Origin of the sequence: Stenotrophomonas maltophilia (assembly GCF_047782825.1) — a bacterium.
In the GTDB taxonomy this organism is placed as follows: domain Bacteria; phylum Pseudomonadota; class Gammaproteobacteria; order Xanthomonadales; family Xanthomonadaceae; genus Stenotrophomonas.
Window position 1 is genome coordinate 1,013,880 of the sequence record NZ_CP180589.1, and the last position, 115,343, is coordinate 1,129,222.

Consider the following 115,343-nt stretch of genomic DNA (forward strand, 5'->3'; position numbering starts at 1 on the left):
GCCATCGCCGAAGGCGACCTGACCGCCCGCATGGACGGCCAGTTCCACGGCGTGTTCGCCCGCATGCGCGACGATGCCAACACCACCGTCGCCCAACTGACCCAGATCGTGGGCCAGATCCAGGCCAGCGCCGGCAGCATCACCCTGGCGGCCGGTGAGATCGCATCGGGCAACAGCGATCTGTCGCGCCGCACCGAGCAGCAGGCCGCCAACCTGGAAGAAACCGCCGCATCGATGGAGGAACTGACCTCCACCGTCAAGCAGAACGCCGAGCACGCCCGCCAGGCCAACCAGCTGGCCATCGGCGCCCACGGCGTCGCTTCGCAGGGCGGTGACGTGGTCGGCCAGGTGGTCACCACCATGTCGGCCATCGAAGCGTCTTCGAAGAAGATCGCCGAGATCATCTCGGTCATCGACGGCATCGCCTTCCAGACCAACATCCTGGCCCTGAACGCTGCGGTGGAAGCGGCCCGTGCCGGTGAACAGGGTCGCGGCTTCGCCGTGGTCGCCAGCGAAGTCCGCACCCTGGCCCAGCGCTCCGCCGCTGCCGCCAAGGAGATCAAGGGCCTGATCGACGATTCGGTCGGCAAGGTCGCCGAAGGCTCCAGCCTGGTCCACCAGGCCGGCAGCACCATGGGCGAGATCGTCGCCTCGGTGCAGCGCGTGACCGACATCATGGCCGAGATTTCCGCGGCCTCGCAGGAACAGTCGGCCGGCATCGAGCAGGTCAACCAGACCGTGGTGCAGATGGACGAAACCACCCAGCAGAACGCCGCACTGGTGGAAGAAGCCACCGCCGCTGCACGGGCAATGGAAGAGCAGGCTGCTCAGCTGGGCGAAGCCGTGGCCCGCTTCCGCCTGGCCTCGCCGGGCCTGACGGCCCCGGCACCGCGGGCCCCCGTCGCCACCCCGGCGGCCCGCCCTGCTGCCCCCGCCGCCGCACCCGCGCCGGTGCGTGCACGCAAGCCGGTCGCCCAGCCCGCCTTCGCCGGTGAGGGTGACTGGCAGGAGTTCTAAGCCGCCGGTGTCACATCGAAGGGCCCGGTTGCACGCGACCGGGCCCTTCAGGCAGCTCCACAGGAAAGAGGCGCCCTCACGCCTCTGAAGTATTTATTTAATTCTCCTTCAGGTTAAGCCGGTTCGCGCCGCTAAGGGAAAACGCCCCCTCAGCAGGCACACCCATGTCCGCCAGCGTCGATTCGAACCTGACACCGGTTCCCCGCTGGTCCGCACTGGCCGGCGTGCTGCTGCTGGCCACGTGGCTGGGCTGGACCTTGCCCGCGCTGTGGCTGCAGGAGCGCGGCAACGCCACCGCCACACACGACTGGAATCCCGCGCAGCTGCTCGCGCAGATCCCGCCGGCCGTCCTGGCCGCCAGCGCCGACCACCCCGTGCTGCTGCGCCAACCCGCCCATTGCCCCTGCGCGCCCGCCAGCGTGGCGCCGCATGGCGTGGCCACGCGCAACAGCCGCCTGGCCCTGCCCTTCGACTGGCTGGTGCTGCACGACCGGCGCCTGGTCTATGCCGGGCCCGCCATGCTCGGCCCCGGCTGTGGCAGCACCTCCCTGGCCGCGACCGCCCTGGTCACCCAGCTCCTGCGCGGACCGCAGGCGCCGGTGATTCTTTCCACCCCATGCCCATGCCTCAAGGAGTAGCGCATGCACGCACCACCCCGACCCACCGCTGCATTGGCCGGTCACGAAACCCTGCCGTTCCTGCGCGCCATGGCCGCCAGCGCTGACCGCCTGTTCCTGGCCGTCACCGCCGGCCTGGTGCTGGTGTCGCTGGGCCTGGCGCTGCGCAGCGGCCAGTGGACGCCCTGGCTGGCCGTGGCCCTGCCGGCGCTGCTGGTCACCGCCTTGCAGGTGCATGGCCTGGCCGGCAGCCGGCTCAGTCGCTGCACCATCGCCCTGGCCTGGATGGTGCTGTCGGCCACGCTCATCCACCAGACCCACGGGCAGCTGGAAACCCACTTCACCGTCATCGTGCTGATCGCCCTGCTGCTGTACTACCGCGACTGGCTGCCGATCATCGTCGCGGCCGCCGCCATCGCCGTGCACCACGCGCTGTTCTTCGCGCTGCAGGCGCGCGGCCTGCCCTACCCGGTGTTCGCCGCCGGCAGCGGGCTGGGCGTGCTTGCCCTGCATGCGCTGTACGTGGTGGTCGAAGCCGGCCTGCTGTCGGTCATGGCCGTACAGATGCGCAGGCAGCTGCTGCTGCTCGGCCACGACCCGCAGCAGCTGGCCCAGCTGGCCCACGGCCTGGCCGAAGACCAGCCGCTGCCGGAAGCGCTGCAGGCCGCGCAGTTCCCGCGCGACTCGCTGGCTGCCGCACTGGTACAGACCGGCAACCAGCTGCTGCAGCGGCGCGCCCGCGAACAGGCCGCCAGTGGTGAATCGCTGCGCATCCGCACCGCCCTGGACGATGTCACCACCCACGTGATGATCGCCGACCGCGACCGCAACATCGTCTTCGTCAACCGGCCGCTGCAGAAGATGCTGGCCGCCGCAGAAGCCGACCTGCGCCGCGACCTGCCGCAGTTCAGTGCCGCCGACCTGATTGGCCGCAACATCGACATCTTCCACCGCAACCCGGCGCACCAGGCGGCCCTGCTGGATCACCTGACCGGCACCTACCGCGCGCAGATCCGAGTGGGCGGCCGCAGCATGCGCCTGATCGTCAACCCGGTCATCGGCGATGACGGCCAGCGCCATGGCTTCGTGGTCGAGTGGGCCGACCGCACCACCGAACTGCAGGTGGAAGAGGAACTGGGCCGCATCGTCGAAGCCGCCGCGCTGGGTGACTTCGCCAGCCGCGTTGACACCGTGGGCAAGGAAGGCTTCTTCCTGCAGCTGGCCGAGCGCCTCAATGGCCTGCTCGATGCCAACGCAGGCAGCATCGAACAGATCTCGCAGCTGCTGTCGGCGCTGTCCCGCGGCGACCTGACCGCACACATGGAAGGCGACTTCCACGGCGTCTACGCACGCATCCGCGATGATGCGAACACGACCACCGCCCAGCTCACCGGCATCGTCGGCAGCATCCAGTCCGCCTCCAGCCGCCTGACCGCCCGCGCCGCCAGCCTGTCGCAGGGCAACGGCCACCTGGCCACGCGCACCGAACAGCAGGCCGCCAGCCTGGAAGAAACCGCGGCGACCATGGAAGAGCTGACCGCCACCGTGCGGCAGAACGCCGAGCATGCGCGCCAGGCCAACCAGCTGGCCATCGGCGCAGCCGATGTCGCCGGCGAGGGCGGCGCGGTGGTCGGCCAGGTGGTCACCACCATGTCGGCCATCGAAGCGTCTTCGAAGAAGATCGCCGAGATCATCTCGGTCATCGATGGCATCGCCTTCCAGACCAACATCCTGGCGTTGAACGCGGCGGTGGAAGCGGCCCGCGCCGGCGAACAGGGGCGCGGTTTCGCCGTGGTCGCCAGTGAAGTGCGCACCCTGGCCCAGCGCTCCGCGGCGGCGGCCAAGGAGATCAAGGGCCTCATCGACGACTCGGTGGGCAAGGTCAACGAGGGTTCCAGCCTGGTCCACCAGGCCGGCACCACCATGGGGCAGATCGTGCAGGCCGTGCAGCAGGTCAACCAGATCATGGGTGAGATCTCGGCCGCATCGCAGGAACAGAGCGCCGGCATCGAACAGGTCAACCAGAGCATCGCGCAGATGGATGCCGGCACCCGCCAGAATGCGGCGCTGGTGGAGGATTCCACCCACGCCACCCAGGACATGGCCGCCCAGGCGGCGCTGCTGGCCGAAGCGGTGGCGCGGTTCCATCTGCATGAGGGCGATGGCAACCCGGCGGTGATGCAGCGCGTGCGGCAGATCGCCGGGATCGACAACTGATAGAGTCAGGTCCGCTCGGCTGCGCGTGCTACATATTCCCGCACAGCAGCCGATATCCCCTTCGAGCCGCGCGCCAAAGCGTGCTGGCGCCCGCCCTTGAACCAAGATTCCATGTCCGACGGCCACGACACTGATCTGCACGATGCTCACGCGGCCAACGCCGCCGACGAACGCTTTCTGGTCCGCAATCCCCGCCAGTTGCGCCAGCTGCTGCGGTCGCTGATCGACCAGCGTTCACTGATCAACGCCCATATCGACGGCCGCGACCGCTCCTTCCCCACCGCTCTGCTGGACCTGGACGAAGACGAGGACAGCCTGCTGCTGGATGGCAGCCTGCAGGAAGCCTCCAACCGCGCCGCCGAACAGGCCGACCACCTGCTCTGCTTCGCCCAGCTGGAACGGGTGCTGGTGCGCTTCAGCCTGCGTGACCTGCACCGGGTGGACAACGATGGCCACGTGGCCTTCCGCGCCCCGCTTCCCGAAGAGCTGGTGCACCTGCAGCGGCGCGAACTGTACCGGCTGGAGACGCCCATCACCGACTCCCCGCAGCTGACCCTGCCGGCCGGCGAAGCCGGCGCCGAGGCACTGTCGATGCGCGTGGTGGATATCAGCGGCGGCGGGCTGGCGGTCACCGTCCCCACCGACTGCGCCCTTTTCAGCCTGCAGAAGCGCTATGCCGCCGTGCTGTCCATGCCCGATGGCCCGGACCTGCAGATCAGCCTGGTGGTGTGCAACTCGCTGCCGCAGCGCCAGCCCAACGGCATCGAGGTCAAGCGCATCGGCATGCGCTTCGACGACCTGCCCCGCGGCGGCGACAGCGCCATCCAGCGCTACATCTTCCGCATCGACCGCCAGCGCAAGGCCCGCCAGAACGGCGAGATGTAAGGGTGGTGCCGGCCGCCGGCCGGCAACCCCGCGACCCTGCGCGGCCCGCACATCCTCGCCATGCCCGGCGCGACCGGCAGATCCACGCCATGCGCAGCGCGAACAGTAGATCCACGCCATGCGTGGATGGTCCACCTAAAGTCCCGACCCACGGGGCCGATATCGAGCCTGACACCGGGACTTCCGGCAGACCAGGACCCCTCGATGAACGAAAAGACCAGCTCCACCGCCAGTGCCGGTGGCGAATTCCTCAGCTTCACCCTCGGTGCCGAGCACTACGGCGTGGACATCCTCAAGGTGCAGGAAATCCGCGGCTACGACGCGGTCACCCGCGTGCCGGACGCCCCGGACTACATCAAGGGCGTGATCAACCTGCGCGGCACCATCGTCCCGGTCATCGACCTGCGCCTGAAGCTGCGCCTGGAAAACGCGCGCTATGACGCCTTCACCGTGATGATCGTGCTGAACGTGGAAGACCGCGTGGTCGGCATCGTGGTGGACAGCGTCTCCGACGTGATCCCGCTGTCCGGCGAACAGATCCGCCCGACCCCGGAATTCGGTGCCGCCGTCGATACCCGCTTCATCTCCGGCATCGGTACCCACGACGACCGCATGCTGATCCTGCTGGACATCGAGACCCTGCTGGACAGCGCCGACATGGGCCAGACCCACGTGGTCGAGGACGTCGCTGCCTGACCAGGCGGACTTTCCTCACGTTTCCGTTACCGAACCCTTCAGTTCCCCGCGGCGCTGCCGATAGGGGGACAGGAACCCGGTCGCGCAGGAGCGCGCAGGACCGGATCGACCATCACAATCCCCGGAGAATCACCCCGATGAAGTCCCTGCTTGCGTTCGTTTCGGCCGCCGTCCTGGCCACCACCGCCTCTTCCGCCTTCGCGCAGTCGGCCGAGATGATCCCGCCGGAAATGGCCCCGCGTTCGGTCGGCAAGGACGGCATGGTCTGCGGCAAGGTCGAAAAGGCGCGTTACGCAGAAGGTTCCGAAGGTCAGCCGACCTTCCTGTACATGGGCGGTGCCTTCCCGCGCCATACCTTCTCGGCCCGCATCGCCGGCGAGAACCGCGGCAAGTTCAACTTCCCGCTGGAAACCCTGGAAGGCAAGACCGTGTGCGTGATCGGCAAGATCCAGCGCGACGCCTCGCGCGCTGAAATCGAAGTCAGCTCGCCGGCAAGCCTGAAGCTGGCCAACATCAAGTAATCCGCTGTCCACCACACCACGCCGGCCACTGCGCCGGCGTGGCTGCTGCAACCGGGCCCGACGCCCGGACGCGTCTGCCTGAGGAGATCGCAACGCCCATGTCGTGGATCAACAACCTGAAACTGATGCCGAAGCTGATGCTGACCTTCGGCGTCATCCTGCTGGTGATGGTGCTGCAGGGCATCGTTGCCTATCGTGGCCTGCATTCGCTGAACAACGTCACCACGGACCTGGCCGGTTCACGCATGGAAAGCATCCGCCTGGCCGGCGAGATGCGCGGCATGCTGGGTGAATACCGCAACAGCGCCTACCAGCAGCTGATCCGCGCCAGCGACGACGTCAAGGCCGACGCACGCAAGCAGGCCGCCGAGCTGCGCACCAGCATGGATTCGTCCATCAAGGGCTATCCGAAACTGGTCGACAACGCACAGCAGAAGAAGCTGTTCGAAACCTTCGCCGCTGACTGGAAGGCCGCACTGGCCTCCTATGACAGCGTCACTGAAATGCTGGAGCTGGACCTGCCGGACGACGCCATCGATACCTTCGTTGGTGAAACCCGCACCAAGCACCGCAAGGCGGCCGCTGCGCTGGAAGCGCTGATCGCCGAAGACAACCGCCTGGCCCGCGCATCGCGCGAGGAAGCGGCCTCCACCTATTCGGCCTCGGCCGTGCTGACCGTCATCGCCCTGCTGGGCGGCGCCGCGCTGGGGCTGGTGCTGGTGTGGCTGTTCGCCCGCGCCCTGGTGGGCAGCGTGCGTGGCGCCGTGTCGGTGGCCAACGACGTGGCTGGCGGCAAGCTCGATGGCCATATCGATGTCAGCCGCCAGGACGAAGTGGGCGAGCTGATGCAGTCCATGCAGCGCATGCAGCGCGACCTGCGCGAGCGCATCGAGACCGATGCCGCCATCGCCCGCGAGAACCTGCGCATCCGTACCGCCCTGGACTACAGCTCCACCGGCGTGTACCTGACCGACCCGAACAACACCATCGTCTACAGCAACCGCGCCTTGCAGCAGACCCTGGCCCAGTACCAGGACGAGGTGCGCCGCGACCTGCCCGACTTCGATGCGCAGGCATCGCTGGTCGGCAAGCCGGTGACCGTGCTCGAACACCGTGGCGAAATGGACACCACCCTGGTCGCCAACCTGAAGGCCCACGGCGTGGCCCGCCGCCCGATGCAGTACGGCGACGCGCAGTTCGCCCAGGTGGCCTCGACCATCCGCAACGACGCCGGCGACACGGTCGGCTACGTGGTGGAATGGCGCGACCGCACCCAGGAAGCCCAGGTTGAAGCCGAAGTGGCCCGCGTGATCGCCCAGGCCGCCGCCGGTGACCTGTCCGGCCGCATCGATTCCGCTGGCAAGGAAGGCTTCTTCCTGCAGCTGGCCCAGCAGATCAACGGCCTGCTGGACGCCAACGCCGGCAGCATCGAGCAGATCTCCGGCCTGCTGGCCGCGCTGTCGCAGGGTGACCTGACCGTGCGCATGCACGGTGATTACCAGGGCGTGTTCGCCCGCATGCGGGACGACGCCAACGCCACCGCCGCGCAGCTGAGCGAGATCGTCACCCGCATCAAGCAGTCCAGCCGCGCGATCAGCTCGGCCGCCGGTGAAATCGCCGCCGGCAACAGCGACCTGTCGCGCCGAACCGAGCAGCAGGCTGCCAACCTGGAAGAGACCGCGGCATCGATGGAAGAGCTGACCTCGACCGTCCGCCAGAACGCCGAGCACGCCCGCCAAGCCAACCAGCTGGCCATCGGCGCCCACGGCGTCGCCTCGCAGGGCGGTGATGTGGTCGGCCAGGTGGTCACCACCATGTCGGCCATCGAAGCGTCTTCGAAGAAGATTGCCGAGATCATCAGCGTCATCGACGGCATCGCCTTCCAGACCAACATCCTGGCCCTGAACGCTGCGGTGGAAGCCGCCCGCGCCGGTGAGCAGGGTCGTGGTTTCGCCGTGGTCGCCAGCGAAGTGCGCACCCTGGCCCAGCGCTCCGCCGCTGCCGCCAAGGAGATCAAGGGCCTGATCGACGATTCGGTCGGCAAGGTCAACGACGGCTCGGCACTGGTGCACAAGGCCGGCGCGACCATGGGCGAGATCGTCGCCTCGGTGCAGCGCGTGACCGACATCATGGCCGAGATCTCTGCCGCCTCGCAGGAACAGTCGGCCGGCATCGAACAGGTCAACCAGACCGTGGTGCAGATGGACGAAACCACCCAGCAGAACGCCGCGCTGGTGGAAGAAGCCACTGCTGCCGCACGTTCGATGGAAGAACAGGCCGGTCACCTGAGCGAAGCGGTGTCGATCTTCGTGGTGGACGAAGCCGAAGCCGTGGTTGCCCCGCGCGCCCCGGCCCCGCGTGCTGCTGCCCCGGCGCAGGCGCACGCCCCGGCCCCGGCGTCGCCGCCGGCACGCCGCAGCACCGGTGGTCGCCCGATGGCAGCGGAGCTGGCGGACGGAGACTGGCAGGAGTTCTGAGTCCTGCGGCTGCACGCATTGAAGACGCCCTGGCCCCGTGCCGGGGCGTTTTCGTTTACGGGGTTTCCGGGTTCCCTAGGTTCTCCAGGGTCCCAGCCAACGGCGAAGCCCCTCGGGGTGGTCGAGAAAGGCGCTGGCTATTGAGGTTGGCCGGGTGGGTGGGCCGCGCGGGGGACGCTGCAAGTACGTCCCTGTAAGCTCGTAGGCGCCATCCGTGGCGCCTGCGCCCCCGCGCAACCCACCCACCCGGCCCCGGACAGTTTCCTGCGCGTCCACCCCGGATTGAAGAAAGAAGAGCAAAAGCAGCACCTGCATCGCTCACGGGGTCAGATCCGTTTTCCGCAGGAAAAACGGATCTGACCCCTCTTTCCGTCCCGATGACAACAACGCTTTTGCCGTCCGACGACGTGAAGCCTTGGCGGGTCGGGTTGGGGTAGGCAGGCAGGACCGCAGGCGCCATGGGCCCGAGGCATGCCTCGGGCGGGTTGGGCAGGATGCCCAACCCCGGTCTTGCCGTGTGCGCAGGACAGCGCAAACGAGCAAGGCGCCTACGAGCCCCCATGGATGGGTTTACGGCGTGTCCTGCCTGCCTACCCCGACCCGGCCAATCCATGGCAATGCAGCGCCATGAACTGCTGTTGCTGTTGCTGTCGCCTTGGCTTCAAAACAGCCTGCCGCAGGCAGCGCCGCAGCCGCCGCTGCAAGGAAACCTGAATAGGTTCGAAGAGCGCACCTCAATCCCCCGCTCCTCCGGCCGATAACGGTCTTGTCACGGCTCGTCCCGCCGCGACCGGCTTGCGCCGCCCGCCTGCCTTCACCCTGGTCCCGCTTGATGAACCTCCTGCATCGCTGGCAACACTACTTCAGCAACCTCTCCGTCCGGCGCAAGCTCAACCTGCTGACGCTGCTGATTGCGATCGGCGTCATCGCGCTGTCTGTGGTTGCCGCCCGCATGCAGTACCTGGACCTGAACGAGACCCGCAAGGCCTCCCTGAAGACCCAGGTCGAACTGACCTACGGCATCCTCGATCACTACCACGGGCTGGCCGCCAGCGGCGAACTGACCGAAGAGGCCGCACGCCAGGCCGCACTGGACGCACTGGCGCGCATGCGTGCCGACAATGACACCTACTACTACAGCGTATACGACACCCAGTACCGCGTCCTCATGCATCCCTTCCGCAAGGACCTCATCGGCAAGGACATGAAGGACTTCCGTTCAGAGGACGGCGTGCAGCTCTTCCATGACCTGGTCGAAGTGGCCCGTGCCGGTGGCGGCGTGGTGTCCTACAAATGGGCCAAGGCCAACGCTGAAGGCCTGTACGACAAGGCGTCCTATGCCGGGCTGTTCGCGCCCTGGCAGTGGGTCATCAGCAGTGGCGTCTACATGGAAGACGTGCAGCGCCAGGCCCTGGTGTTCACCGCCATCATGACCGCCACCGGCGGCGCGGTGGTGCTGATCGTGCTGGCGCTGAGCTGGCTCATCGGCAACCGCATCGCCCGCCCACTGAAGCAGGCCACCGCCGTCGCCGAGGGCATCGCCCACGGCAAGCTGGACAGCCACATCGGCCCGCAGCCGCACGACGAAACCGGCCGCCTGCTGGAGGCCATGTCCGGCATGCAGCAGCAGTTGCATGCGGTCATCAGCGGCCAGCGTGAAATGGCCCGCCGCCACGATGGCGGCGAGCTGAGCTACCGCATCGATGCCAGCGCCTTCCCCGGCGAATACGGACTGATGGTGCAGGAAACCAATGCCCTGGTCGGCAGCCACGTGCAGACCCTGCACGATGTGCTGGACGTGGTGCAGCAGTACGCGGTGGGCGACCTGAGCCGCGACATCGCGCGCTACCCGGGTGAGAAGGCCGTCATGACCACCACCGTGGACACGGTCAAGGCCAACCTCGGCCGCATCAATGCCGAAATCAAGCAGCTGGCCGGTGCCGCCGCCGCCGGCGACTTCAGCCGCCGTGGCGATGCCCAGCGCTTCGACCACGATTTCCGCCTGATGCTGGAAAACCTCAATGCCATGATGGCGGTCAGCGATGACAACCTCGGCAAGTTGTCGCAGCTGCTGTCGGCCATCGCCGAAGGTGACCTGACCACACGCATGCACGGCGACTACCAGGGCGTGTTCGCCCGCATGCGCGACGATGCCAACAGCACCGTCAGCCAGCTGACCCAGATCGTCGGCCAGATCCAGACCAGCGCATCCAGCATCACCCTGGCGGCCGGCGAAATCGCGTCCGGCAACAGCGACCTGTCGCGCCGTACCGAACAGCAGGCCGCCAACCTGGAAGAAACCGCCGCATCGATGGAGGAACTGACCTCCACCGTGCGCCAGAACGCCGAGCACGCCCGCCAGGCCAACCAGCTGGCCATCGGCGCGCAGGGGGTTGCCTCGCAGGGCGGTGAAGTGGTCAGCCAGGTGGTCACCACCATGTCGGCCATCCAGGCCTCGTCGAAGAAGATCGCCGAGATCATCTCGGTCATCGACGGCATCGCCTTCCAGACCAACATCCTGGCCCTGAACGCTGCGGTGGAAGCCGCCCGTGCCGGCGAGCAGGGTCGCGGCTTCGCCGTGGTCGCCAGCGAAGTGCGCACCCTCGCCCAGCGCTCCGCTGCGGCCGCCAAGGAAATCAAGGGCCTCATCGACGATTCGGTCGGCAAGGTCGCCGAAGGCTCCAGCCTGGTCCACCAGGCCGGCAGCACCATGGGCGAGATCGTCGCCTCGGTGCAGCGTGTCACCGACATCATGGCCGAGATCTCCGCCGCCTCGCAGGAACAGTCGGCAGGCATCGAACAGGTCAACCAGACCGTCGTGCAGATGGACGAAACCACCCAGCAGAACGCCGCGCTGGTGGAGGAAGCCACCGCCGCTGCACGGGCGATGGAAGACCAGGCCGCGCAGCTGGCCGATGCGGTGGCGATCTTCCGCCTGGACAACCAGGTGGCGGCCGCCGTGAAGGCGGTGACCGCGCGCGTCGAACCGGCCGCCGTGGCCGCAGTGCGTCGCCCGCAGCCCGCCGCGCCCGCGCCCGCTCGCCGTCCCAGCGCCACCTCCAGCTCCAGCTTCGTCGCCCCCAGCGACGGCGACTGGCAGGAATTCTGATCCCGGCGGCGGCTTCGGCCGCTGCCTCTGCCGATGGACACGTCCCCCGTGCAAAGTCCTACTCCCATCGTCACCGGCCCGCGCGAATTCGAATTCGCCGACCGTGATTTCCGCCGTGTCTGCGACCTGATCTACCAGCGCGTGGGCATCGCCCTCGCCCCGGCAAAGCGCGACATGGTCTACGGCCGCCTGTCGCGTCGCCTGCGTACGCTGGGCATGCGCAGCTTCCAGCAGTACCTGGACCATCTGGAACAGGACGGCGGCGATGAGTGGCAGGCGTTCACCAACGCGCTGACCACCAACCTGACCTCGTTCTTCCGCGAGCCGCACCACTTCGACAAGCTGCGCGAAGAACTGCAGCAGCGCTCCAGCCGCAGCCCGCTGCTGCTGTGGTCGTGCGCAGCGTCCACCGGTGAAGAACCCTATTCCATGGCCATCACCGCCTGCGAGGCCTTCGGCACGCTGAAGCCGCCGGTGCGCATCGTTGCCACCGATGTGGACACCCAGGTGCTGGCCACCGCCAGCCGCGGCGTCTACAACATCGACCGCGTCGCCAACCTCGACCCGGATCTGCGCCGGCGCTACTTCCAGCGTGGCAGCGGCCCCAACGAAGGCCAGTGCCGGGTGCTGCCGGCGCTGCGCGAGCTGATCGACTACCGGCCGCTGAACCTGCTGGCACCGCGCTACGACGTCGGCGGGCCGTTCGACGCGCTGTTCTGCCGCAACGTCATGATCTACTTCGACAAACCCACCCAGCGCGCCATCCTCGGCCGCCTGGTGCAGCACCTCAACGATGACGGTCTGCTCTACACCGGCCATTCGGAGAACTACCTGCACGCAGCCGACCTGATCCAGCCCTGCGGCCGCACCCTGTACCGCCGCGCGCAGGGGGCCGGCGCATGAACGCCTCGCTGCGCACCGACGATGTGATGCGTTACCAGGACGCACGCTTCAAGACCGTCGCCGCCAAGCTGCTGCCGACCCAGTACCTGGTGGTGGACGACACCACCGCGCTGACCACCACGCTGGGTTCCTGCGTGGCCGCCTGCCTGCGCGACCCGGTGCTGAAGATCGGCGGCATGAACCACTTCCTGTTGCCTGAAGGCAATGCCGGCGATGGCGCACCCGCGCGCTACGGCAGCTACGCCATGGAGCTGCTGATCAACGACATGCTCAAGCGCGGCGCCCACCGCAAGCGCATCGAGGCCAAGGTGTTCGGCGGCGCCAACGTGCTCAAGGGCTTCACCAGCAATCCGGTCGGCACCCGCAACGCCGAATTCGTCCGCCAGTACCTGCACGCCGAGCACATTCCGATCATCGCCGAGGATCTATGCGGCATTCATCCGCGCAAGATCTGGTTCTTCGCCGATACCGGCCGGGTGGTCGTGCAGCGCCTGCCGCACGCACATGAAGCCGAAGTGGCTGCCACCGAATCGGCCGTCCGCGCCCGCCTGTCCAAGGCCCCGGTCACCGGCGGCGTGGAGCTGTTCGAATGACCATCTCCGGCAACGCCCCCTGCCGGGTACTGATCGTGGACGACTCCGCCGTCGTGCGGCAGATGCTGACCGAGATCCTGTCCAGCGATCCGTCCATCGACGTGGTCGGCACCGCCGCCGACCCGCTGCTGGCGCGCGAGAAGATCAAGCGCCTTGCGCCGGACGTGATCACCCTGGACGTGGAAATGCCGCGCATGGACGGCCTGGCGTTCCTGGAAAACCTGATGCGCCTGCACCCGCTGCCGGTGGTGATGATCTCCTCGCTGACCGAGCGCGGCGCCGACACCACCCTGCAGGCGCTGGCACTGGGCGCGGTTGATTTCGTGTCCAAGCCCAAGCTGGATGTGGCCCGCGGCCTGCAGGGCTACGCCGATGAGATCATCGCCAAGGTGAAGATGGCCGCCCGCTCGCGCGTGCGCCCGCTGGTCCGCGCAGCGGCGCCCAAGCTCACCCTGGAGGCTGCGCCGTCCCTGCGCGCGGCCGCACCGCAGTTCCGCACCACCGACCGACTGATCGCGATCGGCTCTTCGGCCGGTGGCACCGAAGCCCTGCGCGTGGTGCTGGAAGGCATGCCCGCCGACGGCCCGGCCGTGGTGATGACCCAGCACCTGCCGGCCAGCTTCAGCAGCGCCTTCGCCGAACGCCTGGACCGCCACTCCGCGATGGCCGTGCGCGAAGCCAGCGACGGCGAAGCTGTGCTGCCGGGCCACGCCTACCTGCCGCCGGGCGGCAAGCACCTGCGGATCATCCGTGACGGTGCGCGCTGGCGCTGCCGCGTTGACGACGGCCCCGCCGTGAACCGGCACAAGCCGGCGGTCGACGTGCTGTTCCGTTCGGTGGCACAGGCTGCCGGCGGCAATGCCATCGGCGCCATCCTCACCGGCATGGGTGACGACGGTGCACGCGGCCTGCTGGAAATGCGCCAGGCCGGCGCGCCCACGCTGGTGCAGGACGAGGCCACCAGCGTGGTCTGGGGCATGCCCGGTGCAGCCTTCAAGCTGGGTGCGGCCGAAGAACAGGTGCCGCTGGAGCGCATTGCCGAACGGCTGCTGGCGCTGGCCCGCAGCTGACTGCCCACCGCACCGCTTCATCCCGTCCTGCAAACGCCGGCTCCGGAAGGGCCGGCGCGATCATTTTGCTTCTCAAGGAGCTTCACCATGGCCCTGCGCCGCTTCCCCTCCCGTACCTCGCTGCTCGCCGCCGCGCTGCTGGCGCCGCTGGCAGCCACGTCGGCCACCCAAGCCGCACCGCCGCAGACCACGCCCGCCCCTGCCCCCGCCACCGGCAGTGCAGCCGCGTGGACCGATCGCGTACAGATCCAGAGCGGACCGGACAGCGCATTGAAGCGCCTGCACGCACCCGACCTCGCGCTGCGCATCGTCACGCCCGATGACAGCGAGGCGCTCACGCCGAAGGGGCTCGCGCTTCTGTTCAGCGGCAACGAGCCGGACTACATCCGCCGCAACCACCTGCCGGGCAGCACCATCGAGGGCCAGGCCAGCCCCGCCGTCACGCTGATGCCGAACGTGGCCACGGCACTGGTGGGCGGCTACTTCCGCTACGCACCCGACGCGCTGCCCACACAGACCAGCACCCTGCGCTTCAGTGCAGACACTTGGGTGCTGGTGCACCAGGGCAACACGCGCAAGGATCCGCTCTACCGCCTCAACCACGCCAGCACCATCGAGCAGCGCCGCGCCGATGGCACCCTGGCGGAGATCATCTACTGCAGTGACAGTGACCAGCGGGCGACCTTGGGCGCGTGGCAGGCCGACGACTACGCGAAGCTGAAGAGCGCCGCGCAGATGATCACAATGAAGTGCATCGAGAAGCTCATCAAGCGGATACCCGCCATGTACCCGCGCCCGCTGGCCGCTGAAGACCTCAGTGCCTACGCTGGCGGCGTCGTGCCGCCGGCCCGGGTGCGTGTCTTCGCCAACTTCGGGCAGACCACCACGCTGTTTACCGATGCCTCCTGCCGCGAAGACTACCGCGACAAGATCGACGTCAAGTACAACAACGCCGGTGACAAGGGCGTGCTTGGCATCCCCACCACCGAAGCCCTGCGCAGCAAGCGGGACGCGCGCTTCTCCACGCTCAGCTACCAGGAATATGAAGTGCCCGGTGGCAAGCCGCTGATCTTCGAAGCCGCCTTCGACCCGAGCAGCCGCAGCTACTGCGCGGGCAAGCTGTCGGGCCAGTTCGTGGCCACACCCGGCCAGGACTACGAGGTGGAGTTTGAAGTGGCCGACAAGATGTGCCGGCTGCATATCCGCCAGGTGCATGCCGATGGCAGCGTGACACCGCAGCAGGCACGCGCGACCCCCACGATCTGCGAGGGCACCCGCGCGCCGGTCCGCATCCAGCCGCGCGAGGACATGCAGGTGTTGCTGTTCAGCCCGGGCCAGCTGCAGATCCAGGATGCCGCGCAGGGCGGCGCACCCAAGCAGCTGAGCGACGACGCCAGCAGCAGCGAGGCACTGCAGCAGATGCTGCAGCAGGCCAGCAGCATGCCCGGTACCCGCCTGTGCGTGGTCGCGCCCTCTTCAGACCACCGCAGCGTCCTGCACGATGCGCTGCGCGAGCGGGTGCTGGACGCACCGCAGGTGTTGCCCAGCCTGTGGGAGGAAACGGCCACGGTGAACCAGCGCCGCGGCGCCGCCGCCAACGCGCCGGTCGACATCGCAACGGCGGTCACCCACTGCAAGGCCTTCCCGATCAAGGAATTCGCGGGGCAGTGAGCTGCAGCGCGCGCCCCCAACCCGTTTCCCAAAGGAGTACCACCGTGGCATTACGCCCAACCTGCCTCACCGCCGCGATCGCGGCCAGCCTGCTGCTGGCCCCCTCGGCCCATGCTGCCGACGAAGCCCCCACGGCCGCCGCCCCCGTGACCACAACCGTGGCCGCCCCCGTGGCGGCGGCCGATGCCGTAGTGGTTGCCGCGCCAGCGCCCGAAGCATCGGACGCCACCTCCACGGCTGCGGTGCCCACCGATGACGCAGCGGCAGCCGTGGCCGACGCCGAACCCGTGGCCGGAGTTCCCGCTGCAGCAGCGGCGCCTGCGCTGGACTACAGCAGCCTGCAGCACATCAAGATCACCGCCGGGTTGGGTATCGGGCCGGATGGCAACCGCTTCGGCGATCCTGCCCTGCGCCTGGTGATGCGCTCGGACACCGCCACGGTCACCGCCGCCAAGGTCGGCCTGTTCGCGCTGGCCGCACTGACCGGCGCGGGCGGCCAGGGCAACACCTTCACCAAGAACAACGTGCGCGGCGACAGCATCACCGCCGTGCCCAGCCCCTCGTTCGGACTGTTGCCCGGCATGATCCGTGAACAGCTGGCGATCTATTTCGCCGCGCATCCAGGCGCGATTCCCAGCGACGAGCGCACGATCGAAGCCAGTGCCGGCCAGTGGTCGCTGGTCTACCAGAAGCTCAACGATGCCGACACGCCCTACGAGCTGCGCCACGACGCGACCATCGGTTTCCCGGTGGTGCGCAAGCTGTTCCGCAGTGCCAGTGGCGGCCAGGGCGTGCATTGCCGCGACGAAGCCCGGGTTGCCCCGCTGCAGGAATGGCAGGCCGACGACTATGCCAAGGCCAAGGCCGCTTCGCGTGAGTTTGCCGACGCCTGCATTGCGCGTTTCGTGGCGGAGCTGCCACGCCTGTTCCCCGACCACGGTGTGCTGCCGGAAACGGCGGCGGAGCCGGAGCTGCCGACCGACACGCCGGCAGTGACCGAGGAAGCGACCGCCGTCACCCAGGCCTGACGCCCGGTAGTGCCGGCCGCTGGCCGGCAACGCGTCCGGCCACGCGCATCTGCCGGCCAGCGGCCGGCACTACCGCATCACGCAGCAACCCTCTGGGCCAGGTACTGGCGCTTCGGTATGCGCTTTACGCTGCCCGATACGCCTGGCCCGGATGGATGGGTGCGCTGTCATAGCAAGACACCAGGCATGCCACCGCCACAAAAAGAAACCCCCGGTTTTCACCGGGGGTTCTTCGTTTCAACGGGATGCCGGCCAGCGGCCGGCACTACCCTCAGGCGGCGACCGTCTTGGCCACGTCCTGGTATTCCTCGATCTGGTCGAAGTTCATGTAGCGGTAGATCTCCGCGCCGCTGGCGGCGATCACGCCCACATCGGCCATGTACTCTTCCTTGGTCGGGATGCGGCCCAGACGCGAACAGATCGCGGCCAGTTCGGCCGAACCCAGGTACACGTTGGTGTTGCGGCCCAGACGGTTCGGGAAGTTGCGGGTCGAAGTCGACATCGCGGTGGAGCCTTCGCGGATCTGCGCCTGGTTGCCCATGCACAGCGAGCAGCCCGGCATTTCCATGCGTGCACCGGTGGCGCCGAAGGTGCCGTACACGCCTTCCTTGGTCAGCTCCGAAGCATCCATCTTGGTCGGCGGGGCCACCCACAGGCGGGTCGGCAGGTCGCGCTTGCCTTCCAGCAGCTTCGCAGCCGCACGGAAGTGACCGATGTTGGTCATGCACGAACCGATGAACACTTCGTCGATCTTGGCGCCAGCGACTTCAGACAGGGTCTTCACGTCGTCCGGGTCGTTCGGGCAGGCCACGATCGGCTCGTGGATGTCGGCCAGGTCGATCTCGATGACAGCGGCGTACTCGGCGTCGGCATCCGGCTCCAGCAGTTCCGGGTTGGCCAGCCACGCTTCCATCTTCTCGATACGGCGCTGCAGCGAACGCGGATCCTGGTAACCCTCGGCAATCATCCACTTCAGCAGGGTGATGTTGCTGGTCAGGTACTCGATGATCGGTTCCTTGTTCAGCCGCACCGAGCAACCGGCCGCCGAACGCTCGGCCGAGGCATCGGACAATTCGAATGCCTGTTCGACCTTCAGTTCCGGCAGGCCTTCGATTTCCAGGATGCGGCCGGAGAAGATGTTCTTCTTGCCAGCCTTGGCCACGGTCAGCAGGCCCGACTTGATGGCGTACAGCGGAATCGCGTTGACCAGATCACGCAGGGTCACGCCCGGCTGCATCTGGCCCTTGAAGCGCACCAGCACCGATTCCGGCATGTCCAGCGGCATGACGCCGGTGGCAGCGGCGAAGGCAACCAGGCCCGAACCAGCCGGGAACGAAATGCCCACCGGGAAACGGGTGTGCGAGTCACCACCGGTACCGACGGTGTCCGGCAGCAGCATGCGGTTGAGCCAGCTGTGGATCACGCCGTCGCCCGGGCGCAGCGAGACGCCGCCACGGGTGGAGATGAATTCCGGCAGGGTGTGGTGGGTCTTCACGTCCACCGGCTTCGGGTAGGCCGCGGTGTGGCAGAACGACTGCATCACCAGGTCGGCCGAGAAGCCCAGGCACGCCAGGTCCTTCAGCTCGTCGCGGGTCATCGGGCCGGTGGTGTCCTGCGAGCCGACCGAGGTCATCTTCGGTTCGCAGTAGGTGCCCGGGCGCATGCCCTGGCCTTCCGGCAGGCCACAGGCGCGGCCGACCATCTTCTGCGCCAGCGAGAAGCCCTTGCCGTTGTCGGCCGGCTGCACCGGCAGGCGGAACAGATCGGTCGGGGCCAGGCCCAGCGCTTCACGCGCCTTGCCGGTCAGGCCGCGGCCGATGATCAGCGGAATGCGGCCACCGGCGCGCACTTCGTCGAACAGCACGTCGGACTTGACCTGGAACTCGGCGATCACTTCACCGTTCTTCAGCGCCTTGCCTTCGTACGGACGCAGCTCGACCACATCGCCGTGCTCCATCTTCGACACGTCCAGCTCGATCGGCAGTGCGCCGGCATCTTCCATGGTGTTGTAGAAAATCGGAGCGATCTTCGAACCCAGGCAGACGCCACCGGCGCGCTTGTTCGGGATGAACGGAATGTCATCACCGGTCCACCACAGCACGCTGTTGGTGGCCGACTTGCGCGAGGAACCGGTGCCGACCACGTCGCCGACGTAGGCGACCAGGTGACCCTTGTCCTTCAGGTCGAGGATCTGCTGGATCGGGCCGCGCTTGCCGTCTTCTTCCGGGGTGAACGGCGCATCGTCGCGCTTGTTCTTCAGCATCGCCAGGGCGTGCATCGGAATGTCCGGGCGGGTGGTCGCGTCCGGTGCCGGCGACAGGTCGTCGGTGTTGGTCTCGCCCGGCACCTTGAACACGGTGACGGTCAGGCTCTGCGGCACTTCCGGGTTGCTGGTGAACCACTCGGCATCGGCCCAGCTCTGCAGCACGGACTGGGCGTTGGCATTGCCGGCCTTGGCCTTTTCCTGCACGTCATGGAAGGCATCGAACACCAGCAGGGTCTTCTTCAGACCGTTGGCGGCGATGGTGCCGACGTTGGCGTCGTCCAGCAGCTGCACCAGCGGGGCGACGTTGTAACCGCCGAGCATGGTGCCCAGCAGTTCGGTGGCGCGCTCGCGGCTGATCAGCGGGTTCTGCTCGCTGCCCAGCGCGATCGCGGCCAGGTACGAGGCCTTGACCTTGGCTGCGTCATCGACGCCGGCCGGCACGCGGTGGGTCAGCAGGTCGAGCAGGAACTCGGCCTCGCCCTGCGGCGGGTTCTTCAGCAGTTCGATGACATCGGCCGTCTGCTGCGCGCTCAGCGGCAGCGGCGGGATGCCAAGCGCAGCGCGCTCGGCGACGTGGTGGCGGTAGGCTTCCAACATGACAACTCCCGGGTAATGCGTAGGTTGAATAAACAAAGTGGGCTCAGGCTTGCGGCACGATCAGCTTCAGGCCCTTGAAGTAGTCGCGGTAAAACGTGTCGTTCCAGGTGATCAGGCCATCGCACTGCAGCAGTGCGTGGGCGCCGACCATGAATTCGTCCAGGCTGCGGCGGCTGCCGCTGCGCTGGCGGTGACGGCGGTGCATCTCGCCGGCGCGCAGCGCCGACTTGGCTTCCAGCGCATTGAAGTGCACGCCCATCTCTTCCAGCGCTTCGAGCACTTCGGCGCCGCCGCGCAGCGATGCGCAGACTTCGGCCAGGGTCGCGCCGCAGACCACCACGCGGCCACCCACGAGGCTCTGCCGGAGGATGGCTTCCACCGCATCGGCCTGCGGGCCATTGCTGAGCAGTTCGACCAGCACCGGTGAATCGACGGCGATCATCACGGCTTATTCCTCGTCGCGCACCGAACGCACGGCCGCTTCGGACGACTCGAAGCCGTCCAGAGCGAACTTGCCGCGGGCGCGCGAGATCGCGTCGTCCACGCTCTTGCGCAGGATGATCCGGCTGCCGTCCAGCTCGACCTTCAGCTGGGTGCCCTTGGTCAAACCCAGCGCATCACGCACCGCCTTGGGCAGGGTGATCTGTCCGCGCTCTGCAACAGTGGCTTCCATGGGTAGGCCCTCTTCGGTATGCACAAATTATACATACTTTGCCGGGCATACTTCCACCCTGAACCCGGCCGGGGGCGCCCCGGCCCTTGCACCGCAAAGGATCCGCCACATCCATGACATACGCCATACACCTGCCCCTGTAATCTGGACCCGATGCCGCAGGCTGGCCCCGCCCCAGGTGAATGCATTCATACTGGGGCGGCCGGGGCCACCAGGCCCGCGGCGACCGCAAGCACACCCGTTCCTGGACGGGTAGAGCAAGCCATCCGCAAGAGGAGTCATCCCGCATGAGCGATTCGTTCTCCACCCGCAGCCAGCTGGACGTCGGCGGCAAGACCTACGACTACTTCAGCCTGCCCACGCTGGGCCAGCGCTTCGACATCTCCCACCTGCCCTACTCGATGAAGATCCTGCTGGAGAACCTGCTCCGGCACGAGGACGGCGGCGCCACTGTCGGCCCGGACCACATTGAAGCCGTCGCCCGCTGGAACCCGACCGCCGAGCCGGATACCGAGATCGCCTTCATGCCCGCGCGCGTGGTGCTGCAGGACTTCACCGGCGTGCCCTGCGTGGTCGACCTGGCCGCGATGCGCGATGCGGTGGTCAAGCTGGGCGGCAGCCCGGAGCAGATCAACCCGCTGATTCCCTCCGAACTGGTCATCGACCACTCGGTGCAGGTCGACGTGTTCGGCAAGCCCGACGCGCTGGACCTCAACGGCAAGATCGAGTTCCAGCGGAACCAGGAACGCTACGGTTTCCTGCGCTGGGGCCAGAAGGCCTTCGACAACTTCAAGGTGGTGCCGCCCAACACCGGCATCGTCCACCAGGTGAACCTGGAGAACCTGGCTCGCGTGGTGATGACCGCGGACAAGGATGGCAAGGCCGTTGCCTACCCCGATACCGTGTTCGGTACGGACAGCCACACCACCATGATCAACGGCATCGGCGTGCTGGGCTGGGGCGTGGGCGGCATCGAGGCCGAGGCGGCCATGCTGGGCCAGCCGTCGTCGATGCTGATCCCGCAGGTGGTCGGCTTCAAGCTGACCGGCAAGCTGCCCGAAGGCGCCACCGCCACCGACCTGGTGCTGACCGTTACCCAGATGCTGCGCAAGCTGGGCGTGGTCGGCAAGTTCGTCGAATTCTACGGCGACGGCCTGCAGCACCTGCCGCTGGCCGACCGCGCCACCATCGGCAACATGGCCCCCGAATACGGCGCCACCTGCGGCATCTTCCCGATCGATCACGAATCGCTGAACTACCTGCGCCTGTCCGGCCGCAGCGAAGAACAGATCAACCTGGTCGAGGCCTATGCCAAGGCCCAGGGCCTGTGGCATGAGCCGGGCAGCGCGCACGCCCAGTACAGCAGCACGCTGGAACTGGACATGGGCACGGTGAAGCCGTCGCTGGCCGGCCCCAAGCGCCCGCAGGACCGCGTGCTGCTGGAAGACGTGCAGAAGAACTACCGCGATGCCCTGGTCGGCATGACCGCCAACCGGGACAAGCGCAGCGACGATGTATCGACCTTCGTCAATGAAGGCGGCGGCGCAGCAGTAGGCAACGAGCAGTTGGCCAAGGGCTTCGCCGACATCGAGATCGAGAACCGCAAGGTACGGCTGAAGGACGGCGCGGTGGTCATCGCCGCCATCACGTCCTGCACCAACACCTCCAACCCGGCGGTGATGATCGGTGCCGGCCTTCTCGCCCGCAATGCGGCCGCCAAGGGCCTGGACCGCAAGCCCTGGGTGAAGACCTCGCTCGGCCCAGGCTCCCGCGTAGTCACCGACTATCTTGAAAAGGCCGGCGTACTGAAGGAGCTGGAGAAGATCGGCTTCTACGTGGTCGGCTACGGCTGCACCACCTGCATCGGCAACTCCGGCCCGCTGCCGACCGAAGTCAGCGCCGGCATCGCCAGTGGCGACCTGGTGGTCACCTCGGTGCTGTCGGGCAACCGCAACTTCGAGGGCCGCGTGCATCCCGAAGTGAAGATGAACTACCTGGCCAGCCCGCCGCTGGTGGTGGCCTACGCCATCGCCGGTACCACGGACATCGACCTGACCACCGAACCGCTCGGCACCGGCAGCGATGGCCAGCCGGTATACCTGCGTGACATCTGGCCCAGCAACAAGGAAATCGGCGATGTCATCGCTGCGACCGTTGGCCCGGAAATGTTCAAGCAGAACTACGCCGACGTGTTCAAGGGCGATACCCGCTGGAACACCATCGCCTCGCCGGACGGCAATCTGTACGAGTGGAGCGATGCCTCCACCTACATCAAGAACCCGCCGTACTTCGATGGCATGACCATGCAGGTCGGCAGCATCGACGACGTGCACGGCGCGCGCGTGATGGGCCTGTTCGGTGATTCGATCACCACCGACCACATCTCCCCCGCAGGCAACATCAAGAAGGACTCGCCTGCAGGCCGCTTCCTGCAGGAGCGCGGCGTGCAGCCGGCCGACTTCAACAGCTACGGCAGCCGCCGTGGCAACGATGACGTCATGGTCCGCGGCACCTTCGCCAATATCCGCATCAAGAACCTGATGTTCGGTGGCGAAGAAGGTGGCAACACCCTGTACTACCCGGCCAACGGCGGCCAGCCGGAAAAGCTGGCGATCTACGATGCGGCGATGAAGTACAAGGCCGACAACGTGCCGCTGGTGGTGCTGGCCGGCAAGGAATACGGTACCGGTTCGTCGCGTGACTGGGCGGCCAAGGGCACCCTGCTGCTGGGGGTGAAGGCGGTGATCGCTGAGAGCTTCGAGCGCATCCACCGTTCCAACCTGGTCGGCATGGGCGTGCTGCCGCTGCAGTTCCGCAACGGTGAGAACGCGCAGTCGCTGGGCCTGGACGGATCGGAAGTGCTCGATGTCACCGGCCTGCAGGACGGCGCCAGCAAGCGTGCCACGGTCACCGCGACCAAGGCCGACGGCACGAAAAAGACCTTCGAGGTCTCGGTGATGCTGCTGACCCCGAAGGAAGTCGAATACTTCCGCCACGGCGGCCTGCTGCAGTACGTACTGCGCCAGCTGGCCAGCAAGTAACGCCTGACCTGTAGAGCCGAGCCATGCTCGGCTGCATTGCCACCAACCGCAGCCGAGCATCGGCTCGGCTCTACAGAATCACTGCCTTACGGCCTGACACCATAGATCCGCCAAGGCGCCTCGCTCGGCCCGACGTCATAGATCAGGGTTCGCAGCCCCTCCGGCATCATCGACTCGCCGTGCGCGGCGCCGACATTGAGCACGGTCACCACCATCTCGAACGCTGCATGTGGCGCCTGGCCGATGCGCGAACAGACCACGCCACGGTCCTCGTAATGCAGCACCGGGGTAAACCCATCATCACCGCAGACCACCGCAATGAAGCGGTAGCCGCGATCCTCGCCACTGCCCGGCATCAGTGCGTGTGCGGCGTAGGACACGCGCCCCTGCCCGCCGGCATAGGCCGGCACGTGAACACGGAACTGGCCGATGTCCCCCACCGCCAGCACCGGAAAATCGAGCTGCTGCATCGGGGGCGGCATCGGCTCGGCACGCAGCGGAATCGCAACGGACAGCAACAGGCCACAAAGGTACGGCTTCATAGGGATCTCCTGTTTGAGGAGACCCCATGGTCAATCACGACCCCATGCGACGTATCTAGGAATGCAACGAAATGTGGCGGGCACCGACCCACGTCGATACCCGCGCAGCGCCGACACTCAGCGCCGCGGTGCGTCCGGGTCCGTGCGCAGCGCCTTCAGCAGGCCCCACATGTAGAACGCCAGGATGGCCGAGAACGGCAGGCCGCACAGCACCACCGCCGTCTGCATCGCGCTGAAGTTGCCGGCCAGCAGCAGTCCGACACTGGCCACAGTGATGCCCACCGCCCAGAACACGCGCAGCCAGATCGGCGCGTCATGCCCATCCTCCACCCCATCATCGACGCGGCGCGTGCACAGATTGGCAATCATCAGCGTGCCCGAATCGACCGGGGTCAGGAACAGCACGAACCCGATCACCACCGCAGCACCGGCGACATAGGGCGCTGCGGGCAGGTACTCCAGCAGCTTGAACAGGGTCATCGCCGCGTCATGCTGGGCCACTTCGCCCAGCACCGCCTGGCCATGGTTCAGCACCAGATCGATGGCGGTGTTGCCGAAGATCGACAGCCACGCCAGGGTGAAACCCAGCGGAATCAGCAGCACGCCCATGATCACTTCGCGGATGGTGCGACCGCGTGAGATGCGCGCCACGAACAGGCCCACGAACGGCGCCCAGGCAATCCACCACGCCCAGTAGAACAGCGTCCAGGAACCCATCCACTCACGGCCCTTCGGGTCGTTGAGGTACATGTCGAAGCTCTTGCGCACGAACGCACCGAGGTAATCACCGGTGTTCTGCACCAGACCATCGAACAGGTGGAGGGTCGGCCCGGTCACCAGCACGAACAGCAGCAGCAGGCACAGCAACCGCACGTTGAGGTTGGAGAGCCAGGCGATGCCCTTCTCCACACCGGCAACGACGCCGATGGTGGCCACCACCATCATCACCAGCACGATCGCCACCAGCACCTGCGGCGTATCCGGGATATGGAACAGATAGACCAGGCCGGACTGCACCACCAGCGCGCCGATGCCCAGGTTGGTGACCATGGAGATCAGCGTGGCCAGGATGCCGAAGCCATCGACCATGTCGCCGATGCGGCCGTGGATGCGCTCGCCGAAGATCGGGTACAGCGCCGAGCGCAGGGCCAGCGGCAGGTCACGGCGGTAAGCGAAATAGCCCAGCGCCACCCCCACCAGGGCATACAGCGCCCAGCCGTGCAGGCCCCAGTGCAGGAAGGTCAGCACCATGGCCTCGCGGCCGGCGGCCACGGTACCGCCGGGTTGCCCGGGCGGGTTGAGGAAATGGTCCAGCGGCTCGTAGGCCCCGTAGTACAGCAGGGCGATGCCGATGCCGGCCGAGAACAGCATCGATACCCAGGGCACGTAGCCGAACGCCGGCGATTCCTCGTTGTGGCCCAGGCGGATACGGCCGTACGGCGAGAACGCCAGCCAGAGCACGAAGCCCAGGCACAGCACCATCAGCAGCATGTACCAGGCACCGAACGCCGCCGACACCTCGGCCTGGGCCCAGTGCAGCCAGTGTTCGCTGGCCTGGGGGTAGAACACGGTCAGCGCGCCGAGGATGCCGATGGAAATGGACGCGCTGAGGAACACGAAACGGTTCAAGCGCAGGGGGGAGCGCTTGGGATGAGCCAGGGAAGACATGGGGTCGTCTCATCAGTCCGGGAAGGCACATGGGCGGGGCCGGACCGGGAACCGGGCCCATGGCGTGGGGGCGCGACCGGAATCGTATGGGTTATTGATTGAACGTTCAATCAATAAAAAGTATGATCTTTCCACGCCCGGCTTTCCGGGTCGCAACCATTGGAGAGACGATGCCGAAGAAGGGTGTGGAACCGATCCGCCGCGAACAGCTGATCCAGGCCACCTTCCAGACCATCGACGAGATGGGCATGGCCGACGCCACCGTGGCCACGATCGCGAAGAAGGCGGGTCTATCCAGCGGCATCGTCGCCCACTACTTCGGTGACAAGGACGGCCTGCTCAACGCGGCCATGCGGCAGATCCTGCGTGAGCTGAAGACCGCCGTCGCCCGCTACCGCGACCAGGCCGGCAACGGCCCGCGCGAGCAGCTGCGCGCCATCGTCGATGGCAACTTCGACGACAGCCAGACCAACGGCACGGCCATGCGCGTCTGGCTGACCTTCTGGGCGGCCAGCATGCACCAGCCCGAACTGGCCCGGCTGCAGCGCGCCAACGACCAGCGCCTGTTCTCCAACCTGTGCCACCAGTTCAACCGCCTGCTGCCCCACCCGCAGGCCCGCCTGGCCGCCCGCGGCCTGGCCGCGATGATCGACGGCCTGTGGCTGCGCGGCAGCCTGGTCGGCGGCCAGTTCAATGCGGACAAGGCCCGCAGCATCGCCTACGCCTATATCGACTTCCAGTTGCAGGCCGACGCGCTATAAGCGTTCCAGCACCTGCCCCCCTTCCAAGGAGTACGCCCATGACCGCCCTGCCCGTCCAACAGCTCTACATCCACGGCCGCCGCGTCGATGCCACCAGCGGCAAGACCTTCCAGACCATCAACCCGGCCAATGGCCAGGTGCTGGCCGAGGTGCAGATCGCCAGCCAGGCCGACGTGGAACGCGCAGTGAAAAGCGCCAGCGAAGGCCAGAAGGTGTGGGCGGCGATGACCGCGATGGAGCGCTCGCGCATCCTGCGCCGTGCGGTGGAGATCCTGCGCGAACGCAACGACGAACTGGCCCATCTTGAAACGCTGGACACCGGCAAGGCCCTGGCCGAAACCACCACGGTGGACATCGTCACCGGCGCCGACGTGCTGGAGTACTACGCCGGCCTGGCCACCGCCATCGAAGGCATCCAGCTGCCGCTGCGCGAATCGAGCTTCTTCTACACCCGCCGCGAGCCGCTGGGCGTGGTCGCCGGCATCGGCGCCTGGAACTACCCGATCCAGATCGCCATGTGGAAGTCGGCCCCGGCCCTGGCCGCGGGCAACGCGATGGTGTTCAAGCCGTCCGAAGTCACCCCACTGACTGCGCTCAAGCTGGCCGAGATCTACACCGAAGCCGGCGTGCCGGACGGTGTGTTCAACGTCGTGCAGGGCCCGGGCCGCGACATCGGCAACTGGCTGACCGAACACCCGGTGATCGAGAAGATCTCCTTCACCGGCGGCGTGGCCACCGGCAAGAAGGTGATGGCCGCTGCGGCCTCCTCGTCGCTGAAGGAAGTGACGATGGAACTGGGCGGCAAGTCGCCGCTGGTGATCTGCGATGACGCCGATCTGGCCCGTGCCGCCGACATCGCGGTGATGGCCAACTTCTTCAGCTCCGGCCAGGTCTGCACCAATGGCACCCGCGTGTTCGTACCGCGCGGCATGCTGGCCGCGTTCGAAGCCGCCGTGGTCGAGCGCGTCAAGCGCATCCGCATCGGCGACCCGATGGCGGCCGAGACCAACTTCGGCCCGCTGACCAGCTTCCCGCACATGGACAACGTCCTGCGCTACATCGACAGCGGCAAGGCCGAAGGCGCCCGCCTGCTGACCGGCGGCGGCCGTGCCACCGAGGGCGCGCTGGCCGACGGCGCCTACGTGCTGCCGACCGTGTTCAGTGACTGCCGCGATGACATGACCATTGTCCGCGAAGAGATCTTCGGGCCGGTGATGAGCATCCTGTCCTACGACGACGAGGACGAAGTGGTGCGCCGCGCCAACGACACCCCCTTTGGCCTGGCCGCCGGCGTGGTCAGCAAGGACATCAGCCGCGCCCACCGCATCATCCACCGCCTGGAAGCCGGCATCTGCTGGATCAACACCTGGGGTGAATCGCCGGCCGAAATGCCGGTCGGCGGCTACAAGGAATCCGGCGTGGGCCGCGAAAACGGCCTGTCCACCCTGGGCCACTACACCCGCATCAAGTCGGTGCAGGTCGAGCTGGGCGACTACGCCAGCGTGTTCTGAATCAACACGTTCCGGGGCGGGCCCGGCCTGCCCGCCCACCGCCCGCCCACCGCCCGGCCTGCGTGCCGGCCCGACATTCCGCCGCGACGCCTGCACGCAGCGCGCCGCGGCCTGAAGGAGAGCAACCATGAGTACCCACAACGAGTACGACTACATCATCATCGGCGCCGGTTCGGCCGGCAACGTGCTGGCCACCCGCCTCACCGAGGATGCCGATGTCAGCGTGCTGCTGCTGGAAGCCGGTGGCCCGGACTACCGGCTCGACTTCCGTACCCAGATGCCGGCGGCACTGGCCTTCCCGTTGCAGGGCAAGCGCTACAACTGGGCGTACAAGACCGATCCCGAGCCCTTCATGAACAACCGCCGCATGGACTGCGGCCGCGGCAAGGGCCTGGGCGGTTCGTCACTGATCAACGGCATGTGCTACATCCGCGGCAACGCGATGGACTACGACAACTGGGCCAGCATGCCGGGCCTGGAAGACTGGACCTACCTGGACTGCCTGCCCTACTTCCGCAAGGCCGAAACCCGCGACATCGGCCCGAATGACTACCACGGCGGCGACGGCCCGCTGCGGGTCACCACGCCCAAGGCCGGCAACAACGAACTGTTCGCCGCCATGGTCGAAGCCGGCGTGCAGGCCGGCTATCCGCGCACCGACGATCTGAACGGCTACCAGCAGGAAGGCTTCGGCCCGATGGACCGCACGGTCACCCCGAAGGGCCGCCGCTCCAGCACCGCCCGCGGCTACCTGGACCTGGCCAAGCCGCGCCCGAACCTGACCATCGTCACCCACGCCCTGACCGACCGCATCCTGTTCTCGGGCAAGCGCGCAGTGGGCATGCAGTGGCTGCACCATGACCAGCCGCAGCGTGCCACCGCACGCCGCGAAGTGCTGCTGTGCGGCGGCGCCATCGCCTCGCCGCAGATCCTGCAGCGCTCCGGCGTCGGCCCGGCCGACCTGCTGCGCAGCCTGGACATCGACCTGGTGCACCACCTGCCCGGCGTCGGCGCCAATCTGCAGGATCACCTGGAGATGTACCTGCAGTACGAATGCAAGAAGCCGGTGTCCCTGGCCCCGGCACTGAAGCTGCACAACCAGCCGGCCATTGGCGCCGAATGGCTGTTCCTGGGCACCGGCATCGGCGCCAGCAACCAGTTCGAGGCCGGTGGCTTCATCCGCAGCGATGCCGAATTCGACTGGCCCAACCTGCAGTACCACTTCCTGCCGGTGGCCATCAATTACAACGGCTCCAACCCGATCAAGGCGCACAGCTTCCAGATGCACGTCGGCTCGATGCGTTCGCCCAGCCGCGGCCGCATCCATGTGCGCTCGAAGGATCCGCGCGAACATCCCAGCATCCTGTTCAACTACATGTCGCACGAGCAGGACTGGCGCGAGTTCCGCGCGGCCATCCGCATCACCCGCGAAATCTTCGCGCAGCCGGCGCTGGCCCCCTACAGCGGCCGCGAGATCTCGCCCGGGCGCGAACTGCAGACCGACGCGCAGATCGACGGCTTCGTGCGCGAACACGCCGAGACCGCCTACCACCCGTCGTGCACCAACAAGATGGGCCACGCCGATGATCCGATGGCGGTGGTCGATGGCCAGGGCCGCGTGCACGGCCTGGAAGGCCTGCGCATCGTCGATGCCTCGATCATGCCGCAGGTGGTGACCGGCAACCTCAACGCGCCGACCATCATGATTGCCGAGAAGCTGGCCGACGTGATCCGCGGCCGCACCCCGCTGGCGCGCAGCACCGCGCCGTACTACAAGGCCAACGGGGCCCCGGTGCGCAAGCAGGGCTGACGCAAGCGACCCGCCCCGGGCCAGGGTAGTGCCGGCCGCTGGCCGGCATCGCCCGACATCGCGGTTGCTGCAGATGCCGGCCAGCGGCCGGCACTACCAGGCAAAGAGGCCCTTCGGGGCCTCTTCGCGTTTTCCCTACGGCGGGGTATGCTGCAATGACCGGCCATTGTCGATACGCTCAGGGCCGGAACCTAATACATCACGATTCCTGGAGGGGGAATATGAGTCTGGATCGTCCCTGGCTGCAGAGCTATCCGAAAGGCGTTCCCGCCGAAATCGACGTCAACGAGTTCCATTCGGTAGCTTCGGTCTTCGACGCCTCGGTCGCGAAATTCCGCGACCGCCCTGCCTACTCCAGCTTCGGCAAGGTGCTCACCTACGGCGAAACCGACGCTCTGGTCGAGCAGTTCGCGGCCTACCTGCTGGGTGAGCTCAAGCTCAAGAAGGGTGACCGTGTCGCCCTGATGATGCCCAACTGCCTGCAGTACCCGGTGGCCACCTTCGGCGTGCTGCGCGCCGGCCTGACCGTGGTCAACGTCAACCCGCTGTACACCGCGCGCGAGCTGAAGCACCAGCTGGTCGACGCCGGCGTGACCGCCATCGTGGTGGTGGACAACTTCGGCGACACCGTCGAACAGGTCATCGCCGATACGCCGGTCAAGCACGTGATCACCACCGGCCTGGGCGACCTGCTCGGCGCCAAGGGCGTGATCGTCAACTTCGTGCTGAAGTACATCAAGAAGATGGTGCCCAACTACCATCTGAAGGGCGCGGTGCGCTTCAAGCAGGCGCTCAAGCTGGGCAGCCGCCACACCCTGCCCAAGGTCGAGATCGACCATGACGACATCGCCTTCCTGCAGTACACCGGTGGCACCACCGGCGTGGCCAAGGGCGCGATGCTGACCAACCGCAACCTGATCGCCAACATGCAGCAGGCCTCGGCCTGGATCAGCGCGTCGGGCATCGAGATGGGCAAGGAGTGGATCATCACCGCCCTGCCGCTGTACCACATCTTCGCGCTGACGGCCAACGGCCTGGTGTTCATGAAGTTCGGTGGCTGCAACCACCTGATCACCAACCCGCGCGACATGAAGGGCTTCGTCAAGGAGCTGAAGTCGGTGCGCTTCACCGCCATCACCGGCGTCAACACCCTGTTCAACGGCCTGCTCAACACCCCCGGCTTCGACACCGTCGACTTCTCCTCGCTGAAGGTTACCCTGGGCGGCGGCATGGCCGTGCAGCGTGCGGTGGCCGAGCGCTGGAAGAAGGTCACCGGGGTCACCCTGGTGGAGGCCTATGGCCTGACCGAAACCTCGCCGGCGGCCTGCATCAACCCGCTCACCCTGACCGAATACAACGGCTCCATCGGCCTGCCGATCCCGTCCACCGATGCCTGCATCAAGGACGACAACGGCAACATGGTGGCGCTGGGTGAAGTGGGCGAACTGTGCATCCGCGGCCCGCAGGTGATGAAGGGCTACTGGCAGCGCCCGGATGAGACGGCCAAGACCATCGACGCCGACCAGTGGCTGCACACCGGCGACATGGCGAAGATGGACGAGCACGGCTTCTGCTACATCGTCGACCGCAAGAAGGACATGATCCTGGTGTCCGGCTTCAACGTGTACCCGAATGAAGTCGAGGACGTGATCGCGATGATGCCCGGCGTGCTGGAAGTAGCGGCCGTGGGCGTGCCGGACGAGAAATCCGGCGAGATCGTGAAGGTGGTCATCGTGAAGAAGGACCCGAACCTGACCGCCGAAATGGTCAAGGAACACGCCCGCGCCAACCTGACCGGCTACAAACACCCCAGAATCGTAGAATTCCGAAAGGAACTGCCGAAGACCAACGTGGGCAAGATCCTCCGTCGCGAGCTGCGCGATACGCCCGCCCCGTAAGGGTTTGTGCCAGTTTGAACGCTTTCAGGCCCGGGTCGGCAACGACCCGGGCCTTTTCGCATGCGCGGCCCCGCACCCGGTGTAGCATCGCCGCGTGTGTGGACCGTTCGGCCCGCCGGCCACCACTTCTCTCTGCGGGCCGCATGCCGAGGACCCTTCCATGAGCACCATCGAAAAGCTGCCGACCAGCGGTTCGCAATTTGCCACCATCCGTACCGAGGACAGCGACGACGGCGCTGCCCATTGGCTCTTCATGCACGCCGACGCCGCCACCGGCATCCGCCCCTGCTGCCGCAAGGACATGCTGGACGAGATGTGGAGCTACATGAGCGCCATCACCCGTGGCCCCGCGCAGCGCCACAGCGGGCAGCTGCGCCATTTCGTGCTGGCCTCCGACGCCAATGCCTACAACCTGGGCGGCGACCTGGACCTGTTCACCCGCCTGATCCGTGAAGGCAACCGCGACCTGCTGCTGACCTACGCCCAGCGCTGCGTTGAAGGCGTGCACCACCTGCACACCGGCTTCGGCGGGGACGTCCGCTCGATTGCCCTGATCCAGGGTGATGCGCTGGGCGGCGGGTTGGAGATGGCCCTGGCCTGCCACACCATCGTGGCCGAGGAAGGCAGCGGCATGGGCCTGCCCGAAGTGCTGTTCGGCCTGTTCCCGGGCATGGGCGCCTACTCCTTCCTGTGCCGCCGGGTGGCACCGCAGCTGGCCGAGAAGATCATTCTCGACGGCCGCATCTACAGCGCCGAGGAAATGCACGCCCTGGGCGTGGTCGACGTGCTGGTGAAGAAGGGCGAAGGCCGGGCCACGGTGGAAGACATGATCCGCCACCAGCAGCGCCTGCCGCAGTCGTACCTGGCCATGAACGCCGCACGCAACCTGGCCCAGGCGGTGAGCTATGACGAACTGCTGGAAATCACCAAGGTGTGGGTCGACTCCGCCCTGGCGCTGGGCGATCGCTCGCTGCGCACGATGGATCGCCTGATCAAGGCACAGACCCGTCGCGCCGGCCTCGACGCGGCTTGATTGCTGTCCTCCCCCTCTGGGTTCAAGCCCGGTTGGCCACCGGGCTTTTTTTATGCACGGGCCGGGCCCGCGCCGCGATCAACGCTCGACGTCGTCGGCGGCACCGCGGGAGCGTCGCTCGGCGCGCGCATCCAGGGCCTGGCGGCCCTCCTTGATCGCGCCCTGCAGCACCGACAGGCGCTGCCGCCATTCGGCCTTGAGCTGCCAGTCGGCCATGCGCATCAATTCGCCCGCGCGGTTGGCGGCACGCACCAGGCCCAGGTTGCTGGCCACGCCCTTGATCGCGTGCGACTGCTCGCGGAACGCGGCCCACTGCCCCGCCTCGCCGTCCAGCTCGGCCTTGCGCAGGCAGGATTCGGCATCTTCCAGGCACTGGCGGATGAACTCACGTTCGAAGCCATCGCCCATGCCCAGCGAGGCCAGCTCGTCCAGCACGCCAGTATCGAGCACGCCATCAAGGTTGGTGGCGGTGCGCACGATGGGCGGTGCGGCGACCTTCAGCTGGGCGTTGTTGGCGATCTCGGCCAGGGTGTCAAGCAGGCGCACGGCCACCACCGGCTTGGCCAGGAATGCATGCGCACCGGCCTGGGTGCAGCGCTGGATCGCCTCGGGGGTGACATCGGCGCTGAGCACCAGCACCGGCGTGCGCGGGCCGCCGCCGGACTGCATCACCCGCAGTTCCTTCAGCATGTCCAGACCACTCATGCCCGGCATGTGCAGGTCGACGATGGCCGCGTCGAATTCGCTTTCGGCCAGCGCGTCCAGCACCGCTTCACCGCCATCGACGCACATCACCTTGTGCCCGGCCTTCTGCAGCAGGCGCTGCAGGACCATGCGGTTGGCCTCGTGGTCGTCGGCCACCAGGATCTGCATGCTGCGCACGCGGGCACGGTGGCGCAGGAACGGATCGGCGAAGGCGATGACGTTGCCACTGGCATTGGTCTCTTCGCCCGGTGCCACCGACGGCACCGCACCGGGCACCACCGGCTGCGGCGGCGCGAACGGCAGCTCCACCCAGAAGTGGCTGCCCTGCGGCGGATTGTCCAGATAGCCGATCTCACCATCCATCGCCTCGACCAGGCCCTTGGCGATGGTCGTGCCCAGGCCGGTACCTTCATGGCGGCGGGCCATGCTGACGTCAGCCTGCTCGAAGGCTTCGAACAGGCGCGGGCGCATGGCCACGGGCACGCCGATGCCGGTATCGAGGATGTCAAAGCGCAGGCGCACCGATCCGTTGGTATCGGCATGGACCACGCTGACGCGCAGCTCGACCTTGCCGTGGTCGGTGAACTTCACCGCGTTGCCGGCCAGGTTCAGCAGGATCTGCCGCAGATGGCCGACATCGCCACGCAGCGTGGCCGGTACGCCCTCGGCCACCTTCACCCGGTAGTCCAGCCGCTTGGATTTGGCCTGCGGCAGCAGGATCAGGCCGATGGCCTGGACCAGGTCGGCCAGGACGAAATCCTCGGCCACAACGCGCAGCTTGCCGGCTTCGATCGCCGAAATGTCCAGCACTTCCTCGACCAGCGCCAACAGGCTGCGCGAGGATGCCTGGATGGTGTTGACGCACTCGCGCTGCTCATCGTCCAGGCGAGTGGTCGCCAAAACTTCTGTCATGCCATTCAGTCCATTGAGTGGGGTTCGGAACTCGTGGCTCATGTTGGCCAGGAAGCGACTCTTCGCTTCGCTGGCACGCCGCGCCTCGGCCATCGCCTCGGTCAGCTGCTTGAGCAACGTCGAAAAATACAAGGGTACGGCCGCAAGGCCAAGCCACAGGCCAATGGCCAGGCGTGCGTTCTGCTCCCAGTAGGGGGTCAACAGGGCCGTGCTGCCGAAGCTGACCATGGCCATCGCCACGGCCACGTACAGGTAGTGGTTGCCGAAGCGCATGCCGTTGCCGACCGTCACCCACATCACCACGATGTAGACCCAGGCCAGCGGCTCGCCCATCTGGATCATGCCCGCGGCGATCAACCCGTAGTCGGCCAGCATGCCCAGAACGCGGCGCGGGTCGGAGCGGCCGGGCCGCCACAACAGCCAGCCGAACAGCAGCAGCGACAGTGACAGGCCGGTCAGGACGATGGCCAGCACGCCCACGTACTGGTCGTGCGGCAGGTCGTGCCGCGGTGCCGGCAACAGCACGTAGAGCAGGATCAGGCTGATCAGGATGATGCGGACGATCTGCTGCCCGTGTTCGCTGTCCTGCCGCAGGGACAGGCGCAGCTTCAGACGCGACAGCAGGGTTCTCACGCGCCCATCCCCGGTCGCGCCGATGCGGTGGAATGCTCGGCGCAGATCTGTTCAAGCTGCTCGCGGCCGCGCAGCAGCGCATCCACGCAGCGTGGATCGAACAGGCGCCCACGTTGGGCGTACAGGTAGGCCAGGGTCGCTTCCAGCGTCCACGCTTCCTTGTAGGGGCGTGGCGAGATCAGCGCGTCGAAGACATCGGCCACCGCGACGATGCGCGCTTCCAGCGGAATCGCGTCGCCCACCAGGCCATCGGGGTAGCCGCTGCCGTCGTAGCGCTCGTGGTGGCGCAGCGCGATCAGCGCACCAACCTGGATGAAGCGGTTCTGGCTGCCGCTGAGCAGTTCGTGGCCGATGCGCGGGTGCCGGCGCATGATCGCCAGCTCCTCGTCGTTGAGCTTGCCCTGCTTGAGCAGCACCGCATCGGGAATGGCGATCTTGCCCATGTCGTGCAGCGGGGCTGCCATTTCGATCAGCTTGACGTCTTCCTCGGGCAGGCCCAGCTGCTCGGCAATCAGCCCGGCCACGCGCGCCATGCGTTCCAGATAGGCACTGGTGCCGGCATCACGGAACTCGATCGCCCGTGCCAGCCGCGAAAGCGTCTCGCGTTCGCGCTCTTCCACCTCGTGCATGCTGGCCAGCAGGCGCTGCTCCAGCGACAGCGCACGCTGTTTGACGTTCTCGGTCTGCTGCCTCAGCTGCAGCAGGTTGTAGCAGCGGGCGCGCAGTTCGCGCGGCCGGATCGGCTTGACCAGGAAATCGATCACCCCCGCTTCCAGGGCTGCCTGCCGGATCGGCTCGTCGCCGACCACGGTGATCAGGATCACCGGAATGTCGCGGTGTTTGGGCAGGCGCCGGAAGCGGCGGGCGAATTCCAGCCCGTCCATCTCCGGCATGCGGTAATCGAGCAGCAGCAGGTCGACCGGGTAGGACTCGCACCAGGCCAGCGCGGTGAGCGGATCACCGAAGTCGTGCACGCTCAATTCCGGCGCGATGTCTTCGATGACATGGCGCAGCATCGTCCGGGCGGACGTCTGGTCGTCGACGATGACGATATTCAAGGCGTTCTCTGCCTGCTTCTTCGACCACGCTGAAAGGTCAGCCAGCGAGGATACTCCGCCGCTGTGCACACTGGCACCCTGCATCGGCACGACTCCCGTCACGAGCACCCCGGTTCATGATCGTCGTCACAATGTGAAGCGGGTTCTCCACATTGCACCCTCCCCAACCCCATCAAGCCATAGCGGGTGTCAAGGCCGTGCAACAACCATACGCCGAGTACGGGGGCCGTCAATCGCACCGCCCCACGATTCGGGACGGTGCGCACAGTCGATGCGGAACTGTGTCTTACTGTTCAGGACGCATGTACGGGAACAGCAGCACGTCGCGGATCGAGCTGCTGCCGGTCAGCAGCATCACCAGGCGGTCCACGCCGATGCCCAGGCCGCCGGTCGGGGCCATACCGTACTCCAGCGCACGGATGTAATCGGCGTCGTAGTGCATGGCCTCGTCGTCGCCGCCTTCCTTCGCGGCCACCTGGGCCTGGAAGCGCTGCGCCTGGTCTTCCGGATCGTTCAGCTCGGAGAAGCCGTTGGCCAGCTCCTTGCCGTTGACGAACAGCTCGAAGCGGTCGGTGTAGCCCGGATCGTTGTCGTTGGCACGGGCCAGCGGCGAGACCTCCACCGGGTGATCGGTGATGAAGGTCGGCTGGATCAGGGTGTGTTCGACGGTGGCTTCGAAGATCTCCAGCAGCAGCTTGCCCCAGCCGTAGGACGGCTTGACGCGGATCTTCAGGCGCTCGCAATGGCGCAGCAGCGCCTCGCGGTCGGTGCAGTCGGCCGCCGAGATTTCCGGGTTGTGGTGGCGCACCGCCTCGTCCATGCGCCAGCGGCGGAAGGCCGGGCCCAGGTCGATCTTCGCCCCGTCCCACTCCACTTCGGTGCCGCCGTTGACGGTGGTGGCCACGTCACGGATGACACCTTCGGTCAGGTCCATGATCTCGTTGTACGTGGCGTAGGCCTCGTACAGCTCCATCATGGTGAATTCCGGGTTGTGGCGGGTGCTGACGCCTTCGTTGCGGAAGTTGCGGTTGATCTCGTACACCCGCTCCAGACCGCCCACGGTCAGGCGCTTGAGGTACAGCTCCGGCGCCACGCGCAGGTACAGGTCAAGGTCCAGCGCATTGTGGTGGGTGGTGAACGGCTTGGCCGCTGCGCCGCCGGGGATGTAATGCATCATCGGCGTCTCGACTTCCAGGAAGTCGCGGTTGTCCAGCCACGCTCGCATCGCGCGGATGATCTTCGAGCGCTTGATGAACACCGCGCGCGACTCCGGGGTCACGATCAGGTCGACGTAACGCTGGCGGTAACGCTGCTCGACGTCGGCCAGGCCGTGCCACTTGTCCGGCAGCGGGCGCAGCGACTTGGTCAGCAGGCGGATCGATTCAGCCTTGACCGACAGCTCGCCGGTCTTGGTACGGGTCAGACCGCCTTCGACGGCGATGATGTCGCCCACGTCCCAGCCCTTGAAGGCGGTATAGGCATCGCCCAGCACCGTGCCCTGCAGGAACAGCTGGATGCGGCCGGACTCGTCCTGGATCTGCGCGAAGCTGGCCTTGCCCATGATGCGCTTGGCCATCAGGCGGCCCGCCATCTTCACCTGGCGGCCGTTGCCTTCCAGCGCCTCGGCGGTCCAGGTTTCGGCATTGGCGAATTCGGCCTGCAGCTGCCCGGCGAAATCCGCGCGACGGAAGTCGTTCGGGTACGCGATGCCCTGCCCACGCAGCGCTTTGAGTTTCTCACGGCGCTCGGCGATCAACTTGTTTTCGTCGACGGGGGGGGTATCGGTAGCTTCGCTCATGGATCTGCGGGAATCGTGTAGTGAGGGGGGATGCTGCGCCCGGCACAGCCGGTTGCCCAGCATACCAAAACCGCCCTGCCCCGGCCCCGCCGGCCGGTAGCGCCGGGCCACGCCCGGCGGTCAGCCGACCCGGATCCCCCGGGCGTGGCCCGGCGCTGCCTCAGGCGTTCCCGGGGAACGCCTGGCGCAGTTCTTCCACCAGCACCCGCTGGTTCTCCGAATAGTCCACTGGCACCGACACCAGGTGCACCCCGCCCTCGTTGAACGCAGCCTCCAGGGTGGGGATGAACTGCTCGATGGCCGTCACCTCGTGACCCCTGCAGCCATACGCCTCGGCGTACTTCACGAAATCCGGATTGCTGAAGGTCATGCCGTAATCGGTGAAACCGTCCACCGCCTGCTTCCAGCGGATCATCCCGTAGGCGCCGTCGTTGAGGATCAGCACCACCAGGTTCAGGCCCAGCCGGCGGGCCGTTTCCAGCTCCTGGCTGTTCATCATGAAACCGCCATCGCCGCAGACCGCCAGCACCCGCCGCTCGGGATACAGAATCGAGGCCATGATGGCCGACGGCAGGCCCGCGCCCATCGTCGCAAGCGCGTTGTCCAGCAGCAGCGTATTGGCCACCTGGGTGCGGTAGTTGCGCGCGAACCAGATCTTGTACATGCCGTTGTCCAGCGCCACGATGCCGTCCGGCGGCATCACCGCGCGCACGTCGTGCACCAGCCGCTGCGGGGTGAAGCCCGCTTCTTCGGCACGGTCGGCGATGTGCTCGAGAATGGTCGCACGCAGCGGCAGCAGCGCATCGGCATTCGGTACCGCACCTTCGATGCGGTCGGCCAGCTGGGTCAGCGATCGGCCGATATCACCGATCACCTCCACCTGCGGGAAGTAGACCTGCTCCACCGCCGCCTGCGAATAGCCGATATGGATGACGGTCGGGCCACCCGGGCGCATCACGAACGGCGGCTTCTCGGTCACTTCATGGCCGATGGTCACGATCACGTCGGCCTGGTCGATGGCCATGTGCACGTAGTCGCGCTCGGTCAGCGCCGCGGTGCCCATGTACAGGCCCGAGCCACCGGCCACCGCGCCCTTGCCCATCTGCGTGGTGAAGAACGGAATGCCGGCGCGCTGCACGAAGGCCGACAGTGCCTCGCTGGACTGCGGCCGTGATGCCGCCGAGGCGATCATCAGCAGCGGCCGCTTGGCACCGCGGATGATCTCCGCCGCACGGTCCAGCGCTTCCGGGCTGGCGATGGGACGATCCACCACGTGGGTGGGGATCAGGGCCACGCCCTCCACTTCGGTCGCGGCGATATCCTCGGGCAGCTCCAGCAGCACCGGGCCGGGACGCTCTTCCTGGGCCACGCGGAAGGCCTCGCGGACGATGGTCGGGATGGTGCGCGCCGAGACAATCTGCCGGGCCAGTTTGGTCAGCGGCTTCATCGTGCTGACGATGTCCACGATCTGGAACCGCGCCTGCTTGCTGGCCACGATGCCCTTCTGGCCGGTGATCATGATGACCGGCCACGCCCCCAGCAGCGCATAGGCCGCGCCGGTGGTGAAGTTGAGCGCACCCGGGCCAAGCGTGGCCAGGCACACGCCCGGCTTGCCGGTCAGGCGACCGTAGGTAGCGGCCATGAACACCGCCGCCTGCTCGTGGCGGGTGATGACCAGCTCGATGCTGGAATGGCGCAGTGACTCGACCACGTCGAGGTTTTCCTCGCCGGGGATGCCGAAAATGCGCTCGACGCCTTCGTTCTCAAGTGCGGCGACAAGCAGATCTGAACCCTTGGACATTGGAATGCCGTCCTTTTCGCTGGACTGATGGTGGATCGTTGCAGGAAGGGTGGAAGCTGCGCGTCAACGCTTGTCGAACCACACCGTCTGCGCGTTGACGAATTCGCGGATGCCGAAGTGGGAGAGCTCGCGGCCGAAGCCGCTCTTCTTCACGCCACCGATCGGCACGCGTGGGTCGGAGGCCGAGAAGCCGTTGACGAACACACCGCCGGTCTGCAGACGGCGCGCCAGCTGCATGGCCCGTTCACGGTTGCCGGTCCACAGGTTGCCGCTCAGGCCGAATTCGCTCTGGTTGGCCAGTTCCACCGCATGATCGGCGTCGCGGGCGCGGCTGATCGACGCCACCGGCCCGAACGTTTCAGTGTCGAAGGCCTGCATGCCCGGCTCCACGCCGGCCAGCACGGTGGGCGCATAGAAGCTGCCCGGCCGGTCCAGCTGGTGGCCGCCGACCAGCAGCTGCGCACCGGCATCGACCGAGGCACGCACCTGCGCATCGAGCTGTTCCAGCAGATCCTGCCGCGCCATGGGGCCGATGCGGTTGCCCGCTTCACGGCCATCACCGACGGTCAGCGCATGCACCTTCTGGCAGAACTGCGCCACGAAACGGTCGTAGACCGCTTCCTCGACAATGATGCGCTTGCCGGCGATGCAGACCTGCCCGGTGTTCTGGAAGCGCGAGGCCACGGCCGCGTCCACGGCGGCATCCAGGTCGGCATCGGCCAGTACGATGAACGGATCCGAGCCGCCCAGTTCCAGCACTACCTTCTTCAGCGCCTGCCCGGCCTGGGCGGCGATGCTGCGACCGGCAGCCACGCTGCCGGTGAGGGTCACGGCGGCGATGCGGTCATCGGCGATGGCGGCACTGGTGCCCTCGCGGCTGATGTTGGCGGCGATGAAGGTCCCGTCCGGCAAGCCGGCCTCGCGCCAGGCGGCGTCGAGCAGCTGCGCGGTACCGACGATGTTCTCGGCCGGCTTCAGCAGGAAGCCATTGCCGCCCATCAGGATCGGCACGGCCGCGCGCATCACCTGCCAGTACGGGAAGTTCCACGGCATGATGCCCAGCACCACGCCCAGCGGCAGGTAGGACACGTAGGCCTGGTCGCCCGGCACCTGGGTCGGTTCATCGCGCAGGAACGGTGCGCCGTGGTCGGCGTACCAGTCGCACAGCACGGCGCATTTCTCGATCTCGGCCAGGGCTTCGGCCTGCACCTTGCCCATTTCGGCGGTGGCCAGCGCCGCCAGGGGTTCGCGGTCACGGCGCAGCACTGTGGCCATGGCGCGCAGGACGCCTGCGCGCTGTTCCAGGGTGTAGCCGCTCCAGGCGGCGAAGCCGGCCTGGCCGCGCTGCAGGATCGTTTCCAGTTCGGCGGTGCTGGCGAACGGGTGGTCGGCGATCACCTGGCCGGTGGCCGGGTCGCGGGAGATGGCGGTGGTGGGGGCGGCGGACATGCAGGTCTCCTGTTGTCTCGACAGCGGGCGGGCGGCCCGTGTCCTGGACAGGAATGTGGACCTGTTCGATGGCAGCAACAAGGCGTCTGCTTATCCTGTGACCTGCACTTACCTGTATAGGGAGGGGGTGTTGTGGCAGGGCTTGCAGCCCTGCACCTGCTCAATGCAACGGCAACGGCAACGGCAACGGCAACGGCAATGGCAAAAGCTGGCTATCCGTGGGATGGCGGGGTGGGCCCGATTGAGGGGGACGCTGCAAGTACGTCCCTGTAAGCTCGGTCGCCGCATCCATGCGGCTCACGCCCCCTCAACCGGACCCACCCCGCCTTCGACAGTTTCCCGCGGTCTGCCGGAACGGCGTTCTGCTTTGGTGGGTGCCGACCGTTGGTCGGCACGCGGGCTGTCGGAGCAGCGATCTGCTCTGGTAGGTGTCGACCTTGGTCGACACAGTAGATCCACGCCATGCGTGGATGCATTTCGATTTCCAATTCGAAATATTCGATTCCGATTGAGATTCATCCACGCATGGCGTGGATCTACTGGCCGCCGGCCAACTGTCGAAGGCGGGGCGCTGTGGGCTTGCGGGGTGTGAGCGCCATGGATGGCGCGACCAAGGCTACATGGACGTACTTGCGCCGTCCCCGCAAACCCACAGTGCCCGCCATCCCACGGAATGCCGCTCTGGCTTTTGACGTTGATTCGGCAGGTGCAGGGCTGCAAGCCCTGGCGAACAACCCCCTACTTCCGTGGAAGGTAGGTCACCAGCGAGAGGTCATGCCGGCTCTCCGGCACCAACGCCACGTACTGCAGATCCAGCAACCCGCGCGTGGGATGCATCAACTTCTTCGCGCCCTCATCGAAACGACGCACGTCGTGCTCCGGCCACCACTGCCGGAACTCCTCGCTGTGCGCCGAAATGTCCTCGGCCAGCACCAGGAACGGTGCCTTGTCCGGCGCCTGCGCCATCGCCGCGCGGAACCCGGCCAGCAGGCCACGGCTCATTTCTTCCCAGTTGAGGATGCGTTCGCGGTAAGGCGCGTACAGGAACATCAGCCACAGCGTGTTGCGCTGGTTCGGCGGGAACTGGCTGTAATCCACAAACAGATCGGCAATCGCCGCGTTCCAGGCCAGGATGTCGAAACGCGTATTGCGTACGTAGGCCGGGATCGGCTGCATCGCCTGCACCAGCTGGCGCAGGCCGTCGGTCACGCTCTCGTCCGGCGACTCCAGCGGCACGCCGTAACCAGACAGCGCGAAGGCATAGGCACGTTCGTCATCGCTCAGGCGCAGCACCTTGGCCAGGCGCTCGAGCACCTCGGGCGAGGCGCGTACTTCGCGGCCCTGCTCGATCCAGGTGTACCAGCTGACACTGACCCCGATGGCCAGCGCTACTTCCTCGCGCTTCAGGCCCGGGGTGCGCCGACGCCCGGCCGGCAGGCCAAGCGTGGCGGGGTCGACACGGGCGCGGCAGGCTTTCAGGAAGCCGCCCAGTTCCTTGCGTTCACTCTCGCTGCGCATCATCGCTACCGCCGCATGTGTTGTAGCGTCGAGCCATGCCCGACGCATCTGCCAGCCTGCGAAAAGCAGCCAAGCATGGCTTGGCTCTACAGAAAGCCGATTCAGCCGCCCTCGGCATTGCGCTCGAGGGCGGTGACATCCGCGCAGGCGCGTGGATCAGGCATCGATGCGTTTGGAACCCACCGCCAGGCCGGCCTTCAGGCTGGCTTCGACGAACTCGTCCAGGTCGCCATCGAGCACCTTCTGCGTGTCCGAACGTTCGATGCCGGTGCGCAGGTCCTTGATACGGCTCTGGTCGAGCACGTAGTTGCGGATCTGGCTGCCCCAGCCGATGTCGGACTTGGTGGCTTCCACGGCGTCCTTTTCGGCGTTGCGCTTCTGGATTTCCAGCTCGTACAGCTTGGCGGCCAGCATCTTCATCGCGTTGTCGCGGTTCTGGTGCTGGCTGCGGCCGGTCTGGCAGGCCACAACGATGTTGGTCGGGATGTGAGTGATACGCACCGCCGACTCGGTCTTGTTCACGTGCTGACCACCGGCACCGGACGAGCGGTACACGTCGGTACGCAGGTCGGCCGGGTTGATGGTGATATCGATGTTGTCATCGATTTCCGGCGACACGAACACCGAGGTGAAGCTGGTGTGGCGGCGGTTGTCCGAGTCGAACGGCGACTTGCGCACCAGGCGGTGCACGCCGGTCTCGGTCTTCAGCCAGCCATAGGCGTAATCGCCTTCCACGCGCAGCGTGGCCGACTTGATGCCCGCCACATCGCCACCGGACACTTCCATCAGCTCGGTCTTCCAACCGCGCGATTCGCACCAGCGCAGGTACATGCGCAGCAGGATTTCGGCCCAGTCCTGCGCTTCGGTGCCACCGGCACCGGCCTGGATGTCGACGAAGGCCGCGGCATTGTCCATCTCGCCGGAGAACATGCGCTGGAACTCCAGCTTCTCCACGTGCGCCTGGTGCTTGTCCAGGTCGGCGACCACGGCCAGGGCGGTGTCTTCGTCCTGTTCGGACTCAGCCAGTTCCAGCAGCTCGGTCGCGTCGGTCAGGCCGTCCAGCACCGAGGCGATGCCGCCCACGGTCTTTTCCAGACTGGAGCGCTCGCGGCCCAGATTCTGCGCGTACTCGGCGTTGTTCCAGACGTCGGGGCTTTCCAGCTCCCGCGTTACTTCTTCAAGACGCTCTTTCTTGGCGTCGTAGTCAAAGATACCCCCTGAGCGACACCACACGATCGGTCAGATCGGCGATGCGCTGGCGGACAGGATTCAGTTCGATCATGTCGGCGGTTATGCACTAAATAGATGACTGCCAATGATACCGCAGGACGCCCCACCCGTAGAGTCAAGCTGGCTCGACTGCCCTTGAAGGTCCGCCTGCCGGGCGGTGCCCGGCCTGCCCGGGTCAGGCGCGCCGCCGCTACGCCCCGCCCAGCGCCTGCCGCAGCACGGGCAGCTGCCGCCGGCTGCACGGCACTTTCGCCCCGTCAGCCATGTGCAGCAGGGCCTCGCCCCCATCGAGGGGCTCGATCGAGCGCAGCTGGCCACGGTGGATCAGCCAGCTGCGGTGCGGGCGCAGGAACTGCCCCGGGTCCAGCCGCTGCTCCAGCACCGCCATGGTGATCCGCAGCGGGTAATCGTGGCCGCGTACCCGCAGGTTCACGTAGTTGCCCGCCGCCTGGGCGTATTCCACATCCTCAGTGGCGACCAGGAACTCCTTGCCCAGCTTGCGCACCAGGAAATGCTGGGGGCGCTCGACCGGCTCCACCGGCGGCCCGGCATCGGGCGCGACCAGCAGGTGCGCCTCGCCCTGGCGCTGGCGACCGAACCAGGCCACCGCATGCACGGCAATCACCAGCAGGCTGTAAGTCTGCACGTCCTTGAAGAACTCGTAGAACCACTGCGCCGGCCAGTCGCCATAGGTGTAGTGCTGGCCCACCAGGGCGAAGGCCAGCTTGCGCAGCAGGACCATGGCACTGACGTGCAGCAGCCACCAGGCGATGCCACCCAGTACATAGAAGCCGATCCGGCGGCGCCAGGTGTCGGCATGCAGCGGCCAGCGCCGCGCGGCGGCATGCAGCAGGGCCAGCAGGCCGAGACTGGCCAGCGCACTGCTGAACTCCTCGATCGAGATTGACCCTGCCGCGAAGGCCTCCCCGTCGCGCAACGCCCGCATCCACTTCACCAGCACATTGGCGACCGCAGTGCCCAGGAACAGCACCGACCAGAACACGGCGGTCAGCACCGTGCGATGCGGACGCTCTGCAGCTGGGACGGACAACGCCGCCGGATCTCCATTTTCCATCCCGCCATTGTTGCCCATCCGGCCCGGCGTGCATCGGCCATTGGTCCCAGCAGCCCCGCCATTGGGCCCGGAACGGCCGCCATTGCGCCCTTTGCGCTGGTGGCGCGGCGGCCAGCGACCGAAGCTGCGGCGTCCTCCTGATACCCCCTTGCCATGCAACGTCGCCACGATCTGGACACCCTGCGCATCGCCGCCTTTGCGCTGTTGATCCTCTACCACGCCGCCATGGCCTACGTGGCCGGCTGGGATTTCCACCTCAAGAGCGCCTACACCGCCGAGTGGCTGCAATGGCCGATGATCGCCCTGAACCGTTGGCGCATGCCGCTGCTGTTCGCCATCAGCGGCATCGCCCTGGGCTTGTCACTGCCCGCGCAGGGCCGACTGCCGCACACCCTGCGCCGTTGCTGGCGCCTGCTGCTGCCCCTGCTGTTCGGCATCGTCGCGGTGGTGTCCCTGCAGGCCTACTACGAGGCATTGGACAAGGGCGAGGTGGCGCCGGGGCTGGGTCCGTTCCTGTGGCGCTACTGGCAGTTCCGGCCCTGGCCGGGCGCGCACTTCAGCGGTGCGGCCTACGGCTTCACCTGGAACCACCTCTGGTACCTGGCCTACCTGCTGCCGTACACCGTGCTGGCCGTGGTGCTGGCCAGCCTGCTGCGTCCGCTGCGCGGGGCGCTGCCGCGCTGGCGGATCAGCGACCGTGTGCTGGGTGGGCTGCTGCTGGTGCTGCCGGTGGCCTGGCTGGCCTGGGCGCTGCTGGTGTTGATGCCGCGCTGGCCGCCCACCCACGCGCTGCTGGACGACGTCTACGTGCACGCCGAGTCGCTGCCGCTGTACCTGGGCGGGTTCATCGCCGCACGCTGGCAGCGTGGCTGGGAACTGCTGGTGCGCGGGCGCCGGCTGACCCTGGCGCTGGCCGGGCTGGGGCTGTGCCTGGAACTGGGCATCCGCGCACTGGCCCGGCTGCCGCATGTGGGCGAGCTCGACGCCTGGGTGCTGGCACTGCCCTGGAGCCAGACCGAACGCGTCGGCCGCGCGCTCTATACCTGGTGCATGCTGCTGGCCCTGTTCGGCTGGGCCCGGGTGCTGCTGTCGCGCCCGTGGCCGGGCCTGGACTACTGCCGGGAGGCGGTGTTCAGCTGGTACATCCTGCACCAGACCGTGCTGATCGTACTGCTGTATGCACTGCGACCGCTGCAGCTTGGCCCGTGGCTGGAGCCTGCCTTGCTGGTGGCCGGCACGGTCGGTGGCTGTCTGCTGATCCACGAACTGCTGATCCGCCGCGTGCCCTGGCTGCGCCCCCTGTTCGGGCTGCGTACCGGGTCGCCTTCACTGCCCGTGGTACGCGTTGCGCCGGTGTAGAGCCGAGTCCACACTCGGCTGTTATTGCCGTGAGCCGAGCATCGGCTCGGCTCTACACGACAGGGTTGCCAACCCGACAATGAGGACAACGGATGTTCCAGACCCAATGGCACCTGTGGTTGCAGCACACCTTCGACGCCAGCTGGGTGCTGGCGGTGATGCAGTTCATCAGCCTGCTTGGCTATGAAATGGCCTATACCGCGCTGATCCTGGTCTGCGCCTTCGGGATACGCCTGCGCGCCGGCCTGAGCGTGATGTTGGCGGTCCTGCTGATGGCCTGTGCCACCCACGCCATCAAGCAGAGCGCCGCCCTGCCCCGCCCGTCCGACGTGGATGCGGCGGTGCTGGACAAGGGTGAGCCGTCGCACCCGTTCGTGGTCGATGGAGGAGGACGCACCTTCTGGTCGCTGCCCGATGCGCAGGCCACGGCAATGCTGCGGGCACAGCCCGATGCCGACTATGGCTTCAACAGTGGCCATGTGGGCGTGGCCACGGCCGCCTGCGTGGGCCTGCTGCTCGCCTTCGGCATCCGCAGGCGTTGGCTGCGCGGGTTGCTGGCGCTGGGCTGGCCGCTGCTGATGGCGTTGTCACGCATGTACCTGGGCCGGCATTTCCTGGCGGATGTGCTGGCGGGTTGGTTGATCGGTCTCGGGGTGGCGCTACTGGCCTGGCAGTTGATGCCGGGACTGCGAGGCGCACGGCGCTGGCAGCTGCCGGTGCTGCTGGGCTGGGCGTAGCCTTGGCGTGGGCCTCGCTGTGGACGCCCCTGGTGCCGCTGGGTGAAGCCTCGCGCCTGCTGGCACTGGCCCTCCTGGTGGGCTGGCTGCAGTGGCGCGGCTGGCCGATCGATCCGCAGGGCGTGGTGCAACGGGTGCTGAGGGTGCTGGGCGTGGTGGTGGTCTATCTGCTGGCGCGGCCGGCCATCGAATGGCTGGCCTACAGGATTCCGCTGCCGGATGCGCCGATCACCGAGCTGCTGTGGCACACCGTCGGCACGTTGTTGATCCTCGGCGGTGGCGTGGCCCTGGCGCGGTGGATTCCGCGCCAGCGCCGCCCCGTTCAGTAGATCCACGCCATGCGTGGATAAACCGGGCACCGCAGCCACGCATGGCGTGGCTCTACTTCAGTGCCCCGCCGCGCAACAAGCTTCAGTAGATCCACGCCATGCGTGGATAAGCCGACGAAGCAGCGCCGCGTCAGGCCCGGCGGACGCGGGGGATTCCACGCAGCCACGCATGGCGTGGCTCTACTTCAGTGCCCCGCCGCGCAACAAGCTTCAGTAGATCCACGCCATGCGTGGATAAGCCGGCGAAGCATCGCCGGGCCAGGCCCGGCGGACGCGGGGGATTCCACGCAGCCACGCATGGCGTGGCTCTACTTCAGTGCCCCGCCGCGCAACAAGCTTCAGTAGATCCACGCCATGCGTGGATAAGCCGGCGAAGCAGCGCCGGGCCAGGCCCGGCGGACGCGGAGGATTCCACGCAGCCACGCATGGCGTGGCTCTACTTCGGTGGGCATGCCCCCGCACTACCGCACTTCGAACTCACCCACCAGCACGGTCTCGGCGCGATCCTGCAGGCGCATGGTGACCATCTGGTCCTTCTGCTGCGGCGTGCCCCAGTGGGTGCTCAGGCGCAGCATCAGGGTCGTGGCACCGGTCACCAGCTGCTGGCGGCTGCCGAAGTAGTTGGCTTCCACCTTGTACTTGCCCGGCTTGGCGTTGCGCAGCGAGAACTGCTCGGGACCATAGCCCCCGGTGAAGTCCTGCGACATCTGCCCGCCCTGGTAGGTCAGGCGGTTGCCGTAGTAAGCGCGCTCGCCATTGGGGTCGGTCACCCACAGGTCCATGTCGCTGTTGTCGGCATCCCAGGCCAGTACCACGCGCAGGTCCAGCGGCATGGCCTGCAGCAGGCGCGGGTCGATGGCGGTGGTGTCGAGCCGGGGCGTGCTGCGCGCGATCAGGGTGGTCAGTTCGTCCAGGGTGATCAGCGCGATGCCGTCGAATCGACTGTCCCAGGGCCGCACCACCACCTGGTACAGCGGTGCCAGTGCCTGCTGCGGCCTGCCCGCGGCGGCCAGGGCCAGGCCGAGATCACGGAAACTCTGTGGCTCCTCCTGGCCCATCGCCAGCACCTGTTCGAAGACGGGCACGGCCAGCGCCGGCGCATCGGCCTGCAGCAGCCGGTAACCCAACACGCGCAGCAGGTGGCGGTTGTCCAGGTCCATCTCGGCCAGGTTGGACAGCACGCGCAGCGCCAGATCCCGCTGGCCCTGCTGCAGCAGCAGGTCGGCCACGTCCAGGAAGAAGGCACTGCTGTCGGCATGTGCTGCGCGTTCGGCCAGGTAGCGGTCGTACAGCTGCGAGGGAGGCCCTTGGCGCAGGCGAAGGGCAATCGGCGAATCCGGCTGCCATGCCGCCAGCTGGATACCGAGCTGGCCACGGTTTGCGCGCGGCGGCGATGCCTCGTCAGCCGACGGGCTGCCGCCGATGATATCCAACGCCAACGATTGCGCCGCGGGCGCCTGACGTTGCGCGCGGGCGGCCTCCATCCGCGATTCGGCGGCCATCATCGGTGCGGGCGGCGGCGCAGGTGCAGCCGGTGCGGGCGCGGCGAGCAGGGCCATCGGCGCGCTGGCGGCCGATTCGTTGTAGAGCATCTCCTTCGCCGCAGACGGCGGGGCCTGCTTCGGCCAGCTGCGGTTCCACCACTGCTGGCGCTCCTTCCACTGCGCGGCCACCTTGTCGAGCCTGCGGCGGTCTTCGGCTGCACGGTCAGCGACCTGGCGGGCGAACAGGCGGTCATAGTCCGCACGCAGCGCACCGGCCGGGCGGATCGCATAGCGCAGGTAGTCCTGCAGGGTTTCCAGCACGATCAGCGAGGTGTCCGGGCCCACCAGCCCGAACTGCTGCGACAGGCGCTGCATCGCTTCACGGCTGCTGCGCCGGTCCACCGCAAGCTGCTGCAGGCGCGCCTGCGCCCACAGCCCAGCAAGCAGGTCGCCATCGTCGCTGCGGGTGGTCGGCGGCAGGGCCTGCCATTGGCCCCCATCGATGCGCACGCGCATCGGCACGCCCTCGGCTGCCAGGCGGGCATGCAGCCACAGCCAGCCCTGCGCTTCGCTGCGGCGATCGATCACCACGTCCTGCACGCCACGCCCGACGTCGATCTGGATGTCCAGCGGTGCGGACAGCAGCTCGCGCGCGGCAGCCTGCACGTCATTGCCCAGCGCCACGAAACGGCCCCCGTGTGCCTCGCTCCAGCCACGCAGGCGGGTGACATCGGTGTGTGCGCCGGCACTGCTGATCGCGAACAGGCGCTGACCAGCGGCAAGCGTCGGCAGCGCTTCCGGGCCGTAGGTCAGCAGGCCATCACTGACCAGCAGGTACTCCTTCACCCCGGGCTGCGGCTGCCAGTTGGCCAGCGCGCTGGCGCCGTCCGGCCGTACCTGCTGCAGCGCCTGGCGCAGTGCGCTCCAGTCGCCCTTGCGGATACGGAACCGCCGCTCGGCCTCGGGGCGGTCGCGCAGCACGGTCAGCACGACATTGCCCTCGCCCATCGCCGCGAAGTAGCGGTCCAGCAGCGCGAACTCGCGTGTGCGATCGCGCTGCCCAGCCGAACCGGAGCCATCCCAGAGCAGGCCCACTTCGCTCGCCACCGTGCGCGGCGTGCGGTCGGCGGGCACCGGCAGCTGGGCCAGCAGGTAATGACCGTCCTGCCACTTCGCCACCTGCACCTGCGACTGGCGCACCGCAGGCAGGGTCCATTGCAGCTGGGCCGGCAGTTGTGCCCCACGCCCCTGCCAGTGCAGCTGCCCGCCCTGCAGAGCGAATGGCGCCTTGCCGGTAGTCGCAGCGCCTGCCACCTGCAGATCCAGCTTCACCGAAGCCGCGCCCGCGGCGAACTGCAGAGGCAATGCCCATTGCCAGCCCTTGTCGGCGAACGCCAAGGGCTCACGCACCACCAGCTGCACGCGGCGGCTGCCGCCGGCCGGCAGCGGATACACGCGCAGCCGGAACTGGTTACCCGCCGTCTGTTCCAGCAGGCCCGGGTCGACACCCCGGCGCGCGATCTCCTCGAAGACCTGGCGGCCGCGATCCTTCGGCACCGGCACCGCCTCGCGCAGCTCGCCATTGATGTCCAGCGCGAAGCCGCTGATCTGCTGGCCATCCCCCAGCGGGAACTGCAGCTCGCCTTCCAGCACGCGGTTGTTGGGATTGTGGAATTCCAGGGTGATGCGGGTCTGCGCTATGCCGGCCTGCACCTCACCCTCGATGCGCGCCTCGCGCAGCTGGATCGGCTGTTCGGCGGCCGGGGCAATCAGCAGCGGCGTGCTGGCCTGCGGCCGCGCGTGACGCGGCGCCTGCGCGTCAACGGGCCAGACCGCCAGCGCAAGCAGGATGAGGGAGGCACAGCGGGCAAAGACCATGGCACGGCTCCAGTGGGATCGTGGACGGTTCAACGCACCAACACGGCAGGTGGGGTTAAAAAGGGGACGGAGGGGATTAAGTCGTTTGTGCACAAACGACTTAATCCCCTCCGTCCCCTTTTTTCAGGCGGGAAGGCAGTGCTCGACGATCAGCTGGATCGCGGTGCCGCCACGGTAATCATCGCAGGCCAGGCGGTAGGCCAGGTGTACGTGTCGGCTGGGTGCATTGCCGTGCCAGCCACCGAAGTGGATGGCGTTGATCGTGCCCGGCAGGCCGGGCAGGCGCAGTTCCAGCTTCAGGTGGCGCTCCTTCAGCACGCGCCAGTTGGCCACTTCGAACTGCCCGTCGAACAGCGGTTCGGGGAAGCCCTGGCCCCAGGGGCCGGCCAGGCGCAGGGCGTCGGCATGGCGGTGGTCGAGTTCGTGCGCGGCCAGTTCGCCATCACTCAGCACGTGCTGCTGCAGCGCGGCCGGGTCCAGCACTTCCTGCACGATGGCAACGAAGGCGGCCTCGAACGCGGGCAGATGCTCCAGGCGCATGCTCAGCCCCGCCGCCATGGCGTGGCCGCCGAAGCGCTCGATCAGGCCAGGATGGCGCGCGTCGACCAGCGCCAGCGCGTCACGGATGTGCAGGCCGGCAATGGAGCGCGCCGAACCACGCAGGGTGTCGGCACCGGGTTCGGCCGGTGCGAAGGCGATCACCGGGCGATGCAGGCGATCCTTCATCTTCGAGGCGACCAGGCCCACCACGCCAGGATGCCAATCGGCATCGAACAGGCAGGCCGCCACCGGGCGCTCACCTTCGGACTGCAGCACCACGCGCGACAGGGCCTGTTCGGCGTCATCGGTCATCGACTGCTGCACTGCGCGCCGTTCGGCGTTGATCTGTTCCAGGGTCTGGGCCATGTCGCGGGCCTGGCGCGGGTCTTCGGTCAGCAGCAGGGCGATTCCCAGTGCCATGTCTTCCAGGCGGCCGGCCGCGTTCAGGCGTGGGCCCAGCGCGAAGCCGATGTCGGTGGCGGTGAGGCGTGCGGCATCGCGGCCGCTGGCTTCGATCAGCGCCTTCAAACCTACGCAGCCCTGCCCTGCGCGCAGCCGGCGCAGACCGGCGCTGACCAGCGCACGGTTGTTCGCATCCAGCGCCACCAGATCGGCCACAGTGCCCACGGCCACCAGATCCAGCAGCGTGGTCAGGTCCGGGCCCTTGCCATCGGCGAACACGCCGGCTTCGCGCATGCGCCGGCGCAGGGCCATCAGCACATAGAAGATGACACCGACCCCGGCCAGCGATTTGCTGGGGAAATCGTCGCCTTCCAGGTTGGGGTCGACAATGACATCGGCCAGCGGCAGCTGCGGGCCGGGCAGATGGTGGTCGGTGACCAGCACCTGCCAGCCGCGCGCCTTGGCGGCGTTGACGCCGGCATGGCAGGCGATGCCATGGTCGACGGTTACCAGCAGGTCCGGCTGCAGTTCGGCCAGCTCGTCCACCAGCGACGGCGACAGGCCGTAGCCATGCACCATGCGGTTGGGCACGGCGTGGAAGACGTGCTGTGCGCCCAGCATGCGCAGGCCGCGCACGCCGACCGCGCAGGCGGTGGCGCCATCGCAGTCGAAATCGCCCACCACCAGGATGCGCTTGTCGTGGGCGATGGCCTCGACCAGCAGCGCAACCGCCGCATCGATGCCGGTCAGCAGCTCCGGCGCATGCAGGTTGCCCAGGCGCGGCAGCGCAAGTTCCGGTGTGGTCGCGCCCCGGTTGGCATAGAGGCGGGCCAGCAGCGGCAGCGTTCCGTCCGGCCAGGGGCCCGGCTGCGCCAGCTCACGGCGGCGGATCATCGGGGTATCGGACACGGGCGTCGCACCATCGGCGGCAAGGGACATCGGCATCGCCGGGTTGCGGAAGACGTCACCATGATAGCGCGGGGCCAGAGATGGGGTCAGATCCCTCTGCGCGCAGAGGGCTCTGACCCCGTCGGAAGCATTTGGAATCGCCCGCCATTTCTTTCATGCTTGCCGGCCCCGAAAAGGATTTCTGCCCATGCACCGCACTTTGTTCCTGGCCCTCGCCCTCGCCCCGGCCGCTCACGCCGCCACGCCCGAGCCGAAAGCCGGCGTGTCGTTCGACCACAACGACTGGACGCTGGCCTGCGACAACACCCGTACCTGCCGCGCCGCCGGCTACAGCCCCGAAGCGTCCGCCAACCTGCTCAGCCTGATGCTGGAGCGTGCGGGCGGCCCCGGCACCAAGGTGGTGGCGCGGCTGCGCAATGGCGAGGGTGACGAGCCGTCGCCGGCCGGCGCGCTGCGACTGCGCCTGAACGGCAAGGACCTGGGTCCGGTGCGCGACACCGGCGAGGGTGAGAAGGTGCTGCTGCAGCAGTCACAAACCGATGCGCTGGTCGCCGCCCTGCCCCGCCAGGCACGCATCGAGATCATCGACGGCAAGGGCAAGGCCTGGCCGATCTCCGACAGCGGCGCCACGGCGGTGCTGCTGAAGATGGACGAGGCGCAGGGCCGCCTGGGTACGCCCGGTGCGCTGGTGCGGCGTGGCGACAAGGCCGAGGCCAGCGTGCCGGCGGCGCTGCCGGTGCCGGTGATCGTGCACGGCAAGCTGGTGGCGCCGCGCGGCACGGATGCGGCGCTGGCCAAGGCGCCTGGCCTGCGCAAGGCGCTGATCGCCAGTCTGCCCAAGGCGGACGAATGCGGGCGCCTGAGCGATGGCGAGCAGGATGAGATCGAGATCCAGCGGCTGGATGGCCAGCATGTGCTGGCGAGCACCAGCTGCTTCATGGGTGCCTACAACTTCAGCAGCGGCTATTGGGTGGTGCAGGACAAGGCGCCGTACAAGGCACGCTTCGTGACCTCCGGTGCGGAGGACTTCGATCGCGATGACGCCACGCTGCGCGGCCGCTTCCGCGGCCGTGGCATCGGTGACTGCTTCTCCGGCCACGACTGGGTGTGGGATGGGCAGGACTTCGTGAAGTCCAGCCGCTTCACCACGGGGCAATGCCGTGGCGTTGCAGGCGGGCACTGGACGCTGCCGACGGTGGTCAGCACGGTGAAATGAGCCGAGCATGGCTCGGCTCTACAGTAGATCCACGCCATGCGTGGATGGCCCCGCTCAGTCGTGCAGCTGGCGGGGCTTCTTCCAGAAATGCCAGCGCTGGCGCTTGTCCAGGCGGAACTGCTGGCCATCTTCGAAATCCAGTTCCAGGCGCTGCAGCTCGCCTCGCTGCAATGCGGTCAGCAGCGGCCGGATCGCGTCGTTGCCGAGCTGCTGCAGTGAACGCAGCTGGCGCAGGTCGACCAGGGCATCCACCGCCTGATCGCCGTCCACCGATACGCCTGCGGCCAGGGCCAGGCCCTGCAGCAGCGCATCGCGGCTGCGCACCTGGGCGTGCGGCGTGCTGACCGACACCGGCATCACGCCACCGCCCCAGAACCACAGCGAATTGATCGGCTGCTGGCCCTGCGCGGCGCGCTGCTGGTTCCAGGAATGGTTGTGCAGCAGCACCTGCGCTTCGGTCATCAGCGCACGCCAGCGGCGGCCGGCCTCGCCTTCGGGCAGGTGCGAGAACAGATCATCACCCAGCACCTCGTCGGGGCTGTCGAAGTCCGGCAGTTCGATGTCGATCGGCAGGCGCAGGTACCAGCGCGCCGGGTCCGGCGCGTCCAGCACGAAGCCGGCATCGGCGAACAGCGGCTGCAGTACCGGCAGCAAGGCCAGGGTGTCGGCCAGCGTGGGCCGCAGCGTTTCGCCGTGGCCCATCATCCGGGCACCGTGCATGTCCGGCACCATGCAGGCCGGGTCGGCACGCAGCCAGCACGCGCCGGCGGCATCGCCGACGTCGCGCTGGCGGGTCAGTGCGGCCACCGGCCAGTGCGGCGCGGCAACCGTGAAATGGCGCTGCAGCTGTGCCCGCTCACCGGCTTCAAACTGCGAGGCCTCGGCGCGGCCCAGGGCACGCGCCACATCATCGGGCAGTGCAGCCGCGGCAAAGCGGCTGCGTGCCGGCAACAACAGGGTCGCCGTTGCCACCCGTCAGTCCAGGTAGCTGACGCTGACGATCTCGTACTCGCGCTGGCCGGCCGGGGCGTCGATCACGATCGAGTCGCCTTCCAGCTTGCCGATCATCGCGCGCGCCACCGGCGAAGAAATGGCGATCAGGCCCAGCTTGATGTCCGCTTCCAGGTCACCCACGATCTGGTACTTCTTCTCTTCGTCGGTTTCCACGTCGGCCAGGGTCACGCTGGCACCGAACACCACCTTGGAGCCGGCGTTGAGCTTGCTCACGTCGATGATCTCGGCGTGCGACAGCTCGCCTTCCAGCTGCTTGATGCGGCCTTCGATGAACCCCTGTTCCTCGCGCGCGGCGTGGTACTCGGCGTTCTCCTTCAGGTCGCCATGCTCACGCGCTTCGGCGATCGCGGCGATCACCTTCGGGCGCTTGACCGACTTCAGGTGATCCAGTTCATCGCGCAGCTTCTGCGCGCCCTTCATCGTGATGGGGGCTCTCATGCGTTCAACTCCTTGTGCAGCTCCTGCAGCGACCAGACGGGGCCGGTGCCACGGAATTCCAGTGAATCCACCAGCGCCTTGGCGCCGGCAATGGTGGTCGAATAGGTGACGCGGTGCTGCAGCGCCTCGCGACGGATCGAGAACGAGTCGTTGATCGCTGCACGGCCTTCGGTCGTGTTGACGATGTAGACGATCTCGCCGTTCTTGATCGAATCGACGATGTGCGGGCGACCCTCGACCACCTTGTTGATGATCTCGCAGTCCATGCCGTGCTGCTGCAGCCACGCGGCGGTGCCACGGGTGGCAACCAGGCTGTAGCCACGGGCCAGCAGGGCCTTGGCCACCGGCAGCACGCGCTTCTTGTCCGGGTCACGCACCGAGACGAAGGCCTTGCCGACCGGCGGCGCCTTGATGCCGCCCGCTTCCTGCGCACGCGCGAAGGCGGCGTTGAAGGTACGGCCGACGCCCATCACTTCGCCGGTGGAACGCATTTCCGGCCCGAGGATCGGGTCGACGCCCTGGAACTTGGCGAACGGGAAGATCGCTTCCTTCACCGAGTAGTAGTCCGGCACGATCTCTTCGGTCGCGCCCTGCTCGGCCAGGGTCTTGCCGGCCATGCAGCGCGCGGCGATCTTGGCCAGCGCCATGCCGGTGGCCTTGGACACGAACGGCACGGTACGCGAGGCGCGCGGGTTCACTTCCAGCAGGTAGATGGTGTCATCACCGTCGTCATTGGTCTGGATCGCGAACTGGGTGTTCATCAGGCCGACCACGTTCAGGGCCTTGGCCAGCTCCACCACCTGGCGGCGCAGTTCGGCCTGGGTCTTGGCCGACAGCGAGTACGGCGGCAGCGAGCAGGACGAGTCACCGGAGTGCACGCCGGCTTCTTCGATGTGCTCCATCACGCCGCCGATCAGGACGTTGCCATCCTTGTCGGCGATGATGTCCACGTCCACTTCCACGGCGTTGTCCAGGAAGCGGTCCAGCAGCACCGGCGAATCGTTGGACACCTTCACCGCGTCGCGCACGTAGCGGGCCAGGTCGGATTCGCCGTAGACGATTTCCATCGCGCGGCCGCCCAGCACGTAGCTCGGGCGCACCACCAGCGGGTAGCCGATCTCACGGGCCAGCAGCAGGGCTTCCTGGTCGTTGCGGGCAATGCGGTTCGGCGGCTGCTTCAGCTTCAGCGAATCCACCAGCTGCTGGAAGCGCTCGCGGTCTTCGGCCAGATCGATCGAATCCGGGCTGGTGCCGATCACCGGCACGCCGTTGGCTTCCAGCGCGCGCGCCAGCTTCAGCGGGGTCTGGCCGCCGTACTGCACGATCACGCCCTTCGGCTGTTCCAGTTCGACGATTTCCAGCACGTCTTCCAGGGTCAGCGGCTCGAAGTACAGGCGGTCGGAGGTGTCGTAGTCGGTCGACACGGTTTCCGGGTTGCAGTTGACCATGATGGTTTCAAAACCATCCTCGCGCAGCGCCAGTGCCGCGTGCACGCAGCAGTAGTCGAACTCGATGCCCTGGCCGATGCGGTTCGGGCCACCGCCGAGGATCATGATCTTGTCGCGGTTGGTCGGCGCGGCCTCGCACTCGTCCTCGTAGGTCGAGTACAGGTAGGCGGTACCGGTGGAGAACTCACCGGCGCAGGAATCGACGCGCTTGTAGACCGGGCGCACCTTGTGGGCACGGCGCAGCGCGCGGAGGGCCGCTTCGTTGGTGCCGGTCAGCTGGGCCAGGCGGGCGTCGGAGAAGCCGGCGCGCTTGAGCTTGCGCAGGCGTGCAGCATCCAGTGCATCGATGCCACCAGCGGCGACTTCGCCTTCAGCCGCGATGATTTCCTCGATCTGGTCCAGGAACCAATGGTCGATGAAGGACAGCGCGTAGATCTCTTCCACGCTCATGCCGGCGCGGAAGGCATCGGCCACGTAGAACAGGCGCTCCGGGCCCGGGGCCTTCAGCTCGCGGCGCAGGGTCTGCAGGTCGTCTTCGCTGGTCAGGTCCAGGCCGGTCGGGTCGAAACCAACCTTGCCGGTCTCCAGGCCACGCAGGGCCTTCTGCATCGATTCCTGGAAGGTACGGCCCATCGCCATCACCTCGCCCACCGACTTCATCTGGGTGGTCAGGCGGGCGTCGGCGGCCGGGAACTTCTCGAAGGCGAAGCGCGGGATCTTGGTGACGACGTAGTCGATGGACGGCTCGAACGAAGCCGGGGTCAGGCCGCCGGTGATCTCGTTCTTCAGTTCGTCCAGGGTGTAGCCCACGGCCAGCTTGGCGGCAACCTTGGCGATCGGGAAGCCGGTGGCCTTGGAGGCCAGCGCCGAGGAACGCGACACGCGCGGGTTCATTTCGATGACGACGACGCGGCCGGTGTTCGGGTTGATGCCGAACTGCACGTTCGAGCCACCGGTGTCGACGCCGATCTTGCGCAGCACGGCGATGGAGGCATCGCGCAGGCGCTGGTATTCCTTGTCGGTCAGGGTCTGCGCCGGGGCCACGGTGATCGAGTCACCGGTGTGCACGCCCATCGGGTCCAGGTTTTCGATCGAGCAGACGATGATGCAGTTGTCCGCGGTATCGCGGACCACTTCCATCTCGAATTCCTTCCAGCCCAGCACCGATTCTTCGACCAGCACTTCGGTGGTCGGCGACAGCTCCAGACCGCGGCTGACGATCTCCACCAGCTCTTCGCGGTTGTAGGCGATGCCGCCACCGCTGCCGCCCAGGGTGAAGCTGGGGCGGATGATGGTCGGGTAGCCGACGCGGGTCTGGATTTCCAGCGCTTCGTCCAGGGTGTGGGCGACGGCGGCGGTCGGGCACTCCAGGCCGATCTCATCCATGGCCACGCGGAACAGCTCGCGGTCTTCGGCCATCATGATCGCTTCGCGCTTGGCGCCGATCAGTTCGACGTTGTACTTCTCCAGCACGCCGTTGTCGGCCAGGTCCAGCGCGCAGTTCAGCGCGGTCTGGCCACCCATGGTCGGCAGCAGTGCATCTGGCTTTTCCTTGGCGATGATCTTCTCGACCGTCTGCCAGTTGATCGGCTCGATGTAGACGGCGTCGGCCATCTCCGGGTCGGTCATGATCGTGGCCGGGTTGCTGTTGACCAGCACCACGCGGTAACCCTCGTCACGCAGGGCCTTGCAGGCCTGGGCGCCGGAATAGTCGAACTCGCAGGCCTGGCCGATGACGATCGGGCCAGCACCGATGATGAGGATGGTCTTGAGGTCAGTGCGCTTGGGCATTTTCTTCTCTAAGTCAGTACAGCGTGACAAGGGGGAGTGATCGCACGCTGTCGATCAGGAATCTTGATCCGCAGCGCCGCGCCAGGGGCAGCAGCGATGCGGGGGCTTACGGTCCATCGCGACGCCACCGGCGGGCCGGCGGCGTACTGATCACGCCTTGCTCTGTTCCATCAGGGCCACGAAACGGTCGAACAGCGGGCCCACGTCGGTCGGGCCCGGCGAGGCTTCCGGATGGCCCTGGAACGAGAACGCCGGCACGTCGGTGCGGGCGATGCCCTGGTTGGTGCCGTCGAACAGCGAACGGTGGGTCACGCGCAGGGTGGCCGGCAGGGTCGTTTCGTCAACCGCGAAGCCGTGGTTCTGCGAGGTGATCATCACCCGGCCGTTGTCCAGGTCCTGCACCGGGTGGTTGGCACCGTGGTGGCCGTGGCCCATCTTCATGGTCTTGGCGCCCGAGGCCAGGCCCAGCAGCTGGTGGCCCAGGCAGATGCCGAAGGTCGGGATCTTCACGTCGATGAAGGTCTTGATCGCTTCGATGGCGTAGTCGCACGGTTCCGGGTCACCCGGGCCGTTGGACAGGAACACGCCGTCCGGCTTCAGCGCCAGGACCTCGGCAGCCGGGGTCTGTGCCGGCACCACGGTCACTTCGCAGCCGCGCTCGGCCAGCATGCGCAGGATGTTGGTCTTCACGCCGAAGTCGTAGGCCACGACCTTGAACTTCGCCGGCACGCTGACGAAGGCATTGGCATCCAGGTCCAGCTGGCCCTCGGTCCAGGTGTAGGTCTTCTCGGTAGTGACGACCTTGGCCAGATCCATGCCCTTCAGCCCCGGGAACTTGCGGGCGGCTTCCAGTGCCTTTTCCACGTCGATATCGCCGGCCATCAGCGCACCGTTCTGCGCGCCCTTCTCGCGCAGGATGCGGGTCAGCTTGCGGGTGTCGATGCCGGCGATGGCGACCACGCCACGCTGGATCAGCCAGTCCTGCAGCGACACCTGGCTGCGCCAGTTGCTGGGGCGGCGCGGCATGTCGCGCACGATCAGGCCGGCCGACCACACCTTGGACGCTTCATTGTCCTGGTCTGTCATGCCGGTGTTGCCGATATGCGGATAGGTCAGCGTGACCATCTGCCGGGCGTAGGACGGGTCGGTCAACACTTCCTGGTAACCGGTCATGGCGGTGTTGAACACCACCTCACCGACGGACAGGCCGGGCGCGCCTACGGATTCGCCCTCGAATACGGTGCCGTCTTCGAGGACGAGGATTGCGGCTTGGGTCACGGAAATCTCACTTTGGCTACCGAGGGGGCTGCCGAAGTCACGCCTGCGCTTCACGGAAATCCGGTTGCAAAAAAGCGCGGACGTACGGTCTGGGACCGGTCCGGCTTTCGTGATTCGGCGAGTGCGAATTGTAGCGCTGCCCGGCCGCTCGCGCCAGCGGTTATATCGCTTTATGAACAGGCGATTGCGTATTCATTTCAATCCGGCAGCGTATGCGGGCCATCTGCGGTAGCGCCGGGCCATGCCCGGCGGAACTGACGAGGCCGCCGGGCATGGCACGGCGCTACCGGTTAACGGGGACCGTCCAGCAGGTCCCGCACCCGGTAGCTGCCCGGCGCCCGCCCCTGCAGCTGGCGGGCGGCAAACAGTGCACCGCGGGCGAAAATGTCGCGGTTGGTAGCGCGGTGCACCAGTTCGATGCGCTCACCCAGGCTGGTGAACTGCACCAGGTGCTCGCCGACGATGTCGCCGGCACGCAGGCTGGCGTAATGCGGCTCCGCCCCACCCCGCTGCGCGGCCGCGCCCAGGGTCAGCGCAGTGCCCGACGGCGCATCCTTCTTCTGCGTGTGGTGCGACTCGACCACGTCGCAGTCCCAGCCGGCCAGCGCCTGTGCAGCGCGCTCGACCAGTTCATCCAGCACCGCCACGCCCAGGCTGAAATTGGAGGCCCAGACCAGCGGGATCTTCGCCGCCGCCGCGTCCAACGCCTGCCGCTGCACACTGGAAATACCGGTAGTGCCGGACACCAGACCCGCACCGCGCTCCACGCACAGTGCCAGCATCGGGTCGAAGCCTTCAGGCAGACTGAAGTCGATGGCCACGTCGAACGCCGGCGCGCCTGCCAGCTCACTGGCGGCGAAGTACGGGACGCCTTCGATCACGCGCTGGGCCGGTGCACGGCCGGTCACGGCGGCCACGACCTGCAGGGTTTCGGGGTGTTCGGCAGCCAGGCGCAGCAGGGCCTGGCCCATGCGCCCGGAAGCGCCATGGATGAGCAATCGCAGGGGAGTCTGGTTCATGCACGCAGGCTAGCGGCAGGGCGGTCGATCCGGCAAGCACCATCACTGCTACGCTGCATGCCCTTTCAGGCAATGGAACGCATTCCCACCATGCAGATCAGCGAACAACTGGTCCTTGTCACCGGCGCAGGACGCGGCCTGGGCACGCATATCGCCCGCGCATTCGCCACACAGGGCGCGCGCGTCGTCATCAACTACCAGCGCAGCGAGGCGCCGGCACAGGCGCTGGCCAGGGAACTGGGCGGGCAGGCCCTGGCCGTGCAGGCCGATGTCACCGACCGCGACCAGGTCGCCGCCATGCTGCAGCAGGCACAGGCGCATTTCGGCCAGGGCGTGACCACGGTGGTGAACAATGCCCTGGCAGCGTTCTCGTTCAACGGTGATGCGCGCGACCAGGCCGGCGACATCGGCTGGCCCGCGTTCCAGGCACAGTTCGAAGGCAGCGTGCGCGGCGCGCTCAACACCGTGCAGGCCGCCCTGCCGGGCATGCAGGCCCGCCGCTTCGGCCGCATCATCAACATCGGCACCAACCTGTTCCAGAACCCGGTGGTGCCCTACCACGACTACACCGCCGCCAAGGCCGCCCTGCTGTCGCTGACCCGCACCCTGGCCGGCGACCTGGGGCCGCACGGCATCACCGTGAACATGCTGTCCGGTGGGCTGCTGCGCAGCACCGACGCCAGCGCGGCCACGCCGGAGGCGGTGTTCGACTACATCGCCGCCACGACGCCGCTGCGCAGTGTCACCACCCCGGCCGAGTTCGCTGATGCGGTGCTGTTCTTCGCCAGCCCCTGGTCGCGCGCGGTGACCGGGCAGAACCTGGTGGTGGATGGCGGACTGGTCAGGGACTGAGGCAGTGCGCATTTCCGAGGTCAGCCGGCTGACCGGCGCCAGCGCCAAAGCAATCCGCCTGTATGAGGCGCGCGGCCTGCTGCCGCCGGTGCCGCGTATCAACCGCTACCGCGATTACAGCGCCCGGGATGTCGCCTGGGTGCAGCTGATCCGCCAGGCCTTGGGGCTGGGCATCAGCCTGGGCAGCATCGCGCGCCTGCAGGACGGCCACGGCCAGCTCGACTGGCCCGCGGTGCTCGCCCTGCTGGAAGCACAGCGCGCGCGCATCACCCGTGAGCGCACCCGCCTGGCACAGGTCGACATCGCCCTGCAGCAGATCAGCCAGGAATTACGGCAGTGGCTGGACACGGGCGGCACGGCCTGCGATCTGGACAACGACACCTGCGCAGCTCCGGTTTGACTCTGCCCCTGGGGCACAGCCCAACCTCGCACGCTTTCCACTGCCCGAGGTTGTCGTGCCACGTTCCATTCTCATTCTGCTGGGCCACCCCGACCGCAACAGCCTATGTGGCGCACTGGCCCAGCGCTACGCCACCGCCGCGACAAACGCCGGCCACAGCGTGCGGCTGATCGCACTGGGCGAGCTGGAATTCGACCCGGTGCTGCGCCATGGCTATCGACAGATCCAGGCCCTTGAACACGACCTGCAGGAAGCCAGCGATGCCATCGCGGCCTGCGATCACCTGGTGCTGGTCTACCCCACCTGGTGGGGCGCCGCGCCGGCCTTGCTGAAGGGCTTCCTTGATCGGGTACTTCTGCCGGGCTTCGCGTTCCGGTATCGGCGCGGCTCGGTCTGGTGGGACCGGCTGCTGGCGGGCCGCAGCGCGCGGGTGATCACCACGATGGACACGCCCCCCTGGTACTACCGGTGGATCTACCGCGATGCGGGCATCACCCAGCTGCGCGCCACCGTCCTGGAATTCTGCGGCATCCGCCCGGTGCGGGTCAGTCGTCTGGGTGCGGTGCGCAGCAGCACGCCGGCGCAGCGGGAGCGCTGGCTGCAGCGGGTGGCGGAGCTGGGCCGCCAGGCGCGGTAGATCCACGCCACGCGCGGATGGGGACTAGTAGATCCACGCCATGCGTGGATGGGGACTAGTAGATCCACGCCATGCGTGGATGAAGGCCCCCGCGTACAGCAGCCGAGCATGGCTCGGCTCTACTTTTTGCTGGGCCCGCAGCTGTCGCAGCCACCGCAGGCGCCACCACCGCCGCTGGCCGGCGGCGCGATCTTCCGCCCCAGCGCCTGCATCCACCCGGCGCGGCCCGGCTTCAGCAGGGCCAGCGCCAGGGCGCCGCGCAGCCTGCGCGCGGTGCCGGGAAACTGCTTCTTCAGCACCACCCACGCGCTGACCACGACGGCCACGGCGATGATCAGGTACTGGATCAGCAGGCCGGCGTCCATCAGCCGCCTCCCAGCGCCACGGTCACCTGGTAGGTGATCAGCGCCGCCACATAGGCCGCAGCGAACAGGTACAGCGCCGAGAAGCCCATGGTCTTCCACGAGTTGGTCTCGCGCTTGATCGTGGCCAGCGTGGAAATGCACATCGGTGCGTAGATGAACCACACCATCAGCGCCAGGCCGGTGGCCAGCGACCAGCCATCGGCCACCACCGGCGACAGCGCCGAGATGGCCGCATCATCGTCCGCCGCCGACAGCGCATAGACCGTGGCCAGCGAGGACACGGCCACTTCGCGCGCGGCCAGGCCCGGGATCAGCGCGATGCAGATCTGCCAGTTGAAGCCCAGCGGCGCGAAGACCGCGGTCATCGCATGGCCGATCTGGCCGGCGTAGCTGTAGTCGATGGCCGGCATGGTGGCGTCGGCCGGCGCACCCGGGAAGGTCAGCAGCACCCACAGCAGGATGGTCAGGGCCAGGATGATGCCACCCACCCGGCGCAGGAAGATCATGCCGCGCTCGTACAGGCCCACGGCCAGGTCGCGCACATGCGGCAGGCGGTAGGACGGCAGCTCCAGCATCAGCGGGTGCTCGCTCTTGTCGCGGCGCCATTTCTTCATCACCCACGACATCACCAGCGCGCTGAGAATGCCGGCCACGTACAGGCCGAACAGCACCAGGCCCTGCTGGTTGAAGATGCCGACCTTGCCGGCCGGAATGAACGCGCCGATCAGCAGTGCATACACGGGCAGGCGCGCCGAGCAGGTCATCAGCGGCGCCACCAGGATGGTCGCCAGGCGGTCACGCGGATCCTGGATGCTGCGGGTGGCCATGATGCCCGGCACCGCACAGGCGAAGCTGGACAGCAGCGGGATGAACGAACGGCCCGACAGGCCCGCACCCGCCATCATGCGGTCGAGCAGGAAGGCCGCGCGCGGCAGGTAGCCGGATTCTTCCAGCGCCAGGATGAAGGCGAACAGGATCAGGATCTGCGGCAGGAACACCACCACGCCCCCCAGGCCGGCGATGATGCCGTCGGTCAGCAGGCTGGTCAGCGGGCCTTCCGGCAGCACGCCGCCCACGAATTCACCCAGCCAGCCGAAGCCGGCTTCGATGCCATCCATCAGCGGCGTGGCCCAGGCGAATACCGCCTGGAAGATCAGGAACATGACCACCACCAGAGTGATCAGGCCGTACACCGGGTGCAGCAGCCAGCGATCCAGGGTGTCGTCGATCTTCGCGGTCCGTGCCGGCATGCTGACGGCGGCCGAAAGGATGCTTCGCACCTTGGCGTGGTAATCGATGCCACCTTCAACGCCGGCCAGCGGCGCATCCAGGTGCGGCACCATCGCATCCAGGCGGTCGACCAGCGCCTTGGCGCCCTGCTTGCGCACGGCCACGGTTTCCACCACCGGCACGCCGATCTCGCGCTCCAGCGCGGCCACGTCGATGCGGATGCCACGGCGCTGGGCCGCGTCGACCATGTTCAGCGCGATCACCATCGGCTTGCCCAGCTCGCGCAGTTCCAGCGCAAAGCGCAGGTGCAGGCGCAGGTTGGTGGCGTCGATCACGCACAGGAGCACGTCCGGCGCGGCCTCGCCCGGGTAGAAGCCCCGGCACAGGTCGCGGGTGATCGCTTCGTCCAGGCTGGCCGGCTGCAGGCTGTAGGCGCCCGGCAGGTCCAGTACGGCGAATTCGCGGCCGGACGGCGCACGCAGGCGGCCTTCCTTGCGCTCGACGGTCACGCCGGTGTAGTTGGCAACCTTCTGCCGGCTGCCGGTCAGCTGGTTGAACAGGGCGGTCTTGCCGCTGTTGGGGTTGCCGACCAGCGCAATACGCAGCGGTGCGGCGTTGACGGCGGCATTCATGCTCGGGACTCCTGGCCGGCGGTATCGATCACGATCCGTTTGGCCTCACTGATACGCAGCGCGAAACGGGTGAAGCCCACCTGCACCAGCAACGGTTCGCCGCCCACCGGGCCCTTGGCCACCAGGCGCACTTCCTCGCCCTTGACGAAGCCCAGCTCGCGCAGCCGCCGGGCGATGGCATCGTTGGCGTGCAGGTCCTGCACGGAATCGACTACGGCCGGGGTGTGCAGAGGCAGTTCGGACAGCGTCATCTAGCGCGATCTCAGCTGGATGTAAATGGTTCTCGATTCTAACATTCCCGCGTCGCGTCATGGCCCATGACCAATGGCCCGCTATGATCCATACAGGTATGGAGTAACCCGAATCCCATGAACGATGCTTTGCAGATCGAGCGCTCTGGCGCCGCCCTGACCCTCTGGCTGAACCGGCCGGAGCTGCACAACGCCTTCGACGCCGGCCTGATCGCCCGGCTGACCGCCGCCCTGGAAGCCGCCGGACGCGACCCCGCCGTCCGCGTGGTGGTCCTGGCCGGCCACGGTGCCTCCTTCTCGGCCGGCGCCGACCTGCAGTGGATGCGCGGCATGGCGGCCGCCAGCGAGGCCGAAAACCGCGAGGATTCGCTGGCCCTGGCCCGGCTGATGCGCACCCTGGATGAACTGCCCAAGCCGACCCTGGCCCGGGTCCATGGCGCCGCTTTCGGCGGCGGTGTCGGCCTGGTCGCCTGCTGCGACATCGCCATCGCCACCAGCGCCGCCCGTTTCGGCCTGACCGAAAGCCGCCTGGGCCTGCTGCCGGCAGTGATCTCGCCCTATGTGATCGAGGCCATCGGCCCGCGCCAGGCCCGCCGCTGGTTCGCCACCGGCGAACACTTCGATGCCGAAACCGCCCTGCGCATCGGCCTGGTCCACCAGCTGGTCGAACCGGAGCGTCTGGACGAGGCCGTGCAGCGCCAGCTTGCCCTGCTGGACAAGGCCGGCCCGATCGCCTCGGCGTCGGCCAAGCTGCTGGTCCGCCAGGTCCGCGACAGCCATGACCGTGACACCCTGGACCGCGACAATGCCGCCCTGATCGCGCGCCTGCGGGTGTCCGCCGAAGGCCAGGAGGGCTTGGGCGCCTTCCTCGACAAGCGCGCGCCGCACTGGGTCACGGAGGCCTGACATGCTCGACCACATCGGCCTGTGCAGCGGCGACCTGCCGCGCAGCAAGGCGTTCTTCCTGCAGGCCCTGGCGCCGCTGCAGCTCACCCTGGTGATGGAAGTGACCGCCGAACAGACCGGCGCCCACGACCACGTCGGCTTCGGCAGCGGCGGCAAGCCGTTCTTCTGGATCGGCAATGGCGGGGTGCCCAGCCAGGGCGTGCATGTGGCCTTCGCCTGCGCCGACCGCGCCCAGGTGGACGCCTTCCACGCCGCCGCTCTGGCCGCGGGCGGCCGCGACAATGGCGCCCCCGGCCTGCGCCCCTGGTACCACCCGGACTACTACGCCGCCTTCGTGATCGACCCGGACGGCAACAACATCGAGGCGGTCTGCAACCGCCCCGCCTGAGTCCCGCAACCGGGCGTGGCCGCTTCGGCGACCCGCCTGCGTATCCCTGTTGGCAGCCTGGTGGAGACCGGGCGGCCGCCCGTTCCCCAGGAATCCACGTGATCGCACCTGCCCTCGCCCCTGCCGCCCGTCCCGCCCTGCCCGCCCCGGGGGTGCGCCGATGAGCGATTTCGTCCGTATCGTCGAAGTCGGGCCGCGCGATGGCCTGCAGAACGAAAAGCAGGCCGTGGCCACCGCCGACAAGATCGCCCTGATCGATCGCCTGTCCGCCACCGGCCTGCGCACCATCGAGGCCACCAGCTTCGTCAGCCCACGCTGGGTCCCGCAGCTGGCCGACGCCGCCGAGGTCTACCAGGGCATCGATCGCCGCGCGGGCATCGCCTACCCGGTGCTGGTGCCCAACGAACAGGGCTACGACCGCGCCCGCGCGGTGGGCGTGCAGGAAGTGGCGGTGTTCACCGCCGCGTCCGAGGCCTTCAACCGGACCAATACCAATGCCGGCATCGACGAATCGCTGGCCCGTTTCGCGCCGATCCTGCGCCGGGCCGCCGACGATGGCGTGCGCGTGCGCGGCTACGTATCGACCGTGCTGGGCTGCCCCTACCAGGGCGAGGTGCCGCTGGCCGACGTGGTGCGGGTGGCGCGCGCGCTGCATGAGATGGGCTGCTACGAAATCTCGCTGGGCGACACCATCGGCGTGGGCACCCCGCGCAAGGCGCTGGCCATGCTGCAGGCCGTGGCCGCGGAGATCCCGATGAGCGCCCTGGCCGTGCATTTCCACGATACCTACGGCCAGGCCGTGGCCAACATCGCCAGCTGCCTGGAAGAAGGCGTGCGCGTGGTCGACAGCGCCGTGTCCGGCGCCGGCGGCTGCCCCTACGCCAAGGGCGCCAGCGGCAACGTCGCCAGCGAGGACGTGGTCTATCTGCTGCAGGGCCTGGGCCTGGAATGCGGGGTGGACCTGCCGGCGCTGGCCGAAACCGGCCGCTGGCTGGCCGGGCTGCTCGGCCGCGCCACCGCCAGCCGGGTCGGGCAGGCCCTGGCGGCGACATGAACAACAGCGGCCCGCGCGACGTTCCGGCATTCGGCGAAGATTCCGCCGCGACCGACGACGCGCTGGCCGCACTGCATGCGGCGCTGGCCGCGGCAACGCCCCCGCAGGCCGGCGTGCTGCGCCAGGCCATGGATGCGCTGGCCGAGTCCCGCCAGCGCATGACCGAAGCGCAGGACCGCTACGCGGCCCTTTTCAATGCGGTACCCGACCCGGTCAGCATCCTCAGCGCCGAGGGCGTGGTGCTGGACGTCAACCGCGCCGGCATCCTGGCCTATGACCGGCCACGCGACGCCATCGTCGGCCAACCCATCGAACTGCTCAACCCCGACCTGCCCAGCGACCACCTGCAGCCGGTGTGGGAAGCGCTGAACCGCGGCGACACCTATGTCATCGAAGTGACCAACATGCGCGGCGACGGCAGCCGCTTCCCGGTGGAGGTGCACTCGGCCGGGTTCCAGGACCACGGCGAGCCCTGCATCGTCGCCGTCGCCCGCGACCTGAGCGGCCGCTGGCGCGCCGAATCGCGCTACCGCCTGCTGATGGAATCGATCGACAAGGGCGTGATCCTGTTCGACCGCGACCTGCGCGTCCTGTCGGCCAACCCGGCCGCGCACCGCATCCTGGGGGTGAACGGCAACGGCCATGGCAGCGGCTTCAACGCCCTGCTCGACCCCGAGGCCTGGCTGATCGTGGACGAGAACGGCAACACCCTGACCCCCGCGCAGTGGCCCACCAACCGCTGCTTCCAGGCCGGGCGGGTGATCCGCAGCACCATCATCGGCCTGTACCACCGCCCGCGGGGGCGCATGCTGTGGCTGTCCACCACCAACGTGCCGGTGTTCGGCACCGGCTGCGACCAGGCCGATCATGTGTATTCGATGTTCAGTGACATCACCGAACTGAAGCGCAACAACACCCTGTTCGCCCGCGCGCAGTCGCTGGCCCACATTGGCGGCTGGGAATGGGACCGTGGCCTGCAGCGCCTGTACCTGACCGACGAGGCACGCCGCATCGTCGGCCAGCCGCTGGACATGAACGACATGCCCGACCTGCTGGACTGCCTGCGCAGCGATGACCGCGTCGCCCTGCAGCAGGCCCTGGCCGACACCATCGAACACCGCAGCAGCTTCGGCCTGGAACTGCAGGGCCAGCGCCGCGACGGCCATTCGTTCTGGATCCGCATGATCGGCGAGGTCTCCACCGGCGATGTCGATGCGGCGCGCATCGCCGGCACCGTGCAGGACATCACCGAACGCAAGCAGGCCGAGGAAACCCTGCGTGTGCAGGCGCGCACCGATCCGCTGACCGGCATCATGAACCGGGATGCCGTACTGAACGACCTGGGCGTGCGCATGGGCAGCCCCGGCCACGACCGCGTGGCGGTGCTGTACATCGACCTGGACCGCTTCAAGGTGGTGAATGATCTGCTGGGCCACAACGCCGGCGATGAACTGCTGATCGAAGCCACCCGGCGCATTGCCACGGCCATCGGCACCGAAGGCCTGCTGGCCCGCTTCGGTGGCGACGAATTCCTGGTGATCTGCGATGTACGCGACCAGCCCGACCAGGCCGAACAGCTGGCCGAGCGCATCACCGCTGCGTTCTCGTCACCGTTCCAGCTGGGCAGCGATGAATTCCCGGTCACCGCCAGCATCGGCATCGCGGTGGCGCCGCGCGACGGCGATCGCCCGCAGCAGCTGATCCAGAACGCCGACACGGCCATGTACGAGTGCAAGCGCCGCACCCGCAACGGCTGGCAGGTGTTTTCGCCCGAGCTGGCGCAGCGCCAGAACGACCGTCTGCAGATCGAAAGCCGGCTGCACAAGGCACTGGACGGCGATGAGTTCCGCCTGGTCTACCAGCCGCAGATCAGCCTGCGCAGCGGCGCCACCATCGGCTGCGAAGCCCTGATGCGCTGGCACAACACCCAGCTGGGGCAGATGCGCCCGGACCTGTTCATCCGCCACGCCGAACATACCGGCGATATCGTCCGCATCGGCCAATGGGCGCTGCGCGAGGCCTGCCGCCAGGTGCGGCAATGGCAGGACGACGGGCTGGGCACGCTGCGTGTGGCAGTGAACGTGTCCTGGCGGCAGTTCGTGGGCGAAGACCTGGCCCGCTGGGTGCGTCAGGTGCTGGACGAGTTCGGCCTGCCCGGCACCGCGCTGGAACTGGAGTTCACCGAACGGGTCCTGATCGAGGACGCACCGGACACCCTGCGCACCTTCGCCCGCCTGCGCGAGATGGGCGTGATGCTGACCATCGATGATTTCGGCGAGGGCTACAGCGCCCTGAACTACCTGCGGCGGCTGCCCATCCACGGCCTGAAACTGAGCCAGCTGTTTGTCGAAGGCATCCCGCGCAACCGCTCGGACGTGGCCGTGTGCGAAGCGGTCTGCGCCATCGCCCGCAGCCTGGGCCTGGGCGTGGTGGCCGAAGGCGTGGAAACCGAGGCCCAGCGCCAGTGCCTGCTGGGGCTGGGGGTCACCGTCGGTCAGGGCTTCCTGTTCGCCCCCGGCCTGCCCCCGGACGAGTTCGAACGCCGCCTGCGCGGGCGCCAGCCACCGCCGTTGTAGCGTCGAGCCACGGCAGTCGAGCATGGCTCGACGCTACGGGTGAAGCCCGATTGCAGCGGCGCACAACAGCGCTCGCCGTGGCTTCCGTTAGAATCGGCGGTTCTCGAACCTGCAGGACCGTTCAATGCAGCTGTCTTCCGTACGTGCCGTGATCACTGGCGGCGTTTCCGGCCTCGGCCTGGCCGTGGCCCAGCACCTCGTCGCCCAGGGCGGCAAGGTGGCTCTGTTCGATCTGAACGACGACAAGGGCGCGGCCGCCGTGGCCGGTCTCGGTGCCGACAAGGCCCACTATTTCAACGTCAACGTCAGCGATGAGGCGGCCGTGGCCGCGGCCATCGACCAGGCCCACGACTTCCTGGGCGGCCTGAACGTGGCGATGAACTGCGCCGGCATCCTCGGCGCCGGCCGCGTGCTGGGCAAAGAGGGTCCGATGCCACTGGCCGGCTTCCAGGGCACGGTGATGGTCAACCTGGTCGGCAGCTTCAACGTGGCCAAGGCCGCCGCCAACCGCATGCAGCACAACGAGGCCGGCGACGACGGCGAGCGCGGCGTGATCATCAACACCGCCAGCATCGCCGCCTACGAAGGCCAGATCGGCCAGGCCGCCTATGCCGCCAGCAAGGGCGGCGTTGTATCGATGACCCTGCCGATGGCCCGCGAGCTGTCGCGCTTCGGCATCCGCGTGAATACGATTGCGCCGGGCGTGTTCTGGACGCCGATGGTGGACGGCATGCCCGAGGCCGTGCAGCAGTCGCTGGCCGCATCGATCCCGTTCCCCTCGCGCCTGGGCAAGCCGGAAGACTTCGCCAGCCTGGTCGGCTTCATCCTCGGCAACACCTATCTCAACGGCGAGACCATCCGCCTGGACGGCGCTACCCGCCTCGCTCCGAAGTGATTCCCCCGGGCGCCGGGACGGCGCCCACCCCCAACCACCTAGATCACCATGAAAGCCAACGACATCAAGAAGGGCAACGTCGTCGAGTACAACAACGGCGTGTACCAGATCCGCGACATCGAGCGCAGCTCGCCGCAGGGTCGCGGCGGCAACGTCCGCTTCCGTTTCATCATGTACAGCGTGCCGGGCGGCAACAAGCTCGACGCCAGCTTCGACGCCGACGACAACCTGGTCGAAGTCGAACTGCTGCGCCGCCAGTCCACCTATTCGTACAAGGACGGCGATGCCTTCGTGTTCCTGGATGACGAGGACTACACCCCCTACACCCTGGACGCGGACGTGATCGGCGATGACGCCGGCTACATCACCGACGGCCTGACCGGCATCTACGTGCAGGTCATCGACGAGCAGCCGGTGGCGATCCAGCTGCCCGCCTCGGTCGTGCTGGAAGTGATCGAGACCCCGCCGGAACTGAAGGGCGGTACCGCTACCAAGCGCCCGAAGCCGGCCAAGCTGAACACCGGTATCGAGATCATGGTTCCGGAATACATCGCCAACGGTGAGCGCGTGCTGGTGAACACCGCCACCGGCGAATTCGCCGGCCGTGCCGACTAAGCGCCTCGCGCTGGTTGCCTGCCTGTCCCTGCTTGCGGCGTGTTCGCCGCAGGCAGCGGACAGTGCCGCCGATGTCACGCCGAAGGCAACCGCCAGCGACCCGGCGGCACCACCTGGGGCAGCGGAGCCGGCACCCGCCGTGGCGCCCGCTACTACCCCGTCGACCGGCGATGAAGCGCTGGACCAGGCGCTGGCCGCCGCCGGCTGTCCGGTGCCCGGGGATGTGTATGACGTCGAGGACGTGCGCATCTACTGCCAGATGCCCGCCGACGTGCAGGCCTTCCTCGCACGCGAGAACACCTGCCAGCATTTCGCCGGCGAAGAGCCCTACGACGACGAGCGCCGCCGCGAACTGGAAGAAGCCAGCGCTACGTACTGCGAGGGCCGCGAGAAGATCTTCACCGACCTGGTCGCGCGCCATCACGATGACTGTGCAGTCCGCTCGGCGCTGATCGACATCAACGGTCGCTACGACCTGGACTTCGACCTGGACCTGAAGCCCTGCGAGGGCTGACCCCTTGATGATGTGGAGCCGAGCGTGGGCTCGGCGCTACAGGGGTGCGCTTACTTGCTGCCGAAATTGCCGCAGCCGTGGTACTGGCGCGCGCCGATGGTCAGATTGACCTTGGCCTCGAACGCCTCGCCACTCATGTCGTCCTCGCAGGTGGTGCGCTGGTAGCTCAGCTTGATGTCGGTGCCATCGGTGGCCTTGCCGATCCAGCCATCCGCACCCTGGGTGGGTGCCGGCACCTGCAAGCGGCGCTCGCCATAATCGACCTCCACCTGCAGGCCCGGCGCATCGCCATCGACCACGGCCAGCCAACCCGGCTCGTTGCCGGTGGCACGGAACGCCGCCGTGCCGGCGCTGCCATCGCCTTCGGCGCTCTCCAGCGCACGGCACTCGCGGTCGGCATCCCCCTTCAGGGTCAGCAGGCCTTCGTCGCTGCCGCGGGTCCAGAAGCTGTTGCCCTGCCCATCGCCGTACTTCGCGCCGGACGCCGCGCGCTCGGCGTGCATGGCCAAGCTCCGCCCGTCGATCACCACGGTCGCGGCATCCTCGCCGACGAAGGTGGCGCGCACATCCAGATCGCCACAACGGTAAGTCGTTGCGGCTGCGGCGTCGGCACCTGCGTCGCTCACCGCGGGCGCCGGGGTGGGTTCAGGCAGGGGCGCCGCTGGCTGCGCAACGGGCGCTTGTGCGGGCTGGCAGGCGGCCAGTGCAAGGCTGAGGGAGGCTGCCAAAAGGGTGGAAGCTGCACGCATGGCTCGACTCCTTGTCGATAGTGCTGAAGACATCCGACCGTACCACTTCCCCACCGGCCAGGCCTGAAAGCGGCCTGAAAGCGGGCCGGGCACGTTCACGCAGCCAGCACCGCCATCGACAGCAACTGCGCACCGTCCGCACCGGAACTGCAGGTCCAGACCCGCAGCAGGCGCAGCGTGAGCGGGTACTCGAACCCCTGCCGGCGCACCGACACGCTTATGTCGCTGGACAGCAGCGCCAGGCGGCCGCACAGCAGCGTCTCGACCGCACCCCACTGCAGGTCCAGCACCTGCAGACGGCCGTCCAGCCAGTCGCCCAGCCACGGCAGATCCAGCACGCGTCCGCCGTTGCCATCCATCATGAACAGCGCCGGCGATACCAGCGCGGTCACGGCCGCGTGGTCGCCAGCCCGCAGGGCCTGTCCCAGGCGCTGTTCCAGCGCCGCCAGCTGCGGTGCATGCAGGTCATCCACGATGTCCCGTTCCATCCAGGGATCCTTCCGGCATCGGCCGGCGTCTGCGCAGGCGCTGCGCGATCCACTGCCGCGCGCCCTGCACCACCACATAGAAGACCGGCACGAAGAACACCGCCAACACCGTCGCGCTGACCATGCCGCCGAACACACCGGTACCGATGGCCTGCTGGGTTTCCTTCGAAGCGCCCTGGGCCAGCATCAACGGCACCACGCCCAGCGCGAACGCCAGCGACGTCATCACGATCGGCCGCAGGCGCAGGCGCGCCGCTTCCAGCGCTGCTTCGGCCAGGCCACGCCCCTGCTGCTGCAGTTGCCGGGCAAATTCGACGATGAGAATCGCGTTCTTCGCCGACAGGCCGATCACGGTGATCATGCCGACCTTGAAGAACACATCGTTGGGCATGCCGCGCAGCAGCACCGCCGCCACCGCACCGAGCAGGCCCAGCGGCACCACCAGCATCACTGCCATGGGAATCGACCAGCTTTCATACAGCGCCGCCAGCACCAGGAACACCACCAGCATCGACAGCAGCAGTAGCCAGGGTGCCTGCGCGCCCGATTCGCGCTCCTGCAGCGACTGGCTGGTCCACTGCAGGGCAAACCCCGCCGGCAGCTGCTGCGCCAGGCGCTCCATCTCGACCATGGCCTGGCCGGTGGACACGCCGCCGGCCGGTGCACCGGACAGGTTCAGCGCGGGAAAGCCCAGGTAGCGCTGCAGCTGCAGCGGCGCCTCGGTCCAGTGCGGGGTCACCAGTTCGGACAACGCCACCATGCCGCCCTCGCTGTTGCGCACATACAGCTTCAGCACGTCCTCCACCTGCATGCGGAAAGGTGCATCGGCCTGCACGATCACCTGCTGCATCCTGCCCTTGTTGGGGAAGTCATTGACGTACTGCGAACCCAGCGCCGCCGACAGGGTGCTGCTGATATCGGTGAACGCCACGCCCATCGCCTCGGCCTTGGCGCGATCGATATCCAGTCGCACGCTGCTGCCTGCCGGCAGGCCATCGGCATGCACCTCCGCCAGCAGCGGACTTGCCTGGGCCAGCTTCAGCAACTGCTGCAGGGCGGCGCGCAGCGCGGCCTGGTCCTGCCCGGTGCGTGCCTGCAGCGCCAGTGAGAAACCGGAGGAACGCCCCAGGCTGTCGATGGCCGGCGGCATCACGCTCATCACCTCACCCTCCGCCAGCGTTGCCATCGCCTGCTGCGCCGCCTCCACTTCAGCGGCTGCCGTCGCACCGGCACGTTCGCCCCAGTCCTTCAGCATGGTGTAGGCCAGTGCAGCGCTGGGGCCGGACCCGGAAAAGCTGTACCCCAGGATCGACTGGTTGGACGCAATGCCCGGCCGCGAAGCGACATGCTGCTCGTAGGCCTCGACGACGGCCAGGGTGCGTTCGGCGGTCGCTTCGGCCGGCAGCTGGATGGACGTCATGAAGTAGCCCTGGTCCTCCTCCGGCAGGAAGGCGCCCGGCAGCCAGTGCAAGCCCAGCAGCAGCGCCACCACCAACGCGGCGAACACGCCCATCACCCGCCCGCTCCGCCGCAGCACGGCGGCCACGCCACGCTGGTAGCCGCCGGTCATGCGCTCGAAGCCGCGGTTGAATCTGCCGAACAGGCCGCCACGACCATGGTGCCCATGGGTGCCAGGCCTCAGCAGGGTCGCGCACAACGCCGGCGTCAGGCTCAATGCCAGCAGCGCCGAAAACAGGATCGACACCGCCATCGCCACCGTGAACTGGCGGTAGATCGCGCCGACCGAGCCGCTGGCCAGCGCCATCGGAATGAACACCGCGGTCAGCACGAGGGTGATGCCGACCACCGCCCCGGTCAGTTCACGCATCGCCTTCAGCGTCGCCTCGCGCGGCGGCAGTCCTTCCTCGGCCATGATCCGCTCCACGCCTTCGACCACCACGATGGCATCGTCGACGATGATGCCGATCGCCAGCACCATGCCGAACATGGTCAGCACGTTGATCGAGAAGCCCAGCGCCAGCATCACCGCGAAGGTACCCAGCAGCGCGATGGGAGCGACCAGTGCCGGAATCAGCGTGTAGCGCCAGTTCTGCAGGAACAGGTACATGACCGCGAATACCAGCAGCATGGCCTCCACCAGGGTCTGCACCACCTTCTGGATCGAGATGCGGACGAACGGCGCGGTGTCGAACGGAACACTCGACTCCACCCCGCGCGGCAGCAGCGGCTGCAGTTCCTGCAGGCGTTCGCGCACGGCCCCGGCGGTGCGCACCGCATTGGCGCCCGGGCGCAGCTGCACGCCGGCCGCCGTGGCCGGGTGCCCGTCTTCGCGTGTTCCCCAGGCGTAGCTCTGCGCGCCCAGTTCGATCCGCGCCACATCGCCCAGCAGCACCCGTGAACCGTCGCTGCCGGCGCGCAGTACGATGCCTGCGAACTGTTCGGGCGTGGACAGCTGGCCCTCGGCCCGCAGCGGCACGGTGATGCGCTGGCCCGGCACGCCCGGTGAATCGCCGATGCGCCCCGGCGAGATGTCCAGGTTCTGCTGTTCGATGGCCGTGGCCACGTCGCCCATGGTCAGGCCGTAGCCGGTCAACCGGGTCGGGTCGATCCAGATGCGCATGGCCTGTTCGGCACCGAACAACTGCACCCGCCCGACGCCGTCGATGCGGCGCAGTTCCTCGATGATGTTGCGCGCCATGAAATCGCCCAGCCCGGCTTCGCTCACGCTGCCATCGGGCGAACGCAACCCGACCAGCATCAGGAAGCCCGAATCGGCCGCTTCCACGAACAGGCCGTTCTGCCGCACGCTGCGCGGCAGGCGCGGTTCGATCGCCTTGATCCGGTTCTGCACGTCCACCTGGGCCAGCTCCGGGTCGGTGCCAGGTTGGAACGTGGCGGTGATCGAAGCTTCACCCGACGTGTCCACCGACGACTCGAAATACAGCAGGTGCTTGACGCTGGACAGCTCGCGCTCGATCAGGCCCACTACCGCATCGTTCAGGGTCTGCGGGCTGGCGCCGGGATAACTGGCATAGATGCTCACGCTGGGCGGTGCCACCGCCGGGTAGCGCTCCACCGCCAGCCGCGGCAGGGCCAGCACGCCGGCCAGGATGATGAAGATCGCCAGCACCCAGGCGAACACCGGGCGATCGATGAAGAACCGTGCCATGTACGGGATTCCTGTGGGGACTCAGCCCTGTGTCGCCGCGCCAGCGGCAGCGGCCTTGGCGACCGGCATCGGCCAGTCGCGCGCATCGACCGTCACGCCTTCCTGCAGGCGTTCCTGGCCTTCGACAACCACCTTGTCGCCCGCCTGCAGGCCGTGCCGCACCAGCCACTGGCGGTCGACACTGCCGTCGAGCTCCAGGGTGCGGATCATCGCCCTGCCATCGCCGCCGATCACCCAGGCGTAGGCCTGGCCGCCGGCACTGCGCAGCACCGACTGCTGCGGCAGCAGCAGCGCATCGGTCGGCGCCCCGCGTGGCACCCGTGCCCGCACATACATGCCCGGCAGCAGCTGCCGCCCCGGGTTGTCGACCAGGATGCGCAGCACCACATCGCCGGTGCGCGCATCCACGTTCACCCCGGAAAACAGCAGGCGGCCACGTTCGGCCAACGGCTTGCCCGCCGCGCCGATGATGGTCACCGACAACGCATCGCCGCCGCCGGCGCCGCGCTGCAGCGCTTCCAGCTGCGATGCCGGCTGGCGCACGTCCACGTAGACCTGGTCGATCTGCTGCACCACCGCCATCGGCTCGGCATCGGCCACGCCCACCAGCGCACCTTCGGTCACCAGCGTCTGGTCGATGCGGCCGTCGATGGGCGCGCTGACCGTGGCGTAGCGCAGATCCAGCTGGCGCCGGGACAGGATCGCCCGCGCCTCGTTCACCGCTGCACGCGCCTGTTCGTACTCGGCGCTGGCGTCGTCGCGGTGCTGCTGGCTGACCGCCTGCGCGGCGGCCAGGGCATGCAGGCGCTGCGACTGCACACGGCTGCGTGACAGTGCGGCCTGGCTGCGCTGCAGGGCCGCCAGCGCAGAATCCACATCTGCCCGGAAGGCCGCCGGATCGATCTGGAACAGGGCCTGCCCTGCGCTGACCTCGGCGCCCTGCTCGAACATCCGGCGCTGCACGATGCCGCCCACCTGGGCACGGATCTGCGCCGTACGCACCGCAGCCACGCGTCCGGGCAGCTCGTCATCGCGCTGCACGCGCTGGGGCCCGACGGTGACGACGCTGACACGCGGCACCGCTTCGGTGCTGGGTTCGGGGTTGCTGCAGGCCGTCATGGCCAAGGCCAGGGTCGCGACCAGCGCGAACGGAGTCCTGAAGGTTCTCATTGCTGTGCACAATGCCGCGCACGCGGCTGACAAATCATGAAGCGCGCAGTCTGCGCGGCGATGATGGGGTTTCGATGGAGGAAGTGTGGAGATACGATGGAGGCAAGCACCTTCCGGCCTCGCCCCGCATGCACGCCACCCCCGCCCTCGCCGCCCTGGTCCTGATCGTGGAGGACGAGGCCGAGATCGCCGACATCCTCACCGCCTATCTTGAACGCGAAGGCCTGCGCACCCTGCGTGCCGGCGATGGCCAGACCGCCCTGGAACTGCACCGCAGCGCCCGCCCCGATCTGGTACTGCTGGACGTGCAGCTGCCGCGCCTGGATGGCTGGAGCGTGCTCAGCCAGCTGCGCCAGCGCGGCGACACACCGGTCATCATGCTGACGGCGCTGGACCAGGACCTGGACAAGCTGACCGCACTGCGCATGGGCGCCGACGACTATGTGGTCAAGCCGTTCAATCCCGCCGAAGTGGCTGCGCGCGTGCGTGCCGTGCTGCGTCGTACGCTGCGCCTGCCGCGCATGGATGCCGCCACTGCCCTGCGTGTCGGCCCGCTGCTGATCGACAGCGCCACGCATGCGGTCCACGTGGAAGGTGATGGCTACAGCCACGAGCTGCTGCTGACCCTGACCGAGTTCAAGCTGCTGCACTGCATGGCGCTGGCACCGACGCGCATCTTCAGCCGCAGCGAGCTGATGCATGAATGCCTGCCCGAAAGTGAAGCCCTGGAACGCACCGTCGACAGCCATGTCAGCAAGCTGCGGCGCAAGCTGGATGACGTCGGAATGGCCAACGTGCCGGCCAGCGTGCGCGGGGTCGGTTACCGGCTGATGGCCGACCGCTGATGCGTCGCTCCGGTCTCAGCCGCCATATCGTCGTGTCCATGTCACTGATGGTGACCGGCGTGATCGTGATGACCATCCTGTCATCGTGGCTGCTGTACGCCGTGCTGATGGAGTTCTTCCCGGCCAGCGCGGAAGCGCCCGACGGCTGGCTGCCGAACGGCCCGGAACTGGCGTGGATGGTCGGGGTAATCGTGACCGGCCTGGCCCTGGCCGTCGCCGCCTCCTTCCGCCTGGCCCATCGCATCCTGTCGCCATTGAACTCGCTGGTGGACAGCGTGCGTGCGCTGGCCGGCGGCGACCTGGGCGCACGCGCCACTGCAGATGCGGACTCGCCCGGCGAAGTCGCCGCGCTGGTGGACGACTTCAACGCCATGGCCCACCGCCTGCAGCACATGGAAAGCGAGCGCATGATGTGGCACGCCGCCATCGCCCATGAGCTGCGCACCCCGGTCACGATCCTGCGCGGCCGCCTGCAGGGGCTGGCCGAGGGCGTGTTCCAGCCCGACGGGTCGCAGTTCCGCAGCCTGATGGCCCAGGTCGAAGGCCTGTCACGGCTGATCGAAGACCTGCGCGTGCTGAGCCTGGCCGACAATGCGCGGCTGGACGTGCGCCGCGCCCGCACCGACGTGGTGGCCGAGGTGCATTCGGTGATGACGTTGGTGGACCCGCAGTTCCGTGCCGCCGGTTTCGTGCTGGAACTGGAGACCAGCCGCGAGGAGCACGCGGCTCACTGCGACCCCACCCGCCTGCGCCAGGCCTTGCTTGCGCTGCTGGAGAACGCGCGCCGCTACGCCAGCCCCGGCCGGGTGCGTATTGCCGTGCACGACGTGCAGGACCATGTGCAGGTCGCGATCGAGGATGAGGGCCCCGGCATTGATCCGGCGCTGCATGCGGAGATCTTCCACCCCTTCATGCGTGCCGATGGCTCGCGCTCACGCCAGGGCGGTGGCAGTGGCCTGGGCCTGGCGGTGGTCAAGGCCATCGCCGATGCCCATGGGGGCCGCGTCTACTGCTCGCCGGGTCGCAGCGGTGGCAGCCGCTTCATCATCGAGCTGCCGCGGCAGTAACCGGTTCGGCCGCCTGCCGACGCAGGTGCTCGCCCAGCGCCGCCAGGTTGGCATCGATGTCATCCAGTTCGCGGCGCTGCGCCTGCGGCAACTGCGCGCGCAGCTGCTGGCGCAGCGATTGCCACGCGGGGACCGCACGCGCACTGGCGGCGGCAACCGCCTCGCCCACCACCGCCTGTTCCTCGGCCAGCGGCAGGCCATAGCCCGCGTCGGCCAGCAACTGTCCCGGCCGCAGCCACTGCCCGCTTTGTTCCAGCAGCTCACGCAGCCCGCGCGTGGCGACACTGTCCGGCGCGGCCAACAGGCGCCGCTTGAGGACATCGCGCGCGCGCAGCTCGCTGCGGCGCTGGGCCGCCTGCTCCAGCAACAGCAGGCCCGCACTGGCGCGCACATCGCCCTGCAGCAGCCAGGGTGCGCGTTCGCGCGCAGGCAGCTTCAGCCAGCTACGTACATCCCGCGCCGGCAACGCCAGCTGCGCTGCCGCCACCGCGAACAACTGCTGGTAATGGTCGCGCGCGGATGCAAAGTAATAGCCCTGCGCCTGCGCGCGGCCGCGGTCTTCCAGCACCTGTTCGTCCAGTGCGTGCAGGCGTACCAGCCGGCGGCGCAGGCCGCGCGGTGTCAGCTGGGCCAGGCCGGCGTCGCCCAGGCGTGGCACCCCGGCCTGCAGCAGCTTGGCCGTTTCCACCGCACAGTTGTTGCTGACGAAGTAATAGCGCCCGTCGTAGCTCCAGTGCACCTGCGCGGTACGCTCCAGCAGGCTGGCGATCTCGCTGCGGTCCAGCTGCAGGGGCAGTGATTGCAGGCCACGCAGCTCGACCTTGGTGTATTCGTCCACCACCTGCTGCAACGGCAGCACGAACAGGCGCGAGGGGTAGCCGCCGGTCAGCCCGCGCCAGTTGGAAATCTGCACATCGCCGACAAAGGCACGGAAGGACAGGACACGGTGGTACTCCAGGTCCAGACGGCAGTCCGGGCCGGGTGCGCGGCCGGGCCGGCAGATCACCAGGCGCAGCATGCTGTGGCCCCACCGGCTCATCGGCTGCGCACTGCCCTCGGCAAACAGGTAGTCCACGGCGTAGACGCGCGCCGGGTCCAGTTGCAGCAGCGATGCGGCGCCCTCTTCGGCATCGGCCTGCAGCAGCGGCAGCGTGGCGTCGCAGTTGGGTGCCGGCAGCGAGGGCGGCGTGCCGAAATGTGCCTGGTACCACTGCGCCACTGCGGGGCGCCGGCAGGCGAACTCGGCGTCCAGCACGAAACGCTCGGCATTCACCGCCAGGAACTCGGCCGGATCATCCAGCTCGTAGCGGTCGGGACTGCGGTCGCGGAACGCATTGCCGCCGCGGCCCAGATGCCAGGGTCTGCGCTGCCAACCGGCCAGGTCGCGCCAACGCGCACTGCGTGACCAGTTCGCGCCACTGCGGTCGGCGACGTGGGTCAGTTCGTGCACCAGTGCGCTGCGGCGCGCGCGGCGGGCACCGGCCATGTCGGGGTCCAGCAACGACCGACGCAAGGCGATGCGTCCAGCGAAGGCACGCCCGTGCACGTCGGCCGGCAGGTCATCGCGCCAGGCCACCTGCACCTGCGCAGGCAGCGCGCGCAACAGGCCTTCGGGCAGCAGCGCCTGCACGTCGTCCAGGGTCTGCCGGGCAAGCCGCTGTTGCGGCCCGCTCAGTCCTTCGGGGTCGAGCTGCAGGCGATCAGCCGCATGCACAGCGTGCGCGATCAGAAGTAGAGCCACGCCATGCGTGGCTGCAGTGATCGACCGCCTGCGCCCGCCCAGCCGAGCATGGCTCGGCTCTACAGGGAGCGATGCCGGGCCTGTCACGCGGTGTGGGTCAGCGGGCCAACAGTGCGCGGGCCAGCTGCAGGTCGCTCTGCTGCTGTGCGGCGGCATCCTGCTCGCGCAGGTGCACCAGAGCGGCCTGCAGGCGTGCGCCGCGGATCTGGCCGTCGCTGGCAACGAAGGCGGCAGCATCATCGCGCGCGGCCAGCACCACCTTGTCATCGCCCGAGCTGCTGCCCGACGAACCCGAGGAAGCACCCGTGGCCGAACCGGCCGAGGTGCCGGCAAAGCTGGAAGCGAAGCCGGCCAGCGGCAGGGACAGCAGGGCGAGCAGCAGAATCGGACGGATCATCAGGTCAGGCCATCAGTGGGAATGCGTGGAGCGTAATGGTTGGGTGAAGTCTTTGCCTGCGTCAGGCATCGAACAGCTTGCCGGGATTCAGCCGCGCTTCGGGATCGAACGCGCGTTTGACCGCCTTCATCAGCACGATCTCGGCCGGGCTGCGGGTGCTGTCCAGGTAGCCCTTCTTGACCAGGCCGATACCGTGCTCGGCGGAAATGCTGCCGTCGAAGCGTGCCAGCACCTGCGCCAGCAGCTTGGTCACATGCTCGCACTGCGTTACGAAATCGGCATCGCTGGTGTCGTCGGGCTTCAGCACGTTGATGTGCAGGTTGCCGTCACCGATATGACCGAACCAGACCACGTCGAAATGCGGGTAGGCCTGGCCGATCAGCCCCTGGATTTCGGCCAGGAACGCCGGCATGGCCGAAATCCGCACCGACACGTCGTTCTTGTACGGCTTGTAGCGGGCCAGCGCTTCGGTGATGCCCTCGCGCAGCCGCCACAGCTGCGCGGCCTGGGCATCACTGGCACTGATCACGCCGTCGCTGACCCAGCCATTGCCCATGCAGTCCTCGAACGCGGCCATCGCGGCAGCTTCCTGTGCCTCGTCGTTGGCCGCAAACTCGGTAACCACGTAGTACGGATGCACTTCGTCGAACGGTGCCTGCGCGCCATGCGCGAGCACGTGCTCCAGCGCCCGGTCGGTGAAGAATTCGAACGCCTGCAGCTGCAGGCGCGCGCGGAACGCGGCGAACACCTGCATCAGCACATCGAAGCTGGGCACCGCCAGCAGCATCACGTTGCTGGCCGGCGGCGGGTCGGTCAGCTTCACGGTCGCTTCGACGATCACGCCCAGCGTGCCTTCCGAACCGATCAGCAACTGGCGGAAGTCGTAACCGCTGGAGTTCTTGATCAGGCCCTTGTTGAGCTCCAGCAGCTCACCGCTGGCGGTGACCACCTTCAGCCCGGCGATCCACTCACGGGTGTTGCCATAGCGGATCACCCGGATGCCGCCGGCATTGGTGGCGATGTTGCCGCCGATCGAGCACGAGCCGCGCGCGGCGAAATCGACCGGGTAGATCAGCCCATGTTCCAGCGCCGCGTTGTGCAGGGCTTCCAGCGGCATGCCGGCCTGCACCACCAGGGTACGGTCGACCGCGTCGTAGGCCAGCGCCTTGTTCATCCGTTCCAGGCTCAGCACCAGCTCGCCGTGGGCGGCCACCGCACCGCCGGACAGGCCCGTACGGCCGCCCGAAGGCACCACCGCCACGGCCGCGGCCGCGCTCCAGCGCATGATCGCCTGCACTTCCTCCACCGTGGCCGGCAGGGCGATCGCCAGCGGTGCCGGCGTCCAGCGCCGGGTCCAGTCGCGGCCGTAATGCTCCAGGTCGGCAGGGTCGGTCTTCAGCTTCAGGCCGGGACAGGCCTGCTGCAGCGAGGCGATGCGGGAATCGGTCATGACGGTCCAGCGCGGTGCGTGAAGAACGGGCAAGCGTGCCAGCGCCGCGGGCCAGCGTCCAGCCCCGGCAAACGCCCGGCGATGGCTACGGATGCAACTATTTCCGCACTGCACCATGGGCCCGGCGATCTGGCATAGTGGTCAGCCCCTGTCCCACTGGCCGTGTCGCCCCATGTCGCCGAAGAAGACCTCGTTCCCCAAGCAGGATATCCGCGTGCTGTTGCTGGAGGGGGTCAGCCAGACCGCCGTAGAGGTGTTCAGCGCCGCCGGCTACAGCCAGATCGAAGCGCACAGCAAGGCGCTGCCGGAAGAGGAACTGAAGGCGCGCATCGCCGAAGCGCATATCGTCGGCATCCGCTCGCGCACCCAGCTCAGCGCCGAGGTGCTGGCCGAGGCCAAGCGCCTGATCGCGGTCGGCTGCTTCTGCATCGGCACCAACCAGGTGGACCTGGACGCGGCCGAGCTGGCCGGCATTCCGGTGTTCAACGCGCCCTATTCCAATACCCGCAGCGTGGCCGAGCTGGTCATCGCCGAGGCCATCATGCTGACCCGTGGCATTCCGCAGAAGAACGCCGAGTGCCATCGCGGCGGCTGGTCGAAGTCGGCCAGCGGCAGCCACGAGGTGCGTGGCAAGACCCTGGGCATCATCGGCTACGGCCATATCGGCACCCAGGTGGGCGTACTGGCCGAATCGCTGGGCATGCAGGTGATCTTCCACGACGTGGAAACCAAGCTGGCGCTGGGCAATGCCCGTGCGGCGGCCAGCCTGGACGACCTGCTGGCGCGCGCCGACATCGTCACCCTGCATGTACCGGAAACCCCGGCCACGCAGTGGATGATCGGCGCCACCGAGCTGGCGAAGATGCGCCGCGGCGCGCATGTGATCAACGCCGCGCGCGGCACCGTGGTCGACATCGATGCACTGGACGCAGCGCTGGCCAGCGGCCACATCGGCGGCGCCGCGCTGGACGTGTTCCCGGTGGAACCCAAGGGCAACGGGGACATCTTCGAATCGCCGCTGACCCGACACGACAACGTGATCCTCACCCCGCACGTGGGTGGCAGCACCCTGGAAGCGCAGGACAACATCGGCGTGGAAGTGGCGGCCAAGCTGGTGCGCTACAGTGACAACGGCAGCACCCTGTCGGCGGTCAATTTCCCGGAAGTGACCCTGCCCGAGCACGCCGACAGCCTGCGCCTGCTGCACATCCACCAGAACGTGCCGGGCGTGCTGTCCAAGGTCAACGAGATCTTCTCGCGCCACAACGTCAACATCGACGGCCAGTTCCTGCGCACCGACCCGAAGGTGGGCTACGTGGTGATCGACATCACCGCCAGCGAAGAACAGGCCGCTGCGGTGCGTGACGAGCTGGCCGCGATCCCGGCCACGTTGCGTACGCGCATTCTGTATTGATCAAGGCATCGCCGGGCATGGCCCGGCGGAATGCATCCGGCACTGCGCCATCCACGCATGGCGTGGATCTACTGGGTTGCAGTAGAGCCACGCCATGCGTGGATGGGCCTCAGAGTCTGACGGCGTAAAGGTCCTTGTAGAAATCCCAATGAATCAGGATCCCGTGTTCGGCCGACAAGAACAGAGTGTCGACAAAGTCCAGCTCGCCGGCGTGCAGCAACCAATCCTCCAGACGGGCTTCCAGCGCAGGCAGGGCATCGTCTACCTGGATGACCGTCAAGGCAGCCCCTGAGGGCAACCCGATCCTTGCCGCGATGCCGCGCAGTTCCTGCTCAAGACGGTCCCGTTCCACACCCGCAACCTCCAGACGGGACGGTACCCGCTGCCAGTCGATGGACGTGATGACCGGCAGCGCCGCCTTGATCATCGCCATGGCCGCGTCCTGTTTGGCCTCATCGCAGGCCCGAGCCGCAATAAACGCCGCACAGGCGTGGGAGAACATCAGCGCGCCAACCACCGGCGCGCCATGCGCTGCATCGATTCATCCGATTCCGGGTCTGCGGCCACCTCGGCCACCGGGCGCCAGGCCAGGTCCAGCGATTCCTCGCTCAGCACGAAGGCCTCGCCCCCCACGGCACGGATCACGAAACGCACGTCGTAGTGCCAGTGCCCCGGCACATCCTTGCGCTCGGGAATCCAGTGCTTGTCCAGGTCGAAGATGGTCGGGTCATCCAGCACCAGGCCGGTCAGGCCTGACTCTTCCTCGGCCTCCTTCAGCGCCACCCGGGCCAGATCACGGTCACCATCGGCGTGGCCGCCCAGCTGCAGCCAGCGCTGCAGCTTGCGGTGGTGGGTCAGCAGCAGGCGTTGGCCGTCGGCGCTGACCAGCCAGCAGCTGGCGGTGAAGTGCCCGGCCAGGCGCTCGCGGCGGAAAGGATCTTCCGGATCGTCAATCAATGTGCCGAATTCGGCAGCGAGGGCGTCGTGGGCGGGCTCTCGCCGGGCATAGTCCTGCAGCAGGCCACGCAGGCGATCATCAAGCACGGCAAGGGATTCGGCAGGTTGATTCATGAATGCGGGGATATCGGAAAAATACTGCTCATTATCGCCGTTCATTGTTGCGATTGCGCTTGTGCGGTGGCTTCAGCTTTGGCTAAGGTACAGCGGGCCGTTCGCGCGGCCTTCACCATTCGGACCGCCGGCAACGCATCGGCAGTCCTCCCAATCCGATCATCAGGAAAGTTCTGCATGCTGAAAGCTCTGTTGAGGGTCAAGCCGGTACAACCGGCCGGGCACGTCGATGCCGGCGAACCCATCGAAGGCAGCCTGGATGGCGAAGCCACGCTGAAACGGACCCTCACGGCGAAACACCTCATCATGCTCGGCATTGGTGCGGTCATCGGTGCAGGCATCTTCGTCCTGACCGGCCAGGCCGCGGCCAACCACGCCGGCCCGGCGGTCATGCTCTCGTTCGTCATCGCCGGCTTCGCCTGCGCGCTGGCGGGCCTGTGCTACGCCGAATTCGCGGCAATGATGCCGGTCTCCGGCAGTGCCTACTCCTACTCCTACGCCACCCTGGGCGAAGGCATGGCCTGGTTCATCGGCTGGTGCCTGGTGCTGGAATACCTGTTCGCCTCGGCCTCGGTCGCGGTGGGCTGGTCGGCGTACCTGATCAGCTTCGTCACCAGCACGCTGAACATGCCCTTCCCGGACGCGCTCAGCGCGGCGCCGATCGCCTGGACCGGCAGCGAGTTCGTGGCCTCCGGCACGCTGTTCAACCTGCCGGCGGTGCTGATCATCGCGGCGGTGTCGGGCCTCCTGTACGTGGGCGTGACCCAGTCGGCCTTCGTCAACGCGATCATCGTGGCCATCAAGGTCACCGTCATCTGCCTGTTCATCGGCATCGGTGCGGCGCATATCGACCCGGCCAACTGGCAGCCCTTCATCCCGGCCAACACCGGCCCGGGTGAATTCGGCTGGAGCGGCATCTTCCGCGCGGCCACCATCGTGTTCTTCGCCTACATCGGCTTCGATGCGGTCTCCACTGCCGCCGGCGAAACCAAGGACCCGCAGCGCAACATGCCGATCGGCCTGCTTGGCTCGCTGGCCGTGTGCACCGTGGTCTACATCATCGTCTGCGCGGTGCTGACCGGCATGATGCCGTACCACCTGCTTGGCACCGACAAGCCGGTGGCCACCGCGCTGGAAGGCTACCCGCAGCTGGCCTGGCTGAAGACCGCGGTCGAAATCGGCGCCATCGCCGGCCTGTCCTCGGTGATCCTGGTGATGATGATGGGCCAGACCCGCATCGCCTACACGATCTCGCGCGACGGCCTGCTGCCGAAGTTCTTCGGCAAGGTCCACGCCCGCTTCCGCACCCCGTACTGGGCCACGATCGTGGTCGGCGTCATCGCCGCTGCACTGGCCGGCATGGTGCCGCTGAACGTCCTGGGTGAACTGGTCTCGATGGGCACGCTGCTCGCCTTTGCCACCGTCTGCATCGGCGTGCTGGTCCTGCGCTACAGCAAGCCGGACCTGCACCGCCCGTTCCGCGTACCGGCGGTGTGGATCATCTGCCCGCTGGGCGCGGCCACCTGCCTGTTCCTGTTCTGGCAGGCGTTCGTGGTGCATTGGCACCTGTTCGTCGGCTGGACCGTGCTGGGCCTGCTGATCTACCTGGGCTACGGCATCCGCAACAGCAAGCTGGCCAAGTCGCCTTGATGTGCCTACGGGCCGGCCCCTGTGCCGGCCCGTCCGTTTCTCCCCGCGCGCCCACCCTGGCGCGCTCCGACAAGACCGACACACATGTTCAAGCAACTGTGGGCCACCAAGCACCCGCATGCCGCCCATGAAGACGCCAACGGCCTGAGCCTGCGCCGCCACTTGGGCCCGTGGGGCCTGACCGCCCTGGGCATCGGCGCGGTGATCGGCGGCGGCATCTTCGTCATCACCGGCCAGGCCGCCGCCAACCATGCCGGCCCGGCGATCATGCTGTCCTTCGTGCTGGCCGCCATCTGCTGCGCCTTCTGCGCGCTGGCCTACGCCGAGTTCGCTTCGATGGTGCCGGTCTCCGGCAGTGCCTACACCTATACCTACGCCACCTTCGGCGAACTGTCGGCCTGGTTCATCGGCTGGATGCTGGTGCTCGAATACGGCGTCTCCGCCTCGGCCGTGGCGGTCAGCTGGACCGGCTACTTCCTCAGCCTGCTCAGCCAGTTCGACATCCATCTGCCAGCCGCGCTGGTCAGTGCGCCACTGGACGCGCAGCTGCGTCCCACCGGCGCCATCGCCAACCTGCCCGCGGCCGGCCTGGTGCTGCTGCTGACCTGGCTGTGCTACGTCGGCATCAGCAAGTCCTCGGCGATGAACATGGCCATGGTCGTGCTGAAAACCGGCCTGATCGTGCTGGTCATCGTGGTCGGCTGGAAGTACGTGGACACCAGCAACTGGACCCCGTTCATTCCGGCCAACGAAGGCCCCGGCAAGTACGGCATGGAAGGCGTGCTGCGAGGTGCGGCGATGGTGTTCTTCGCCTACATCGGCTTCGAGGCGGTGTCGGTGGCGGCGCAGGAATCGAAGAACCCGCAGCGCGACATGCCGTTCGGCATGATGGTGTCGCTGGTGATCTGTACGGTGCTGTACATCGCCATGGCGGCGGTGATGACCGGCCTGGTGCCCTACCCGCTGCTGGGCACCGACGAACCGGTGGTGACCGCCGTGGCCGCGCACCCGCAACTGGGCTGGCTGCGCTGGGTGGTCGAAGTCGGCGCGCTGATCGGCCTGTCCTCGGTGGTGCTGGTGATGATCATCGGCCAGCCGCGCATCTTCATGATCATGGGCCGAGACGGCCTGCTGCCGCCGGTGTTCACCAAGATCCACCCGAAGTACCGCACCCCGCACATCAACACCGTCATCACCGGCATCGGCATCGCCCTGCTGGCGGCACTGTTCCCGCTGGACATTCTGGGCGAGCTGACTTCGATGGGCACGCTTATCGCGTTCGCGGCGGTCTGTGCCGGCGTGCTGATCCTGCGCCGCACGCAGCCGGACCTGCCGCGCCCGTTCCGCATGCCGATGGCGTGGCTGATCTGCACCCTGGGCGTGCTGAGCTGCCTGGCGCTGCTGTCGGCGATGACGCTGCACAACTGGATGCTGATGGGCGTGTGGACGGTGGTCGGGTTCGTGATCTATTTCGGTTACGGGTTCAGGCACAGCCGCCTGCGGGGTCAGTAAGGTTTTTTGTTCTGCAGGGCCTGCGGCCCTGCACCCGCTGGAGCAACGTCAACGGCAATGGCTGGGCTGAGGGTTTGGCGGGGAGGGGTGAGATTGCGGGGGACGCTGCAAGTACGTCCCTGTAAGCTCGGTCGCCGCATCCATGCGGCTCACGCCCCCGCAACCTCATCCCTCCCCGCCTTCGACACTCTTCCGGCACGTCAGGTAGATCCACGCCATGCGTGGATGAAGTCCATCTGGGGAATGAATTCTCTCCGATCGATGTGTTCCCTGTAGAGCGGAGCCATGCTCCGCTCCGAGCAAGCGCAGCGCCGCGACCCGCTTCTACCCTCCACTCTTCACTCCGTGGCTGCCGCGCACGGAACCTGTCCGTGGCCGGCCGGGGTGGGCTGGCGGGACCGCAGGCGCCATGGATGGCGCCTACGAGCCCCCATGGATGGGTTCACGGCGTGTCCCGCCAGCCCACCCCGGCCGGCCAACCCAAGGAATCAGCCGGGCGAACCCGCCACGAGGGGCTCAGCCGTTGGCCGAATCCAGTAAAATCGACCGCATGAACGCCCCCACCTTCCCCTACGACACCGCGCGCCTGAGCGAACTGGCCCAGCTGCTGATCGACAACGTCCGCGAACTGGCCCACGCCGGCTGGACCCCGGCCACCAGCAGCAACTTCTCCCACCGCCTGGACGACCACCATGCGGCGATCACCGTCTCGGGCAAGGACAAGGGCCGGCTGATCGAGGACGACATCATGGTGGTGGACTTCGACGGCCTGGCCGTCGGCCGCCCGCTGCGCCCGTCCGCCGAGACACTGCTGCACACCCAGCTGTACCGCCGCTTCCCGGACATCGGCTGCGTGCTGCACACCCATTCACCGGTGCAGACTGTCGCTTCCCGCCTGTATGCACCGCGGGGCCACATCCGCCTGGAAGGCTACGAGCTGCTGAAGGCCTTCGCCGGCAACAGCACCCACGAGATGGCCATCGATGTGCCGGTGTTCGCCAACACCCAGGACATGAACGTGCTCTCGGCCCAGGTCGACGCCCTGCTGGACAAGCAGAACCTCTGGGGCTACCTGATCGACGGCCACGGCCTGTACGCCTGGGGCCGCGACATGGCCGAGGCACGCCGCCACCTGGAAGCCTTCGAGTTCCTGTTTCACTGCGAACTGGAACTGCGCAAGCTGCGCGGCTGAGCCTGCACCGGGGTGCAGATTCCAATCCGGAATCTGCCGCCCTTCACCACCCTGTTACCCTGTCTTCCCCCCGAGACGTTCAAGCTGCCGCCATGAGCCGACTGCGCATCTACGACGACACCCGCCCCGAATCGCCGCTGCTGGATACCCAGGACGGCGCGACCATCGCTGCCGAACTGAAGAAGATCGGCGTTACCTTCGAACGCTGGCAGGCCACGGCGCCGGTGGCCCCGGGTGCCAGCCAGGACGAGGTATTCGCCGCCTATCGTGCCGACATCGATCGCCTGGTCGCCGAACGCGGCTTCAAGAGCGTGGACGTGGCCTCGATCGCGCCGGACAACCCGAACCGCGCCGAGCTGCGCAGGAAGTTCCTTGACGAACACTTCCACAAGGAAGACGAGGTGCGCTTCTTCGTCGCCGGCTCCGGCCTGTTCACCCTGCACGTGGGTGACAAGGTCTATGAGATCGAGTGCGTGAAGGACGACCTGATTGCCGTGCCCGATGGCACCACCCACTGGTTCGACATGGGTGATGAGCCCAGCTTTGTCGCGATCCGCTTCTTCACCGAGCCGGATGGCTGGGTCGGTCACTTCACCGGCACCGACATCGCGCAGAAGTTCCCCCGTTACGTACCCACCCAGGCGTCCTGATCCATGCAGCCCCGCGTCATCCTGACCGATATCGAAGGCACCACCAGCAGCATCTCGTTCGTCAAGAACGTGCTGTTCCCCTATGCCCGCCAGGCGCTGCCGGCGTTCGTCGCCGAACATGGCCAGCAGCCGGAGGTCCGCCGCTGGCTGGACGCGGTGGCTACCGAGATCGGCGGCGCCTGCCAGGACAGCCTGGTGGCCGAGACGCTGCAGGGCTGGATTGACCAGGACCGCAAGCACACCGCACTGAAGGCACTGCAGGGCCTGATCTGGGACGAAGGCTACCGTCGCGGCGACTACACCGCGCACTTCTACCCGGAAGTGGCGCCGGTGCTGAAGGGCTGGCATGCGTCGGGCCTGCCGCTGTACGTGTACTCGTCCGGCTCGGTGCCGGCGCAGAAGCTGTTCTTCGGCTTCAGCGATGCCGGCGATCTGAGCCCGCTGGTATCGGGCTGGTTCGATACCGAGATCGGCGGCAAGCGTGAGGCGGACAGCTACCGTCGTATCGTGCAGGCCATCGGCGTGCCGGCCGCCGAGATCCTGTTCCTGTCCGATGTGGTGGAAGAGCTGGATGCCGCCCGCGAGGCCGGCCTGCAGACCCGCTTGATCGACCGTCTGGACGACTACCCGATGCCGCGCGCAGGCCAGGCCGCCAACGGTCACGACCGCGTCGAGAATTTCCAGCAGATCCAGCTGTAAGCGCCGCCCGCTGCGCTCGCCGGGCATGGCCCGGCGCTACCGGGCACCCACCAGAGCGAATCCCTCAACGGTCGTTGAGGGTCTTCACCTTCAAGGCTTCACGCAGGGTGGCCAGATCCACCGGGCCGCGCACGGCGATGTCGCGGGTCTCGCCCGGCAGCAGGTCCAGCAGGTTGTCTTCCACCTGCACGTCCAAGGCCCCGAAGTCGATCCACGCCGCACGCACGTAGGCCGCGCTCTGCAGTCGCAGCCGGTAGTGGTCGCCGTCGATGGCCAGGGTCGCCGTCAGTTTCTGTCGTGGCAGCACCTGGTCCTTGGCTTCCACGAAGCCCACCACCTGGCGCGCACTCACCTTGCCGTCCTGCAGCAGCTCGAACACCGCCACGGTGCGCGTCGGGTCGGCACCGGCCAGCAGTTCGGCGTCGCGGACATCGCCAACCGGGGTGACCGCTGCGGCAGCCAGGTTGACCGGCTCTTCACGACGGCGCAGGACCTTGCCTTCCACGTCCATCACCCGCAGCCGCCAGCGCGCGTCCTGCGCAGCGCCATCATTGACCAGCCGCACGCGCGTGTGACCGTCGTCCCGCAGCGCTGCCAGCGTGACCGGTGCGAAGAACCGCCGCGCGGCGAAGTGCAGCGCCTTCCAGCGCCCGAAGTAGTCCACGCTGGACCACGACGCCCCCGGCCAGACGTCGTTGAGCTGCCAGTACAGCGAGCCCATCGTGTACGGCCGCGAGGCGCGGTGGTGCAGTGCCGCCAGCGCGATGCCATCGGCCTGCATCACCTGGCTGAGATAAACGAAATCCTCGAAGTCCTTCGGCGCGCCGTAGCCCAGTTCGATGTAGTGCAGCAGGCGGCTGTTGCCCTCGCCAGCCATGAATTTCTGGTGCGCGCGGATGACCGGGCTGTCGATGCGCTGCTCGGCACGGGTGGCGATCTGGTCCACCGTCGACACCGACGGCCACGCCTGCAGCCCGTATTCGGACATGAAACGCGGGGTCTCGCGCAGATAGGCCTGCACCGGCAGCGCCGGATTGCCCCAGACCTGCCAGTAGTGCTTGTCGCCGCGGGTGGAATCGTTGGCCTTCTCATCCAGGTCGTTGCCGGGCGAACTGGACCAGTACGGCACACCCAGGCCATCCTCGCCCACCACCTGGCGCAGATCCTTGCCGAACAGATCGACATAGCCCTGCCAGACCCGGCCGGCAAACGCAGGATCGGCGGCCTTCAGGTCGCGGCCGTGGCCCCAGTCCTTCCACGCGGTTTCTTCCTCGTTGTTGCCACACCACAGCACGATGCTGGGGTGGTGGCGCAGGCGGCGCACGTTGTCGCGCGCCTCGGCCACCACGCTGGCACGGAAGGCGGGGTCATAGCCCGGCTGCATGCCGCCACCAAACATGAAATCCTGCCAGACCAGCAGGCCCAGCTCGTCGGCGATATCGAAGAACGCGTCGTCCTCGTAATAGCCACCACCCCAGTTGCGCAGCATGTTCATGTTGGCGTCGCGCGCGGCGGTCAGCACCTGGCGCAGGCGCGCGGCATCGACACGCGCCGGGAACGCATCGAACGGAATCACGTTCGCGCCCTTGGCGAAAATCTCCACGCCATTGATGACGAAGGCGAAGCCCTGCCCGCCCGTGTCGTCCTGCTGGCGGCGCAGCTCGACCGTGCGCAGGCCGATGCGCTGCTCGCGCGCCAGCTCGGCCGTGCCGCCGGCATCCAGGCGCGCCTGCACGGTGTAGCGGTCCTGCGCGCCCTGCCCGACCGGCCACCAGCGCCGCGGATCGGCCAGTTCAACGGGAATCTCGACAGTGTTCGCGCCCGGCTTCAGCAGCAACGGGCGCTGCACCTGGGCCACGCTGCGGCCTTCGGGATCGCGCACATCCACAGACACCACCGCCGAGCCAGCAGCGCTGCCCTGCTCCACCTGCAGCAGGACCGCCAGCTTCGCCTGCTGCGCGTCCAGTGCATCGGTGCGCACGGCCAGGTCGGTCAGCCGGTGCGCATCCCAGGTCTGCAGGTCGACGCCGCGCCAGACGCCGGCGGTGACATAGCGCGGGCCCCAGTCCCAACCAAAGTGGTAGGCCGGCTTGCGTGCGAAGTTGCCGACCATCGCGTCCTTCGGTTCGTCACCGTAGGGCGAGGGATAGTTGCCGGCGATCTTGTGCGGCATCGCCTGAACACCCGGCAGCAGGGTGCGGATGGGCGAGCGGAACACGATCTGCAGTTCGTTGTCCTTCGCCCGCAGCCGCCCCTCCACGCGGGCACGCCAGGTGCGGTGTGCGTTGTCCGCGCGCAGCAGCGGCTTGCCGTTGAGGGACACCTCGGCATAGGTATCCAGGCCGTCGAAGCGCAGTTCGGCACTGGGCCTGGCGAGGTCGGCCGCATCCACATCGAAGCGGGCGCGGTATTCCCAGTCGGTCAGGCCAATCCACTGCAGCTCGCCCTCGGCCGCGCCGACATAGGGATCGCGGATCAGATCGTGGGCGAGCAGATCGGTGTGCACGCTGCCGGGCACCTTCGCTGCCCGCCACTGCTGCAGGCCGGGGTGAGCAGCGCCCTGGGCGTCGCCGGGCAGCATGCGGAATTCCCACTGCGCCTGCAGCGGTGCGGCGGTGGCTGGGAACGCGGTCGCTGCGATCAGCAGCAGGAGCAGACGGACAACGAGGGAAAGGCGATGCACGTGATGCTCCTGGTGGTATCCGGTAGCGCCGGGCCATGCCCGGCGAACCTGCCTCAACGAACGACGTTCAACACTTCGTAGCACGCGCCCATGGTGTGGTAATCCACCTTGCCGGCCGGGCTCTTCTCGTCGCTGTACTTGCGGTTGTCGGCATCGAGGATGCGGAACCAGGCGCCGTACTGGTGGTCGACAAAGTGCTCCCACGAATACGCCCAGATGCGTTCGTACCACTGCCAGTAGCGGTCATCGCCGGTGCGCTTGGCCATCAGCGCGGCGGTGGCCAGCGTTTCGGCCTGCACCCAGAAGTACTTGTCGTCGTCGCAGACGAAGCTGTCGCCCCCGATCGATGCACCGTCCATGCCCGGCTGGCGGCGCGATTCCGGTGCGAAGCCGTAATACAGGCCACCGCGCGCCTGGTCCCAGCTGCGCTCAACGGCCACGTCGAACAGGTGCTGGGCGGTCGGCACCAGCCAGTCGGCCTGCACGTGGCGGTCCAGGATCAGCAGCAGCTTGGCCCACTCGGTCTGGTGGCCCGGCTGGAAGCCCCACGGGCGGAACAGGTGCTTGGGATTGTCCAGGTTGTAATCCCAGTCGATCTCCCAGTTCACGTCGTAGTGTTCCCAGACCAGGCCACCGGCCTTGGCGGCCTGGCGGCGGGTCATGTTGTCGGCCAGCTGCAGCGCGCGCTCCACATAGCGCTGCTCGCCGCTCGCCTCGAACGCGGCCAGCATCGCCTCGCACATGTGCATGTTGGCGTTCTGGCCACGGTAGCCGGTGAAGTTCCACTGGCCATCGGCCTCGTCCTTGTACAGGCCGTGCTGCGGCTCCCAGAAGCGTGCCTCCAGCAGCTGCCAGGTCTCGTCCATCCACTCGCGGGCCTGCTCGACACCGGCCTTCAACGCGCAGCTGTAGGCCAGCAGCACGAAGGCCACGCCGTAGCAGTGGTTCATGTCGTCCTCGACCTTGCCGTCGCGCAGGGTCCAGGCATAGCCGCCGGTGGCCGGATTGCGGTGCACCTCGCGCAGATAGCGCACGCCGTGCTCGACCGCCTCGCGGTATTCGGCATTGCCGAATTCGCGGTAGGCCATCGCATAGTTGAAGACGAAGCGCGTGCTGCTCACCAGGTGGCGGTGGCTTGCATCGTAGATGCTGCCGTCATCCCGGAAGTAGTGGAAGAAACCGCCGTTGGGGTCGATGCAGCGCGGGTGGTAGAACGCCATGGTGTCGGCGATGTGCGCGCGCAGGAAGGCGGGCGAACGGAAATCGGGCGAGGTGCTCATGCGGGAAGATCCTGTGCCTGCAGCAGCTGCTGCACTTCATCAAGCGAGGGCATCGCGGCGAACGCGCCCTTGCGGGTAACGGCCAGCGCGCCCACTGCAGCGCCGAAGCGCAGCGTAGCGGCGATGGCCTGCGGGTCCTGGCAGAACGCGGCGAATCCAGCGCCCGCCCCACCCCGCTCCAGCAGGCCGACCAGCACGCCGCCCACGAAGGCATCGCCGGCCGCGGTGGTGTCGACCGTGGCCACGCTGAAGCTGGTGACCTGGCCCTGCTGTTCACGGGTGTACCAGTGCAGCGTGGCAGCACCGTCGGTGACGATCACCCAGCGCGCCTGCGCGGCCAGCAGGCGCTGCAGGACCACCTGGTCGCCACCGGCGCCGTGCGGGGCGGCCAGGTAGTCCAGTTCCTCGCGCGACAGCTTGACCAGGTCGGCGCGTTCCAGCGCCTGCCACAGCCGTGGCGTGGGATCGGCATCGGCCGGCCACAGCGCCGGGCGCAGGTTGAGGTCCAGGCTGACCACGGCGCCTGCCGCGCGGGCACGGTCCATGCCGGCGAAGGTCGCCTCGGCGATGTCCGCTTCGGTCAGGCTGTTGGAGCAGACGTGGAAGCACTGCGCGCCATCGAAGCAGGCGGCCTGGAAATCGCTGTCACGGAACAGCAGATCGGCCGCCGGCGGGCGATAGAAGCTGAAGCTGCGCTCGCCCGCGGCGTCCAGCGCGACAAAGGCCAGCGCGGTCTTGGCCGCATCGGTGCGCACGATGTAGTCGGTACCCACGCCGTGCTCGACCAGGCTCTCGGCCAGGAAGTCACCAAACATGTCGCGGCCGAGCATGCCGACGAACTGGGTGTCGGCACCCAGCCGTGCAGCGGCCACGGCCACGTTGGCCGGCGCACCGCCGGCGTACTGCAGGAACGCGCGCGGGGTGCCGGCCGAAGCCGGCGGCTGCGCTAGTAGATCGATCAAAATTTCGCCGAAGCAGACGATGGCACCCATTCCGGACTCAGCCTCCCTGCGTTGCGGAAGCCGGCGTACGGGCGCCGACCAGTCCGTAGAAAATGATGTAGCCGTAGCACAGCAGCGGCAGGATGAAGCTGGCCTGGACACCGATGTGGTCGGCCAGCACGCCCTGCAGGTACGGCACCACGGCACCGCCGACGATGGCCATGATCAGCAGGCTGGAACCCTTGTTGGTCAGCGGGCCCAGGCGTTCGATGCTGAGCGCGAAGATGGTCGGGAACATGATCGAATTGAACAGGCCGATCGCCACCACCGAGTACAGCGCGACATTGCCGGAAGTGAGCATGGTCGTGGCCAGCAGGGCCACGTTGACCAGCGCGAAGATCGCCAGCAGGCGGCTGGGCGAGAAGCGCGCCAGCAGGGCCGAACCGGCGAAGCGGCCGATCATCGCCATCGTCCAGTAGGCCGACACGTAGTGGGTGGCCTGCTGTTCGCTGAAGCCGCCGATGCTCGGCATCGACAGGTAGTTGACCAGGAAGCTGCCGATGGACACTTCGGCACCCACGTAGAAGAAGATGCCCAGCACACCCAGCAGCAGGTGGCGCTTGCGCAGCGCATCCATGTAGGTGTGGTGGTGGCCCTGGTCGGCCTGCTCGGTGGCGTCGCTCAGTGCCGGCAGGCGGAACAGGAACACGAACAGCGCCAGCAGCACCAGCGCCACCGCCAGGCCCACGTACGGGCCCTGCACGACCTGCGCCTCGGCGGCGCGGTAGGCCAGCTGCTCGGCGGCCGGCAGCGCGCTCAGCTCATCGGCGCTCTTGACCGTGTTGGACAGGATCAGCATGCCGCCGAAGATCGGCGCGATGGCCGTACCCAGCGAGTTCAGCGCCTGCGCCAGGGTCAGGCGGCTGGAGCTGGTCTGTTCCGGGCCCAGCAGCGCCACGTAGGGATTGGCCGCGACCTGCAGCACGGTGATGCCGGTGGCCAGCACGAACAACGCGCCGAGGAAGGCGCCATACACGCGCAGTTCGGCCGCAGGCCAGAAGCCCAGCGCGCCGATGCCGGCGATCACCAGACCGGCCACGATGCCCTTCTTGTAACCCAGCGCGGCGACCAGCCGGCCCGCCGGCAGCGACATCAGGAAGTAAGTGCCGAAGAACGTGAACTGCACCAGCATCGCCTTGGCGTAGTTCAGCTCGAATACCGCCTTCAGGTGCGGGATCAGGATGTCATTGAGGCAGGTCAGGAAGCCCCACATGAAGAAGATGGTGGTGACCACGGCGAGCGCTTTGCCGTTGGTGACGGCCGGTGCGTTGCCCGGGGAACCCGATGGACGGGGCGTTGCGGAGATCGGCATGCGGTTCGCGCCTCGATGCGCGGAAGGTCGTTGGTGCGTGGAAGGGGTATGCGAAGAAATGGATCAGTTCGGTCGGGCGGCGCTGCTTTCGCGGATGCGCAGCTGCACCGGAGCGACCGTGCGCCGCGGCGGCGCATCCGGTTCATCCAGGCGCTGCAGCAGCAGTGCGGCCGCCTGCCGGCCACGCTCGCGCGGGTCGGCGGTGAGCGTGGTCAGCGGCGGCACTGCCACCGATGCCTCGGAAATATCATCGAACCCGGTGACCGCGAAGTCGCCACCGGGGCGGATGCCGCGCGAGTTCAGGCCCAGCATCAGCCCCAGCGCGACGGTGTCGTTGTAGCAGACCGCTGCACTTGGCCGATGGCCATCGACGAACAGTTCGTCGGTGCGCGCTGCGGCTTCCAGGCGGTTGGGGGCCGATTCGATCATCCAGCCCGGCGGCAGCGACAGCCCCGCCTCGGCCAGGGCCTGCTGGAAGCCGGCGCGGCGCTGGTGGCAGGAACTGGAATCGGCATGGCCGCCAAAGAAGGCGATCTGGCGATGGCCGCGTTCGATCAGGTGGCGGGTGGCCAGGTAGGCGCCGTGCTGGTTGTCCAGGGTCAGGAAATCCCAGTCGGCGCCGTCCAGTTCGCGGTTGAACAGCAGCACGTTGGCATTGGCACCCAGTGCCTGGCGCACCAGGGCCGCATCGCTGCCCTCGGCCGGCGACAGGATCAGGCCGGCCGGGGTGTGTTCCATCAGGGTGGACAGCACCGCCTGCTGGCGGTCGGGCGATTCGCCGGTGCTGCCCAGCAGGGTCACGTAGCCGCGCCCGCCCAGCGCCTCGTCCACGCCGGAGGCGAATTCGGCGAAGAACGGGTTGGACAGATCGTTGATGACCAGCGCGATGCTGGACGAGGTCCGCCGCCGCAGGTTGGCCGCCGCACGGTTGTAGACATAGCGCTGCCGGCGCAGCTCGGCCTCGACCCTGGCCCGGGTATCGACGTTGACCAGCGGGCTGCCGCGCAGCACCAGCGACACGGTCGCGCGCGAAACGCCGATGGCACGGGCGATGTCGGTCACCGTCACCGCCTTGCCGGAACGCTTGCTGGAACTGTCGCCGTTGTCGTTCATCGTCTTCCCGGACTCCGCTGGAAGCTCAAGCCTAATGGATCGTGGGCACATCGTGCCGTGCCGTTCGCTGGGTTGCCTCGAACGGCACAACAACGGTCAGCGCAGCTGGCTGCCTGGTGCAGCGCACCAGGACACCGGCAGGTCGGCCACGGCCGTGCCCCAGCCCTGGGTCGGCGCCTGGCCGTCCAGCGCGAAGCGCAGGCGCGGGCCCTGCTGCAGGCGGTTCCAGTCCAGCCACACCGGGGCATGGGCCTGGCCGTCGACCTGCACGCCCTGCACGTACTGCAGGCGGCGGCCATCGGCGCCCGGCGCGTCGATGCGCAGGGTACGGCCGTTGCCCATGTCCACTTCCACCTTGGCAAAGCGCGGGGTATGCAGCAGGAACTGGCCGCTGCCCGGCACCGCCGGGTACACGCCGATGGCACTGAACAGGTACCAGGCCGACATCGTGCCCAGGTCATCATTGCCGGTCACGCCGTTGGGCGCATTGGTGAACAGCTGCTGGGCCGCGCGCACCACGTTGGCGGTTTTCCACGGCTGGCCGATCAGGGTGTACAGCCACGGCGAATGCAGGTCCGGCTCGTTGTTGGGGTTGTAGCGGAACTGGTTGTAATAACTGTAGGGCCCGACCACCCACTCGCGGCGGGCAGCGTTGAGCGGATCGGCCTGCAGCGCATCCATCGCGAAGAAGGCGTCCAGGCGGCGGCCGGCCTGTTCGCGGCCGTCCATCGCTTCCACCAGCCCCGGCACGTCCTGCTGCGCCAGCCACTGGTACTGCCAGGCGGTGCCTTCATGGAAGCCATGGTGCGAGCGCGGGCTGTAGTGGCCATCGGCCGGGGTGTACCACTGGCCGTCCTCGGTGCGCGGGCGCGGGAAACCGGTGAAGCCGGTCTCGGCATCACGCACCTGCGGGTCCCACACCTTGCGCCAGTTGCGGCCGCGCTCACGCAGGATGGCCGCATCCTGGTCGTGGCCCAGCCCGTGGGCCATCTGCGACAGCGCGCAGTCGGCCACCGCGTATTCCAGCGTGGCCGAGCCGCCGTGGTGCGGATCGACATCCATGCCCTTGGACGGGAAGGCGCGGTCGTAGACCACATAGCCCTTGTCCAGGTAGGTCGGGTTGCCCGAGCGGCCGGCCATGCGCGAGTTCAGCGGCGGCGTACCGAAGGCATTGCGGCGCAGCGCATCCCAGGCCTGCGATTCACGGCCCTTCAGCGCACCGAAGCGCCACAGGTCGACCATGAACGGCGTGACCGGGTCGCCGGTCATGATGTTGGTCTCGAAGTTGGCGTAGCCCCAGCGCGGCAGCCAGCCGCCCTGCTCGTCGATGGCCAGCAGGGTGCGGCCGATGTCGCGGGCCACGTCCGGGCGGGTCAGCGCCAGCCACTGGTTCTGCGCGCGGTAGGTATCCCACAGCGAGAAGTACTCGTAGTAGGTCCAGCCATCGGCGCGGTGGATGCCATCGTCGTAGCCACGGTAACGGCCATCGGCATCGCTGCCGGTGAGCGGCTGCAGCAGGGCGTGGTACAGCGCGCTGTAGAACACAGTGCGGTCATCGCCGCTGCCGCCCTGAACGCGCACCCGCGCCAACTGCTCGCGCCAGTCCTGCTGGGAAAGCGCGCGCATCCTGTCGAAGCCGATCAGCGCCCCACCCTGCATGCCCTCGGCGCGCAGGTTGGTGCGCGCGCCTTCGGCATCCACGTGGGAAATGGCACTGACCGCCGTGACCGACTGGCCCTTGGCCAGATCAAAAGTGAACCAGGCGCCGTTCGGCTTCTGCTCGCCTTCCATGCTGTGCCGCGCATCGGGCAGGCCACCGCCCTCGCCCCAGGTGCCATGCGCCTTGAACGGGCGGTCGAATTCGATGCGGAACCAGGTGGTGTACTGGTGGCCGCCGCAGAAGCTCTTGGTGACCAGCTTGCCTTCCACCACGCGGTCGCCGACCACGTCCACCACGCTGCCGATGACCGAATGGCGCTCGTTGGCCTGGCCGACATTGACCAGCACGTGGCCATCGCCGCTGCGCTGGCTGAAGGTGTAGCGTTCGGCCGCGGCACGGGTGCGCGCGGTGGCCTCGGCGTCGATGCCGCCGTAGCTGGTCAGGCGTACCTTGTAATAGCCGGCCTGGCCGATCTCGCCATCATGGGTGTAGGACGAGGCATAGGCCTTGTGGTCGAACTGCTTGGGATTGGCGGTATCGAAATCGCCCCCCGGGCCGATGCGGCCGGTGACGGGCAGAACCGACACCTGCCCGCCCTGCTCCCAGCAACCGGCACCGGACAGGAAGGAGTGGCCGAAGCCGCGGATTTTCTCGTCGTCGTAGCGCCAGCCCGAGTAATGGCTGCCGATGGGGCTGACCTGGATCAGGCCGAACGGTGCGGAGGCGCCGGGGAAGGTGTTGCCGTCATCCTTGCTGCCGATGAAGGTATTGACCTCGCGCTCGAGCGCGGCCGGAGCGGCCTGCAGCCAGGGCGTGACGGCCAGTGCCAGCAGGCAGGCGACGCGCGCCAGCGGGCGATGGGACAGTACCGACGAGCGGCGGGCGGGCAGACGGCGGGACAACCTGGTCACGGACAGGACTCCTTGGCGGCAGGGCGGCATCGGGGCTGCGACCGCGCTGGCCGAACCCCTCGTTTCCATCGGTTCAAATCCGCACCCCGGCGGATTTAGATCGATTGAAGTAAAGCAGGCAGCGCCCGTCCATGCATTCTGCGCCGCAGCAAAAGAGGGGGTTTTCTCTCTGCAGGGCTTGCAGCCCTGCACCTGCTTCAAGCCGGAGCCGAAGCAAAAGCAGAAGCTGGCTTTCCGTGGGATGGCGGGGTGGGTCCGGTTGAGGGGGACGCCGTAAACCCATCCATGAAGTGACCCCCAAAAGTTGGACAGTTGGGGATCAGGCGGCCAGCGCGGCCTGTTCCCGGTACTTTACCGGGCTCAGACCCTTTAGTTTCAGTCGGATACGGTCTTCGTTGTAGTACCGGATGTATTCCACCAGCCCGGCTTCCAAACTTTCGATGCTGTCAAAGGTGTTCAGGTAGAAGAATTCCGACTTCAGCGTCCCGAAGAAGCTCTCCATGGCCGCGTTGTCCAGGCAGTTGCCACGCCGGGACATGCTCTGTTTCAGCGAGTGCGTTGCGAGCTTGTGGCGGTAGTTTTCGTGCTGGTAATGCCAGCCTTGGTCCGAGTGAATCATCGGTCGATCTGCGGGCGAAAGCTTCTTGATCGCTTGATCCAGCATCTCACCCACCAGGTCGAATACTGGTCGACGCTTCATCTTGTAAGTCACGATTTCGCCGTTGTAGAGGTCCATGATCGGCGAAAGATAGAGCTTCATGCCCTGCACCTTGAACTCGGTTACATCGGTCACCCACTTACGATTGGGCATCTCAGCCTCAAACTGGCGGCCCAGGTCGTTGGGAACCACGACATTGGCCGCTCCCTTGAACGCGCGATAGCGCTTGATGCGTACCCGCGACTGCAGGCCCAGCTCGGCCATCAGCCGCTGTACCCGCTTGTGGTTGATGGCCTGGCCCTGATTGGCCAGCTCCAGTGTTATGCGACGGTAGCCGTAGCGCCCTTGGTTCTCGTCGTAGATCGCGCGGATGCGCTCACGCAGCTCCGCCTCGCCCTCATCGGGATGGGCCAAGGCGTTGATCTGGTAATAGAACGTGCTGCGAGAGAGCTCGGCCGCCTCGAGCAACAGCGGCAGTGCGTAGATCTGCCTCAATCCTTGGACGGCTTGCGCTTTGCATCTCGCGCCGCCTGCTCTTCCCGGATCAAGGCATCGAGTTTTTTTAGGTAAGCGGTCTCCGCACGCAGGTAGGCCACTTCCTTGAGGAGCTCATCGCGGCTCATGTCCTCGGCGGGCTTGGACGAGCGGGTCTTTTTCATCGGCTTTTGAGGCGGTAATGGTGGCGGTGCCAACGCTTGGGCACCCCGGCACCCCCCTTAGCATACAGCCGCCGCCACAGCCCCACTGCGCCGGCATCGCCAATCTGGAAGTAAGTGGTGGCCTCACGCGCGGACATTCCGTCCTGGCTCATCTTCTCCAGGACCGCAAGTTTGAACTGGAGATCGTAGGACCGCGGTTTGCGGTCAAACCCCGGTCGGCCATGCAGCCGGTAGGTCGCTGCCCACCGCCTCACCGTGGAGAACTCCAGGCCATGGCGGCGGGCAACAGCCTTGACCGATGTGGAGGTGTTGCAGGCCTCTTTAGCCACCTGCAATTTGAAACGAACCTCATATCTGTTCATGTAACCCTCTGGGTTGGATCAGGTGTCCAACTCCAGGGGGTCACTTCACCATGGGGGCTTGGTCGCCGCATCCATGCGGCTCACACCCCCTCAACCGGACCCACCCCGCCTTCGACAGTTTTCTGCGATCTGTCGAACTTCAGATCTTCGATTTCGACATCTGACAGATCTCGTCGACGAATGATGTCGATGTTCCAACCGTCACCAGGAAACTGTCGGGGGTGGGGCGGTGTGGGCTGGCAGGACCGCAGGCGCCATGGATGGCGCCTACGAGCCCCCATGGAAGGGTTTACGGCGTGTCCTGCCGGCCCACACCGCCCCGCCCATCCAGCAGCAAGCCAGAGCTGCCTTTGAAGTTGAAGTTGACGTTGCCGTGGCTTGAAGCAGGTGCAGGGCTGCAAGCCCTGCCGACCCACCCTCCCCGCGCATGTAAACGATTCCAGCGCATTTCGCCGAAACATCATTCGTCAGACACGTCACTGCAATATTGCGCAGCAGCATGCGCAGACCCTCCCGCCATGCTAAAAATCGCCCCGCCATTGCTTAGATCGATCCAAGCGGATCCCGAGGGATGGCCCGGAGGTGGGGACCGGCACAGGACGTACCCAGGCACCAGCGCGCCGCCCCAGGCAGCCGCGGGGCTTCAGCAAAATCGGCATCACAGATTAGATCGATTCAAGTTCCGCGTCAGACACCGGATCAATCCAGGAGAGAGGGAGAGATGGCAATCAAGCATTCAACTCGTACGCACGGCCGCGACACCCTGTCGTTCGCCGTCGCGCTGGCACTGGCCGCAGCCGTCGCGCCGACCGGCGCCGCTGCCCAGCAGGCCACCGCACAACCGACCACCGGCAGCGCCGATGCCACCACCCTGGACAGCGTCCAGGTCACCGGCTACCGCTACGCCATCGAGAAGAGCCTGCAGCAGAAGCGCGATGCAAATGCTGTGGTCGAAGTGATCACCGCTGAGGACGTCGGCAAGTTCCCCGACAAGAACGTGGCCGATTCGCTGCAGCGCGTGCCCGGCGTGGTCATCACCCGCGACGGCGGCGAAGGCAAAAGCGTCAGCGTGCGCGGCCTCGACCCCGACCTGACCCTGACCCAGTTGAACGGCAACTACATCGCCACCTCCGAAACCAATGACGAGGCCAGCCGTTCGTTCAACTACACCCTGCTGCCGTCGAACATGCTGTCCAGCGCCGAGCTGTTCAAGTCGCCGGAAGCGCGCATCGACGAAGGCGGCATCGGCGGCACGGTCATCCTGCATACCCGCCGCCCGCTGGATATGGAATCCAATTCCGGCTATGTCACCCTGGAAGGTGTCTCCTCCGATACCCACCAGGACGTCGACCCGCAGGCGTCGGCGCTGTACTCGTGGCACAGCGAGGACGAGCGCTTCGGCGTGCTGGTCGGTGTGACCCAGCAGAAGCGCACCAGCCGCACCATGGAAGTGAGCACCGAGAACTACCAGTGGTACGGCACCGACGTCGATGCCCGTGATGTCAACGGCAATGCCCTCACCCAGGGCGGCATCAACTACTGGTGGGGCAACTCCGGCTTCAACGACCAGTTCGGGCACAACTACAGCGACTTCTTCATGCCCACCTCGGTGAACTTCGCCGTGAAGGAGGAGAAGCGCGAGCGCAAGGGCGGACAGTTCACGTTCCAGTTCAAGCCGGTCGACAACCTGACCCTGACCGCGAACTACTTCCGCTTCCAGCTGGACGGCGACTATTCGCAGAACATGCTGAAGGTGCCCGAGTGGAACATGGCGCGCTTCAACGGTGACGGCAACTGGGCCGGCGGCCGCCTGCTCAACGGCCTGACCTTCGACCCCAGTGGCACCGTGGTCACCGGCGCGCAGTTCGAGAAGCTGCCGGGCAAGACCTACTACTGCAGCGAAGACGAAGCCGCTGCCGCCGGCCTGGCCCCGGGTGGCTGGGGACCGGATGACTGCACCATCCCCACCCCGCAGCTGACCGGTGGCTACAGCCGCGAAAAGGCGCTCTCGCAGACCGCTGACCTGACCATCGACTGGGACATCAGCCCGCTCTGGAAGGCCTCCTTCAGCGGTGGCCGCACCTGGTCCGAAGGCGGTCCGTCGATGAACTTCCGCATGTCGGCCAAGCCGCGCCGCCGCGTCAACGGCGTGTGGGAATCGGGCAACCAGTACACCGCCTGGGACCTGACCGGCACCCCGTCGCTGACCGTGTCGCCGAACCTGCAGCAGGTGCTGATGAATGGCATCGCCGAGGTCGACACCGGTTCGACCGATTCGTCGTGGATGCAGACCGAGGTCAAGCAGAGCCACTTCCAGGCCGATGTCACCAAGATGTTCGAAAGCGGCTGGCTGGACTCGATCCAGTTCGGTGCCAAGTACCGTGACGGCAAGGTCCATCGCAACACCGGCAACACCTACTGGGTGTGCCAGGGTGCCGACCCGGCCGACTACGACAGCCGCTACCAGGCCGGCTGCGACAACACGGCCGGCATCGCCCAGCCCGGCTTCTTCCTGTCCAACCCGATCAGCGGCATCGCCGGTGGTTTCAACGCGAACGTGTTCCCGGGCATCAACTTCCCGGCCTACATCGACCACCTGAACAACACCTACGGCCAGTCGCACAACCGCGTCGAAGACGACTTCGTCTACAACGTCAACGAGAAGATCTACTCGGGCTACTTCCAGGCCAACTTCCGCACCGAACGCCTGCGCGGCAACGTCGGTGTGCGCGTGGTGCGCACCGAGCAGTTCGCCCAGTCCAGCGATTCCATCGAGAAGTTCAACGACTACTTCCTGGACAACGCCTCCGGCGCACCGATGTCGTGCAACGACCCGGCGGCAGCGGCCTTCCCCACCTATGGCTGCGAAAGTGGTTTCGTGCGCCTGCCCGACCCGCTGGCGCGCGAGAAGAGCTTCGAGCTGATCGGCTCGGACCGCACCTATACCGACGTGCTGCCCAGCTTCAACATCGCCTGGGACATCACCGACACGCTGGTCCTGCGTGGCGCGGCATCGAAGGTGGTGGCACGGCCGAGCTACACCAGCATCGCCGCACCCGGCAGCCTGAGCTACTACAGCCCCGAGTACGTCAATGACCGCCGTGTTGCTGGCGGCGCCCCCACCGAAGGCTGGGCCGGCAGCGGCAGCAACAAGAACCTCGAAGCGTTCAAGGCCACCCAGTACGACCTTGGCGTAGAGTGGTACTTCATGCCGGGCGCGGTGGCCGGCGTCGGTCTGTTCCGCAAGGACATCAGCAATTTCACCGTGCCGATCGTACGTGACGTGCAGATGGAAGTCGGCGGCCAGATGGTGACGGTGCAGAACTACAGCACCCAGGCCAACGGCCGTGACGCGGTGTCGCAGGGCGTGGAAGTGTACGGCCAGTACACCTTCGACTTCGGCCTGGGCGTGCAGGCCAACTACACCTACAACGACACCAACCTGGCCTCGATCGAGCTCAATGGCGAGAACCTGGGCGCATCGCCGCTGGTGGGCAGCGCCAAGAACCAGGCCAACCTGACGGTGTTCTACGAAACCGACCGGTTCCTGGCCCGTGCCTCGTACAACCGTCGTGGTGAAGTGGTCGGCGGCCTGGTCAACGGCATGACCCAGTACACCGAACCGTACGATCAGCTGGATCTGAACGTGGCCTACAACTTCACCGAAGCGCTGACCTTCACCGCCTCGGTGCTCAATGCCACCAAATCCGAACAGCGCATCTACCTGGGCAACGACACCCAGTCGCGCCTGATCTCCAACCTGTACTCGGGCCGGCAGATCTACTTCGGCGCGACCTACAAGTTCTAAGCCCGCGCCCCGTACAACGGTCCTCCACGGCAGCCACGCTTTTACAGGTGGCTGCCGTTTTCGTTTGGCAGGGAGCGAAGGCAACGCGCCGTTGTAGAGCCGAGCCCGTGCTCGGCTGCTGTTGCTCTGCGCCAAGAGCAGCCGAGCACGGGCTCGGCTCTACAGGAGCGGCTAGCCGCACTCAGAATGTGAACACATATTCCAGCGCGAACTCACGCCCCACCGCGCCCAGCAGACGGGTCGGGGCGAAGTCGTAGTCCACCTTGTACGGATCCTTGTGGTTCCAGCTGGCGGCGTTGAAGGCGTTGTTGACGTAAGCGTTGACCTTCATGTGCTCGGTCACCTGGTAACCCACGTTGAAGTTCCAGGTGATGAACGGCCCTACCCGCCCGTAATAGCGGGAGGTCTGCTGGCCCGCATTGGGGTTGGTGTTGGCCGAGCCATCGGGCCGGGTCAACGGCTCCAGGCAGTTCAACGACGGGCTGTCGCTGGGCACGTAGCCATCGGCGAACGGCAGGCAGCCACCGGGGTTGTCCAGGCGGTCGGTACCCCAGTGGTAGCGCACACCCGGTACCGAGCCCACGCGGTCGGCGTAGACATTGGCGTTCCAGTTGCCACGCTGCCAGGCCAGGCTGGCGCGCAGCTTGCTGCGCAGGTCGCGGTCGCGGCGTTCGGGATTGGGGTCGTTGGCGTAGCGCTGTTCCTTGGTCGACAGCTGGTTGGTGTAGTTCACCCCCAGCTGGAAGCTGCCCCAGGCAGCGGTTTCCAGCCGGTAGCGCGCGGTCAGGTCGATGCCGCGCACCTCGCGGCTGGCCAGGTTGAACGGGCCGCGCTCGATGGAAACCAGGCGACCGTTGCCATCACGGTTCACCCGGGCCAGGATGCCCGCGCAGTACTCGCCACCGGCCGGGTTGGACCACGGCGTGCCGTCCATGTTCTTGCCGGTCAGGCAGCCGGCCTCGCTGGCCAGCACCTCATCGGCACCGACATCGACGATCATGTCTTCCAGCTTGATCGCCCAGTAGTCGGCGCTGACCGACAGGTTCGGCATCACATCCCAGACAAAGCCAACGGTCCAGGAATCACCGGTCTCCGAACGCAGCAGCGGCGTGCCGCGGCGGTTCACATCGAATGCATACCAGACATCGGTGTTGCCGGCACCGCAGTTGTTGACCAGGTAAGCGCCACTTTCGATGCAGCGCAGGCGGTCGTAGGTCAGCACTTCCGAACTGCTGGGCTGGCCCAGCAGGTAGTGCATGTCGGGCGCGTGGAAACTGGTGGCATAGGAACCGCGCACCAGCAGCGATTCGAACGGCCGCCATTCCAGGCCCGCATTCCAGGTGGTTTCCTTCTGGCTGCCGATGCTGACCGCGTCGGCACTGTCATCGGCCTTGTAGTTGCCATACCGGTCGTAGCGTGCCGCTGCGGTGGCGATCAGGCTGTCGGCCAGCGGAATCTTGAATTCCACGCCGGCCGAATAGCGCGTGCGCTCGCCGCCGCCGCGGTCGACGTTCTGCAGATCGAAGTCGATGCCGGCGCGCGGGTCCGGGCTGAGGTGGTAACCCTGCCGCGCCACTTCGGCCACCGCCGCGAACGACACCGGCCCGGCCCACCCCTGGAACAGTTCGCCGGTGATATCCGCCGAGGCCTGGTTGACCCACGACGAGGCGCGGTTGCGCGCCACCGTGCCCATCTGCCAGTACTGGTCAGGCGTGATGGGATTCCACCAGCGCGATTCATTCAAGGCGTAGATCGCTTCGCCATCGGCCGTGGTTCCCAGCCGCGGGCCAAGGAAGAAGTCGTAGGACTTCTGTTCGTCCACCACGTTCTGCCGCTCCTCCACCCGGTAATAGGAACGGCCCACCGATGCACTCCAGTCGAAGCGGTCGGCCAGGCGCCCGCGCAGGCCGGCGCTGACATCCCAGGACAGTTCGCGGTTGGTGTTGCGCAGCGTGTCCAGGCCGCCCACTTCGTTCGGGGTGAACTGGCGCACGCCCAGGATCGGCCGATCACGGTTGGCATCCCAGTAGTAGCCGTTGGCATCGTCGATGAGGGTCACGCTGGGCGGATTGGTGCCCCACAGCGCTTCGGAGCGATAGACGGCCAGATTGCTCCAGGCCTGCAGGTCGTTGCCGAAATCGAAGGTGGCGTACAGGTTGCCGGACAGGTTTTCCGAACCGCCGGTCAGCAGCCAGTTGGCGTAGTCGGCGCTCATGCCGCACAGGCGCCCCGTGTTCGTCACCGTATTGGCGTTGTAGTTGTAGACCAGGCGATCGGCGGTGTAGTACTCGCCATCGAATTTCTCGCAGGTGCCTGTGGGCGGCGCCAGGCGCTCGCCGGTGCCGGGGTCGATCAGGGCCAGGCCCGCCGTGGGGCGGAAGCCGACCTTGCGCTGCTCCATGTTCCAGGACGGGTACAGCGCATCATCGGCATCGTCCATCTGCGGCCGGTCGCGGCCGAACAGCGGGTCACGCTTGGTGTACTGCAGCGCGTAGGTCACGCTCCAGTTGTCGCCGGTCTTGCCACCGGCCCAGGACAGATCCCAGGTATCGCGGCCGCCTTCGGTGGATGTGCCGCCGCGCACGCGCACTTCGTCGCCGTCGTAGTGGGTCTTCAGGATGACGTTGACCACACCGGCAATCGCGTCCGAGCCGTAGATGGCCGACGCGCCACCGGTCAGCACTTCAATGCGTTCCACTGCGGCAGCGGGGATGTTGCCGTAGTTGGAGAAGTTGGTCTCGCCGCCATAGGGCAGCGGGTAGTCGGCCACGCGACGGCCGTTGACCAGCAGCAGGCTGCGGTTGGGGCCCATGCCACGCAGGTTCAGGCCGCTGGCGTTTGGCGTATGCGAGCCCCACTGCGAGGCCGCTTCAACCGTGCCGGTGGCTTCGGTCAGCGTCTTCAACGCGTCGTAGACGGTGACGAAGCCTTCCTTCTGGATCTGCTGGGCGGAAATCACGTTGACCGGGGCCGGGCCTTCGACACTGGCGCGCTTGATGCGCGAGCCGGTGACGGTGACCGCGTCCAGATCCTTGGTGGACGGGTTGGCGGCCTGCTGGGCGCTGGCGGCCAGCGGCAACAAGGCCAGCAGCAGGGCCTGGGACAACAGATGACGGCGGGTGCGGACGGTCTGAGCCATGGGTGGTTGCTCTTCGAAGAAGTGGGCGCGCGGATGCGTGGAACAGCGGCACTACGTGGACATCGATCCAGGGCGCTTGCATCGATCCATATCGGATCCTCGCCCCCCCTGTGGATCGATCCAAACTAAAGCACAGCTGAACATGCCGGGGCATCCCGCGCCGCAGCAACGCGCACCACGACGTCGCCGACGACCGCGTGGCGTTCGAGGAATCAATGGGTTGCGAGGAGTTGACCCGGGTCGCGAGCACAACGGAGTGACACGATTGCGACAGGTGCGCGCGGAACGGTTCTGTCCGCGCCCTCGCCTGCGGCTTCAGTACGCGACGGACAGCGGTAGATACCGTGTCGTCCTTGCCTAGGCAAGGACGACTTCAGGCTCAAACGGTCGGCCGCTCTTCAGCACTCCCCAGACCAGATGTATGAGCTTGCGCATCAGTGCACACATGATGACCTTGAATGGCTTTCCTTTCTTGCTGAGGCGTTCTGCAAAGGCCTTCAGCGTCGGGTTGTAGGCCTTGCCGGTCAGCGCCGGCATGTACAACTTCTTGCGGAAATTGGCGTCGCCAACTCGCGATATCCTGGCTTTACCTTCGTAATTTCCTGATTGACGCTGCGCCGGATTCAGGCCTGCGTGGGCAACCACCTGACGCACGTCGCTGTATCTGTTGAGATCGCCTAGAAACGCCAGCAGTTGGGCACTGCTGGTATCGCCCACGCCGGGAATGCTGGTGAGCAGTTGATGGCGCCCGCGCAGGTCCGGATCGTTGTCGATGTGGTCCTGGATCGCCTTTCGCACCTGTCTGATCTGTTCCTCCAACGTCCGGATCACGTCGTTGATCCCTTGCTGGACGGAGATATCGGCAACTTCCAGGCGGTTTTGCTCCATCTGCAGCATTTCCTGGAGGTCATCACGTCGCCGGACAAGGGCTCGCAGCTTCACCTCCGAGGGCGTCGGCGGGACGTAGGGGTGCAGCTTTTCCGGGCGTTGAGCCTCGAAGAACCGGGCAATCAGCTTGGCATCGCTGCGGTCGGTCTTGGTCCGGACTCCCTCGGCCTGCCCAAATGCTTTCACCCGTGCGGGATTGGCGACATAAACCACTACCCCAGCCTCCACCAGGGCGCGCGCCAAAGCCTCGTGGTAGATACCGGTGGCCTCCATGCCTACCGCTGCGTCAGGCGCATGCTTGGCTCGCCACGCCAGAAATTCCGCATAACCCTTGGTCGTATTGGGAAATTTGGCTTTGGTGCGGTACTTGCCCTCGGACAGTGGCAAGGCGACATCAAAGGTCGCCTTGGCCATGTCATTGCCGATTACTTGCATGATCTTGCTCCAGCTTGAACTTACGATCGTGATCGGAAGCCGCCAGACTTGCCCTTGTGAGTGCAGGCTCTCACCCGAAGGTGGGCCTAAGATACCGTTCAAGTTCCAAGGCGGTGTCAGGCCGCCGACGCGCTGAATCTACTTTGCAAGCTCGAAGGCTTAAGAGCCGAGGCAGCGTCATCGGAGCCTCCCGGGGTCACCGGGGGAATTGTGCCTGATCAGGGCACCATTCCGAGACACAAGAGCCGAGCCCATGCTCGGCTGCGCTTCGCTCTTTGTAGAGTCGAGCCATGCTCGACTGCTTTTTTGCAGCGCCGAGCCACGCGCGACCGGTCGTCGAACAGCCGTCAAGCATGGCTCGACGCTACATGAAAAGCGGGTCAGCGCGCGGCGTCCAGCGCCTTGCGCAGGGCGGCCACGGTGGCGGTGCTGGTCTGGCTCCAGTCCGGGTCCAGGCCGCGCAGGACCGGGTTCTGGAACTGCATGTCCGAACGCCGCAGGCCCTTGGCCGAGGCGTGCAGTTCGCTGCAGCCGGTCTGCCGGGCGACGCCGGCAATGTTGGCCGGGCCCAGGCCGGCGCCAGCCATCACGCTGATGCGCCCAGCAGCCTGGCCGACCAGCGTGGCCAGGACTTTGCTGCCCGCTTCGGCGCTGACCTGGCCACCGGAGGTCAGCACCCGCTGGCAGCCCAGGCCGATCACCTGCTCCAGCGCGGCCGGCAGATCGCGGGTGGCGTCGAAGGCGCGGTGGAAGGTGACCTGCAGCGGCCCCGCCGCCTGCACCAGTTCCCGGCACAACGGCAGGTCGATGTCACCCTGCGCATCCAGCGCGCCGACGACTACGCCATCGCAACCCAGCGCACGGCACTGCGCGATGTCACGCAGCATCAGCTCGGTTTCCAGCGCGTCGTAATGGAAATCGCCGGCACGCGGGCGCACCAGCACGAACAGCGGAATGGTCAGCCGCTCGCGGGCGATGGCAATGCTGGCAAAGGATGGCGTGGTGCCGCCCTCGGCCAGATTGTCGAACAGTTCGATGCGGTCGGCGCCGCCGGCCTGCGCCGCCAGCGCCGAGGCCACCGAATTGCTGGCGATTTCGAGCGTGTGGCGCACGCTCACGTCTGCGTGCTCGTGTAGATCGACTGCGAATCGCGCAGGTCATCCTGGCGCTGTGCATCGCACACCGCGTAGACGAAGCCGCGATGCAGTGCGTATGCACCCACCTCGCCCTGCTTGTTCATCGCCAGGAAACACACCTGCAGCGTCTTGCTGGCCTCGGGCCGCCTGCGCACCACCCGGTCGATGGCTTCGCGGCAGGCCTGGGCCGGCGTGCGCCCCTGGCGCATCAGCTCGACCACCAGGAACGACGCCGCATTGCGGATCATCTCTTCGCCCACGCCCGAGGCGGTGGCCGCGCCCACGTCGTTGTCCACGTACAGGCCGGCACCGATGATCGGGCTGTCACCCACCCGCCCGTGCAGCTTCCAGGCCATGCCGCTGGTGGTGCAGGCACCGGCGAGGTGGCCCTTGGCATCCAGCGCCAGCATGCCGATGGTGTCGTGGTTGTCGCTGTTGCCGGGAATGCCGCGGCGTTCCGCATTGATCTGCGGCTGGTACTTTTCGGTCTTCAACCATTCGCGCCATGCCGCTTCGGCCTGCGGCGTGAGCAGGTGCTGGCGTTCGAAGCCCTGCTGCACCGCGAACTGCTGCGCGCCCTCGCCCACCAGCAGCACGTGCGGGCTGTTCTCCATCACTTTGCGGGCCACCGACACCGGATGCAGGATATCGACCAGCGCCGCGACCGCACCACAGCGGCCATCGCCGGCCATGATGCTGGCATCCAGGCTCAGCACGCCATCGCGGTCGGGGTTGCCACAATGGCCAACGGTGGGATTGCACAGCTCGCTCTCGGCCCAGCGTGCGCCGGCTTCCACCGCGTCCAGCGCACTGCCGCCCTGGGCCAGCACCTTCCACGCGGCCTGGTTGGCGGGCACGCCGAAATCCCAGGTTGAAACGACCTTCGCGCCGCCCTGCGTGCGGGCCTGCACACCCGGCATTGCCGCCATGCCTGCGGCCAATGCACCGGCCTGCAGGAACTGCCTGCGATCCACCATGTCCGCCTCCGTCGTCCATTCCGCCGCCGGCAGGCTGCCGGCAGCCTTCTATCTGTTCATGCCGGCGTACGTGCCGCGTGCCACACCGCTGCGCCCAGCACACCCAACTGGCCGTGTTCAACGCGCCACACCGGCACCTGCCGCAGCACGTCGGTCAGCACTCCCTTGTTGAGGAAGCGCTCGCGGAAGCGGCCATCGGCCAGGAAATCCTGTACGTGCGTGGAAATGCCACCGGCCAGGTATACCGAGCGCGCGCCCACGGCAATCGCTGCGTCGCCCGCCAGGCTGCCCAGCCAGGCGCAGAACACCTGCAGGGTTTCCACCGCCAGCGCATCTTCGCCGCTGCGCGCCGCGCCGATCAGCGCTTCGGTACTGGTCCATTGCGGGGTCACGCCGCGCAGTTCGCACAGGCACGGGTAAAGGTTCATCAGGCCGCTGCCGGACAGCACGCGTTCGTTGTCCACGTGCGCCCAGCGCTGCAGCAGCTTGCCCAGCACCTGCAGTTCCAGCGCATTGCCGGCCCCCAGCGCGGCATGGCCGATCTCGCTGGCCAGCACCGGACGCTCGCCATCGGCAAAGCGCAGCGCGGCACCCAGCCCGGTGCCGGCGCCCAGCACCAGCGCCGGGAAGGCCTGTGCCGGGTCCGCATCGCCATTCAGCGGCACCAGGGTGTCGGCCTGCAGGTAGGGGATGGCCAGCGCCACCGCTTCGAAATCGTTGATCAGCTGCAGTTCCTGCAGGCCGGACTGGTCGCGCGTGGTGGACAACGACACCGTCCACGGCAGGTTGGCATTGATCAGCACGTCACCATCGAGCAGGCCGGCGATGGCCACCACCGCCGTGCGCACCGGCTGGCCCAGGCTGGCAGTGAAATCGGCCAGGATCGCGGCCAGGCTCGGGTGGTCGGCGCAGGCGTAAGTGCGGTAGCTGCCCAGGCGCGGCGTCTGCCCCGGTGTCGTTTCAGCCAGGGCCAGGCGGGCGAAGGTACCGCCGACATCGGCCACCACCAGCGAACGGGGCACGCCACTGGCGGGCGCACCGGTGTGCAGAACGCCGCTACCGGCGGAATCGGGATGAACCGGGGACGCTGCTGCAACGTTCACGCTGGCCTGCTTGGATCGATTGAATCGACCCGATTCTCAGGCATTGGCGGCACTTTGCCAATCGCGGCGCCACCGCTGGGGCTGTCGGGCAGGCGCAGCGTTACATGCCTTCCTGCTCGGCCACCTGCACCCCGTCCACCAGCACGCGGAAGCGCTGCGGGCGGAAACCGGCGAACAGCAGCGGGCGGGTGCGCTCGACCAGGACCTGGTGGCCGGCGATGTGGCGCATCCACGACTGTACCAGCGAGAACGAGAACTGGGTGCCCGGGTGCAGCGGATGCTGCACCCAGACCTTCTCATCGGCGCTCTGCAGGAACATCGCGCCGGTGAACCAGTGGCGGCTGAGGGTGACCGGCGTGGTGCCGGCCATGAAACGGATATCCATGCTGCGTCCTTTCGTGATGGGAACCGTCGGCCCGGCTCAGGGCTGGGCCGTCTGCAGGCTGTAGCTGGTGGTGGCGGTGAACACCTGCCCGTCGGGCTGGGTCGAACGCACCTCCACCTTGTGGCTGCCCACGGCCAGGTCGGTCGGCAACGCACCACGCCACAGGTGCGGCGATGCGGTGGCTTCCGGCGAACGGTCGTAGCCGCGCAGCACAGTGGCGGTGTCGTCGGCCACGTTTTCCACCAGCAGGCGCGGATCGGGCTGGCTGACCTGCTTCATCGGCTGCCAGGCGCCGCCATCGACGCGGTACTCGACCACGCTGGCGTCCTCGCCCATATAGACGTTGGCGTACACGCCCCAGGCCGGGTAGGCGCCCTGGCGCAGCACCTTGGGTGCATGCAGGCCGATCTGCTCGCTGGCTGCGGCGCCGGCCACCCGGTACTGCAGGCGGTAGCTGCCGTTGCCGGTCACGTCCAGCAATGCATACCCCTTGGGCGTGCCGTCGCTCATGGTGCTGTCCGGCACGCCGGCGGCATTCTTCACGCCCGACCAGAACGCGCCGCAGTTGGCGCCCACGTTGAACTCGTGCAGCGGCTTGTCACCCTGCCAGCCCTCGGCCTTGCCGTGGTACACGTGCTGCTGGGTGTGGCTGTGGCCGCTCAGCACCA

At 67.3% G+C, this 115,343-nt stretch carries 87 protein-coding genes and 1 pseudogene (2 of these 88 cut by a window edge); 42 read left to right on the top strand and 46 right to left on the bottom strand.

Annotated elements, in window-relative coordinates:
• From ACM2ZB_RS04680 to ACM2ZB_RS04740, 13 genes are all read left to right on the top strand, one after another.
• Positions 1–1,017, top strand: the final stretch of a protein-coding gene (locus ACM2ZB_RS04680; RefSeq protein WP_416057637.1) for a methyl-accepting chemotaxis protein. Its footprint begins 1,224 nt before the window's first position; only the last 1,017 of its 2,241 coding nucleotides appear in the window; its start codon lies off the left edge, out of view; the stop codon is at positions 1,015–1,017.
• Positions 1,018–1,181: 164 nt separating this feature from the next.
• Positions 1,182–1,655 (top strand): hypothetical protein, encoded by a 474-nt coding sequence (locus ACM2ZB_RS04685; protein WP_416057638.1) that lies wholly within the window; start codon positions 1,182–1,184, stop codon positions 1,653–1,655.
• Between the two features lie 3 nt (positions 1,656–1,658).
• Complete coding sequence (locus ACM2ZB_RS04690) at positions 1,659–3,851, top strand: methyl-accepting chemotaxis protein (protein WP_416057639.1); 2,193 nt, start codon at positions 1,659–1,661, stop codon at positions 3,849–3,851.
• Between the two features lie 111 nt (positions 3,852–3,962).
• Complete coding sequence (locus ACM2ZB_RS04695; protein WP_313440486.1) at positions 3,963–4,736, top strand: flagellar brake protein; 774 nt, start codon at positions 3,963–3,965, stop codon at positions 4,734–4,736.
• Positions 4,737–4,940: 204 nt separating this feature from the next.
• Positions 4,941–5,432 (top strand): chemotaxis protein CheW, encoded by a 492-nt coding sequence (locus ACM2ZB_RS04700; RefSeq protein WP_416057640.1) that lies wholly within the window; start codon positions 4,941–4,943, stop codon positions 5,430–5,432.
• A 137-nt stretch (positions 5,433–5,569) separates the two neighbouring features.
• The gene (locus ACM2ZB_RS04705; RefSeq protein WP_313440272.1) at positions 5,570–5,953 is read left to right on the top strand and encodes a hypothetical protein; all 384 of its coding nucleotides are present in this window, start codon (positions 5,570–5,572) and stop codon (positions 5,951–5,953) included.
• Positions 5,954–6,051: 98 nt separating this feature from the next.
• Positions 6,052–8,430, top strand: coding sequence for a methyl-accepting chemotaxis protein (locus ACM2ZB_RS04710; RefSeq protein WP_313440270.1), 2,379 nt, complete (start codon positions 6,052–6,054; stop codon positions 8,428–8,430).
• Positions 8,431–9,262: 832 nt separating this feature from the next.
• Complete coding sequence (locus tag ACM2ZB_RS04715) at positions 9,263–11,539, top strand: methyl-accepting chemotaxis protein (protein WP_416057641.1); 2,277 nt, start codon at positions 9,263–9,265, stop codon at positions 11,537–11,539.
• A 33-nt stretch (positions 11,540–11,572) separates the two neighbouring features.
• Positions 11,573–12,442, top strand: coding sequence for a CheR family methyltransferase (locus tag ACM2ZB_RS04720; protein ID WP_313440264.1), 870 nt, complete (start codon positions 11,573–11,575; stop codon positions 12,440–12,442).
• Positions 12,439–13,035 (top strand): chemoreceptor glutamine deamidase CheD, encoded by a 597-nt coding sequence (cheD, locus tag ACM2ZB_RS04725; protein ID WP_313440262.1) that lies wholly within the window; start codon positions 12,439–12,441, stop codon positions 13,033–13,035. The genes ACM2ZB_RS04720 and cheD overlap by 4 nt, the downstream gene beginning before the upstream one ends.
• Positions 13,032–14,105: a protein-glutamate methylesterase/protein-glutamine glutaminase gene (locus tag ACM2ZB_RS04730; RefSeq protein WP_416057642.1), complete on the top strand. Its 1,074-nt coding sequence runs from the start codon at positions 13,032–13,034 to the stop codon at positions 14,103–14,105. The genes cheD and ACM2ZB_RS04730 overlap by 4 nt, the downstream gene beginning before the upstream one ends.
• Before the next feature lie 87 nt (positions 14,106–14,192).
• On the top strand, positions 14,193–15,776 hold the full coding sequence (locus ACM2ZB_RS04735; RefSeq protein ID WP_416057643.1) for a hypothetical protein: 1,584 nt from the start codon (positions 14,193–14,195) through the stop codon (positions 15,774–15,776).
• Between the two features lie 44 nt (positions 15,777–15,820).
• Entirely contained in the window at positions 15,821–16,804 is a 984-nt protein-coding gene (locus tag ACM2ZB_RS04740; protein ID WP_416057644.1) for a hypothetical protein, read from the top strand.
• Positions 16,805–17,075: 271 nt separating this feature from the next.
• Here ACM2ZB_RS04740 and acnB read toward each other — a convergent pair whose 3' ends face one another.
• The 3 genes from acnB to ACM2ZB_RS04755 are packed head-to-tail and all read right to left on the bottom strand — an operon-like array spanning position 17,076 to position 20,340.
• Positions 17,076–19,667 carry a bifunctional aconitate hydratase 2/2-methylisocitrate dehydratase gene (gene acnB, locus ACM2ZB_RS04745; protein WP_416057645.1) on the bottom strand — a complete coding sequence of 864 codons (2,592 nt, stop codon included), beginning with the start codon at positions 19,665–19,667 and terminating at the stop codon, positions 17,076–17,078.
• Between the two features lie 43 nt (positions 19,668–19,710).
• On the bottom strand, positions 19,711–20,109 hold the full coding sequence (locus tag ACM2ZB_RS04750; RefSeq protein ID WP_049458027.1) for a type II toxin-antitoxin system VapC family toxin: 399 nt from the start codon (positions 20,107–20,109) through the stop codon (positions 19,711–19,713).
• Positions 20,110–20,115: 6 nt separating this feature from the next.
• Positions 20,116–20,340, bottom strand: a complete 225-nt coding sequence (locus ACM2ZB_RS04755; protein WP_313143681.1) for an AbrB/MazE/SpoVT family DNA-binding domain-containing protein — start codon at positions 20,338–20,340, stop codon at positions 20,116–20,118.
• Between the two features lie 287 nt (positions 20,341–20,627).
• Here ACM2ZB_RS04755 and acnA point away from each other — a divergent pair, with 287 nt between their 5' ends.
• Positions 20,628–23,381, top strand: coding sequence for an aconitate hydratase AcnA (gene acnA, locus ACM2ZB_RS04760; protein ID WP_416057646.1), 2,754 nt, complete (start codon positions 20,628–20,630; stop codon positions 23,379–23,381).
• Positions 23,382–23,467: 86 nt separating this feature from the next.
• Here the strand turns inward: acnA and ACM2ZB_RS04765 are convergent, their stop codons facing one another.
• Together ACM2ZB_RS04765 and ACM2ZB_RS04770 are read right to left on the bottom strand one after the other, a co-directional pair.
• Positions 23,468–23,923, bottom strand: coding sequence for a hypothetical protein (locus ACM2ZB_RS04765; RefSeq protein ID WP_416057647.1), 456 nt, complete (start codon positions 23,921–23,923; stop codon positions 23,468–23,470).
• A 117-nt stretch (positions 23,924–24,040) separates the two neighbouring features.
• Entirely contained in the window at positions 24,041–25,591 is a 1,551-nt protein-coding gene (locus tag ACM2ZB_RS04770) for a BCCT family transporter (protein WP_416057648.1), read from the bottom strand.
• Between the two features lie 170 nt (positions 25,592–25,761).
• Here ACM2ZB_RS04770 and betI point away from each other — a divergent pair, with 170 nt between their 5' ends.
• The 5 genes from betI (at position 25,762) to ACM2ZB_RS04795 (ending at position 32,604) form a co-directional block, all read left to right on the top strand.
• Positions 25,762–26,352, top strand: a complete 591-nt coding sequence (betI, locus tag ACM2ZB_RS04775) for a transcriptional regulator BetI (protein ID WP_313440245.1) — start codon at positions 25,762–25,764, stop codon at positions 26,350–26,352.
• Positions 26,353–26,390: 38 nt separating this feature from the next.
• Complete coding sequence (gene betB / locus ACM2ZB_RS04780; protein WP_416057649.1) at positions 26,391–27,863, top strand: betaine-aldehyde dehydrogenase; 1,473 nt, start codon at positions 26,391–26,393, stop codon at positions 27,861–27,863.
• A gap of 127 nt (positions 27,864–27,990) precedes the next feature.
• Positions 27,991–29,673: a choline dehydrogenase gene (gene betA / locus ACM2ZB_RS04785; protein WP_416057650.1), complete on the top strand. Its 1,683-nt coding sequence runs from the start codon at positions 27,991–27,993 to the stop codon at positions 29,671–29,673.
• Between the two features lie 221 nt (positions 29,674–29,894).
• The gene (locus tag ACM2ZB_RS04790; RefSeq protein WP_313440239.1) at positions 29,895–31,571 is read left to right on the top strand and encodes a long-chain fatty acid--CoA ligase; all 1,677 of its coding nucleotides are present in this window, start codon (positions 29,895–29,897) and stop codon (positions 31,569–31,571) included.
• A 160-nt stretch (positions 31,572–31,731) separates the two neighbouring features.
• A complete protein-coding gene (locus tag ACM2ZB_RS04795; RefSeq protein WP_313440237.1) occupies positions 31,732–32,604 on the top strand; it encodes a crotonase/enoyl-CoA hydratase family protein in 873 nt (290 codons plus the stop codon).
• Positions 32,605–32,682: 78 nt separating this feature from the next.
• On the opposite strand, the gene ACM2ZB_RS04800 is transcribed toward ACM2ZB_RS04795, so the two are convergent.
• The 8 genes from ACM2ZB_RS04800 to ACM2ZB_RS04835 all read right to left on the bottom strand — a co-directional run bounded on the left by ACM2ZB_RS04800 (position 32,683) and on the right by ACM2ZB_RS04835 (position 44,801).
• Complete coding sequence (locus ACM2ZB_RS04800; RefSeq protein ID WP_416057651.1) at positions 32,683–34,854, bottom strand: response regulator; 2,172 nt, start codon at positions 34,852–34,854, stop codon at positions 32,683–32,685.
• The gene (locus tag ACM2ZB_RS04805) at positions 34,851–35,996 is read right to left on the bottom strand and encodes a two-component system response regulator (RefSeq protein WP_313440233.1); all 1,146 of its coding nucleotides are present in this window, start codon (positions 35,994–35,996) and stop codon (positions 34,851–34,853) included. Before ACM2ZB_RS04805 ends, ACM2ZB_RS04800 begins: the two co-directional genes overlap by 4 nt.
• A 202-nt stretch (positions 35,997–36,198) precedes the next feature.
• Positions 36,199–37,710, bottom strand: coding sequence for a lysine--tRNA ligase (lysS, locus tag ACM2ZB_RS04810; protein ID WP_416057652.1), 1,512 nt, complete (start codon positions 37,708–37,710; stop codon positions 36,199–36,201).
• Between the two features lie 160 nt (positions 37,711–37,870).
• The gene (locus tag ACM2ZB_RS04815) at positions 37,871–39,511 is read right to left on the bottom strand and encodes an acetolactate synthase large subunit (RefSeq protein ID WP_416057653.1); all 1,641 of its coding nucleotides are present in this window, start codon (positions 39,509–39,511) and stop codon (positions 37,871–37,873) included.
• Positions 39,512–39,574: 63 nt separating this feature from the next.
• The gene (locus tag ACM2ZB_RS04820; protein WP_416057654.1) at positions 39,575–40,960 is read right to left on the bottom strand and encodes an NAD-dependent succinate-semialdehyde dehydrogenase; all 1,386 of its coding nucleotides are present in this window, start codon (positions 40,958–40,960) and stop codon (positions 39,575–39,577) included.
• A gap of 738 nt (positions 40,961–41,698) precedes the next feature.
• Positions 41,699–42,481, bottom strand: coding sequence for a helix-turn-helix transcriptional regulator (locus tag ACM2ZB_RS04825; RefSeq protein WP_416057655.1), 783 nt, complete (start codon positions 42,479–42,481; stop codon positions 41,699–41,701).
• A gap of 153 nt (positions 42,482–42,634) precedes the next feature.
• Positions 42,635–43,760, bottom strand: a protein-coding gene (prfB, locus tag ACM2ZB_RS04830) for a peptide chain release factor 2 (RefSeq protein WP_108749502.1) whose coding sequence is annotated in 2 segments (ribosomal slippage) — positions 42,635–43,684 and positions 43,686–43,760 — 1,125 coding nt in all. Because the reading frame shifts where the segments join, the coding sequence is not laid out codon by codon here.
• 138 nt (positions 43,761–43,898) lie between these two features.
• Complete coding sequence (locus tag ACM2ZB_RS04835; protein WP_416057656.1) at positions 43,899–44,801, bottom strand: LytTR family DNA-binding domain-containing protein; 903 nt, start codon at positions 44,799–44,801, stop codon at positions 43,899–43,901.
• Positions 44,802–44,936: 135 nt separating this feature from the next.
• On the opposite strand from ACM2ZB_RS04835, the gene ACM2ZB_RS04840 reads away from it, so the two are divergent.
• From ACM2ZB_RS04840 to ACM2ZB_RS04850, 3 genes are all read left to right on the top strand, one after another.
• Positions 44,937–46,142, top strand: coding sequence for an acyltransferase family protein (locus ACM2ZB_RS04840; protein WP_416057657.1), 1,206 nt, complete (start codon positions 44,937–44,939; stop codon positions 46,140–46,142).
• A gap of 92 nt (positions 46,143–46,234) precedes the next feature.
• The gene (locus ACM2ZB_RS04845) at positions 46,235–46,879 is read left to right on the top strand and encodes a phosphatase PAP2 family protein (RefSeq protein ID WP_416057658.1); all 645 of its coding nucleotides are present in this window, start codon (positions 46,235–46,237) and stop codon (positions 46,877–46,879) included.
• Positions 46,880–46,881: 2 nt separating this feature from the next.
• The gene (locus ACM2ZB_RS04850; RefSeq protein ID WP_416057659.1) at positions 46,882–47,208 is read left to right on the top strand and encodes a hypothetical protein; all 327 of its coding nucleotides are present in this window, start codon (positions 46,882–46,884) and stop codon (positions 47,206–47,208) included.
• 461 nt (positions 47,209–47,669) lie between these two features.
• On the opposite strand, the gene ACM2ZB_RS04855 is transcribed toward ACM2ZB_RS04850, so the two are convergent.
• Positions 47,670–50,570, bottom strand: coding sequence for a VIT domain-containing protein (locus tag ACM2ZB_RS04855; protein ID WP_416057660.1), 2,901 nt, complete (start codon positions 50,568–50,570; stop codon positions 47,670–47,672).
• A gap of 123 nt (positions 50,571–50,693) precedes the next feature.
• Positions 50,694–52,451 (bottom strand): single-stranded-DNA-specific exonuclease RecJ, encoded by a 1,758-nt coding sequence (gene recJ / locus ACM2ZB_RS04860; RefSeq protein WP_416057661.1) that lies wholly within the window; start codon positions 52,449–52,451, stop codon positions 50,694–50,696.
• A 157-nt stretch (positions 52,452–52,608) separates the two neighbouring features.
• On the opposite strand from recJ, the gene ACM2ZB_RS04865 reads away from it, so the two are divergent.
• Positions 52,609–53,637 carry a DUF1176 domain-containing protein gene (locus ACM2ZB_RS04865; RefSeq protein WP_416057662.1) on the top strand — a complete coding sequence of 343 codons (1,029 nt, stop codon included), beginning with the start codon at positions 52,609–52,611 and terminating at the stop codon, positions 53,635–53,637.
• Positions 53,638–53,691: 54 nt separating this feature from the next.
• On the opposite strand, the gene ACM2ZB_RS04870 is transcribed toward ACM2ZB_RS04865, so the two are convergent.
• The 5 genes from ACM2ZB_RS04870 to ACM2ZB_RS04890 form a co-directional block, all read right to left on the bottom strand.
• Positions 53,692–54,609 carry a phosphoglycerate mutase gene (locus ACM2ZB_RS04870; RefSeq protein WP_416057663.1) on the bottom strand — a complete coding sequence of 306 codons (918 nt, stop codon included), beginning with the start codon at positions 54,607–54,609 and terminating at the stop codon, positions 53,692–53,694.
• A 3-nt stretch (positions 54,610–54,612) separates the two neighbouring features.
• Positions 54,613–55,077: a transcription elongation factor GreA gene (gene greA / locus ACM2ZB_RS04875; protein WP_188489793.1), complete on the bottom strand. Its 465-nt coding sequence runs from the start codon at positions 55,075–55,077 to the stop codon at positions 54,613–54,615.
• 8 nt (positions 55,078–55,085) lie between these two features.
• Positions 55,086–58,328 carry a carbamoyl-phosphate synthase large subunit gene (carB, locus tag ACM2ZB_RS04880; RefSeq protein ID WP_416057664.1) on the bottom strand — a complete coding sequence of 1,081 codons (3,243 nt, stop codon included), beginning with the start codon at positions 58,326–58,328 and terminating at the stop codon, positions 55,086–55,088.
• 150 nt (positions 58,329–58,478) lie between these two features.
• Positions 58,479–59,606 carry a glutamine-hydrolyzing carbamoyl-phosphate synthase small subunit gene (gene carA, locus ACM2ZB_RS04885; RefSeq protein WP_416057665.1) on the bottom strand — a complete coding sequence of 376 codons (1,128 nt, stop codon included), beginning with the start codon at positions 59,604–59,606 and terminating at the stop codon, positions 58,479–58,481.
• A 290-nt stretch (positions 59,607–59,896) separates the two neighbouring features.
• Positions 59,897–60,577: a 4-hydroxy-tetrahydrodipicolinate reductase gene (locus ACM2ZB_RS04890; protein WP_416058622.1), complete on the bottom strand. Its 681-nt coding sequence runs from the start codon at positions 60,575–60,577 to the stop codon at positions 59,897–59,899.
• A gap of 138 nt (positions 60,578–60,715) precedes the next feature.
• Between ACM2ZB_RS04890 and ACM2ZB_RS04895 the strand changes: the two genes are divergently transcribed.
• The 3 genes from ACM2ZB_RS04895 to ACM2ZB_RS04905 are packed head-to-tail and all read left to right on the top strand — an operon-like array spanning position 60,716 to position 62,514.
• Positions 60,716–61,477: a 3-oxoacyl-ACP reductase gene (locus ACM2ZB_RS04895; protein WP_416057666.1), complete on the top strand. Its 762-nt coding sequence runs from the start codon at positions 60,716–60,718 to the stop codon at positions 61,475–61,477.
• A gap of 4 nt (positions 61,478–61,481) precedes the next feature.
• On the top strand, positions 61,482–61,877 hold the full coding sequence (locus ACM2ZB_RS04900) for a MerR family transcriptional regulator (RefSeq protein ID WP_416057667.1): 396 nt from the start codon (positions 61,482–61,484) through the stop codon (positions 61,875–61,877).
• A 55-nt stretch (positions 61,878–61,932) separates the two neighbouring features.
• Complete coding sequence (locus ACM2ZB_RS04905) at positions 61,933–62,514, top strand: NAD(P)H-dependent oxidoreductase (protein WP_416057668.1); 582 nt, start codon at positions 61,933–61,935, stop codon at positions 62,512–62,514.
• A 119-nt stretch (positions 62,515–62,633) separates the two neighbouring features.
• Here ACM2ZB_RS04905 and ACM2ZB_RS04910 read toward each other — a convergent pair whose 3' ends face one another.
• The 3 genes from ACM2ZB_RS04910 to ACM2ZB_RS04920 are packed head-to-tail and all read right to left on the bottom strand — an operon-like array spanning position 62,634 to position 64,992.
• Positions 62,634–62,879: a DUF6587 family protein gene (locus tag ACM2ZB_RS04910; RefSeq protein ID WP_416057669.1), complete on the bottom strand. Its 246-nt coding sequence runs from the start codon at positions 62,877–62,879 to the stop codon at positions 62,634–62,636.
• Positions 62,879–64,741: a ferrous iron transport protein B gene (gene feoB, locus ACM2ZB_RS04915; RefSeq protein ID WP_416057670.1), complete on the bottom strand. Its 1,863-nt coding sequence runs from the start codon at positions 64,739–64,741 to the stop codon at positions 62,879–62,881. Before feoB ends, ACM2ZB_RS04910 begins: the two co-directional genes overlap by 1 nt.
• Complete coding sequence (locus ACM2ZB_RS04920; RefSeq protein ID WP_416057671.1) at positions 64,738–64,992, bottom strand: FeoA family protein; 255 nt, start codon at positions 64,990–64,992, stop codon at positions 64,738–64,740. The genes feoB and ACM2ZB_RS04920 overlap by 4 nt, the downstream gene beginning before the upstream one ends.
• Positions 64,993–65,109: 117 nt before the next feature.
• On the opposite strand from ACM2ZB_RS04920, the gene ACM2ZB_RS04925 reads away from it, so the two are divergent.
• From ACM2ZB_RS04925 to ACM2ZB_RS04955, 7 genes are all read left to right on the top strand, one after another.
• Positions 65,110–65,898 (top strand): enoyl-CoA hydratase/isomerase family protein, encoded by a 789-nt coding sequence (locus ACM2ZB_RS04925; RefSeq protein WP_313442951.1) that lies wholly within the window; start codon positions 65,110–65,112, stop codon positions 65,896–65,898.
• Between the two features lies 1 nt (position 65,899).
• Positions 65,900–66,286: a VOC family protein gene (locus tag ACM2ZB_RS04930; RefSeq protein WP_416057672.1), complete on the top strand. Its 387-nt coding sequence runs from the start codon at positions 65,900–65,902 to the stop codon at positions 66,284–66,286.
• 160 nt (positions 66,287–66,446) lie between these two features.
• Complete coding sequence (locus tag ACM2ZB_RS04935) at positions 66,447–67,340, top strand: hydroxymethylglutaryl-CoA lyase (RefSeq protein WP_416057673.1); 894 nt, start codon at positions 66,447–66,449, stop codon at positions 67,338–67,340.
• A complete protein-coding gene (locus tag ACM2ZB_RS04940; protein ID WP_416057674.1) occupies positions 67,337–69,916 on the top strand; it encodes an EAL and GGDEF domain-containing protein in 2,580 nt (859 codons plus the stop codon). Before ACM2ZB_RS04935 ends, ACM2ZB_RS04940 begins: the two co-directional genes overlap by 4 nt.
• A 124-nt stretch (positions 69,917–70,040) precedes the next feature.
• Entirely contained in the window at positions 70,041–70,811 is a 771-nt protein-coding gene (locus tag ACM2ZB_RS04945) for an SDR family oxidoreductase (protein WP_416057675.1), read from the top strand.
• A 48-nt stretch (positions 70,812–70,859) separates the two neighbouring features.
• Positions 70,860–71,426, top strand: coding sequence for an elongation factor P-like protein YeiP (yeiP, locus tag ACM2ZB_RS04950; RefSeq protein ID WP_079221730.1), 567 nt, complete (start codon positions 70,860–70,862; stop codon positions 71,424–71,426).
• Positions 71,427–71,565: 139 nt separating this feature from the next.
• Positions 71,566–71,940, top strand: a complete 375-nt coding sequence (locus tag ACM2ZB_RS04955) for a hypothetical protein (protein WP_416057676.1) — start codon at positions 71,566–71,568, stop codon at positions 71,938–71,940.
• A 50-nt stretch (positions 71,941–71,990) separates the two neighbouring features.
• On the opposite strand, the gene ACM2ZB_RS04960 is transcribed toward ACM2ZB_RS04955, so the two are convergent.
• The 4 genes from ACM2ZB_RS04960 to ACM2ZB_RS04975 all read right to left on the bottom strand — a co-directional run bounded on the left by ACM2ZB_RS04960 (position 71,991) and on the right by ACM2ZB_RS04975 (position 77,477).
• Positions 71,991–72,689, bottom strand: a complete 699-nt coding sequence (locus ACM2ZB_RS04960) for a COG3650 family protein (protein WP_416057677.1) — start codon at positions 72,687–72,689, stop codon at positions 71,991–71,993.
• A gap of 95 nt (positions 72,690–72,784) precedes the next feature.
• Positions 72,785–73,177, bottom strand: a complete 393-nt coding sequence (locus ACM2ZB_RS04965) for a nuclear transport factor 2 family protein (protein WP_416057678.1) — start codon at positions 73,175–73,177, stop codon at positions 72,785–72,787.
• Positions 73,155–76,307, bottom strand: a complete 3,153-nt coding sequence (locus ACM2ZB_RS04970) for a multidrug efflux RND transporter permease subunit (protein WP_416057679.1) — start codon at positions 76,305–76,307, stop codon at positions 73,155–73,157. The genes ACM2ZB_RS04965 and ACM2ZB_RS04970 overlap by 23 nt, the downstream gene beginning before the upstream one ends.
• 21 nt (positions 76,308–76,328) lie before the next feature.
• A complete protein-coding gene (locus ACM2ZB_RS04975) occupies positions 76,329–77,477 on the bottom strand; it encodes an efflux RND transporter periplasmic adaptor subunit (protein ID WP_416057680.1) in 1,149 nt (382 codons plus the stop codon).
• Between the two features lie 128 nt (positions 77,478–77,605).
• On the opposite strand from ACM2ZB_RS04975, the gene ACM2ZB_RS04980 reads away from it, so the two are divergent.
• Positions 77,606–78,322, top strand: coding sequence for a response regulator (locus tag ACM2ZB_RS04980; protein ID WP_416057681.1), 717 nt, complete (start codon positions 77,606–77,608; stop codon positions 78,320–78,322).
• A complete protein-coding gene (locus ACM2ZB_RS04985; RefSeq protein WP_416057682.1) occupies positions 78,322–79,389 on the top strand; it encodes an ATP-binding protein in 1,068 nt (355 codons plus the stop codon). Before ACM2ZB_RS04980 ends, ACM2ZB_RS04985 begins: the two co-directional genes overlap by 1 nt.
• On the opposite strand, the gene ACM2ZB_RS04990 is transcribed toward ACM2ZB_RS04985, so the two are convergent.
• The 3 genes from ACM2ZB_RS04990 to ACM2ZB_RS05000 all read right to left on the bottom strand — a co-directional run bounded on the left by ACM2ZB_RS04990 (position 79,367) and on the right by ACM2ZB_RS05000 (position 82,977).
• The gene (locus ACM2ZB_RS04990; protein ID WP_416057683.1) at positions 79,367–81,130 is read right to left on the bottom strand and encodes a DUF4105 domain-containing protein; all 1,764 of its coding nucleotides are present in this window, start codon (positions 81,128–81,130) and stop codon (positions 79,367–79,369) included. The genes ACM2ZB_RS04985 and ACM2ZB_RS04990 overlap by 23 nt on opposite strands.
• 97 nt (positions 81,131–81,227) lie before the next feature.
• Positions 81,228–81,527, bottom strand: a complete 300-nt coding sequence (locus ACM2ZB_RS04995) for a DUF2388 domain-containing protein (protein ID WP_313442923.1) — start codon at positions 81,525–81,527, stop codon at positions 81,228–81,230.
• Positions 81,528–81,588: 61 nt separating this feature from the next.
• Positions 81,589–82,977 carry an FAD-binding oxidoreductase gene (locus ACM2ZB_RS05000; protein WP_416057684.1) on the bottom strand — a complete coding sequence of 463 codons (1,389 nt, stop codon included), beginning with the start codon at positions 82,975–82,977 and terminating at the stop codon, positions 81,589–81,591.
• A gap of 172 nt (positions 82,978–83,149) precedes the next feature.
• Between ACM2ZB_RS05000 and serA the strand changes: the two genes are divergently transcribed.
• Complete coding sequence (gene serA, locus ACM2ZB_RS05005) at positions 83,150–84,391, top strand: phosphoglycerate dehydrogenase (protein ID WP_313442919.1); 1,242 nt, start codon at positions 83,150–83,152, stop codon at positions 84,389–84,391.
• 109 nt (positions 84,392–84,500) lie between these two features.
• On the opposite strand, the gene ACM2ZB_RS05010 is transcribed toward serA, so the two are convergent.
• The gene (locus ACM2ZB_RS05010) at positions 84,501–84,893 is read right to left on the bottom strand and encodes a hypothetical protein (protein ID WP_416057685.1); all 393 of its coding nucleotides are present in this window, start codon (positions 84,891–84,893) and stop codon (positions 84,501–84,503) included.
• Complete coding sequence (locus ACM2ZB_RS05015; protein ID WP_416057686.1) at positions 84,893–85,507, bottom strand: NUDIX hydrolase; 615 nt, start codon at positions 85,505–85,507, stop codon at positions 84,893–84,895. Before ACM2ZB_RS05015 ends, ACM2ZB_RS05010 begins: the two co-directional genes overlap by 1 nt.
• 132 nt (positions 85,508–85,639) lie before the next feature.
• On the opposite strand from ACM2ZB_RS05015, the gene ACM2ZB_RS05020 reads away from it, so the two are divergent.
• The 5 genes from ACM2ZB_RS05020 (at position 85,640) to mtnC (ending at position 91,165) form a co-directional block, all read left to right on the top strand.
• On the top strand, positions 85,640–87,112 hold the full coding sequence (locus ACM2ZB_RS05020; protein ID WP_416057687.1) for an amino acid permease: 1,473 nt from the start codon (positions 85,640–85,642) through the stop codon (positions 87,110–87,112).
• Between the two features lie 84 nt (positions 87,113–87,196).
• Entirely contained in the window at positions 87,197–88,624 is a 1,428-nt protein-coding gene (locus ACM2ZB_RS05025; RefSeq protein WP_416057688.1) for an amino acid permease, read from the top strand.
• 550 nt (positions 88,625–89,174) lie between these two features.
• On the top strand, positions 89,175–89,816 hold the full coding sequence (locus ACM2ZB_RS05030; protein ID WP_416057689.1) for a methylthioribulose 1-phosphate dehydratase: 642 nt from the start codon (positions 89,175–89,177) through the stop codon (positions 89,814–89,816).
• A 92-nt stretch (positions 89,817–89,908) separates the two neighbouring features.
• The gene (locus tag ACM2ZB_RS05035; RefSeq protein WP_416057690.1) at positions 89,909–90,466 is read left to right on the top strand and encodes a 1,2-dihydroxy-3-keto-5-methylthiopentene dioxygenase; all 558 of its coding nucleotides are present in this window, start codon (positions 89,909–89,911) and stop codon (positions 90,464–90,466) included.
• Positions 90,467–90,469: 3 nt separating this feature from the next.
• Positions 90,470–91,165, top strand: coding sequence for an acireductone synthase (gene mtnC / locus ACM2ZB_RS05040; protein WP_416057691.1), 696 nt, complete (start codon positions 90,470–90,472; stop codon positions 91,163–91,165).
• A 64-nt stretch (positions 91,166–91,229) separates the two neighbouring features.
• Here the strand turns inward: mtnC and ACM2ZB_RS05045 are convergent, their stop codons facing one another.
• From ACM2ZB_RS05045 to ACM2ZB_RS05075, 7 genes and pseudogenes are all read right to left on the bottom strand, one after another.
• On the bottom strand, positions 91,230–93,848 hold the full coding sequence (locus ACM2ZB_RS05045) for a beta-mannosidase (RefSeq protein ID WP_416057692.1): 2,619 nt from the start codon (positions 93,846–93,848) through the stop codon (positions 91,230–91,232).
• A gap of 53 nt (positions 93,849–93,901) precedes the next feature.
• Positions 93,902–95,128, bottom strand: coding sequence for an AGE family epimerase/isomerase (locus ACM2ZB_RS05050; protein WP_416057693.1), 1,227 nt, complete (start codon positions 95,126–95,128; stop codon positions 93,902–93,904).
• Positions 95,125–96,120 (bottom strand): carbohydrate kinase family protein, encoded by a 996-nt coding sequence (locus ACM2ZB_RS05055; protein WP_416057694.1) that lies wholly within the window; start codon positions 96,118–96,120, stop codon positions 95,125–95,127. The genes ACM2ZB_RS05050 and ACM2ZB_RS05055 overlap by 4 nt, the downstream gene beginning before the upstream one ends.
• Positions 96,121–96,127: 7 nt before the next feature.
• Positions 96,128–97,441 carry an L-fucose:H+ symporter permease gene (gene fucP, locus ACM2ZB_RS05060; RefSeq protein ID WP_416057695.1) on the bottom strand — a complete coding sequence of 438 codons (1,314 nt, stop codon included), beginning with the start codon at positions 97,439–97,441 and terminating at the stop codon, positions 96,128–96,130.
• Positions 97,442–97,504: 63 nt separating this feature from the next.
• A complete protein-coding gene (locus tag ACM2ZB_RS05065; protein WP_416057696.1) occupies positions 97,505–98,554 on the bottom strand; it encodes a LacI family DNA-binding transcriptional regulator in 1,050 nt (349 codons plus the stop codon).
• A 96-nt stretch (positions 98,555–98,650) separates the two neighbouring features.
• Positions 98,651–101,155: a GH92 family glycosyl hydrolase gene (locus ACM2ZB_RS05070; protein WP_416058623.1), complete on the bottom strand. Its 2,505-nt coding sequence runs from the start codon at positions 101,153–101,155 to the stop codon at positions 98,651–98,653.
• Between the two features lie 289 nt (positions 101,156–101,444).
• Positions 101,445–102,804 (bottom strand): annotated as a pseudogene (locus tag ACM2ZB_RS05075) (IS3 family transposase).
• A 721-nt stretch (positions 102,805–103,525) separates the two neighbouring features.
• Between ACM2ZB_RS05075 and ACM2ZB_RS05080 the strand changes: the two are divergent.
• Positions 103,526–106,612, top strand: a complete 3,087-nt coding sequence (locus ACM2ZB_RS05080) for a TonB-dependent receptor (protein ID WP_416057697.1) — start codon at positions 103,526–103,528, stop codon at positions 106,610–106,612.
• Between the two features lie 181 nt (positions 106,613–106,793).
• Here the strand turns inward: ACM2ZB_RS05080 and ACM2ZB_RS05085 are convergent, their stop codons facing one another.
• The 7 genes from ACM2ZB_RS05085 to ACM2ZB_RS05115 all read right to left on the bottom strand — a co-directional run.
• Positions 106,794–109,751, bottom strand: coding sequence for a TonB-dependent receptor plug domain-containing protein (locus tag ACM2ZB_RS05085; RefSeq protein ID WP_416057698.1), 2,958 nt, complete (start codon positions 109,749–109,751; stop codon positions 106,794–106,796).
• A gap of 357 nt (positions 109,752–110,108) precedes the next feature.
• Positions 110,109–111,074: an IS110 family transposase gene (locus ACM2ZB_RS05090; protein WP_416056183.1), complete on the bottom strand. Its 966-nt coding sequence runs from the start codon at positions 111,072–111,074 to the stop codon at positions 110,109–110,111.
• Positions 111,075–111,454: 380 nt separating this feature from the next.
• On the bottom strand, positions 111,455–112,192 hold the full coding sequence (locus ACM2ZB_RS05095; RefSeq protein ID WP_416057699.1) for a copper homeostasis protein CutC: 738 nt from the start codon (positions 112,190–112,192) through the stop codon (positions 111,455–111,457).
• Positions 112,189–113,187, bottom strand: a complete 999-nt coding sequence (locus ACM2ZB_RS05100) for a N(4)-(beta-N-acetylglucosaminyl)-L-asparaginase (RefSeq protein WP_416057700.1) — start codon at positions 113,185–113,187, stop codon at positions 112,189–112,191. The genes ACM2ZB_RS05095 and ACM2ZB_RS05100 overlap by 4 nt, the downstream gene beginning before the upstream one ends.
• Before the next feature lie 56 nt (positions 113,188–113,243).
• Positions 113,244–114,290, bottom strand: a complete 1,047-nt coding sequence (locus ACM2ZB_RS05105) for a glucokinase (protein WP_416057701.1) — start codon at positions 114,288–114,290, stop codon at positions 113,244–113,246.
• A 100-nt stretch (positions 114,291–114,390) separates the two neighbouring features.
• On the bottom strand, positions 114,391–114,675 hold the full coding sequence (locus ACM2ZB_RS05110) for a hypothetical protein (protein WP_313442674.1): 285 nt from the start codon (positions 114,673–114,675) through the stop codon (positions 114,391–114,393).
• A 36-nt stretch (positions 114,676–114,711) separates the two neighbouring features.
• Positions 114,712–115,343, bottom strand: the final stretch of a protein-coding gene (locus ACM2ZB_RS05115; protein WP_416057702.1) for a calcineurin-like phosphoesterase C-terminal domain-containing protein. Its footprint extends 958 nt past the window's final position; 632 of the gene's 1,590 nt are visible here — the last part of the coding sequence; the start codon falls outside the window, past its right edge; its stop codon occupies positions 114,712–114,714.

Coding starts and splice junctions, on each gene's coding strand:
- ACM2ZB_RS04685 (WP_416057638.1), top strand. CDS start 1,182: ATGTCCGCCAGCGTCGATTCGAACCTGACACCGGTTCCCCGCTGGTCC.
- ACM2ZB_RS04690 (WP_416057639.1), top strand. CDS start 1,659: ATGCACGCACCACCCCGACCCACCGCTGCATTGGCCGGTCACGAAACC.
- ACM2ZB_RS04695 (WP_313440486.1), top strand. CDS start 3,963: ATGTCCGACGGCCACGACACTGATCTGCACGATGCTCACGCGGCCAAC.
- ACM2ZB_RS04700 (WP_416057640.1), top strand. CDS start 4,941: ATGAACGAAAAGACCAGCTCCACCGCCAGTGCCGGTGGCGAATTCCTC.
- ACM2ZB_RS04705 (WP_313440272.1), top strand. CDS start 5,570: ATGAAGTCCCTGCTTGCGTTCGTTTCGGCCGCCGTCCTGGCCACCACC.
- ACM2ZB_RS04710 (WP_313440270.1), top strand. CDS start 6,052: ATGTCGTGGATCAACAACCTGAAACTGATGCCGAAGCTGATGCTGACC.
- ACM2ZB_RS04715 (WP_416057641.1), top strand. CDS start 9,263: ATGAACCTCCTGCATCGCTGGCAACACTACTTCAGCAACCTCTCCGTC.
- ACM2ZB_RS04720 (WP_313440264.1), top strand. CDS start 11,573: ATGGACACGTCCCCCGTGCAAAGTCCTACTCCCATCGTCACCGGCCCG.
- cheD (WP_313440262.1), top strand. CDS start 12,439: ATGAACGCCTCGCTGCGCACCGACGATGTGATGCGTTACCAGGACGCA.
- ACM2ZB_RS04730 (WP_416057642.1), top strand. CDS start 13,032: ATGACCATCTCCGGCAACGCCCCCTGCCGGGTACTGATCGTGGACGAC.
- ACM2ZB_RS04735 (WP_416057643.1), top strand. CDS start 14,193: ATGGCCCTGCGCCGCTTCCCCTCCCGTACCTCGCTGCTCGCCGCCGCG.
- acnB (WP_416057645.1), bottom strand. CDS start 19,667: ATGTTGGAAGCCTACCGCCACCACGTCGCCGAGCGCGCTGCGCTTGGC.
- ACM2ZB_RS04750 (WP_049458027.1), bottom strand. CDS start 20,109: ATGATCGCCGTCGATTCACCGGTGCTGGTCGAACTGCTCAGCAATGGC.
- ACM2ZB_RS04755 (WP_313143681.1), bottom strand. CDS start 20,340: ATGGAAGCCACTGTTGCAGAGCGCGGACAGATCACCCTGCCCAAGGCG.
- acnA (WP_416057646.1), top strand. CDS start 20,628: ATGAGCGATTCGTTCTCCACCCGCAGCCAGCTGGACGTCGGCGGCAAG.
- ACM2ZB_RS04765 (WP_416057647.1), bottom strand. CDS start 23,923: ATGAAGCCGTACCTTTGTGGCCTGTTGCTGTCCGTTGCGATTCCGCTG.
- ACM2ZB_RS04770 (WP_416057648.1), bottom strand. CDS start 25,591: ATGTCTTCCCTGGCTCATCCCAAGCGCTCCCCCCTGCGCTTGAACCGT.
- betI (WP_313440245.1), top strand. CDS start 25,762: ATGCCGAAGAAGGGTGTGGAACCGATCCGCCGCGAACAGCTGATCCAG.
- betB (WP_416057649.1), top strand. CDS start 26,391: ATGACCGCCCTGCCCGTCCAACAGCTCTACATCCACGGCCGCCGCGTC.
- betA (WP_416057650.1), top strand. CDS start 27,991: ATGAGTACCCACAACGAGTACGACTACATCATCATCGGCGCCGGTTCG.
- ACM2ZB_RS04790 (WP_313440239.1), top strand. CDS start 29,895: ATGAGTCTGGATCGTCCCTGGCTGCAGAGCTATCCGAAAGGCGTTCCC.
- ACM2ZB_RS04795 (WP_313440237.1), top strand. CDS start 31,732: ATGAGCACCATCGAAAAGCTGCCGACCAGCGGTTCGCAATTTGCCACC.
- ACM2ZB_RS04805 (WP_313440233.1), bottom strand. CDS start 35,996: ATGCAGGGTGCCAGTGTGCACAGCGGCGGAGTATCCTCGCTGGCTGAC.
- lysS (WP_416057652.1), bottom strand. CDS start 37,710: ATGAGCGAAGCTACCGATACCCCCCCCGTCGACGAAAACAAGTTGATC.
- ACM2ZB_RS04815 (WP_416057653.1), bottom strand. CDS start 39,511: ATGTCCAAGGGTTCAGATCTGCTTGTCGCCGCACTTGAGAACGAAGGC.
- ACM2ZB_RS04820 (WP_416057654.1), bottom strand. CDS start 40,960: ATGTCCGCCGCCCCCACCACCGCCATCTCCCGCGACCCGGCCACCGGC.
- ACM2ZB_RS04825 (WP_416057655.1), bottom strand. CDS start 42,481: ATGATGCGCAGCGAGAGTGAACGCAAGGAACTGGGCGGCTTCCTGAAA.
- ACM2ZB_RS04835 (WP_416057656.1), bottom strand. CDS start 44,801: ATGGGCAACAATGGCGGGATGGAAAATGGAGATCCGGCGGCGTTGTCC.
- ACM2ZB_RS04840 (WP_416057657.1), top strand. CDS start 44,937: ATGCAACGTCGCCACGATCTGGACACCCTGCGCATCGCCGCCTTTGCG.
- ACM2ZB_RS04845 (WP_416057658.1), top strand. CDS start 46,235: ATGTTCCAGACCCAATGGCACCTGTGGTTGCAGCACACCTTCGACGCC.
- ACM2ZB_RS04855 (WP_416057660.1), bottom strand. CDS start 50,570: ATGGTCTTTGCCCGCTGTGCCTCCCTCATCCTGCTTGCGCTGGCGGTC.
- recJ (WP_416057661.1), bottom strand. CDS start 52,451: ATGTCCCTTGCCGCCGATGGTGCGACGCCCGTGTCCGATACCCCGATG.
- ACM2ZB_RS04865 (WP_416057662.1), top strand. CDS start 52,609: ATGCACCGCACTTTGTTCCTGGCCCTCGCCCTCGCCCCGGCCGCTCAC.
- carB (WP_416057664.1), bottom strand. CDS start 58,328: ATGCCCAAGCGCACTGACCTCAAGACCATCCTCATCATCGGTGCTGGC.
- ACM2ZB_RS04890 (WP_416058622.1), bottom strand. CDS start 60,577: ATGGGCCAGGCCCTGCTGCGCCTGGCTGCCGAACACCCCGAAACCCTG.
- ACM2ZB_RS04895 (WP_416057666.1), top strand. CDS start 60,716: ATGCAGATCAGCGAACAACTGGTCCTTGTCACCGGCGCAGGACGCGGC.
- ACM2ZB_RS04910 (WP_416057669.1), bottom strand. CDS start 62,879: ATGGACGCCGGCCTGCTGATCCAGTACCTGATCATCGCCGTGGCCGTC.
- feoB (WP_416057670.1), bottom strand. CDS start 64,741: ATGAATGCCGCCGTCAACGCCGCACCGCTGCGTATTGCGCTGGTCGGC.
- ACM2ZB_RS04920 (WP_416057671.1), bottom strand. CDS start 64,992: ATGACGCTGTCCGAACTGCCTCTGCACACCCCGGCCGTAGTCGATTCC.
- ACM2ZB_RS04925 (WP_313442951.1), top strand. CDS start 65,110: ATGAACGATGCTTTGCAGATCGAGCGCTCTGGCGCCGCCCTGACCCTC.
- ACM2ZB_RS04930 (WP_416057672.1), top strand. CDS start 65,900: ATGCTCGACCACATCGGCCTGTGCAGCGGCGACCTGCCGCGCAGCAAG.
- ACM2ZB_RS04935 (WP_416057673.1), top strand. CDS start 66,447: ATGAGCGATTTCGTCCGTATCGTCGAAGTCGGGCCGCGCGATGGCCTG.
- ACM2ZB_RS04940 (WP_416057674.1), top strand. CDS start 67,337: ATGAACAACAGCGGCCCGCGCGACGTTCCGGCATTCGGCGAAGATTCC.
- ACM2ZB_RS04945 (WP_416057675.1), top strand. CDS start 70,041: ATGCAGCTGTCTTCCGTACGTGCCGTGATCACTGGCGGCGTTTCCGGC.
- yeiP (WP_079221730.1), top strand. CDS start 70,860: ATGAAAGCCAACGACATCAAGAAGGGCAACGTCGTCGAGTACAACAAC.
- ACM2ZB_RS04960 (WP_416057677.1), bottom strand. CDS start 72,689: ATGCGTGCAGCTTCCACCCTTTTGGCAGCCTCCCTCAGCCTTGCACTG.
- ACM2ZB_RS04965 (WP_416057678.1), bottom strand. CDS start 73,177: ATGGAACGGGACATCGTGGATGACCTGCATGCACCGCAGCTGGCGGCG.
- ACM2ZB_RS04970 (WP_416057679.1), bottom strand. CDS start 76,307: ATGGCACGGTTCTTCATCGATCGCCCGGTGTTCGCCTGGGTGCTGGCG.
- ACM2ZB_RS04975 (WP_416057680.1), bottom strand. CDS start 77,477: ATGAGAACCTTCAGGACTCCGTTCGCGCTGGTCGCGACCCTGGCCTTG.
- ACM2ZB_RS04980 (WP_416057681.1), top strand. CDS start 77,606: ATGCACGCCACCCCCGCCCTCGCCGCCCTGGTCCTGATCGTGGAGGAC.
- ACM2ZB_RS04985 (WP_416057682.1), top strand. CDS start 78,322: ATGCGTCGCTCCGGTCTCAGCCGCCATATCGTCGTGTCCATGTCACTG.
- ACM2ZB_RS04995 (WP_313442923.1), bottom strand. CDS start 81,527: ATGATCCGTCCGATTCTGCTGCTCGCCCTGCTGTCCCTGCCGCTGGCC.
- ACM2ZB_RS05000 (WP_416057684.1), bottom strand. CDS start 82,977: ATGACCGATTCCCGCATCGCCTCGCTGCAGCAGGCCTGTCCCGGCCTG.
- serA (WP_313442919.1), top strand. CDS start 83,150: ATGTCGCCGAAGAAGACCTCGTTCCCCAAGCAGGATATCCGCGTGCTG.
- ACM2ZB_RS05010 (WP_416057685.1), bottom strand. CDS start 84,893: ATGTTCTCCCACGCCTGTGCGGCGTTTATTGCGGCTCGGGCCTGCGAT.
- ACM2ZB_RS05015 (WP_416057686.1), bottom strand. CDS start 85,507: ATGAACGGCGATAATGAGCAGTATTTTTCCGATATCCCCGCATTCATG.
- ACM2ZB_RS05020 (WP_416057687.1), top strand. CDS start 85,640: ATGCTGAAAGCTCTGTTGAGGGTCAAGCCGGTACAACCGGCCGGGCAC.
- ACM2ZB_RS05025 (WP_416057688.1), top strand. CDS start 87,197: ATGTTCAAGCAACTGTGGGCCACCAAGCACCCGCATGCCGCCCATGAA.
- ACM2ZB_RS05030 (WP_416057689.1), top strand. CDS start 89,175: ATGAACGCCCCCACCTTCCCCTACGACACCGCGCGCCTGAGCGAACTG.
- ACM2ZB_RS05035 (WP_416057690.1), top strand. CDS start 89,909: ATGAGCCGACTGCGCATCTACGACGACACCCGCCCCGAATCGCCGCTG.
- mtnC (WP_416057691.1), top strand. CDS start 90,470: ATGCAGCCCCGCGTCATCCTGACCGATATCGAAGGCACCACCAGCAGC.
- ACM2ZB_RS05050 (WP_416057693.1), bottom strand. CDS start 95,128: ATGAGCACCTCGCCCGATTTCCGTTCGCCCGCCTTCCTGCGCGCGCAC.
- ACM2ZB_RS05055 (WP_416057694.1), bottom strand. CDS start 96,120: ATGGGTGCCATCGTCTGCTTCGGCGAAATTTTGATCGATCTACTAGCG.
- fucP (WP_416057695.1), bottom strand. CDS start 97,441: ATGCCGATCTCCGCAACGCCCCGTCCATCGGGTTCCCCGGGCAACGCA.
- ACM2ZB_RS05065 (WP_416057696.1), bottom strand. CDS start 98,554: ATGAACGACAACGGCGACAGTTCCAGCAAGCGTTCCGGCAAGGCGGTG.
- ACM2ZB_RS05070 (WP_416058623.1), bottom strand. CDS start 101,155: ATGCCGCCCTGCCGCCAAGGAGTCCTGTCCGTGACCAGGTTGTCCCGC.
- ACM2ZB_RS05080 (WP_416057697.1), top strand. CDS start 103,526: ATGGCAATCAAGCATTCAACTCGTACGCACGGCCGCGACACCCTGTCG.
- ACM2ZB_RS05085 (WP_416057698.1), bottom strand. CDS start 109,751: ATGGCTCAGACCGTCCGCACCCGCCGTCATCTGTTGTCCCAGGCCCTG.
- ACM2ZB_RS05090 (WP_416056183.1), bottom strand. CDS start 111,074: ATGCAAGTAATCGGCAATGACATGGCCAAGGCGACCTTTGATGTCGCC.
- ACM2ZB_RS05100 (WP_416057700.1), bottom strand. CDS start 113,187: ATGGTGGATCGCAGGCAGTTCCTGCAGGCCGGTGCATTGGCCGCAGGC.
- ACM2ZB_RS05110 (WP_313442674.1), bottom strand. CDS start 114,675: ATGGATATCCGTTTCATGGCCGGCACCACGCCGGTCACCCTCAGCCGC.